This window comes from Roseicella aerolata (assembly GCF_020523605.1).
Classification (GTDB): domain Bacteria; phylum Pseudomonadota; class Alphaproteobacteria; order Acetobacterales; family Acetobacteraceae; genus Paracraurococcus; species Paracraurococcus aerolatus.
In genome coordinates, this window is the sequence record NZ_JAJAQI010000018.1 from 1 (window position 1) to 111,311 (window position 111,311).

Annotated in this window: 102 protein-coding genes; 57 read left to right on the forward strand and 45 right to left on the reverse strand. The window is 72.3% G+C overall.

What is annotated here, in order from left to right; translation table 11 throughout:
• Positions 1-140 precede the first annotated feature (140 nt).
• Entirely contained in the window at positions 141-977 is an 837-nt protein-coding gene (locus tag LHA35_RS13095) for an IS5 family transposase (RefSeq protein ID WP_226608722.1), read from the reverse strand.
• Positions 978-1,329: 352 nt separating this feature from the next.
• Here LHA35_RS13095 and LHA35_RS13100 point away from each other — a divergent pair, with 352 nt between their 5' ends.
• From LHA35_RS13100 to LHA35_RS13110, 3 genes are all read left to right on the forward strand, one after another.
• Positions 1,330-1,908, forward strand: coding sequence for a DUF421 domain-containing protein (locus LHA35_RS13100; protein ID WP_226608723.1), 579 nt, complete (start codon positions 1,330-1,332; stop codon positions 1,906-1,908).
• Positions 1,909-2,285: 377 nt separating this feature from the next.
• A complete protein-coding gene (locus LHA35_RS13105) occupies positions 2,286-2,588 on the forward strand; it encodes a DUF2231 domain-containing protein (RefSeq protein ID WP_226608724.1) in 303 nt (100 codons plus the stop codon).
• Positions 2,588-3,871 carry a PQQ-dependent sugar dehydrogenase gene (locus tag LHA35_RS13110; protein ID WP_226608725.1) on the forward strand — a complete coding sequence of 428 codons (1,284 nt, stop codon included), beginning with the start codon at positions 2,588-2,590 and terminating at the stop codon, positions 3,869-3,871. The genes LHA35_RS13105 and LHA35_RS13110 overlap by 1 nt, the downstream gene beginning before the upstream one ends.
• A gap of 431 nt (positions 3,872-4,302) precedes the next feature.
• Here LHA35_RS13110 and LHA35_RS13115 read toward each other — a convergent pair whose 3' ends face one another.
• Complete coding sequence (locus tag LHA35_RS13115; protein ID WP_226608726.1) at positions 4,303-4,644, reverse strand: hypothetical protein; 342 nt, start codon at positions 4,642-4,644, stop codon at positions 4,303-4,305.
• Positions 4,645-4,821: 177 nt separating this feature from the next.
• On the opposite strand from LHA35_RS13115, the gene LHA35_RS13120 reads away from it, so the two are divergent.
• Positions 4,822-5,280 (forward strand): MarR family winged helix-turn-helix transcriptional regulator, encoded by a 459-nt coding sequence (locus LHA35_RS13120; RefSeq protein ID WP_226608727.1) that lies wholly within the window; start codon positions 4,822-4,824, stop codon positions 5,278-5,280.
• Positions 5,281-5,332: 52 nt separating this feature from the next.
• Here the strand turns inward: LHA35_RS13120 and LHA35_RS13125 are convergent, their stop codons facing one another.
• A complete protein-coding gene (locus tag LHA35_RS13125; protein WP_226608728.1) occupies positions 5,333-6,271 on the reverse strand; it encodes a tripartite tricarboxylate transporter substrate-binding protein in 939 nt (312 codons plus the stop codon).
• A 513-nt stretch (positions 6,272-6,784) separates the two neighbouring features.
• On the opposite strand from LHA35_RS13125, the gene LHA35_RS13130 reads away from it, so the two are divergent.
• The 7 genes from LHA35_RS13130 (at position 6,785) to LHA35_RS13160 (ending at position 11,786) form a co-directional block, all read left to right on the forward strand.
• Complete coding sequence (locus LHA35_RS13130) at positions 6,785-6,982, forward strand: periplasmic nitrate reductase, NapE protein (protein ID WP_226608729.1); 198 nt, start codon at positions 6,785-6,787, stop codon at positions 6,980-6,982.
• A gap of 97 nt (positions 6,983-7,079) precedes the next feature.
• Positions 7,080-7,256, forward strand: a complete 177-nt coding sequence (locus LHA35_RS13135; RefSeq protein WP_226608730.1) for a hypothetical protein — start codon at positions 7,080-7,082, stop codon at positions 7,254-7,256.
• Positions 7,249-7,551: a chaperone NapD gene (locus LHA35_RS13140; protein ID WP_226608731.1), complete on the forward strand. Its 303-nt coding sequence runs from the start codon at positions 7,249-7,251 to the stop codon at positions 7,549-7,551. The genes LHA35_RS13135 and LHA35_RS13140 overlap by 8 nt, the downstream gene beginning before the upstream one ends.
• The gene (gene napA, locus LHA35_RS13145) at positions 7,527-10,076 is read left to right on the forward strand and encodes a nitrate reductase catalytic subunit NapA (protein WP_226608732.1); all 2,550 of its coding nucleotides are present in this window, start codon (positions 7,527-7,529) and stop codon (positions 10,074-10,076) included. Before LHA35_RS13140 ends, napA begins: the two co-directional genes overlap by 25 nt.
• The gene (locus tag LHA35_RS13150; protein ID WP_226608733.1) at positions 10,076-10,552 is read left to right on the forward strand and encodes a nitrate reductase cytochrome c-type subunit; all 477 of its coding nucleotides are present in this window, start codon (positions 10,076-10,078) and stop codon (positions 10,550-10,552) included. Before napA ends, LHA35_RS13150 begins: the two co-directional genes overlap by 1 nt.
• Positions 10,552-11,232 carry a NapC/NirT family cytochrome c gene (locus LHA35_RS13155; RefSeq protein WP_226608734.1) on the forward strand — a complete coding sequence of 227 codons (681 nt, stop codon included), beginning with the start codon at positions 10,552-10,554 and terminating at the stop codon, positions 11,230-11,232. Before LHA35_RS13150 ends, LHA35_RS13155 begins: the two co-directional genes overlap by 1 nt.
• Positions 11,223-11,786, forward strand: coding sequence for a DUF4142 domain-containing protein (locus LHA35_RS13160; protein ID WP_226608735.1), 564 nt, complete (start codon positions 11,223-11,225; stop codon positions 11,784-11,786). The genes LHA35_RS13155 and LHA35_RS13160 overlap by 10 nt, the downstream gene beginning before the upstream one ends.
• A gap of 373 nt (positions 11,787-12,159) precedes the next feature.
• Here the strand turns inward: LHA35_RS13160 and LHA35_RS13165 are convergent, their stop codons facing one another.
• A complete protein-coding gene (locus LHA35_RS13165) occupies positions 12,160-13,680 on the reverse strand; it encodes a replicative DNA helicase (protein ID WP_226608736.1) in 1,521 nt (506 codons plus the stop codon).
• A 203-nt stretch (positions 13,681-13,883) separates the two neighbouring features.
• On the opposite strand from LHA35_RS13165, the gene LHA35_RS13170 reads away from it, so the two are divergent.
• Entirely contained in the window at positions 13,884-15,620 is a 1,737-nt protein-coding gene (locus LHA35_RS13170) for a hypothetical protein (RefSeq protein WP_226608737.1), read from the forward strand.
• 147 nt (positions 15,621-15,767) lie between these two features.
• Here the strand turns inward: LHA35_RS13170 and LHA35_RS13175 are convergent, their stop codons facing one another.
• Together LHA35_RS13175 and LHA35_RS13180 are read right to left on the reverse strand one after the other, a co-directional pair.
• Positions 15,768-16,982 (reverse strand): SAM-dependent methyltransferase, encoded by a 1,215-nt coding sequence (locus LHA35_RS13175; protein ID WP_226608738.1) that lies wholly within the window; start codon positions 16,980-16,982, stop codon positions 15,768-15,770.
• Between the two features lie 84 nt (positions 16,983-17,066).
• Positions 17,067-18,197 (reverse strand): MFS transporter, encoded by a 1,131-nt coding sequence (locus LHA35_RS13180; protein WP_226608739.1) that lies wholly within the window; start codon positions 18,195-18,197, stop codon positions 17,067-17,069.
• Between the two features lie 156 nt (positions 18,198-18,353).
• On the opposite strand from LHA35_RS13180, the gene LHA35_RS13185 reads away from it, so the two are divergent.
• The 3 genes from LHA35_RS13185 (at position 18,354) to fdxA (ending at position 22,386) form a co-directional block, all read left to right on the forward strand.
• Positions 18,354-21,482, forward strand: a complete 3,129-nt coding sequence (locus LHA35_RS13185) for a helicase-related protein (RefSeq protein ID WP_338050871.1) — start codon at positions 18,354-18,356, stop codon at positions 21,480-21,482.
• A gap of 96 nt (positions 21,483-21,578) precedes the next feature.
• Positions 21,579-21,884 carry an RNA-binding S4 domain-containing protein gene (locus LHA35_RS13190; protein WP_226608740.1) on the forward strand — a complete coding sequence of 102 codons (306 nt, stop codon included), beginning with the start codon at positions 21,579-21,581 and terminating at the stop codon, positions 21,882-21,884.
• Positions 21,885-22,053: 169 nt separating this feature from the next.
• Positions 22,054-22,386 carry a ferredoxin FdxA gene (gene fdxA / locus LHA35_RS13195; RefSeq protein WP_226608741.1) on the forward strand — a complete coding sequence of 111 codons (333 nt, stop codon included), beginning with the start codon at positions 22,054-22,056 and terminating at the stop codon, positions 22,384-22,386.
• Between the two features lie 185 nt (positions 22,387-22,571).
• On the opposite strand, the gene LHA35_RS13200 is transcribed toward fdxA, so the two are convergent.
• Together LHA35_RS13200 and LHA35_RS13205 are read right to left on the reverse strand one after the other, a co-directional pair.
• Entirely contained in the window at positions 22,572-23,012 is a 441-nt protein-coding gene (locus LHA35_RS13200; RefSeq protein ID WP_226608742.1) for a response regulator, read from the reverse strand.
• A 93-nt stretch (positions 23,013-23,105) separates the two neighbouring features.
• Positions 23,106-24,263 (reverse strand): sensor histidine kinase, encoded by a 1,158-nt coding sequence (locus LHA35_RS13205; protein WP_226608743.1) that lies wholly within the window; start codon positions 24,261-24,263, stop codon positions 23,106-23,108.
• A gap of 104 nt (positions 24,264-24,367) precedes the next feature.
• Between LHA35_RS13205 and LHA35_RS13210 the strand changes: the two genes are divergently transcribed.
• The 3 genes from LHA35_RS13210 (at position 24,368) to LHA35_RS13220 (ending at position 27,217) form a co-directional block, all read left to right on the forward strand.
• On the forward strand, positions 24,368-25,513 hold the full coding sequence (locus LHA35_RS13210; protein WP_226608744.1) for a YbfB/YjiJ family MFS transporter: 1,146 nt from the start codon (positions 24,368-24,370) through the stop codon (positions 25,511-25,513).
• 435 nt (positions 25,514-25,948) lie between these two features.
• A complete protein-coding gene (locus tag LHA35_RS13215; protein ID WP_226608745.1) occupies positions 25,949-26,473 on the forward strand; it encodes a hypothetical protein in 525 nt (174 codons plus the stop codon).
• A 396-nt stretch (positions 26,474-26,869) separates the two neighbouring features.
• A complete protein-coding gene (locus LHA35_RS13220) occupies positions 26,870-27,217 on the forward strand; it encodes a hypothetical protein (protein WP_226608746.1) in 348 nt (115 codons plus the stop codon).
• A 339-nt stretch (positions 27,218-27,556) separates the two neighbouring features.
• On the opposite strand, the gene LHA35_RS13225 is transcribed toward LHA35_RS13220, so the two are convergent.
• Positions 27,557-28,549 carry a Bug family tripartite tricarboxylate transporter substrate binding protein gene (locus tag LHA35_RS13225; protein WP_226608747.1) on the reverse strand — a complete coding sequence of 331 codons (993 nt, stop codon included), beginning with the start codon at positions 28,547-28,549 and terminating at the stop codon, positions 27,557-27,559.
• A gap of 213 nt (positions 28,550-28,762) precedes the next feature.
• On the opposite strand from LHA35_RS13225, the gene LHA35_RS28650 reads away from it, so the two are divergent.
• Positions 28,763-30,766, forward strand: a complete 2,004-nt coding sequence (locus LHA35_RS28650; RefSeq protein ID WP_264185518.1) for a DUF4139 domain-containing protein — start codon at positions 28,763-28,765, stop codon at positions 30,764-30,766.
• A 16-nt stretch (positions 30,767-30,782) separates the two neighbouring features.
• Here the strand turns inward: LHA35_RS28650 and LHA35_RS13240 are convergent, their stop codons facing one another.
• The 8 genes from LHA35_RS13240 to LHA35_RS13275 all read right to left on the reverse strand — a co-directional run bounded on the left by LHA35_RS13240 (position 30,783) and on the right by LHA35_RS13275 (position 38,623).
• Positions 30,783-31,775: a D-2-hydroxyacid dehydrogenase gene (locus LHA35_RS13240; RefSeq protein ID WP_226608748.1), complete on the reverse strand. Its 993-nt coding sequence runs from the start codon at positions 31,773-31,775 to the stop codon at positions 30,783-30,785.
• A 7-nt stretch (positions 31,776-31,782) separates the two neighbouring features.
• On the reverse strand, positions 31,783-32,571 hold the full coding sequence (locus LHA35_RS13245; protein ID WP_226608749.1) for a class II aldolase/adducin family protein: 789 nt from the start codon (positions 32,569-32,571) through the stop codon (positions 31,783-31,785).
• Between the two features lie 12 nt (positions 32,572-32,583).
• Entirely contained in the window at positions 32,584-33,591 is a 1,008-nt protein-coding gene (locus LHA35_RS13250) for an amidohydrolase family protein (RefSeq protein WP_226608750.1), read from the reverse strand.
• Between the two features lie 31 nt (positions 33,592-33,622).
• A complete protein-coding gene (locus tag LHA35_RS13255; protein WP_226608751.1) occupies positions 33,623-34,414 on the reverse strand; it encodes an enoyl-CoA hydratase/isomerase family protein in 792 nt (263 codons plus the stop codon).
• A gap of 76 nt (positions 34,415-34,490) precedes the next feature.
• Positions 34,491-34,751, reverse strand: a complete 261-nt coding sequence (locus LHA35_RS13260; RefSeq protein ID WP_226608752.1) for a hypothetical protein — start codon at positions 34,749-34,751, stop codon at positions 34,491-34,493.
• A gap of 61 nt (positions 34,752-34,812) precedes the next feature.
• A complete protein-coding gene (locus LHA35_RS13265; RefSeq protein WP_226608753.1) occupies positions 34,813-36,273 on the reverse strand; it encodes a HAMP domain-containing sensor histidine kinase in 1,461 nt (486 codons plus the stop codon).
• Between the two features lie 251 nt (positions 36,274-36,524).
• The gene (locus LHA35_RS13270; RefSeq protein WP_226608754.1) at positions 36,525-37,205 is read right to left on the reverse strand and encodes a winged helix-turn-helix domain-containing protein; all 681 of its coding nucleotides are present in this window, start codon (positions 37,203-37,205) and stop codon (positions 36,525-36,527) included.
• Between the two features lie 392 nt (positions 37,206-37,597).
• Entirely contained in the window at positions 37,598-38,623 is a 1,026-nt protein-coding gene (locus LHA35_RS13275; protein ID WP_226608755.1) for a trypsin-like peptidase domain-containing protein, read from the reverse strand.
• 440 nt (positions 38,624-39,063) lie between these two features.
• Between LHA35_RS13275 and phnC the strand changes: the two genes are divergently transcribed.
• From phnC to phnE (LHA35_RS13295), 4 genes are all read left to right on the forward strand, one after another.
• Positions 39,064-39,888: a phosphonate ABC transporter ATP-binding protein gene (phnC, locus tag LHA35_RS13280; protein WP_226608756.1), complete on the forward strand. Its 825-nt coding sequence runs from the start codon at positions 39,064-39,066 to the stop codon at positions 39,886-39,888.
• 91 nt (positions 39,889-39,979) lie between these two features.
• Entirely contained in the window at positions 39,980-40,969 is a 990-nt protein-coding gene (gene phnD, locus LHA35_RS13285; protein WP_226608757.1) for a phosphate/phosphite/phosphonate ABC transporter substrate-binding protein, read from the forward strand.
• A 97-nt stretch (positions 40,970-41,066) separates the two neighbouring features.
• Positions 41,067-41,987 carry a phosphonate ABC transporter, permease protein PhnE gene (gene phnE, locus LHA35_RS13290; RefSeq protein WP_226608758.1) on the forward strand — a complete coding sequence of 307 codons (921 nt, stop codon included), beginning with the start codon at positions 41,067-41,069 and terminating at the stop codon, positions 41,985-41,987.
• Positions 41,984-42,832, forward strand: coding sequence for a phosphonate ABC transporter, permease protein PhnE (gene phnE, locus LHA35_RS13295; protein WP_226608759.1), 849 nt, complete (start codon positions 41,984-41,986; stop codon positions 42,830-42,832). The genes phnE (LHA35_RS13290) and phnE (LHA35_RS13295) overlap by 4 nt, the downstream gene beginning before the upstream one ends.
• Positions 42,833-42,875: 43 nt before the next feature.
• On the opposite strand, the gene LHA35_RS13300 is transcribed toward phnE (LHA35_RS13295), so the two are convergent.
• Entirely contained in the window at positions 42,876-44,216 is a 1,341-nt protein-coding gene (locus LHA35_RS13300) for an APC family permease (RefSeq protein ID WP_226608760.1), read from the reverse strand.
• A 465-nt stretch (positions 44,217-44,681) separates the two neighbouring features.
• Here LHA35_RS13300 and LHA35_RS13305 point away from each other — a divergent pair, with 465 nt between their 5' ends.
• Together LHA35_RS13305 and LHA35_RS13310 are read left to right on the forward strand one after the other, a co-directional pair.
• Complete coding sequence (locus LHA35_RS13305; RefSeq protein WP_226608761.1) at positions 44,682-45,677, forward strand: Bug family tripartite tricarboxylate transporter substrate binding protein; 996 nt, start codon at positions 44,682-44,684, stop codon at positions 45,675-45,677.
• A gap of 66 nt (positions 45,678-45,743) precedes the next feature.
• Positions 45,744-46,421, forward strand: coding sequence for an extensin-like domain-containing protein (locus tag LHA35_RS13310; protein WP_226608762.1), 678 nt, complete (start codon positions 45,744-45,746; stop codon positions 46,419-46,421).
• A 363-nt stretch (positions 46,422-46,784) separates the two neighbouring features.
• On the opposite strand, the gene LHA35_RS13315 is transcribed toward LHA35_RS13310, so the two are convergent.
• The 6 genes from LHA35_RS13315 to LHA35_RS13340 form a co-directional block, all read right to left on the reverse strand.
• Positions 46,785-48,191 (reverse strand): amidase, encoded by a 1,407-nt coding sequence (locus tag LHA35_RS13315; RefSeq protein WP_226608763.1) that lies wholly within the window; start codon positions 48,189-48,191, stop codon positions 46,785-46,787.
• A 140-nt stretch (positions 48,192-48,331) separates the two neighbouring features.
• Positions 48,332-49,306, reverse strand: a complete 975-nt coding sequence (locus tag LHA35_RS13320; RefSeq protein ID WP_226608764.1) for an NAD(P)H-dependent flavin oxidoreductase — start codon at positions 49,304-49,306, stop codon at positions 48,332-48,334.
• 183 nt (positions 49,307-49,489) lie between these two features.
• Positions 49,490-49,696, reverse strand: coding sequence for an AbrB/MazE/SpoVT family DNA-binding domain-containing protein (locus LHA35_RS13325; RefSeq protein ID WP_226608765.1), 207 nt, complete (start codon positions 49,694-49,696; stop codon positions 49,490-49,492).
• Between the two features lie 288 nt (positions 49,697-49,984).
• Positions 49,985-51,814, reverse strand: a complete 1,830-nt coding sequence (gene typA / locus LHA35_RS13330) for a translational GTPase TypA (protein ID WP_226608766.1) — start codon at positions 51,812-51,814, stop codon at positions 49,985-49,987.
• A gap of 215 nt (positions 51,815-52,029) precedes the next feature.
• A complete protein-coding gene (locus LHA35_RS13335; protein ID WP_226608767.1) occupies positions 52,030-52,401 on the reverse strand; it encodes a hypothetical protein in 372 nt (123 codons plus the stop codon).
• A gap of 106 nt (positions 52,402-52,507) precedes the next feature.
• The gene (locus tag LHA35_RS13340; protein ID WP_226608768.1) at positions 52,508-53,536 is read right to left on the reverse strand and encodes an adenosine kinase; all 1,029 of its coding nucleotides are present in this window, start codon (positions 53,534-53,536) and stop codon (positions 52,508-52,510) included.
• Positions 53,537-53,857: 321 nt separating this feature from the next.
• Between LHA35_RS13340 and LHA35_RS13345 the strand changes: the two genes are divergently transcribed.
• From LHA35_RS13345 to LHA35_RS13395, 11 genes are all read left to right on the forward strand, one after another.
• Positions 53,858-54,508, forward strand: a complete 651-nt coding sequence (locus LHA35_RS13345) for an EI24 domain-containing protein (protein ID WP_226608769.1) — start codon at positions 53,858-53,860, stop codon at positions 54,506-54,508.
• A gap of 285 nt (positions 54,509-54,793) precedes the next feature.
• Positions 54,794-55,291 (forward strand): bactofilin family protein, encoded by a 498-nt coding sequence (locus LHA35_RS13350; RefSeq protein WP_226608770.1) that lies wholly within the window; start codon positions 54,794-54,796, stop codon positions 55,289-55,291.
• 78 nt (positions 55,292-55,369) lie between these two features.
• Positions 55,370-55,894 (forward strand): hypothetical protein, encoded by a 525-nt coding sequence (locus LHA35_RS13355; RefSeq protein ID WP_226608771.1) that lies wholly within the window; start codon positions 55,370-55,372, stop codon positions 55,892-55,894.
• A 489-nt stretch (positions 55,895-56,383) separates the two neighbouring features.
• The gene (locus LHA35_RS13360; RefSeq protein ID WP_226608772.1) at positions 56,384-57,295 is read left to right on the forward strand and encodes an AEC family transporter; all 912 of its coding nucleotides are present in this window, start codon (positions 56,384-56,386) and stop codon (positions 57,293-57,295) included.
• A gap of 166 nt (positions 57,296-57,461) precedes the next feature.
• The gene (locus LHA35_RS13365; RefSeq protein WP_226608773.1) at positions 57,462-58,457 is read left to right on the forward strand and encodes a Bug family tripartite tricarboxylate transporter substrate binding protein; all 996 of its coding nucleotides are present in this window, start codon (positions 57,462-57,464) and stop codon (positions 58,455-58,457) included.
• 136 nt (positions 58,458-58,593) lie between these two features.
• Entirely contained in the window at positions 58,594-59,628 is a 1,035-nt protein-coding gene (locus LHA35_RS13370) for an SAM-dependent methyltransferase (protein WP_226608774.1), read from the forward strand.
• A gap of 328 nt (positions 59,629-59,956) precedes the next feature.
• A complete protein-coding gene (locus tag LHA35_RS13375; protein ID WP_226608775.1) occupies positions 59,957-60,814 on the forward strand; it encodes a 2OG-Fe(II) oxygenase in 858 nt (285 codons plus the stop codon).
• A gap of 10 nt (positions 60,815-60,824) precedes the next feature.
• Positions 60,825-61,412 (forward strand): hypothetical protein, encoded by a 588-nt coding sequence (locus LHA35_RS13380; RefSeq protein ID WP_226608776.1) that lies wholly within the window; start codon positions 60,825-60,827, stop codon positions 61,410-61,412.
• Positions 61,413-61,747: 335 nt separating this feature from the next.
• Entirely contained in the window at positions 61,748-62,617 is an 870-nt protein-coding gene (locus LHA35_RS13385; RefSeq protein WP_226608777.1) for a metallophosphoesterase family protein, read from the forward strand.
• A 53-nt stretch (positions 62,618-62,670) separates the two neighbouring features.
• Entirely contained in the window at positions 62,671-63,549 is an 879-nt protein-coding gene (locus LHA35_RS13390) for an alpha/beta fold hydrolase (protein WP_226608778.1), read from the forward strand.
• A gap of 48 nt (positions 63,550-63,597) precedes the next feature.
• Positions 63,598-64,566 (forward strand): Bug family tripartite tricarboxylate transporter substrate binding protein, encoded by a 969-nt coding sequence (locus tag LHA35_RS13395; protein WP_226608779.1) that lies wholly within the window; start codon positions 63,598-63,600, stop codon positions 64,564-64,566.
• Positions 64,567-64,738: 172 nt separating this feature from the next.
• On the opposite strand, the gene LHA35_RS13400 is transcribed toward LHA35_RS13395, so the two are convergent.
• Genes LHA35_RS13400 through LHA35_RS13435 form a run of 8 tightly spaced genes read right to left on the reverse strand, consistent with a single transcriptional unit; the run spans position 64,739 to position 73,216 of the window.
• Entirely contained in the window at positions 64,739-65,725 is a 987-nt protein-coding gene (locus LHA35_RS13400; RefSeq protein WP_338050873.1) for a calcium/sodium antiporter, read from the reverse strand.
• Between the two features lie 3 nt (positions 65,726-65,728).
• The gene (locus LHA35_RS13405; RefSeq protein ID WP_226608780.1) at positions 65,729-66,784 is read right to left on the reverse strand and encodes a GNAT family N-acetyltransferase; all 1,056 of its coding nucleotides are present in this window, start codon (positions 66,782-66,784) and stop codon (positions 65,729-65,731) included.
• Positions 66,781-67,983, reverse strand: a complete 1,203-nt coding sequence (locus LHA35_RS13410; protein WP_226608781.1) for a pyridoxal phosphate-dependent aminotransferase — start codon at positions 67,981-67,983, stop codon at positions 66,781-66,783. Before LHA35_RS13410 ends, LHA35_RS13405 begins: the two co-directional genes overlap by 4 nt.
• A gap of 12 nt (positions 67,984-67,995) precedes the next feature.
• Positions 67,996-69,198 (reverse strand): pyridoxal phosphate-dependent aminotransferase, encoded by a 1,203-nt coding sequence (locus LHA35_RS13415; protein WP_226608782.1) that lies wholly within the window; start codon positions 69,196-69,198, stop codon positions 67,996-67,998.
• 56 nt (positions 69,199-69,254) lie between these two features.
• The gene (locus tag LHA35_RS13420; RefSeq protein WP_226608783.1) at positions 69,255-70,064 is read right to left on the reverse strand and encodes an ABC transporter permease; all 810 of its coding nucleotides are present in this window, start codon (positions 70,062-70,064) and stop codon (positions 69,255-69,257) included.
• Complete coding sequence (locus LHA35_RS13425; RefSeq protein WP_226608784.1) at positions 70,064-70,978, reverse strand: ABC transporter permease; 915 nt, start codon at positions 70,976-70,978, stop codon at positions 70,064-70,066. Before LHA35_RS13425 ends, LHA35_RS13420 begins: the two co-directional genes overlap by 1 nt.
• Entirely contained in the window at positions 70,978-72,102 is a 1,125-nt protein-coding gene (locus LHA35_RS13430) for an ABC transporter ATP-binding protein (RefSeq protein WP_226608785.1), read from the reverse strand. The genes LHA35_RS13425 and LHA35_RS13430 overlap by 1 nt, the downstream gene beginning before the upstream one ends.
• 4 nt (positions 72,103-72,106) lie before the next feature.
• Positions 72,107-73,216 carry a polyamine ABC transporter substrate-binding protein gene (locus LHA35_RS13435; RefSeq protein ID WP_226608786.1) on the reverse strand — a complete coding sequence of 370 codons (1,110 nt, stop codon included), beginning with the start codon at positions 73,214-73,216 and terminating at the stop codon, positions 72,107-72,109.
• A 338-nt stretch (positions 73,217-73,554) separates the two neighbouring features.
• Here LHA35_RS13435 and LHA35_RS13440 point away from each other — a divergent pair, with 338 nt between their 5' ends.
• The 8 genes from LHA35_RS13440 to LHA35_RS13475 all read left to right on the forward strand — a co-directional run bounded on the left by LHA35_RS13440 (position 73,555) and on the right by LHA35_RS13475 (position 81,722).
• Positions 73,555-74,208 carry a hypothetical protein gene (locus tag LHA35_RS13440; protein ID WP_226608787.1) on the forward strand — a complete coding sequence of 218 codons (654 nt, stop codon included), beginning with the start codon at positions 73,555-73,557 and terminating at the stop codon, positions 74,206-74,208.
• 453 nt (positions 74,209-74,661) lie between these two features.
• The gene (locus tag LHA35_RS13445) at positions 74,662-77,247 is read left to right on the forward strand and encodes a glycosyl hydrolase family 28-related protein (RefSeq protein ID WP_226608788.1); all 2,586 of its coding nucleotides are present in this window, start codon (positions 74,662-74,664) and stop codon (positions 77,245-77,247) included.
• Positions 77,248-77,377: 130 nt separating this feature from the next.
• On the forward strand, positions 77,378-77,680 hold the full coding sequence (locus tag LHA35_RS13450; RefSeq protein WP_226608789.1) for a hypothetical protein: 303 nt from the start codon (positions 77,378-77,380) through the stop codon (positions 77,678-77,680).
• A 40-nt stretch (positions 77,681-77,720) separates the two neighbouring features.
• A complete protein-coding gene (locus LHA35_RS13455; RefSeq protein WP_226608790.1) occupies positions 77,721-78,095 on the forward strand; it encodes a phage tail fiber protein in 375 nt (124 codons plus the stop codon).
• Positions 78,096-78,264: 169 nt separating this feature from the next.
• Entirely contained in the window at positions 78,265-79,011 is a 747-nt protein-coding gene (locus tag LHA35_RS13460; protein ID WP_226608791.1) for a Crp/Fnr family transcriptional regulator, read from the forward strand.
• A gap of 281 nt (positions 79,012-79,292) precedes the next feature.
• Positions 79,293-80,579: a UDP-galactopyranose/dTDP-fucopyranose mutase family protein gene (locus tag LHA35_RS13465; RefSeq protein WP_274707787.1), complete on the forward strand. Its 1,287-nt coding sequence runs from the start codon at positions 79,293-79,295 to the stop codon at positions 80,577-80,579.
• A gap of 7 nt (positions 80,580-80,586) precedes the next feature.
• Complete coding sequence (locus LHA35_RS13470; RefSeq protein ID WP_264185520.1) at positions 80,587-81,171, forward strand: D-sedoheptulose 7-phosphate isomerase; 585 nt, start codon at positions 80,587-80,589, stop codon at positions 81,169-81,171.
• Positions 81,168-81,722: a D-glycero-alpha-D-manno-heptose-1,7-bisphosphate 7-phosphatase gene (locus tag LHA35_RS13475; protein WP_226608792.1), complete on the forward strand. Its 555-nt coding sequence runs from the start codon at positions 81,168-81,170 to the stop codon at positions 81,720-81,722. Before LHA35_RS13470 ends, LHA35_RS13475 begins: the two co-directional genes overlap by 4 nt.
• On the opposite strand, the gene LHA35_RS13480 is transcribed toward LHA35_RS13475, so the two are convergent.
• Positions 81,625-83,583: a glycosyltransferase family 2 protein gene (locus tag LHA35_RS13480; RefSeq protein WP_226608793.1), complete on the reverse strand. Its 1,959-nt coding sequence runs from the start codon at positions 83,581-83,583 to the stop codon at positions 81,625-81,627. The genes LHA35_RS13475 and LHA35_RS13480 overlap by 98 nt on opposite strands.
• 922 nt (positions 83,584-84,505) lie before the next feature.
• Between LHA35_RS13480 and LHA35_RS13485 the strand changes: the two genes are divergently transcribed.
• A complete protein-coding gene (locus LHA35_RS13485) occupies positions 84,506-85,885 on the forward strand; it encodes a leucyl aminopeptidase family protein (RefSeq protein WP_226608794.1) in 1,380 nt (459 codons plus the stop codon).
• 160 nt (positions 85,886-86,045) lie between these two features.
• Positions 86,046-86,459, forward strand: coding sequence for a MarR family transcriptional regulator (locus tag LHA35_RS13490; RefSeq protein WP_226608795.1), 414 nt, complete (start codon positions 86,046-86,048; stop codon positions 86,457-86,459).
• Positions 86,460-86,773: 314 nt separating this feature from the next.
• Here LHA35_RS13490 and LHA35_RS13495 read toward each other — a convergent pair whose 3' ends face one another.
• The 7 genes from LHA35_RS13495 to LHA35_RS13525 all read right to left on the reverse strand — a co-directional run bounded on the left by LHA35_RS13495 (position 86,774) and on the right by LHA35_RS13525 (position 94,973).
• Positions 86,774-87,709, reverse strand: coding sequence for a 2-hydroxyacid dehydrogenase (locus LHA35_RS13495; RefSeq protein WP_274707788.1), 936 nt, complete (start codon positions 87,707-87,709; stop codon positions 86,774-86,776).
• Positions 87,709-88,164 carry a hypothetical protein gene (locus tag LHA35_RS13500; RefSeq protein ID WP_226608796.1) on the reverse strand — a complete coding sequence of 152 codons (456 nt, stop codon included), beginning with the start codon at positions 88,162-88,164 and terminating at the stop codon, positions 87,709-87,711. The genes LHA35_RS13495 and LHA35_RS13500 overlap by 1 nt, the downstream gene beginning before the upstream one ends.
• The gene (locus LHA35_RS13505) at positions 88,161-89,840 is read right to left on the reverse strand and encodes an ABC transporter ATP-binding protein (protein ID WP_226608797.1); all 1,680 of its coding nucleotides are present in this window, start codon (positions 89,838-89,840) and stop codon (positions 88,161-88,163) included. Before LHA35_RS13505 ends, LHA35_RS13500 begins: the two co-directional genes overlap by 4 nt.
• Positions 89,837-90,877, reverse strand: a complete 1,041-nt coding sequence (locus LHA35_RS13510) for an ABC transporter permease (protein ID WP_226608798.1) — start codon at positions 90,875-90,877, stop codon at positions 89,837-89,839. Before LHA35_RS13510 ends, LHA35_RS13505 begins: the two co-directional genes overlap by 4 nt.
• A gap of 172 nt (positions 90,878-91,049) precedes the next feature.
• Positions 91,050-92,159 (reverse strand): microcin C ABC transporter permease YejB, encoded by a 1,110-nt coding sequence (locus tag LHA35_RS13515; protein WP_226608799.1) that lies wholly within the window; start codon positions 92,157-92,159, stop codon positions 91,050-91,052.
• Between the two features lies 1 nt (position 92,160).
• Positions 92,161-94,059, reverse strand: a complete 1,899-nt coding sequence (locus LHA35_RS13520) for an extracellular solute-binding protein (RefSeq protein WP_226608800.1) — start codon at positions 94,057-94,059, stop codon at positions 92,161-92,163.
• Between the two features lie 128 nt (positions 94,060-94,187).
• Positions 94,188-94,973, reverse strand: coding sequence for an inositol monophosphatase family protein (locus LHA35_RS13525; protein WP_226608801.1), 786 nt, complete (start codon positions 94,971-94,973; stop codon positions 94,188-94,190).
• 122 nt (positions 94,974-95,095) lie between these two features.
• Here LHA35_RS13525 and LHA35_RS13530 point away from each other — a divergent pair, with 122 nt between their 5' ends.
• The 3 genes from LHA35_RS13530 (at position 95,096) to LHA35_RS13540 (ending at position 97,650) form a co-directional block, all read left to right on the forward strand.
• Entirely contained in the window at positions 95,096-95,944 is an 849-nt protein-coding gene (locus tag LHA35_RS13530; protein WP_226608802.1) for a prephenate dehydratase, read from the forward strand.
• Between the two features lie 252 nt (positions 95,945-96,196).
• Positions 96,197-96,859: a hypothetical protein gene (locus tag LHA35_RS13535; RefSeq protein WP_226608803.1), complete on the forward strand. Its 663-nt coding sequence runs from the start codon at positions 96,197-96,199 to the stop codon at positions 96,857-96,859.
• On the forward strand, positions 96,856-97,650 hold the full coding sequence (locus LHA35_RS13540; RefSeq protein ID WP_226608804.1) for an endonuclease/exonuclease/phosphatase family protein: 795 nt from the start codon (positions 96,856-96,858) through the stop codon (positions 97,648-97,650). Before LHA35_RS13535 ends, LHA35_RS13540 begins: the two co-directional genes overlap by 4 nt.
• Here LHA35_RS13540 and LHA35_RS13545 read toward each other — a convergent pair.
• From LHA35_RS13545 to LHA35_RS13555, 3 genes are all read right to left on the reverse strand, one after another.
• A complete protein-coding gene (locus tag LHA35_RS13545) occupies positions 97,647-98,060 on the reverse strand; it encodes a DUF2237 family protein (protein WP_226608805.1) in 414 nt (137 codons plus the stop codon). The genes LHA35_RS13540 and LHA35_RS13545 overlap by 4 nt on opposite strands.
• A 3-nt stretch (positions 98,061-98,063) precedes the next feature.
• Positions 98,064-99,659 carry a phosphoenolpyruvate carboxykinase gene (locus LHA35_RS13550; RefSeq protein ID WP_226608806.1) on the reverse strand — a complete coding sequence of 532 codons (1,596 nt, stop codon included), beginning with the start codon at positions 99,657-99,659 and terminating at the stop codon, positions 98,064-98,066.
• Between the two features lie 146 nt (positions 99,660-99,805).
• On the reverse strand, positions 99,806-100,528 hold the full coding sequence (locus tag LHA35_RS13555) for a HugZ family pyridoxamine 5'-phosphate oxidase (RefSeq protein ID WP_226608807.1): 723 nt from the start codon (positions 100,526-100,528) through the stop codon (positions 99,806-99,808).
• A gap of 96 nt (positions 100,529-100,624) precedes the next feature.
• Between LHA35_RS13555 and LHA35_RS13560 the strand changes: the two genes are divergently transcribed.
• From LHA35_RS13560 to LHA35_RS13595, 8 genes are all read left to right on the forward strand, one after another.
• Positions 100,625-101,326, forward strand: coding sequence for a response regulator transcription factor (locus LHA35_RS13560; RefSeq protein ID WP_226608808.1), 702 nt, complete (start codon positions 100,625-100,627; stop codon positions 101,324-101,326).
• Between the two features lie 95 nt (positions 101,327-101,421).
• Positions 101,422-103,092 (forward strand): stimulus-sensing domain-containing protein, encoded by a 1,671-nt coding sequence (locus LHA35_RS13565; protein ID WP_226608809.1) that lies wholly within the window; start codon positions 101,422-101,424, stop codon positions 103,090-103,092.
• A 429-nt stretch (positions 103,093-103,521) separates the two neighbouring features.
• Positions 103,522-104,454: an NAD(P)-dependent oxidoreductase gene (locus LHA35_RS13570; protein ID WP_226608810.1), complete on the forward strand. Its 933-nt coding sequence runs from the start codon at positions 103,522-103,524 to the stop codon at positions 104,452-104,454.
• A gap of 110 nt (positions 104,455-104,564) precedes the next feature.
• Positions 104,565-105,356, forward strand: a complete 792-nt coding sequence (locus tag LHA35_RS13575; protein WP_226608811.1) for a TrmH family RNA methyltransferase — start codon at positions 104,565-104,567, stop codon at positions 105,354-105,356.
• Positions 105,353-106,471 carry an ABC transporter permease gene (locus tag LHA35_RS13580; protein ID WP_226608812.1) on the forward strand — a complete coding sequence of 373 codons (1,119 nt, stop codon included), beginning with the start codon at positions 105,353-105,355 and terminating at the stop codon, positions 106,469-106,471. Before LHA35_RS13575 ends, LHA35_RS13580 begins: the two co-directional genes overlap by 4 nt.
• A gap of 2 nt (positions 106,472-106,473) precedes the next feature.
• The gene (locus tag LHA35_RS13585; protein ID WP_226608813.1) at positions 106,474-107,241 is read left to right on the forward strand and encodes an ABC transporter ATP-binding protein; all 768 of its coding nucleotides are present in this window, start codon (positions 106,474-106,476) and stop codon (positions 107,239-107,241) included.
• Positions 107,242-107,287: 46 nt separating this feature from the next.
• Positions 107,288-108,310, forward strand: coding sequence for an MlaD family protein (locus tag LHA35_RS13590; RefSeq protein WP_226608814.1), 1,023 nt, complete (start codon positions 107,288-107,290; stop codon positions 108,308-108,310).
• A 73-nt stretch (positions 108,311-108,383) separates the two neighbouring features.
• Positions 108,384-109,007 (forward strand): ABC-type transport auxiliary lipoprotein family protein, encoded by a 624-nt coding sequence (locus tag LHA35_RS13595; protein WP_226608815.1) that lies wholly within the window; start codon positions 108,384-108,386, stop codon positions 109,005-109,007.
• A 197-nt stretch (positions 109,008-109,204) separates the two neighbouring features.
• Here the strand turns inward: LHA35_RS13595 and LHA35_RS13600 are convergent, their stop codons facing one another.
• The gene (locus LHA35_RS13600; RefSeq protein ID WP_226608816.1) at positions 109,205-109,522 is read right to left on the reverse strand and encodes an HU family DNA-binding protein; all 318 of its coding nucleotides are present in this window, start codon (positions 109,520-109,522) and stop codon (positions 109,205-109,207) included.
• 546 nt (positions 109,523-110,068) lie between these two features.
• A complete protein-coding gene (locus LHA35_RS13605; RefSeq protein WP_226608817.1) occupies positions 110,069-110,800 on the reverse strand; it encodes a PRC-barrel domain-containing protein in 732 nt (243 codons plus the stop codon).
• Positions 110,801-111,311 lie beyond the last annotated feature (511 nt).

Sequence of the window (111,311 nt, forward strand, 5' to 3'; positions counted from 1 at the left end):
ACCGTGCAATGAGATCTTCCTGTCCAATCCGTCGCCGTGCCATGCCGACCTCCGTCCGCCGCACAATCAACGAATCATCCTCCTCGGCACGCGTCCAAGCACATCCGCGCACAGCTCTCATGAGAGGCTGTTGAGCAATTTTAGTGCGTGGGTGTGGCCAATCTCCGGAGGGTCAGGCGTGTCATGGCGGCGTAGAGGAGCATCTCACTGGTCCTGGGCAGGCGTTCGTAATCCTTCGCCAGTCGCCGGTTCCGGCCGAACCATGCGATGCTCCGCTCCACCACCCACCTGCGCGGCAGGACGTGGAAGCCGCGCGGGATCTCCGGCGGCGGCTGGCCCGGCGCGACCCAGACGCCGTGCAGGCCCGTCCACCAGTGCTTGGTGATCGTCAACGCCCAGCCGAGGGTCAACGCCAACCAAGCCTTCAGCCCCTGGTAGGCGGTGTCGGCCCAGAGCAGGGCGATGCGCGGGAACTGCGCCGCGAGGCCCTCGAGCAGCAGCTCGGCGCCGCGCCGGTCGTGCAGATCGGCCGGGTGCACCTTGGCCTTCAGCAGGTTGCCCTGCGTGTCCACCAGCACCTGGCGCTTGCGGCCAGAGATCTTCTTGCCGCCGTCGTAGCCACGTGGGCCGCCGACCTCCGTGGTGCGCACCGACTGGCTGTCGATAATGGCCGCCGAGGGCTGGCGATCGCGGCCGGTCGCGGCGCGGTACCGCTCACGCAGGCCGGCGTTGATCCGCTCCCAGACGCCCGAACGCCGCCATCGGCTGTAGTGATAGTAGACCGTCGGCCAGGGCGGATAGTCGTGCGGCAGCGCCCGCCACTGGCAGCCCGTGCGCAGGAGGTAGAACGCCGCCTCGGCGATCCGTCGCGGCGCAAACACCCGGGGATGGCCGGCTTGCCGGCCGGGAACGAGGAGAGGCGCCAGGATCGCCCATTCCTCGTCGCTGAGGTCGGAAGGGTAGGGCTGAGTATCCATCCAGCCCACATGGAGATCGGACCGGTTTCAGCCACGCCGCACCCACGCACTAAAATTGCTCAACAGCCTCTGAGAGATACAAGGCAAAGCCCCTGCGCGACAGGCGGCCGCAGCCTGACGGCACCGCATGCCGGCCAGGGCTCGTCCTGGGGGAATCATCCGAACGCCGACCGTGTGGACCCGCGGTCCATCAGCAAGAACCGGGATGGCAGGCCGGGGACGGTGCAGGGCCCGGCCAGGCATGGCCGGGGGGGGGGCCCTGCGGCTCATGGTGCAGGTGCCTTGCCCGCCGATCCGCACTCGCACCCCGCATGCCGCTGCGGCGACGATGACGGTCTGAGGAGGAGCGCAGATGGAGGCGGTGATGGAGGAACTCGGCCGACTGGCGACCTGGCTGTTCGGGGCGGGCAGCGACACCCCGACGCTCCCGCAGATGGCTGCGCGGGCGGTGCTGGTCTACCTCGCCGCCCTGGTCATGGTGCGCTGGGGCGAGAAGCGCTTCATGGGCAAGAACACCGCCTTCGACGTCATCCTCGGCGTGATCCTGGGCTCGGTGGTCAGCCGCGCCGTCAACAGCACCGCCGACATCGCGCCGACGCTTGCCGCCGGCTTCGTGCTCGTCGCCATGCACTGGGCCTTTGCCAGCCTCGCCTTCCGCTCCGATCGATTCGGCACCCTGGTGAAGGGCCGCACCCGCGTGCTTGTGGAGGACGGGCGGATCGACTGGGAGCAAATGCGCAGGAGCCATATGAGCCGCGACGACCTGCTCGGCGCCCTGCGTGCGGAAGGCGTGCGCGATCCGGAGCAGGTCGCCGAGGCCAGGCTGGAGCGCAGCGGCAAGGTCAGCGTCATAGAGGCGAAGGACGGGCCGAAGATACTGGGCGCGGAGCTCGCCGACGGGACGCTCACCGTCCGCATCCGGTTGGAGTAGCCGGGGTTCGAGCTGCATGCAGCGGTTCCGGATGACCCCTTCGCCGGCGATCCCGAGCAGCACCGCGCCGAGGAGCTGGATGGCCGCGGTGTCTGATTCGCCGCGGCGCGCAGCGCAGACCAACTGGCGAACCGGCGCAGCCGCAACCCACCGGGCCTTGCCTCGTTGCCCCCCGGGCGTCCTTCACGGATGCGGGCCGGGTTTCAATGCGCGTCGCGCGGCCAGGCCGGGGAAGGAGAGGACACGCTGTGGCCGCCATATCCGCGCCAGGTCGCCCGAGGCCGATCCACCCGCTGCACGCGATCCTGCTCGCCTTTCCGCTCCCGTTGTTCCTGGGCGCACTGATCAGCGATATCGCCTACTGAAAGAGCTTCCATGTGCAATGGGCCAATTTCTCATCCTGGCTCATCGCCGGCGGATTGCTCGTCGGCGGCCTGGTGGTGCTCTGGGCACTGATCGATCTGCTTCGCAGCGGAGCGGTGCGCCGAAGGCACGCGGCCGCCTACTTCGTCGTGCTGCTCGCGATGTGGGTGCTCGGCTTCGTCAATGGCCTCGTCCACGCGAAGGATGCCTTCGCGACCATGCCGGAGGGCCTCTACCTATCAGCGATCGTGGCGCTCCTCGCGCTCGTTGCGGCGTGGATCGGTTACTCCGGCCTTCAGTCGAGGGAAGTGGCATGATGCGCGCGGCCCTTCTGATCGGCGCTGCGGCGGTCGCCCTGTCCGCCTGCGATGGCGAGCCCGGCCCGCTGCAGCGTGGCCCCGACCCGCAGCTTCCGGAGCCACGGCGCGGCCTGCTGCCCGACATGACGATCCCGAGGCCGGCAAGCTGGGGCAATGATCGCCCGGCGGTGCCGCAGGGATACAGGATCGAGGCCATCGCCACGGATCTCAGGGTCCCACGGCAGACCCTGGTCCTGCCCAACGGCGACATCCTGGTTGCGGAGGGAATGGGCAGCAGCGCGCCCCCACTCCGCCCCAAAGACGTCATTGCCGGCTTCATCAAGAGTCTGGGCAAGAGTTCGGTCGAAGGCGGCAACCGGCTGACGCTGCTGCGCGACGCGGATGGTGACGGCACCTATGAGACCCGGGGCATCTTCGCCGGCAATCTCAACGCGCCCTATGGGCTCGCGCTGGCCAACGGCGCCATCTATGTCGCCAACCAGGATTCCCTGGTGCGCTTCGACTATCGTGACGGCCAGACGGAGGCGAGCGGGCCGCCGGCGCGGGTCACGGACCTGCCTTCGGCGATCAACCACCACTGGACGAAGGCGCTGGCCGCCAGCCCCGATGGCCGATTCCTGTATGTCGGCATCGGATCCAACAGCAACATCACCGAGCGCGGGATGGAGGCGGAGGTCGACCGGGCCATGGTGTGGCAGGTCGACGCGCAGACGGGCGCGCACCGGCCCTATGCGACCGGCCTCCGCAACCCGACCGCTCTCGCCATCCAGCCAGGAACGGACCAGCTCTGGGCGGTCGTGAACGAGCGGGACGAGATCGGCCCCAACCTCGTTCCGGATTACCTGACCGCGGTGCGCGAGGGCGGCTTCTACGGCTGGCCCTACAGCTATTGGGGGCAGAATGTCGATTCGCGCGCACAGCCGCAGGATCCAAGCAAGGTCGCCTCGGCCATCCGTCCGGACTACGCGCTGGGGGCGCATGTGGCTGCGCTGGGCCTGGCCTTCTCGACGCCGGCGATGGGTGCGGATTTCGCCGAAGGCGTCTTCGTCGGGGAGCATGGCAGCTGGAACCGCAGCCAGCCCGTCGGCTACAGGGTGGTCTTCGTGCCGTTTCGCGACGGCCGGCCCGCCGGCGATCCCATCGATGTCGTATCCGGCTTCCTGACCGATGACGGCAAGGCGCGTGGCAGGCCGGTCGGGGTTTCGGTGGACCCGCGGGGCGCCCTGATCGTCGCCGATGACCTGTCGAATGTCGTCTGGAGGATCACGGCGAGCCGGTGACCCTGGCGGCGGAGGCCGGCATCGGCCCGGTGCAGCACTTCGGTCTCGAACTGCCCAGGCTGCGCACGGGCGGGATCGGCATCCTGCGCATCCCGTTCCGCGGCGGCGCGGAGGCCCGGCGCGAGTTGCCCGGCGGCAGGCTGCGGATCGGCGTCGAATCGTCCATGAGCTTCGCGGCCGGTACCCGGCGCCGGGTTCGGCTGGTTGGCCGGTGCGGACCGCCCTGCCGGACGGACCTATGTGGCTATCCCGGTCGCGTCCTGCGCCTTCCAGGCCGCGGTGCTCGAGCAGCGCCGCCGAGCCTACGCACGGCCCGGCGGCCAGCCAGGGTAGCCACCCCAAGCCCTCCCGAGTGGAGGGCCCACACAGGCAAAAGCCCCATGACCTCGGAGCGAGGCCATGAGGCTTTCTGCATGTCAGGGCGCCGCGGCTCAGCCGCGGGGGCGGGCCAGCTGGCCGGCCAAGCTGGTGCTGGCGGCCGGGGCCGGCGCATAGACCAGCCTCTGCTCGGTACCGCCGCCCTCGATCCGGGCAACCAGGCCGGACGGCGCCTGCGCCATGGTCGAGCCGGCATAGGCAAGGCTGCGGCTGCCGCCCTCGCCGGTGAGGCGGGCAAGGCCGCCGCCGACCACATTCTGGCTGGGCTCGGCATACTCGACCCGCGGACCGCCATCGGCGCCTCCGCCGATCAGCCGGGGGCCGTTATCCTGGGCCTGGGCGGCACCAGCGGTGCCAAGGGCGAGCACGGAAGCGATCAGGGCGTTGCGGAACATGATGGGGTCTCCGTCTGGACCGGGCGATGGCCCGGTGTTGGGGAGATGGATACCGCTCGATTAGATCGCGCACGATAGACAAGGCCGCATGGCTGCCCTGCAATTTGATCGCGCATGAGAAAGTCGCTAACGATCTAATGGCCGGATACCAGGGCGCCACACCCGGAGGAAACCGCCATGCCCGCGACCAGCCCCGCCGAGCCCCGCCTCGACCTCGACGAGTTCCTCTGCTTCGCCATCCACTCCACCGCCCAGGCCATCGGCCGGGCCAACAAGCCCATGCTCGACCACCTCGGCCTCACCTATCCCCAGTACCTCGTCATGGTCGTGCTCTGGGCCGAGGACGATCAGACCGTCGGCCAGATCGGCGAGAAGCTCTTCCTCGAGAGCAACACCCTCACCCCGCTGCTCAAGCGCCTGCAGGCCGCCGGCTACATCGAGCGCAGCCGCTGCACCGAGGACGAGCGCCAGGTCCGCATCCGCCTCACCGACGGGGGCCGGGCGCTGCGCGAGCGGGCCTGCGCCTTCAAGCCCGAATGGGTCGAGCGCGCCTTCGGGGAAGACCGGGAGGCCGCCGAGGCGCTCAGGCAGCAGATCGTCGCCCTGCGCAACCGCCTGCTCAGCAGCCAGGGCTGAACCCGGGGCAGGCGCAGGGTTGATTCGCGGGGGGGGGCCGCGTGCAGTCCGGTCAGCTTTCCGCCCGGATGTGGTTGTCCCGGATCACCCGCCCCCAGCGCGTGATCTCGCTTTCCAGGAAGGCCGCACACTCCTCGGCCGAGGAGGCGACCACATCGGCTCCGCGCTCCTCGATCCTGTCCTTGACCCCCGGCTCGCCCAACACGCGCGCCATCGCCTCGCCCATCCGCCGCAGGAGCGGCTCGGGCGTGCCGCTGACGCCCAGCAGCGCCCACCAGGTCAGCGCCTCGAAGCCGCCCGCCCCCTGCTGTGCGAAGGAACGCACCCCGGGCAGATGCCGCGTCTCCTCGCGCGTGCTCACCCCGAGGGGCCGCAGCGCCCCGGAGCGGATGTGCTCGCGGACGGCGACGACGTTGGACATCAGCAGCGGCACCCGCCCGGCCACCGCGTCCTGCGCCGCCGGGCCGCCGCCCGGATAGGGCACATGCGTCATCCGGTAGCCGCCCGCCTGCTGCAGCAGCGTGGCGGCGACATGCGCCAGACCACCGGTCCCGCTGGTCGCGTAGCGCAGCGCGCCAGGGTCGCGCCGGGCCGCCCTGACCACCTCGGCATAGGTGGTGTAGGGCGCGAACTGATGCGCCACCAGGGCAAGCGGCCCGGTGGCCACCAGCGTCACCGGCGCGAAGGCCTCCAGCGTGCGGTAGGGCAGGCGCATGCTGGTCTGGTTGGTGGCCTCGGTGTCGAAGGCGAGCAGCCAGGTGCTGCCGTCGGGGGCGGCGCGCGCCGCCGCCTGCGCGCCGGTTGCGCCGGCGGCGCCGGGATGGTTCTCGACCACCACCGGGCGCTCCAGCACCGCCTGCAGCTGCGGCTGGAAGGCGCGCGCGATGATGTCCGTGCTGCCGCCTGGCGGCCAGGGGACGATCAGGCGCAGGGGCCGGTCCGGCCAGGTGGCCTCCTGAGCGCCGGCCAGATGCGGCGTGGCCAGTCCCATTGTGGCCGCTGCAATCATGAGGTTGCGTCGCTGCACCGTCATGCGCCCCTCCCGCGTCTCGTCGCTTCCTTGCCCTCAACCACCACGCATGTGCCCCGTTCCCTCGCGCCAGCGCGCCATGGTGGATGATGGCCTGGCGTGTCCCATGCGCAGCGCTGTCACCGGCCTGGCGGCATCGCATGCTGGCCCGCCGGAGCAGCAGGGGGGAGAGAAGCCAGCACCGGACGAGGAGCACATCCGCCGCTACGGCGAGCGCGCCAGGAGATCGGGGCGGAGGCGGTCGGATCACCGATGGAACCGGCGCCTCCTCCCCACGGACGGCGCCGCAAGCGTCACCGGGCGCAGGCAGGAGAGCAACCGCCGCCGCCGCGGAGCCGCAATCGAAGCGTCCTCCAACCGATCGATGAGTGAGGAGTCGAGCGACGCAATCCACAGAGGCATCTGGCATCGCAACTCGCCTCTTCCTTCGTCGTTCACGAAGCCAAGCGTGCAGGAGCCAAGGGGGAACCAGTGGTGAGTGCAGATGCGGGCACAAGCGGCAAGATCGACGTCACCGCGGAAAGCACAAGCGCCCGAAGACGCCTCGAGGCGCTTGCCTTCCTTGTCCTCGCAGTCCTCATCTGGCCGGTCATCGCGGTGGGTGTCGTCGCAGGCTGGGGCTTCCTGGTCTGGATGTACTACCTGTTCACCGGCCCGCCAGGGCCGGTTTAGGGCCGGCACCATGTCATCGGGCGCGCCATCGGGTCCGCCGGACAGGACCGCCATGGGGATCCCACTTGCTTGCCTCGCTCCCCACGGGCTGGCCTGCATGACCGGCGAGGATGGCTGCCCGGCCGAAGCCGCCCGCTTCCCTCCCACCCTCGGCGCCGCCATGCCGTGGATCGATACCGGAGCCCGCGCGGGTTGCGCGGACGACATCCCCATCCGCCCTGCATCAGGCATCATGGTCGCGGCGCTGGAAACCGGGGCGTCGGTCCATGCCTGACGAGTTCCACGTCTCCAGCCTTGTCGTTCATTGCCGGAAGGAGTGCGCGGGGGGGATCGCCGCCGTGCTGCGCACCATGGAGGGCATGGAGGTCCATGGCGGCGTGGCGGAGGGGAAGCTCGTCGTCACCCTGGAGACCGCTTCCGAGGGTGAGATCGTCGAGCGCCTGAACGCTGTCCAGCTCATGGACGGCGTGCTCGCCGCTACCCTCGTCTTCCACCAATTCGATGCGCCCGATTCAAGTGACGCCAGCACCGGGAGCTGCAAGCCATGGAACTCTCGCGTCGTGACCTGATGAAAGCCCAGGCGGCCGCCGCCGCCGCCGCGGCCGCCAACGTGGCCCTGCCAGCGGAGGCCCAGAACATCCCGCTTGGCGAGGAACTGCGGCTGAAGTGGGACAAGGCGCCCTGCCGCTTCTGCGGCACCGGCTGCGGCGTCATGGTGGGCGTGAAGGACGGGCGCGTCGTGGCCACCCACGGCGACATGCGCGCCGAGGTCAATCGCGGGCTCAACTGCGTGAAGGGCTACTTCCTGTCGAAGATCATGTACGGGGCGGATCGTCTGACCCAGCCCCTCATGCGGATGCGGAACGGGCGCTTCGACAAGGAGGGCGCGCTGCAGCCCGTCTCCTGGGATCGGGCCTTCGACACGATGGCCGCGCACTGGAAGAAGATGCTGCGGGAGAAGGGGCCGGATGCGGTCGGCATGTTCGGCTCCGGCCAGTGGACCATGTTCGAGGGCTATGCCGCGAGCAAGCTGATGCGCGCCGGCTTCCGCTCCAACAACCTCGACCCCAATGCGCGGCATTGCATGGCCTCGGCGGCCGTCACCTTCATCCGCACCTTCGGCAGCGACGAGCCGATGGGCTGCTACGACGATTTCGAGCACGCCGATGCCTTCGTGCTCTGGGGCTCGAACATGGCGGAGATGCACCCGATCCTCTGGACGCGCATCACCGATCGCCGCCTCAGTGCCGAGCATGTCCGCATCCACACCCTCTCGACCTATGAGCACAGGACGACGGACCTCTCGGATGCAGCCGTCATCTTCAAGCCGGGCTCCGATCTGGCGATCCTGAACTACATCGCCAATCACATCATCCGCTCGGGCGCGGTGAACCGGGAGTTTGTCGAAAGGCACGTCAACTTCCGCCTGGCCAACACCGATATCGGCTACGGGCTGCGGCCGGACCACACGCTCGAGCTGCGCGCCCAGCACGCCAATGATGCGGGCGTCTCCCACCCCGCCGACTTCGACGCCTATGCGAAGCTGGTCGGCGAGTACACGCTGGACCGGGCGCATGAGCTCTCGGGCGTGCCCAAGCCGCAACTGGAGGCGCTGGCACGGCTCTACGCCGACCCAAAGACCAAGGTGATGTCGCTCTGGACCATGGGTTTCAACCAGCACGTCCGCGGGGTCTGGGCGAACCACATGGTCTACAACATCCACCTGCTGACCGGTAAGATCTCCGAGCCGGGGAACAGCCCCTTCTCGCTGACCGGCCAGCCCTCGGCCTGCGGCACGGCGCGCGAAGTGGGCTGCTTCGGGCACCGCCTGCCCGCCGACATGCAGGTGACGAACCCCGGGCACCGCAAGCTGGTGGAGGAGATCTGGAAGCTGCCGCCGGGTCTGCTGCCGTCCAAGGTCGGCTTCCATGCGGTCCAGCAGGACCGGATGCTGAAGGACGGCAAGCTCAATGCCTACTGGATCATGTGCAACAACAATCTCCAGACGGCGCCGAACACCAACAACGAGACCTATCCCGGCTACCGCAACCCCGCGAACCTGATCGTCTGCTCCGACGCCTACCCGACGGTGACGGCCATGGCGGCCGATATCGTGCTGCCCACCGCAATGTGGGTGGAGAAGGAGGGCGCCTACGGCAATGCGGAGCGCCGGACGCAGTTCTGGCACCAGCTGGTGGACGCGCCTGGCGAGGCGCGCTCCGACCTCTGGCAGCTCATGGAGTTCTCGAAGCGCTTCACCACGGACGAAGTCTGGTCCAGCGAGATCCTGGCGAAGGCGCCGGAGTACCGGGGCAAGACCCTCTTCGACGTTCTCTTCCGCAACGGCCAGGTGGACGCCTTCCCGCTCTCGGATCTCGATCCCGCCTACGGCAACCATGAAGCGAAGCACTTCGGCTTCTACGTCCACAAGGGCATCTGGGAGGAATACATCCGCTGCGGCAACGGCCACGGCCATGACTACGCGCCCTTCGACACCTATCACGAGGTTCGGGGCCTGCGCTGGCCGGTGGTGGACGGGAAGGAAACCAGGTGGCGCTACCGCGAGGGCTACGACCCCTATGTGGAGAAGGGTACCGGCCTGCAATTCTACGGCAACCCCGACAAGAAGGCGAACCTGATCGGGGCACCCTACGAGCCGCCCGCCGAGTCCCCGGACCAGGACTACGACCTGTGGCTGGTCACCGGCCGGGTGCTTGAGCACTGGCACTCCGGCTCGATGACGCTGCGGGTGCCCGAACTCTACAAGGCCTTTCCCGGCGCCATCCTCTTCATGCACCCGGAGGATGCGCAACGGCGGGGCCTCAGGCGGGGACAGGAAGTCCGCATCGTCTCCCGCCGCGGCGAGATCAGGAGCCGCGTCGAGACGCGGGGGCGCAACCGCATGCCGCGCGGCACCGTGTTCGTGCCCTTCTTCGACGCCAGCCAGCTCATCAACAAGGTCACGCTCGACGCGACCGACCCGATCTCGAAGCAGACGGATTTCAAGAAATGCGCGGTGAAGGTCGTGGCGGCCATGGCCCCGGCGGGACCGACGCCCGCCTCCATGCCCGACCCGCGCGCGGGATTGCGCTGATGCGCCCGCGCCTGCTGATGGGCGCCATGGTGGGCGCCACGCTCATCGCCGGGGGAACGCTGCTTGCCCAGGACGCGCCGCGGCTGCGTGGGCCGGAGCCCTTCACCCGCGAGCAGCCCGCGCCGGCTATGCAGCGCCCCGTGACGAACGATTTGCGGGTGCGGCGGAACTACCCCGACCAGCCGCCGGTCATTCCGCACGCCATCGAGGGCTATGCGCTCGACCTCAACGCCAACAAGTGCATGTCCTGCCACGCCCGGCGCTTCACCGAGCAGAGCCAGGCGCCGATGATCTCGGTGACGCACTACCAGGACCGCGAGGGCAACACGCTCGGCGGCCTGGCGCCCCGCCGCTACGCCTGCCTGGCCTGCCACGTGCCTCAGACCGAAGCGCGGCCGCTGGTCGAGAACCGCTTCACTGACATGGACGCGCTGACCGAGCCCGAGCGGCATCCCGGCAGCCGGAGCAACCGCTGATGTCGGGGACCGGGGAATCCTCACCGCCCGCCGGCGGCGACGGGGCCGGGGCGACGCCGCGCAAGCGGGGTCCGGTCCGGCGCCTGTGGAACTGGTTCCGGGGCCTGAAGCTGACACGGGTCGCGCTGTCGCCCGCCACTGGCTTCAGCCTCGCCTTCCTGACGCTCGGCGGCTTCGTCGCCGGCGTGATGTTCTGGGGCGGCTTCAACACGGCCCTCGAATACACCAACCGCACCGAATTCTGCGTCGGCTGCCATGAGATGCGGAGCAACGTCTACGAGGAGCTCCAGGGCACCATCCACTTCACCAACCGCTCGGGCGTGCGCGCGGGATGCCCGGACTGCCATGTGCCGCATGAGTGGACGGACAAGATCGCGCGCAAGATGCAGGCTTCCAAGGAGGTCTGGGGCCATATCTTCGGGTCGATCAGCACCCGGGAGAAGTTCCTCGACCTCCGGCGGCACATGGCCGAACGGGAATGGACGCGCATGGCAGCCAATGACAGCCTCGAGTGCCGCAACTGCCATTCCGCGGTATCGATGGATCTGTCGCGCCAGAACCCCCGCGCGGCGCTGGCGCATGAGCGGTTCCTGTTCACGGGGGAGCGGACATGCATCGACTGCCACAAGGGTATCGCCCACAGGCTGCCGGACATGACCGGCGTCCCGGGGTGGCAGTAGCGATGGCAGCCATGGTTAGGCGACGCGCGCTGCTCCTCTCCGGTGGTCCCGCGGCAGCCGCCCTGTTCGGAAGCGGAGCCTTCGCTCCTGCCGCGGCCCAGAACCCGCCAGCGGACGCCCGTCCCGTCGATCCTGGCCGGTTCCTCGCCTTCGCGCAGAGTTCCGCACTCCTGCAGGAGCGGATGTCGACCCTTGCCGCCTCGAAGGACACCAGGCCGGAGGTCAAGGAATTTGCGCGCGAGATGGCGCAGTTCAGGCGGCAGCAGCTTGGCCAATTGCAAGCCGCGGCGCAGGAGCGCGGATTGACGCTCCCGGGGGCGGAGGAATTCGAGCACAGGGTTGTCCTCGAGAACCTGGAGCCACTCGATTATCTCGCGCTGAGCCGCCGCTATGCGGAGGTTCAGGTCCAGGCGCTGGAGCAGGAGATCCGGGGCTATGAGGCCGCTGGGCAGGAGAGAGACGAAGGCATGAGGCGGCTTGCCGCGGAGATGCTGCCGCAATTGCGCCAGCGGTTCGAGGCAGCCCGCCGGATGCAGGACGCCGGACGCGGGTGACGCGCGCCGGCAGGGCTGGAGCAGGCCGCGGAGTTCGCGGGGCAAGGCCAGCGGCCCCTCGTCGCCCGGAAGAATGGCGCGCCCGCCTCGACCGACTGTTGGGCCGCTGCACCGGCCTCATCGTGCACGGCCCATTGCCCGGGCGCCTGCGCGCCAATGGCCTGGAACCGCCCCAGGTGCTGGACCGCCCCGGGGATCCCGCGGCACGCCCGGGTCGGAAACCGGCATCCGCGCCCGGGTCGCATCAGGGATCGGCCTTCAGGACTGAACGCAATCCGCTGCAGGGCGGGCGGGGCACCGCCGCCCCCTCCCCGGCCTGACCGTCACGCCGGCATGGCCGCCGCGCCGGCGTGACGCCATGCAGGGGCCGGGCTCAATGCCCCTCCGGCCCATGCACCTGGTCGAGGTCGCCGAAGCGGGTGAACTCGCTCTCGAAGAACAGCCGGATCGTGCCCGTGGGTCCGTGGCGCTGCTTGGCGATGATCAGCTCGGCCTTGTTGTGCGCGGCCTCCATATCGGCCTGCCACTTGGTCAGCGCTTCCTCGAATTTGGCGCCGTTGTCGAAGGTCAGCTCCTTCGGGGCGCGCTGCGCCAGGTAGTACTCGTCGCGGTAGACGAACATGACCATGTCGGCGTCCTGCTCGATCGAGCCGGATTCGCGCAGGTCGCTCAGCTGCGGCCGCTTGTCCTCCCGGCTCTCCACCTGGCGGGAGAGCTGGGAGAGGGCGATGACCGGGACCGACAGCTCCTTGGCGATGGCCTTGAGCCCCTGGGTGATCATGGAGATCTCCAGCACCCGGCTTTCCGGCCGCGTGCCCGCCGCCGGCCGCATGAGCTGGAGGTAGTCCACCACCACCAGTTCGAGGCCGCGCGTGCGCTTGAGCCGGCGGCAGCGCGTGCGCAAGGCCGAGATGGTGATGGCCGGGGTGTCGTCGATGACCAGGGGCAGGGTGGAGAGTTCGCGGCTGACTTCCACGAAGCGGTCGAAGTCGCGCTGGGAGATGTCGCCGCGGCGGATCTTGTCGCCGGAGATCCGCGCCGCCTCCGACAGCAGGCGGGTCGCCAGCTGGTCGGCGCTCATTTCCAGGGAGAAGATGGCGACCGTACCGCGGGGCTGCACGCCCTCCCCCTTCTCCTGCGCCTCCCGCACCAGGGCCTGGGCGGCGCCGAAGGCGATCTTGGTGGCGAGCGCGGTCTTGCCCATGGCCGGCCGCCCCGCCAGGATCAGCAGGTCCGACCCGTGCAGGCCGCCGGTCTTGGCATCCAGGTCGCGCAGGCCCGTAGGCAGGCCGGAGACGCCGCCGGGCGTGGAGAAGGCCTTCTCCGCCAGCAGCACGGCATCGGTCAGGGCGCGCTCGAAGGTGACGAAGCCGCCCTCGGTGCCGCCGTCCTTCGCCAGATCGAACAGCTGCTGCTCGGCGGCCTCCAGCTGCTCCTTGGCCGACAGCTCGGCCTCCGAGCCGAAAGCGCGGTTGACGATCTCCTCGCCGACATCCACCAGGTGCCGGCGGAGCCAGCAGTCATGGACGATCTTGCCGTACTCGCCGGCATTGATGATGCCGACCATGGCGGACAGCAGCTGCGCCAGGTAGGCGGGGCCGCCCACCTCGTCGAGCAGGCCGGAATGCTCGAATTCGATGCGCAGGGTGACGACGTCGGCCAGTTGCCCGGCCTCGATCCGGCGCTGGATGGCCCGGTAGATGCGGCCATGGATCGGATCGGCGAAATGTTCGGGCGCGAGGAATTCCGAGACCCGCTCATAGGCCTTGTTGTTCGCCAGCAGCGCCCCCAGCAGGGCCTGTTCGGCCTGCAGATTGGACGGTGGGACGCGCTGGGAGAGGCCGAGGAGCCCCCCGGCGCCCGCGAAGGGCGGCGGCTGGTCGATGGTGTTCATGCCCCGACTCTAGCGCGGAATGGCCCCTGTGGATTACGGGGATCACTGTGGATAACGGGGACGGCGCGGGGTCGGCCGGGCGGCGTGGTGGCGCGGCCACGCGCGGCATATGGGGGCGCGCCTTCCATCAAATTCTCGTGACTATCAAACCGTTCCGGTTTAGCACCTCTGCTGTGGGACTGTCGACTCCATGGGAGGGGATCTTGAGAGTAGGCGCGATTTTGGCGGGCTGCCTGGCCTTGTTGGCAGCCGCGTGCGGTGCATCGACCGATCTTGGCAGCGACGCGCCGGCGACGACGCCCCTCTACGGGGAGAACCGGATCTTCGGCGTATGGGACAGCAACTTCGTCCTGCGTGCCGACAACCGCCTGCCGCTGCCGCCAGAATCCATCCAGTCCCCCGGACGGAATCAACCGCCAGATTGCGAAGACTGGAATAAACCCCAGGTAAAAATCACCTGCCTGCAGCATCAACCGGCCAATATGGCCGAGCTCGTGCCGCCCCGCTTCATCGCGAATGACAGCAAATTCTGGATCAACCACAACGAGCCGGCCTCTGTCATCCTCAGCCGTATGTACCTCCCGGAAGACCGGGCGTGGGAGGTGAAGGAAGGACTGTGGTGGCGCCGCGGGTTATTCGGCTCGCCCTGGTATTGCCAGCTCTGCCGGGCGACGATCGACGCCGCGATCATCATTGATGTCTGGACGGATGAGCGATTGCTGGAGGACGGCAAACCACCGAGGCCGATCGTCGCCTGGTATCAGCGTGGTGTGAGAGCCGGCGGACAACTCAACTTCAACGACATCGTGGTATACGCGAAGAGCCAGTGGAACAGCGCTGCGCCGCCGCGCATCCGCGTGCGCGTGCTGGACGTGACCGGCGAAAGGAACCGGGAGGCGCTCAACGGCCTGGAAACCGCCAACAGGTTCGGCGGCACCATCGCCGCCATGGCCGGCAACCCCTTGGCAGCGGCAGCTGTCGAGGCCGCCACGAATGCCGCGCGCCTGGTCATCGCCAACAACGACAATCGTGCGGTTCTCGATTTCACCGTGCAATTCTACCACGCCGGTGTCCCGAACCCGAATGGCAGCGCTCTCGTCCCCAGGCCGGCCGATGTTCCAGCGGATGCCGCGACCACGGCGGCGAATCTGCGCATCCCGCCCGCGTCACCCTGGCTGACGCCTTTCGTGCAGGGGCGCATGGTGGTGGTCGGTGGCAACCCCGCCTTCTGGTCCGCCAATCAGGGCCAACGCCTCTGGCTGGACTCCAGGGAGAGCCAGCTTGCATCCAGGCTGGACAATACCGGTGACGACGAGGCGATCCCCGCCTTGGATAACAGCCGCGGCGGCCATGCGGCGCAGCAGCGCGTGTGCCGGCAGTACAAGCTCCTCAATGGCAGCGTCGCCGCGCAGTCCTCATTGCTTCCCGTTCCTGGATGCAAAGAGGAGTCAAACCAGCCCGATGTCGCCTGGCAGGCGAAGCCGGCGCCGGTCGCCGTCCTCACCGTTGTCGCGCATGATGCCTCCGCCATGCACGCGACCCAGATGCTGGCGGCAAGCTGGTTCAACCGCATCACCACGGCGTCGCAGCAGAATGCCGCCGCGACGGAACGCAGCCTGCTCGCCCTGCAGCAGGGCGGACCACTGCTGGTCGCCGCGAGCGCCTACCGGAGCCGCCACACCATGCCCTCGCTGCTGGCCCTGCTGCAGAGCATGGCGGCGGTGGACACGGCGGAAAGGCGACTGGCGGCGGGCGCGGCCTGGGACCTCGCGGCATCGGCGGTGAGTTCGGCAACCGGCGGTCTGTGCATCATCGACGACGCCAAGGCCGCGGCGAACCTGCGCGCCGAGCTCCTGCAGAGGAAGTTCGGGATGGACCGGAACACCGGCCGTATGTTGCTGCCCATGGATTGGGGCCATTGCACGAAGCCCGTCGGCTGAGGCGGCTCCGTCAGGCCGCAGGCGGCCAATGCCGTCTGCGGCCTGCGCTGAGCCAGGTGGGCACGGCGCGCCGGCTGCGGGCGTCGGCAATCGCCCTCCCGGGCCGCCGCGCCTTGCCGCAGCCTCCTGAAGCGCAATCTCCGAAGCTCACGCCTCGACCGCCGCCCGCTCCGTCTCCCACATCCAGTCCCGGGTCAGCGGCAGCGCCTCCTTCTCCCGGACCAGCTGCATCTGCCAGTTCATGTGGTCGGTCCGCCGGAAGGCCAGCTCGCAGCCCGCCAGGTAGAACTCGAACATGCGGCAGAAGCGCTCGTCATACAGGGCCTGGATGGCGTCCCGGTTGGCGGCGAAGCGGCGGCGCCATTCCCGGAGCGTCAGGGCGTAGTGCAGCCTGAGGATCTCGAGATCGGTCAGCCAGAGCCCGGCCTTCTCGACCGCCGGCAGCACCTCGGACAAGGCCGGGGAATAGCCGCCGGGGAAGATGTACTTGGCCAGCCAGGGGTTGGTGGCGCCGGGGCCGCTCTGCCGGCCGATGGCATGGATCAGCGCCACCCCGTCCGGCTTCAGCGCGTCCCGCACCTTGCGGAAGAAGCTGCGGTAATGGGCGATTCCCACATGCTCGAACATGCCGATGGAGACGATCCGGTCCACCGGCCGGCGCCAGGCGCGGTAGTCCATCAGCTCGAACCGCACCCGGTCGGCGAGGCCCGCCTCCGCCGCCCGCTGGCGGGCCAGTTGCAACTGCTCCTCGCTCAGCGTGATGCCGGTGACGCGGGCGCCCCAGTCGCGCGCCAGGGTCAGCGCCATGCCGCCCCAGCCGCAGCCGATGTCCAGCACCTCCAGACCCGGCCGGTTCAGCCGGAGCTTCGCCGCGATGTGGCGCTTCTTGGCTTCCTGCGCCTCCTCCAGCGTCTCGTCGCCGCGCCGGAAATAGGCGCAGGAATATTGCCGGTCGCGATCGAGGAAGAGCGCGTAGAGCCGCCCGTTCAGGTCGTAGTGGTGGGCGACGTTGCGCCGCGCCCGTCCGGCCGGGTTGAGCTGCTCGAGTCGCCGCAGCAGGGTGCGCGCCGCGGTGACGACCTGCTCGGCCGGATGGCCGCCGCCATACCAGAGATTGACCACCAGCAGGTCCAGAAGCTCGTAGAGGCTACACCCCTCCGGCTCCAGCTCGCCATCCATGTAGAGCTCACCGGCGGCCAGCGTGGGGTTCAGGACCATCCGCCGTTCCGCCCGCGGCGTCCGCAATGCCATGCCGGCCACCGGTCCCTGCCCGTTGCCGTAGCGGCGCAGCGTCCCGTCGGGGTAGCGAAGCTCAAGCGTGCCGGTCCGGATCAGGCGGCGCATGAACAGGTCGAGCAGCATGGGGTTGGCTCCCCTCGCGTCCTGGCGCCGGCATTGCAACATCTTCCGCCCCCGGCGTGGAACCCCGCCGTGGTCACAGCTGCTCTAGCCGGCCGCGCGCAGCGCCCGCTTCAGGCGCCAGGCCAGCGGCAGGGCCAGGGCGCAGAGCGCCGCCATCGCCCAGAATCCCTGCCCGCCCCAGGCGGCATAGAGCGGGCCGGAGGCAAAGGTCAGCAGCCCCGAGGCCAGCCCGACGCCGAGCGAGGCGTGCAGCGTCTGCGCCGTCGCGGCCTGGGCGGGGGGCATGCCGCCCAGCACCCGCATCGCCGCCAGGTGCTGCGCCCCGAAGGTCACGGCATGCAGCAACTGCACGGCGGCCAGTGCCGGCAGCCAGCTGGTCTCGGCCGTGACGCCCCAGCGGACCAGCCCCGCCGCGGCGGCCAGCGCCGCCAGCCCGGCCGCGCCCAGCCGGTCGGCGACCGGCTTGCCCCAGAGGAAGAGCGCGACCTCCGCCACCACCCCCTCCGCCCAGAGCAGGCCGATGACCCCGGGCGAGAGGCCGGCTGCCTGCCAGTGCAGCGTGGCGAAGCCGTAATAGAGCGCATGGCTGCCCTGGATCAGCGCCGAGAGCGGCAGGATCCGCCGGAAGGCCGGGGAGGCGAAGGGCGCCCGGAAACCGCCCCGCCCGCCCCCGCCCCGGCGCAGCGGCGGCAGGCCGCGCGCCGCCAGCGCGGTCAGCGCCAGGCAGGCCGAGGCCAGCCAGATCACGCTCGTCACCCCGAAGCCCTGCACCGCCTGCCCCGCCGCGACGGCCGCCAGGATGAAGGAGAGGGAGCCGGCCGAGCGCACCCGCCCGTAGTCGAAGCGCCGCTCCCGCGCCGCGCCCAGGCAGAGCGCGTCCGAGAGGGGGATCACCGGCGCGTTCACCATGGCGTGCAGTACGGCGACCAGCAGCAGCGCGACGAAGCCCTGCGCCAGGGCGAAGCCGGTCACCGTGCAGGCGGCCAGCGCCGCGGCCAGCACCAGGATGGTCCGCGCATCGCCGAAGCCATCCGCCCCGCGCCCCACCGCAGGCGCCGCCAGCAACCGCACGGCCGAGCCGGCGGCGAGGATCAGCGCGATCTGCTCCGGCCCCAGCCCCTGCCCGGCCAGCACCGCCGGCAGGAAGGGCATCAGCACGCCGACGGCGGCGAATTGCGCGGCAAAAAGCAGGGCGAAGCGGGTGGGAACCGGCATGGCGCGGGGCGTCAGCGGCCCGGCCGGGGGCCGGGAGATGCCGCGCGGCGGGCCGGTCCGCGGGCGGCATGGTCTCGTTCTGCGGGCATCATCGCCCACTAACCCCCGGCCGGCGCGGTTGCAAATCGCGCGTATCCGGCCCATGCATGGGCCCGCATGCCGGATACCCACCCCCCCATGTTCGACGCCCGGGTCAAGGCCGTGTTGGGCCCTACCAACACCGGCAAGACGCATCTGGCGATCACCCGCCTGCTCGCCCACAGCAGCGGCATCATCGGTTTCCCGCTCCGCCTGCTGGCGCGCGAGAATTACGACCGCATGGTGGCCGCCAAGGGCGAGCGCTACGTCGCCCTGATCACGGGGGAGGAGAAGATCATCCCGCCGGAGGCGAAGTGGTTCGCCTGCACGGTCGAGGCCATGCCGCTCGACCGAAGGGTCGAGTTCGTGGCGGTGGACGAGATCCAGCTCTGCGCCGACCCCGACCGCGGCCATGTCTTCACCGACCGGCTGCTGAACGCCCGCGGCATGGTCGAGACCATGTTCATGGGCGCCGAGACCATCCGGCCGCTGCTGCAGCGCCTGGTCCCGCAGGCCGAGGTCGAGACGCGCCCGCGCCTCTCCCAGCTGACCCATGCCGGCCCGGCCAAGCTGACCCGCCTGCCGCCGCGCAGCGCCGTCGTCGCCTTCTCGGCGGCCGAGGTCTATGCGATCGCCGAGGCCATCCGCCGCCGCCGCGGCGGCTGCGCCGTGGTGATGGGGCGCCTCAGCCCCCGCACCCGCAACGCCCAGGTGGCGCTCTACCAGAACCGGGAGGTGGACTTCCTGGTGGCGACGGACGCCATCGGGATGGGGCTCAACATGGATGTGGACCATGTGGCCTTCGCCGCCCTGCAGAAATTCGACGGCCACAAGGCCCGGGCGCTCACGGCGCAGGAGGCGGCGCAGATCGCCGGCCGCGCCGGGCGCGGCATGCGTGACGGCACCTTCGGCACCACCGGGGACTGCCCGCCCCTGCCGGACGAGATCGTCCACAAGGTCGAGAACCATAATTTCGAGACGCTGCAGACGCTGGCCTGGCGGAACAGCGAGCTCGACCTCACCAGCGTCGATGCGCTGCTCGACAGCCTCTCGACCCCGCCGCCCTTCCCCGGCCTTGCCCGCGGGAACGATGCGGACGACTTCATCACGCTGTCCATGCTGGCGCGGGAGGAGGAGGTGCGCGGCCTTGCCCATGGCCGCAACCGCGTCCGTCTCCTCTGGGAAGCCTGCCAGGTGCCGGATTTCCGCAAGCTGGCGGACGATACCCATGTCCGGCTCTGCGGCCGCATCTTCAAGCACCTGGCCGAGGACGGCGTCCTGCCGGATGACTGGGTGGCCGGCCAGATCGGGCAGTGCGGCAATACCGAGGGCGACCTCGACACGCTGATGGCCCGCCTCGCCAATATCCGCGTCTGGTCCTATATCGCCGCCCGCGCCGACTGGACCCGCGACGCCGCGACCTTCCAGGCGGAGGCCCGCAAGGCCGAGGACGCCGTCTCCGACGCGCTGCATGAGCGGCTGACCGCCCGCTTCGTGGACCGCCGCGCCGCGCATCTGATCCGTCGCCTGGATGATACGGAGGAGGACCTGCTCTCCGCCGTCACCCGCCAGGGCGAGGTGGTGGTGGAGGGCCATGCGGTCGGCCGCGTGGAGGGTTTCCTCTTCCACCCCGAGACCGAGGCGGAGACGGAGGAGGAGCGCAAGCTGGTGCTGCGCGCCGCCCGCCGCGCGCTGCGGGAGGAGATGCCGCGCCGCATCGCGGCGGTGGAGACGGCGAAGGACGAGGCCTTCGCCCTGACGCCCGGCCACCGCATCACCTGGACCAGCCCCGGCGCCGCGCCGGCCGAGATCGCCCGGCTCCGCCCGGGCTCCGAGCCTGGCAAGCCGCAGGTCGAGGTGCTGGCCAGCGAGTTCCTGGACGGCGCCCAGCGCGAGCGCGTCCGCGCCCGCCTCGCCAAATGGGTCGAGGGGCTGGTGGGCAAGGAGCTCGCCATCCTGTCCACCATCGAGGCCAAGGCAGAGGCCGAGGGCGCGCTGCGCGGCCCGGCCTTCCAGCTGCGCGAGCATCTCGGCCTCGTCCCCGGCAACACCAATGCCGAGATCAACCAGGACCTCCGGCAGAAGTTGAAGGCGATCGGCGTCCGCGCTGGCCGCTTCGCCCTGTTTGTCCCGGAGGCACTGAAGCCGCGTGCCATGGCGCTGCGCGCCCAGCTCTGGGCCATGTCGCGCAACATCGACACGCCGCCCCTGCCCGCCCCCGGCCTGGTGGCGCTGCAACTGCGCGAGGCGCAGGACGGCGAGGAGAATCCTCCGCCGCCGATCGGCTGGCCGACCGGCTTCGCCCAGGCCATGGGCTGGCTGCCGGCGGGCCCCGTGCTGCTGCGCCTCGATGTCGCGGAGCGGATCGCGGCCGAGCTCGGCTTCCTGACCCGCCGCGCGCCTGCGCCGCCGCCGCCCGACCTGGCCAGCCGGCTGGGGGTGAAGGCCGACACGCTGGGCGCGGCGCTGACCGCGCTCGGCTTCCGGCTGCTGGAGCCGCCGCCGCTCGCCGAGAACGAGTACGGACCGCCGACGCCGCTGCGCGTCGCCCAGCCGCGGCCGCAGCACCACCAGCACCATCGTGGCCCGCGCCACCAGGGCCGCCCCGGCCAGGGGCCGCGCCCGGATGGCCAGCGGCAGGACGGGCCGCGCCATGGCCGCCGGGAGGACCGCCGCGAGGCGCGGCCGGACGGCCAGCGCGAGGCTCGCCCGCCGCAGGAGGGCCGCCCGCCGCGGGAGCACCATGCCCCGCGCGACCGCCAGGAAGGCAGGCCGCCGCGCGACCGGCAGGAAGGGCGCCCGCCGCGCGACCGTGACCGCCGCCCGCCGCGGGAGCAGCGCGAGGCCCGGCCCGCCCCGCAGCCGGAGGTGCCGCTGCCGCCGCCGACCAGCGCGGCGATGATCTTCTATGGCCCGCCCATCCCGCCCGAACTGCGCAAGGGCCCGGGCAAGCTGGAGGTGACGCGCGGCGGCTTCGGCGGAAAGCCGTTCCAGAACCGCGACCGCGGCCCGGGCGGACCGCCGCGCGGCCCGCGGCCGGACCGGCGCGAGGAGGATCGCGGCCCGCGCGGCCCCCGCGCCGATCATCCCTCCCATCGGGGCGAGCGGCCGGAGGCGCCGCCGCGCGGCAAGCCGGCCGAGCCCGCCGGGCCGAACCCGGATTCGCCCTTCGCGGTCCTGGCGCGGCTCAAGCTGCAGCAGGGCTGACCACCCGGGGGCGTGACCTGGCGCCCCCGGCAAAGCGGTGGCGCGCCGCCGCGGCGCGCCGCACTCTGGGGGCCTTCGGGGAGGGGGCATGACAGCGTGGCGGAAGGCGGCGAGGACCGGGACTGGCAGCGGCTCGACAAATGGCTCTGGTGCGCGCGGGTGGCGAAGACCCGCAGCGCCTGCGCCCGCATCGTCGAAGGCGGCAGCGTCCGCATCAACCGGCAGCCGACCGACAAGCCGCATGCGAAGCTGCGCGCGGGCGATGTGCTGACCTTCGCGCTCGGCTCGCCCGAGCGGGGGGTGGTGCGGGTGTGGAAGGTGGTCGCGCTCGGTGACCGGCGCGGCCCGGCGACCGAAGCGCGGACCCTGTTCGAGGATCTCTCGGCGGCGGGACCGGCCTGAACCTGATCCGGGCGCCTATTCACGCTTCTCTGCGCCTGATCTGATCTTATTCCCGCTTCGTTTTGGTGATTTTCGCCCCCCCTCCGGCCAGCCAGTGGCTTGCCAGAGGCCGCGTCGCGGTCCATGTCTCCCCCCCTGCCGCATCGCCGGGCCTGAGGGACTGCCAGCCGTGACCTATGTCGTTCTCGAGAACTGCATCAAGTGCAAGTACATGGACTGCGTGGAGGTCTGTCCGGTGGACTGCTTCTACGTCGGCGAGAACATGCTGGTCATCCATCCGGACGAGTGCATCGATTGCGGCGTCTGCGAGCCGGAATGCCCCGCCGAGGCGATCGTGCCGGACAGCGACGACCGCGCCGCCGAATGGGCCGAGTTGAACCGGACCTATGCCGCGCAGTGGCCGAACATCACCCGCAAGGGCGAGCCGCCGGCCGATGCCGATGAATGGAAGGACAAGCCCGGCAAGAAGGACCTGTTCAGCGCGGAGCCCGGCCAGCCCTAGGGCCAGCATCGCCTGAGTGGCCCTGCTCAGGCGACGCATCGCGCCTGTCCGGCTGGACGGCCGAGGCGGCTCGCAGGGAGTGTGACTCCGCCCCGCGAATCCCGGCATGCGGCGGTCCGGCATGGCCATGGACGGGCGGGAGCCCCGCAGGCGTACCGGCCCCGGACGCGCTCCGGCGTCTGGCCTCAGTCTCTGCCGGCGCCATCCCGCTGCCGGCGGCCGATCACGGGCCGCGCGCCCGTTTGCGCCTGGACGATGACGCTGCGCACCGCCTCGCCCAGTTCGTTGCTCTGAATCGGCTTCTGCAGCCGCGCCGTGGGCCAGCCGAGGCCCCGCAGATCCGCCTGCGGCGCATCCGGGTCATAGCCTGTCACCACCACCACCGGCAGGTTCGGCTGCCGCTCCCGCAGCCGGCGGATCACGCCATGGCCCAGCAGCCGGCCATTCAGCCGCAGATTGACCACCGCCACCGCGAGCCCGTCCGGTGACATGGCCAGCGCCGCCGCCTCGGTGCAGGCGATCTGCGTCTCGAACCCCTCGGCCTGCAGGACATCCTGCATCTCGAGCGCGAGCAGCGCCTCGTCCTCCACCACCAGCGCCAGAGGCGCCCTGCCCTGCTGATCCATGCGTCCCCGGACCCGGTTCCGATGGCGCCCAAGCTCGCGCCGAACGCGAAACTATCGGATCGGAATGGTTACCAAAGCACACAGCCGCGTGCTTCACGCCAGTGACAATGGCCGCAGCACCAGGCTGAGCCGCGTGCCCCGGCCGGTCGCCGTCCAGTCGAGCCGGGCCGAGAGCTGCCGGGCCAGCCCATCGATCAGCCGCATGCCGGTGCCGCCGGTGCGCTCCGCCGGCAGGCCCCGCCCGTCATCCCACAGCAGCAGCCGCGCCTCGCCGCCCCGCGCCGGCTCCAGCCGCAGACCGATGGTCCCGCCATCGGTCTCGAAAGCGTATTTCAGGCTGTTGGTGATGAACTCGTTGACGATAAGGCCGAGCGGCGCCGCCTGCTCCGGCCGCACGATCATGCGGCGCATCTCCAGCACCAGGCGGATGCGCCGCTCCTCCTCGGCATGGAAGCGCAGCAGCGTGCCCGCCAGCTCGCCGAGATAGGCGCCGAGATCGACCCGGTCCACATCGCCGGCCAGGTAGAGCTTGTCATGCAGCAGCCGCAGCGCGTCGACGCGCTGGCGCACCACCTGCAGCGCCTCCTGCGCCTCGGGGGTCGTGGCCCGCCGCACCTGCAATTGCATCAGGCCGACGATGACCATCAGGTTGTTCTTCACGCGGTGCTGCAACTCGCGGAACAGCCGCTCGATATCGGCGGCGCGGGCGCGCAGCTCGTCGCCCGCGCGCAGGCGCTCCACCGCCGCGGCCAGCATGTTGGCATAGGTCTGCAGGAAGGCGATCTCGTCGCCGTCGAAGGCACGCGGCTCCCGGCTGTCCACCTCCAGGATGCCATAGGGCGGCCTGCCATCGGCGCCGATGACGAGGACGTTCACGAAGGACCGCACGCCATGCTCCACCATGAAGGGGGGCAGGCGGAAGCGCTCCTCCTGGTCGGTGTCGGCGCAGGCCAGCGCCTCCGGCGTCGCCAGGGCCAGGCCCTCCAGCGTGCCGGGATCGGCCTGCAGCGTGACCTGCCCGACCACGCCCGGCTGCCAGCCGACGCCGGCCCGCACCAGCAGCGTCCGGCCATCCGGCTGCAGTTCCAGCACCTTGGCGAGGCCGGTGCCGAGCCCCTCCGCGACCAGCCGGCAGGCATCGTGCAGGATCTCCTGCAGATCCTCGGAATGCAGTGCCAGTTCGCCGAAGCGCGCCAGCGCCGTCTGCTGCGCCAGCAGCCTGTCCCCGCTGCGCTGCGTCGGTTCGAGCATGGCGGTTGAAAAGCCAGGCCGGGCATTCGGTTCCGCAGGCATGACGGGCCGGCCATGCGGTGCCGGCACTGGCAGCGGGGGCGCAGCCGTTTACGCTCGGCCCCGTGTCCAGCTTCCTCCGCCATGCCCTCGCGGGCGCCGCCGCCACCGCCTCGGGCAACGGGCTCGCGCGCTTTGCCTATGTCCCGCTCTTCCCGGCCATGGTCGGGGCAGGCTGGGTGAATGGTGGGGAGGCGGGGACGCTCGGCGCCGCCGCGCTGCTCGGCTACCTCATCGGCACGCTGCTCGGGCGCCGGTCCGCGCGCCGCCTCGGCGTACCGGGCACGCTCGATCTCGGCATGGCGCTGGTCGCCCTCTCCCTCGCGGCCTGTGCCTGGAATGGCGGCTTCTGGTGGTTCCTGCTCTGGCGGACCATGGCGGGGGTGGCGGGCGGGCTGCTGATGGCGCTGGCCGGCCCGGCCACCCAGGCCTCCGTGCCGCCCGAGCGGCGCGGCGCGGCGGGTGGCGTGGTGATCGCCGGGGTGGGCCTCGGCATCGCCACCGGCGCGCTGGCCGTGCCGGCGCTGCTGGGCACGGGCCTGCCGGGCACCTGGCTCGGCCTCGCCATGCTCGTGCTGCTGCTCTGGGCCTTCGCGCATCCGCGCTGGCCGGACATGGCGGTGACGGGCGTCGCGGCCGAGCCGCCGCCGCGCGCCCGCCTCCTCCTGCTGCTCTATGGGCTGCACGGGGCGGGGATGGTGCCGCCGATGGTCTACCTGGCCGATCTCGCGGCGCGGGGCCGGGGCCTCGGTATCGAGATCGGCGCGCTGCTCTGGCTGGTCTTCGGCCTGGCGGGCATCGCGGGCGGGGTGCTGAGCGGGCGGGTGGTGGACCGGTTCGGCGGGCGGCGGACGCTGCTGGCCTGGCTGCTGGTCCAGGCCCTGGCCCTCGCCCTCGCCCTGCCGCCGGTGGCCGCGCTGGTGTTGCCGGCCGCCGCCGCCGCGGGCTTCGCGGCGATCGGCGTGACGACGGTGACGCTCGGCGTGACGCGGGAAATGGCGGGGCCGCGGGCGACCGGGCTCTGGGTGCAGTGCACCGCGGTCTTCGCGGTGGTGCAGACGGTGGTGGGCTTCGCCCTGGCCGCCCTGTTCGCCGCGACGGGGGAGAGCCATGCGGCGGTCTTCGGCACGGGGCTCGCCTTCTCGCTGGCTGCCTTCGTCGCCTCCATCGCGCTGGCGCGCCAGCCGCCGGTGCGGCTGGCGGAGTGGTGAGCGCAGGGACCGGAGGCTGTCACAGGCGCGCGAATGTTGCGCCCGGCACCGTCGCGCGAGCAGCAACAACCGGAGTAGTGCCGAAGCCCCGCCGCGGTCGCGGAGGCGCGGCCATGCGCCTCCACCAACATATAGCGGCAGCGCTACATCGCATTTTACGTTCCCAACGTCGGCCGCCCCACTCTGTATAGACGGAACCCACAGACACGGTCCGCAATGCCAAGAATCGGGCAGCTTGAGCGAAAACCCTCTCTGTCAATAGAGAACATTGCATCAACACGGTCTGCGGCGAAGAAAAATCCTTCTACGAGCCATTGGCGGCGCATAGACACCTATTGATCGCGAGCCTTGGCTTAGGCATATTAGCCGTTACGGAGACAGGGGCACGTTGTGGCGGACGAGATGCTAAGGGCAGCACGGGAAGAGGAGGCTCGGTTGACCGCCGAACTCGAAGCCCTGCCCTTAATGCGGAAACTCAAGGCCGTGCAGGCGGTGATCGCGGCCTATGAGGGGCACGCAGAACCGGCCAAGCGATCCTTGTTGGTTCCGCAACATGGCATCACTGGAGTTGGACGCGCACAACACGCATTTGGGGTGAGCACCTTCACCGCATCTTCGCGCAGAGAGTCTTCGGCAGACACGATCAGAGCCGCTGCTGCAGATTACCTCCGAGAGAAGGGTGCCCGCGCAGAGACGCCGGAGATTGTAACGGCCATTGAAGGGCGCGGCGTCTGTATCCCCTCCTCCAACAAGATTGGCGTGGTTAGTTCGTATCTCAGTTCAGCGAAGGGCATTTTCGACAACCAGCGCGGACAGGGATACGGGCTGAAGGAATGGAGCGAGGCTCAGAGCGCAGACAGCGTGCGCGGGGCCGAAGCGCCAGCCAACTTCCTAGCAGGGGTCGCTAACGCAGAACCCGAGAAGGAAGCGGCGGACCCCCAGGAGGGACCCGCCGACTAGCAGTTCAATCGGCAAGCGCAGCGCCCTAGGAAAGTGAAGCGCAAGCCGGAACCTCAACCGAGAAAGGAGTACAGCGTGGTGTGGTACCCCGCCCGGACATTACCCGTAGCCTGACCGATACTCAGCTGCGTTAGCGTCAGAAGTCGGTCAACCAGTCCCCCCCTCTCCACTGAGAGGAGCCTCAGAACGGCGCCACCTGAAAGCGGCGCCGGACTGCAGCGCTACTTCGAGTAGCATGCGCGGGTTGTGCGGTAAAGCGCCAATTCGTAACGTGCGCAGGAGAGGCGGGGGCTGGCGAGCATGAATCAGTTACGCAGCCGCGACAACGGGCCGGTTGATGAAGCCGCAGAAACTCCGTTTGCAAGCGGTAACTCTAGTCTATGGAGTACCGGTCGCATGTATGCGATCGCCTTTGATCTGGACCAGGAGGCGCTCCGGAACCACTACCCCGGCGCAAATCCGAACAACGCTTACGGAGATATCGCTCGCGTGCTGACGGAGCGTGGTTTCTGGCGGCAGCAGGGTAGTGTTTACTTCAGCAACAACCCAAATCCGGTGCAATGCTTCCTGGCGATCCAGGATGTGCAAGCGAAGCACCCATGGTTCCGGGCGGTTGTGCGAGACATGCGAATGCTCCGGATCGAGGAGAACAATGATCTCCTCCCGATCCTAGGTCAGTCCGAACTCCCGCTTGGGCGGCCTCCGCGGAAGCGGCCTGACGTTGGGGAATTCAAGCTGAACTAAATGGCCCGCGCTACCGTGCCGGCTTCTTCGGTCGGCCCGGTAGACGGGCATCCACACAGGATTGCGTGGGCAGGCATTTGGGCGAAGCGATCTGTTTGAAAGCCCGCTCAAAGGCCTCGCCTGTCTCGTCTACCCTGACCTGCCGAGCAGCTTCTACGAATCGTCTAGACTGCTCCGGGTCCGACGTCTTGCTCTCCAACACTGCCAGCTTTGGGCTTGCGCCCCATGCTGCCCTACCCTCGACAAGCTGTTCGATAAGTTAGCCGCTTGCCAACGGCACCCTTGAGCGGCCGTTCGGCCCGGGCGGCTTGGCCAGATGGGACTTGGCGGCAGCGTCAGCTACGGCGTGATTCCCTTGGCGCGGATCAGCCCGCCCCAGCGCGTCAGCTCCTCCGCCAGCAGCTTCGCCAGCGCCTCGCCATCGCCGCCGAGCGGCACGCCGCCCTGCTCGGCGAAGCGCGCCTGCACCTCCGGCAGCGCATGCACCTGCCGCACGCCCTCCAGCAGCCGCGCCGCCACCGCCGGCTCCAGCCCCTTCGGGCCGAGCAGGCCGTACCAGTAGGAGAAGGGGAAATCGACGCCCGCCTCGCGCGCCGTCGGCACCTCCGGCAGCGCGGGGATGCGCCCGCCGCTGGTGCCGATGGCGACCACCCGCACCTGGCCGCCGCGCACCGCGCCCAGCACGGTCGGCGGTGCCGCCAGCAGCATCTGGATGCGCCCCGCGACGAGGTCGGTGAAGGCCGGCCCGGCGCCGCGATAGGGCACATGCGTCATGCGGAAGCCCGCCACGTCCTGCAGCGTCTCGGCATAGAGATGCAGGGAGGAGCCATTGCCCATGGAGCCGAAATTCAGCACCCCCGGCTCCCGCCGCGCCAGCGCCACCAGCTCCGGCAGGGTCTGCGCCGGCAGTGCGGCGGGCACGGCGATGACGGAGGGGTAGTCCACCAGCAGGGAGACCGGCGCGAAATCCGTGCGCACATCGAGGCCGAGATCGGGCATCAGCGGCGGCGCGGTGGCCAGCGAATTCTCGGTCAGCAGCAGCGTGTAGCCGTCCGGCCGCGCCCCTGCCACGGCGCGCCAGGCGATGGAGCCGCCGCCGCCCGGCCGGTTCTCCACCACGAAGGACTGGCCGAGCAGCTCGCCGAGATGCCGCGCATAGAGCCGGCTGACGAAATCGGTGGTGCCGCCCGGCGGCCAGGCGATGATGATCCGCACCGGCCGCTCGGCCGGCCAGGCGGGCGCCTGGGCGCGGGCGGCAGGCATCAGGGCCAGCATCAGGGCGAGGCAGGCACAGACCATCAACAGGGGATGGCGCAGCGCGGCGCGGAGCATAGACGGATCCTCCCGTTCGGGGCGCCTTGGGACGGCGCCGGTGTTGCGCGCATCCTAAGCCGGCTTTCTCCGCCCGGCCCACCCAGGCCACGGGCCAAGGCACCGGCCAGGGCAGATCGCGGCGGGGCATGCGGCCCGCACCACCCGCGCCGCAGGCTGGCGGAGACCGGATTCGGCCCGTTACGCTGCCCAGCCCTGCCCGGAGACACTGCCTTGCGCCGCCCCGCGCCCCGCCTGCCCGCCACCCTCGCGGCGCTGCTCGTCGCGCTGCCCGCCGCCGCGGCCGAGTTGCCGGTGCGCAGCGTCACGCTCTCCAATGCCGGGCTGATGCAGATCGAGCGCGCGGGGGAGCTCGCACCCGAGGCCGCGCTGCGCTTCCGCGTCCCGGTCGGGGATGTGGACGATGTGCTGAAATCGCTGCTGCTGCGCGACCCCGCCGGGCGCGCCGGCGCGGTCCGCCTGCCGGCCCAGGACCTGGAGGCGGAGGCCTTCCGCGGCCTGCCCCTGCGCCCGGCGGATTTCGAGAGCCGCCTGACGCTGCTGCGCGCGCTGGGCGGCCAGCCCGTCGCGGCCGGCGGCGCGGAGGGGCGGCTGGCCGGCGCCGAGGAAGGCGAGGACGGGCTGCGCATCGCGCTGCTGACCGGCAGCGGCCTCCGGCTGCTGACCCTGCCGGAGGGGGAGGAGGTGCGGCTGCAGGACCAGGCGCTCGCCGCCCGCATCGCCCGCGCGGCGGAGGCGCTGGCGGCGAGCCGCAGCGCGGATGTGCGGGAGGTGGAGGTGGCGCTGGAAGGCGCCACGGCGCCGCGCGAGGTCGGGCTCACCTACGTCGCCGCCGCGCCGCTCTGGAAGCCTTCCTGGCGGCTGGTGCTGCCGGACGGTGAGGGCGAGGCGCGGTTGCAGGGCTGGGCGGTGGTGGAGAACCGCTCCGGCGCGGATTGGGACAAGGTGCGGCTCTCCCTCGTCTCCGGCAATCCGGCGGCCTTCGCCCAGGCGATCTATGCGCCGATCCTGGTGCAGCGGCCGGTGCTGCCGGTGCGCGGGGCGGAGCAGGTGCGGGTGGAGGCCGATACCGGCCCGCGCCCGCCGCCGCCGCCCATGCCGCCCCCCATGGCCGCCCCGGCCCCCGCCATGCTGCGCGCCGCGCCCGCGGCCGCGCCCCAGCCTCCGCCGCTCGCCGCCCTGCCCGCGGCGCTGCCGTCCGCCTCCCCCGGCCGGGTCGCCTTCAGCCTGCCCGCCCCGGTCTCGATCCGCGGCGGGGAGACGGCGAACCTGCCCTTCCTCGATGCCACCCTGCCGGCCGAGCGGATCTGGTGGGTGCAGGATCTCGCGGCGCGCCACCCGCTGAACGCGGTGCGCCTGACGAACACCACCGGCCATGTGCTGCCGGACGGGCTGGCCGCCGTCTTCGGCGCGGGCGGCGCCGAGGCGGGGGCCTGGCTGGGCGATGCCGAGCTGCGCGCCCTGGCGCCGGAGGAGCGGCGGATCCTCGCCTATGCGCGCGACCGCGACCTGCAGCTCACCGCCTCCCAGGGCGGCAGCGAGCAGCCGGCGAAGGTGGAGTTCCGCCGCGGCGTGGTGGTGATCGGCCTCCTGCAGCGGGAGGAGACGGCGCTCGCCATCGACCCGCGCGGCGGGCGCGGCCGGCTGGTGGTGGACCTGCCGCGCCGCCCGGGCGCCACGCCGCTCTTTCCGGTAGCGGCGGAGGGCGATTTCGGCCTGCGGACCGAGGCGATGCTGGAAGGCGGGGCGACCACGCTCCGCTTCGCCTGGACGCGGGAGGCGCAGCGGGAGGTGCCGCTCTTCGATGCCGGCCTCGGCGACCCGGTGCTGCTGCGCTGGCGCGACATCGATGTGGAGGAGAGCCTGCGCCGCCTGCCCGGCGGTCCGGGCAGCCTGGAGACGCTGCGCACGGTGCTGGAGCGGCTGCCGGCGGAAGCGCCGGGGCGCGCGGCGCTGGCGGAGGTGGTGGCCGGCCTCGCCGAGGCGCGGCGGCTGCTGGATGCGGCGCGCGGCGCCATCCGCACCTATGCCGTGGCGGAGGCCACGCTCGGCCGGGCCCGGGCGGCGGTGGAGGACCGCAGCGGCCCGGCGCGGGAGGAGGCGCGGCGCCGCCTGACCGAGGCGAGCCAGGCGGCGGAGCGGGCCGGCGCGGCCGCGGATGCGGCCTGGGAGGCCTGGCAGCGGGCGGTGCAGGCGGTGCTGGCGCGGACCAGCTGAAGGCCGGCCCGCCGCCCTACCGCCGCGCCAGGTTCCGCAGCGGCTCGCCCCGCGCCCAGCGGCGGAGGTTGTCGCAGAAGATCGCCGCCACCCGCTCCGGCAGCCCGTCCGAGGCCGCGGCGCTGTGCGGGGAGACGATGACGTTCGGCAGCCCCCAGAAGGGGTTGTCCGCCGGCAGCGGCTCCTGCGTGAAGACGTCGAGGAAGGCGCCGGCCAGGTGCCCCTCCCGCAGCGCGGCCAGCAGCGCCGCCTCCTCCACCACCCCGCCGCGGGAGACGTTGACGAGGTGCCGCCCCGGCGGCAGCAGGGAGAGCGCGCGGGCATCGATCAGGCCGCGCGTCGTCTCGGTCAGCGGGCAGGCGAGGATGAGCCAGTCCGTCCGCGGCAGCAGGTCCGGCAGGGCGGCGAAGCCGGCCACCGCATCGAAGCCGGGCGGGATGCCGGCCCCCGCATCGCGGCGGATGCCGGTGGCACGCAGGCCGAAGGCGCGGCAGAGCCGGGCGATCTCCTGCCCGATCGGACCGGTGCCGATGATCAGCGCCTCCTGGCCCTCGACATCGCGCGGCTCCGGCGCGGCGTAGAGCGGTTCCCAGGCCCGGCGCGCCTGGGCCTCGGCAGCGCGAGGGAATTGCCGGGCGAGCGCCATCAGGCCGGTGATGGCGGTCTGCGCCACCGCGGGCGCGCTGGCGCCGGCGCTGTTGGTGACGAACAGGCCGCGCGCCAGCATCTCCTGATAGACGTCAAGGTCGGTGCCGGCCGAGAAGGTCTGCACCCAGCGGAGATCGGGCGCGGCCTTCAGATATGCGACGAAGCGGAGGAAGCGCGGGTCCAGCCGGTGGCGCGTGCCGCCGGCGAAGAGGTCGCGGGTGACGAAGGCGATCTCCGCGCCGGCCGGGTCGGGCAGCGGGCCCTCCGGCGCGACGGGGACCAGCGCGACCATCGGCACGGCTTCCCGGATGCGGGTGCCGTGCCTTGCCGCGGCGACATCGGACAGCAGCACCCGCACCATGGTCGGCTCAGTCGCGGTAGCTCGGGTCGATGCGGTCCAGCTTGCGCAGCAGCGCCGGCCAGTCGAGCACGCCGAAGGGCCGGCGGACATGCGGCTGGTAGTTCATGTATGTCTTCTCGACGATGTCGTCCGGCACCTTGATCATCGGGCTGTTGCAGGACATCGCCGCGATCTGCGTCCTGCAGGACAGTTCCAGCCGGTGCAGGGCGTTGAAGGCTTCCGGAATCGTGCGCCCGACCGTCAGCAGGCCGTGGTTGCGCAGGATCATGGCGTTGTTGTCGCCGAGGTCGCGCACCAGCCGTTCCTGCTCGCCGAGGTCGAGCACCACGCCGTTGAAGTCGTGATAGCTGATCTTGGCGAAGCGCATGCTGGTCTGGGTGTTGGGCAGCAGGCCGCATTCCAGCGTGGAGACCGCCATGCCCGCCCAGGTATGGGTGTGCGCGACGCAGGCGAGGTCATGCCGCGCCTTGTGGATGGCGGAGTGGATGACGAAGCCGGCGCGGTTCACGCCATACTGGGTGTCGCCCGGGAATTCCGGCGCCAGCAGGACATTGCCGTCATAGTCGATCTTCATGAGCGAGGAGGCGGTGATCTCCTCGTAGAGCATGCCATAGGCGTTGATCAGGAAGGCATCCTCGCCCGGCACGCGGACGGAGACATGGTTCGCGATCAGGTCGCTCATGTGGTAGAGATCGACCAGGCGGTAGCAGGCGGCGAGATCGACGCGGGCCTGCCACTCCTCCGCGCTGACCTTGTGGCGCATGGACGGCACGCGCCAGGTGGTTCCGTCGAGCATGTCCGTTTCCTCCTATGTCAGTTTGCCGGCCGGATTCACCCCTTCGGCCGTGCCGCCCTCAGCCGATCCGGTCCTTGCCTTGCCGGCCGGATTCACCCCTTCGGCCGTGCCGCCCTCAGCCGATCCGGCCGGGAACCCGTAGAGCCGGGCGGGATTGTCCACCAGCACGGCCTTGAGCATCGCGGCGTCCGGGCACCACCCGGCCAGCTTGTCGGCCAGCGCCGCATCCTCCGGCACGGGGTGGTCGGAATAGGCGATATGCGGCCAGTCCGTGCCCCAGACGCAGCGCGCGGCATTGGCGGCCAGCAGCGCTCGGGCGAAGGGATCGGCCCCGGACCAGGGCGCCTCGCCATGGGTGATGCGGTCGGCGCCGGAGATCTTGGTCCAGGCCCGGCCATCCCGCAGCAGGTCGCAGAGGAGACGGAAGCCGGGATGGTCCGGGGCGTCCTGCCGCGTATCGATGCGGCCCATATGGTCCACCACCAGTTCCATGCCGCAGGGCTCCAGCGCCGGCAGCGCCTCCGCCAGGTCGCGGGCATGGATCCAGACCTGCAGGTGCCAGCCACGCTCCCGAAGGCGGGGCCCGAGCGCCTCCAGGCTCTCCAGCCCGACGCCGTTGCGGTAGGTGCGCTCACCGGCGGCGCCGCGCAGCAGGTTGAGGCGCAGCGCCCGCACGCCGGCCGCCGTCATCTCGTCCAGTTCGCGGTCGGTCGTCTCCGGCGGCAGCACGGCGACGCCGCGGAAGCGCGCGGGGTGGCGCCGCAGCGCATCCAGCATGGCCGAATTGTCGGTGCCCTGCGCGCTGGCCGTCACGATCACGCCGCGCTCGAAGCCGAGCGCCTCGAGATGCGCGAGGAAGGCCTCCACCGGCGCCTCCACCGGTGTGTAGCTGCGGTCCTCGGCCAGCGGGAAGCGGCTGTAGGGGCCGAAGACATGCACATGGCTGTCGCAGGCGCCCGGCGGCACGGCGAAGGCGGGGCGCCGGCCGGGCGGGAGGTAAGGGACGCAGGGGCGGGTCATGGGCGCCGCACCCCGGCGGCGGGCATCGCGCTCATCGTCCCTTGAAGACCGGCTTGCGCTTCTCGGCGAAGGCCGCCGTCGCCTCCCGGTAGTCCTCCGTCCCGGCGACCACGCCGGTGCAGCTCGCGGCGAAGGTCAGGGCTTCGGGGAAGCTGCTGTTCGCGCCCTGGCGCACCATGCGCTTCATCAGCCGGATCGCGACCGTCGGCCCGTTCGCCAGCCGCTCGGCCACCGCCATGGTGTGGGACATGAGCTGGTCATCGGGCAGGACCTTGTTCACCAGCCCGATCCGCTCCGCCTCCTCGGCCGAGACGAAATCGCCGGTCCAGAGCATCTCCAGCGCCTTGGGCGTGCCGATCAGCCGCGGCAGCATCCAGGCGCCGCCATCCCCGGCGACGAAGCCCACCTTGATGTAGCTCTCGGCGAAGCGGGCGCTCTCGGCAGCGAAGCGCAGGTCGCCCATCAGCGCCATGTCCATGCCGGCGCCGGTCGCGGCGCCGTTCACCGCGACGATATAGGGCTTGTCCAGCTCCTGCAGGGTCAGCGGGATGCGGTGGACGTGGTTGATCAGGTACTGCCCGCGGTCCCAGGCGGTCTGGCCGCCGGCGGCGTTGCGCGCCATGCGCTTGACGTCGCCGCCCGAACAGAAGATGCGGCCCGCCCCGGTCAGCACCACCGCGCGGATCGCGTCATCGGCGATGCATTCGCGCAGCGCCCGCTCCCACTCCGCCAGCATCTCGGTGGTGAAGGCATTGCCGCTGTCGGGACGGTTCAGGGTGATGGTGGCGATCCCGCCACTGGTCTCGAACAGCAACTCGCTCACGGCGCTTCCCCCTTGGTTGCGGGGAGCTTAGGGGTGGTGAGCTGCCCCCTCAAGCCGCGGGGTCAGAGCGCCGGGATCAGGGCGCCGCCTGGGCCGCGCGCACCGCGCGCCGCAACTTGGCGATGCCGGTGCGGACATGGCCATTGCCGCAAAGCCGCTCGCCCTCCGCCGCCAGGCTGCGGGAGGGTTCCTGCTGCGCCGCCGGCAGAGTGGCGAGGCGCGTCACCAGGCTGCTGCAATATTCCCGAGTGTCGGTGGTGATGCGCGGGCTCGGCTCCGCCGCGGCGGAAACCACCAGGGCCAGGAGGATCGCAGGGGGCGTCAGGGCAGCCGTCATCGCGGTCCGGACAGTGATCCCTTGGGGGTCAAGGGGCGGTGGGCGGAACATGACGCTTCGGTCATGCACCGGGCAAGCGGATCACCACCCGGAGACCGGGCGGCTCCCGCCCCGGCACCGCATCCGCCAGCAGCAATTCGCCGGCATGCATCTGCGCGACCGCCCGCACCAGGGAGAGGCCGAGGCCGGAGCCCGGCGTGGCGCGCGCCCGGTCGGCCCGGAAGAAGCGCTCGCCGGCATGCTTGCGGTCCTCGGGCGAGAGGCCCGGGCCGTCATCCGCCACCGCCACCTCGATCCCCCGCGGCGTCGCGGCGGCGGAAAGCTGCACCGTGCCGCCCGGCGGGGCGAATTTGATGGCATTGTCCAGCAGGTTCGCCACCGCCTGCAGCAGCAGGTCGCGGTCGCCCACCAGGTCCAGCCGCCCGGGCAGGTCGGTGGTCAGGTGCTGGCCGCGCGCCTCGGCCGTCGCCTCGTAGATCTCCGCCGCATCCGCCAGCAGCGGCACCAGGTCGAGCGGCGCGAAGGCGGCGCGCCGGGCGCCCGCCTCGGCCTCGGCGATGCGCAGCAGGGCCTGGAAGATGCGGCTGATGCCATCCAGGTCGGCGATGCCCTGCTCCACCGCCGCGCGCAGCGCCTCCTCGTCCTCCGCCGTCGCCAGCGCATCCTCCAGCTTGGCACGGGCGCGGGCGATCGGGGTGCGCAGGTCGTGCGCGATGGCGTCCGACACGCCGCGCACCCCCTCCATCAGCATGCCGATGCGGTCGAGCATGGTGTTCATGGTCTGCGCCAGCCGGTCGAACTCGTCCTCCCGGCCGGAGAGGGCGACGCGGGAGAAGAGATCGCCCCCGGCGATCGCCGCGGTGGTGACGAAGGCCGGGCGCATGCGGGCCTGCAGCGCCGCGCGGATCAGCCAGGCCCCGGCCAGCGCGAAGACCAGCACGGCGCCGGACGCCCAGACGAAGCCCTCGGTCAGCAGCCGGCGCAACTCGCTGCGCTCGGTCTCGTCCCGGCCGATCAGCAGCCGCAGGCCCGGCAACTCGATCCGGTGCAACCTGGCCTCGGCCTCCGTGCCGTCATGCAGCACGCTGATGCGGAACCAGGGGCCGGTCTCCTGCGCCTGCCTCGGCCAGCTGTCGAGATTGCCGGCGAGCCGCCGCCCGCTCTCGCTCTCCGTCAGCAGGTAGATCGTTTCATTGTCCACATCGACGGCGAGCCGCTCCTCGATCGCCTCGGCGAGGCCGGCCGGCCCGGCCTCGCGCCAGCGCTCGGCGAGGGCGATGGCATCGGCGCGGATGGCGGCATCGGTCTGGCGGTCGAGCGCGCCGGTGGTCGCCCACCACATCACGGCGACCAGCGCGATGGCAGCGGCGGCGAACATCGCGGCGAAGAGGGCGGCGAAGCGGAAGCCCGCGCTCTTCAGCAGGCGCGGCGGGCCGAGGGCCAGGCTGGCCGGGACCGGCGGCGCGGCCGCCCGCCGGCCGGGGGGCCGCACCATTCCGGTGATCGTGGAATGCCCGCTCACCACGCCTGCCGCCCCGGGCCGGCGCCCCGGTCATGCCTCCCGCATGCCGTGGGCAGGATCCGCCCCGCGCGCGACCGCGAGGCCGCAAACGCATGGCGCCTGCCGCATGCCCGCCCGGCCGATCCGGCGCGGGGGGCGCAGGCGCCCAGGCCATGGCGGATGGCGTGCATGGCGGAACGCCATCCGCCATGGCTCATTGTCGTTCGAGCGGCCTCACGCGTCCGGTCGTTCACGGCCTGCCGCAATCCGCCCTAGGGCTCCGCCCGGATCATGTAGCCGGCGTTGCGCACGGTATGGATCAGCGGCTTGTCGAAGCCCTTGTCCAGCTTCTGCCGCAGGCGGGAGACATGGACGTCGATGACATTGGTCTGCGGGTCGAAATGGTAGTCCCAGACCTTCTCCAGCAGCATGGTGCGGGTGACCACCTGCCCGGCATGGCGCATCAGGTGCTCCAGCAGCCGGAATTCCCGCGGCTGCACCTCGATCCGCCTGCCCGCCCGCGTCACGGTGCGCGACAGCAGGTCGAGCTCCAGGTCAGCCACCCGCAGCTTCGTCGCCGGCGCATCCACCGAGGGGCGCCGCCCCAGCGCCTCGACCCGCGCCAGCAACTCGGCGAAGGCGAAGGGCTTGGTCAGGTAGTCGTCGCCGCCGGCCTTGAGGCCCTTCACCCGTTCATCCACCGCCGAGAGGGCCGAGAGGAACAGGACAGGGGTGCGGTTGCCCTGGCTGCGCAGCGTCTCGACCAGGCGCACCCCGTCCACGCCCCCCGGCAGCATGCGGTCCAGGACCAGCATGTCGAACTGCTCGGAGGCAGCCAGGAACAGGCCGTCCCGGCCATTCGTCGCGTGCTCGACCGTATGGCCGGCCTCCTGCAGGCCCTTCCGCACGAAGCGCGCGACCTCGGCATCGTCCTCGACCAGCAGAATCCGCATCTTTTCCCCAATCCTCCTCCGCGCCGGCGGGGCGGCAGCCTTAGACCTCTTCAGGCTGGCTGTGCAGCCTGAGGATGGTCCAGGACTTTGTTCAAATGAGCAGATTCACGACTCCGGGCGTTTCCGCCCCGCGGCGCCCTGCTCCGGCCTGCGGCCGCGCCCGGACGAATCGCCCGGGCGCGGCCGCAGGCGCACCGGGCACCATCCCTTCTGGCCGTAGGCCGGCTTACCGCGGCCTGCCCGGCGCATGTATTCTACACCATGCCCGGAAGGCCGGGACCACGCCCCGCATCCCGGGCGGGCCGCATCCCCTGCCGGCGCCGCCCCATGCCAGCCTCCTGCCATGCTGGCGCAGGCCATGGCCCCAGCCGCCCGCCGCCGCGAGCCGGGTATCAGCCCGCCCCCGGCCGGCGCCCGACCTGCACCGGCAGCTCGCGCTCCCGTCCCTCCCGCAGCACGGTCAGCCGCAGGGTCTGGCCGGGCGGCACCGCCGCCACGGTGCGGACCAGGGCGCGGGAGGTCTCGACGCGGTCGCCATTGATGGCCACCACGATGTCCCCCTGCCGCAGGCCGGCCCGGCCGGCCGGGCTGTTCCGCTCGATGCCGGCGATCAGCACGCCGCGCCGGCCGTCCCGGCCCTCCGCCGGCACCACATCCTGCACCGAGACGCCGAGCCAGCCGCGCTCCACCCGCCCGTCGCGGCGGAGCTGCTCGATCACCGGCCGCGCGAGGTCGGAGGGGGTCGCGAAGCCGATGCCGGCCGAGGCGCCGGAGGGCGAGTAGATGGCGGTGTTGATGCCGATCACCTCGCCCGCCGCATTGAACAGAGGCCCGCCGGAATTGCCCGGATTGATGGCGGCATCGGTCTGGATGAAGTCGTCGAAGGGCCCGGCGCCGATCTCCCGCCCGCGGGCGGAGATGATGCCGGAGGTGACGGTGCCGCCCAGGCCGAAGGGATTGCCCGCCGCCAACACCCAGGACCCGATCCGGGCATTGGCCGAGACCCCCCAGGTCACCGCCGTCAGCGGCCCGCGCGGCTCGATCTTCAGCAGGGCGAGGTCGGTGAGCTCATCCGTGCCGACTACGCGCGCGGGGTGCTCGGAGCCGTCCTGCAGCGCGACCACTACGCGGCTGGCACTGCCGACGACATGGTTGTTGGTGACGATGAAGCCCGCCGGGTCGATGATGAAGCCGCTGCCGGCCCCCACCGTCTCCTGCCGCCGGTTGCGCTGGCGGTCGCGGAAATAGCGCTCGAAAGGCGTGCCGCGCAGCTCGGGCGGGATCTCCATCCGCTGCTCGGAGGTGACGGCGATGTTGACCACGGCGGGCTGCACGCGCTCCGCCAGGTCGGCGAAATCGGGCAGCAGGCCGCGCTGGGCCGCGGCGGGGGCCGGGGCGCAGGCGGTCAGCGGCAGCAAGGGGCCGGCAAGGGCCAGGAGGGTGGCGGCCAGGCCGAGCCTGCGGCGCGGCAGCGGGGCGGAGGACAGGGTGGTGATTCCTCGGGGGGTTGGCAGGCAGGCCGCCCCTCGCAGGACGGCGCTGCTCTGGAAGCAATTCTGGCCGGGTGCGGCTGTTCCTTCAACCTCCCGCGGGCATGAGCACGAAGGCGGAATGAGATCGTCCGCTTCCGGACCTTGCCGCAGGGATGCCTGACGCCGCGTTACCGCCCGCCACTCGGCCCCTCGCGCGCCGCCGCCCATGCCTCCCGCGGGCCAGGCCCGGCCTCTCCGCCGGCCATCGATGTGAGAACCGGAGGGCATGCCCGGACCCGGCCGGCCAGGGCGCGGCCGGCGACCGCCCGCGCCCCGGTGGCGGGGCGCGGCTTCCGCTGCGGCCGGGGCCCGGCTAACCAGGGCGCATGGACGCCGCCGGGTACGCGATGCTGGAATTGCAGGGGCTGACGCGGCGCTTCGGCGCGACCCTCGCGGTCGATCAGGTGAGCCTCGCCGTGCCGGCGGGCCAGATGCTCGGCATCATCGGCCGCTCCGGCGCCGGCAAGTCCACCCTGCTCCGGCTGCTCAACCGGCTGATCGAGCCGACCAGCGGGCGCATCCTGTCGGAGGGGCGGGAGGTGACCGCGCTGCGCGGCCGGGCGCTCCGGGCCTGGCGGCGGGACTGCGCCATGGTCTTCCAGCAGTTCAACCTGGTGCAGCGGCTGGACGTGCTGGGCAATGTGCTGATCGGCCGGCTCGCCCACCAGCACGGGCTGCGCCGGGCCCTGGTGCTGCTGGCCGGCGCCTTCACCGCCGGGGAACGCGCCATGGCGCTCGCCGCGCTCGAGCGATTCGGCCTGCTGGAGGTCGCGCTGCAGCGGGCGGAGACGCTCTCGGGCGGGCAGCAGCAGCGGGTCGCGCTCTGCCGCGCCCTGCTGCAGCAGCCGCGCCTGATCCTGGCGGATGAGCCGATCGCCTCGCTCGACCCCGCCAATGCGCGGGTGGTGATGGAGGCGCTGCGGCAGGTGAACCGGGAGGAGGGGATCACGGTGCTGGTCAACCTGCACCACCTCGACACCGCCCGCGAATACTGCGACCGCATCCTGGCGATGCAGGCCGGGCGGGTGGTGTTCGACGGCGCGCCCGCCGCCCTGGACGCGGCGCGGGTGCGGGAGATCTACGGCATCTCGGAGGAGGAATTCGCCGCCGAGGCCGCCGCCCGCGCCGAGGCGGGGCGGGCGGCGGCATGAGCCCCCTGCCCCGCCGGACCCTCGCATCCGCCGCCACGCACCGCACATGCACCGCCATCGCACGCTCCAGCCCGGGACGGGGACCAGTTCCATGACCACGCGACGCGCCCTTGGCGCCCTGCTTGCCAGCGGCCTTGCCGCCCCGGCCCTCGGCCAGGCCACGCGGCCGCCGCGCCGCAGCGCCGATCCGGACATCGCCTTCCCGAGCCCCGGCCCGCGCGCCTGGGCGCAGCAGATGCGGCAGATCCGCATCGGCCTGCTGGGCGGGGAGAACGAGGCCGACCGGCTCGGCCGCTTCGGGGCCTATCGCGCGCTGATGGAGGAGACCTTCCAGCTCCCGGCGCGGCTCTTCCCCGCCAGCGACTATGCCGGGGTGATCCAGGCCTTCGGGGCGAAGCAGCTCGACATCGCCAACATGTCCCCGGCCGCCTATGCCGCGGCCTGGCTGGACACCAATGGCGGCGTCGAGCCGCTGCTGACCACCGAGGAGGCGGACGGCTCCATCAGCTATGTCGCCGTCATGCTGGCCCGGGCCGATTCCGGCATCACCAGCCTCGAGGACATGCGCGGCAGGGCCATGGCCTGGTCCGACCCGAACTCCGCCAGCGGCTACCTGATCCCGCGTTTCGCGCTGCGCCGGCAGGGGGTGAATCCGGAGCAGTATTTCGGCCGCACCGGCTTTGCCGGCGGGCATGAGCAGGCGATCATCGCTGTGCTGCAGAAGCAGTACGACGCCGCCGTCACCTGGGCCTCCGGCCAGGGCGACGTGAACCAGGGCTTCACCCGTGGCACGCTGCGGGCGATGGTGGACAAGGGCCTGCTCGACATGCGGCAGATGCGGATCATCTGGCGGTCCGAGCCGATCATCAACGGGCCGCAGACGGTCCGCAGCGACCTGCCGGCCGCCTTCAAGGAGGACATGCGGCTCTTCCACCTGGCGCTTCCCAGGGCGCATCCGGAGATCTACCGCCAGATCGAGCGCGGCGGCGGCGCCGGCTACCGCGAGGTCTCGCACCAGGACTACGCGCTGATGATCGAGATGCGCAGGCAGGAGACGGCCGAGCGCCGGCGGCGGAACTGAGCGGCGCACCCGACGGCCGGAGCGCAGCGCCCCGGCGGCACGCCTGCGGCGCGGGGTGCCGCGGGCCGGGGCGGGCCGGCCATGGCGGGTGCGGCGCGTGACCACGCCTGTCCTGCGCCATGACGGCGCTGACCCGCCGGACGCCGCCGTCGCGCGTGGCGAGGCCGCCTTCCGTGCCGCGCGCGCCCGGCGCCGCCGCGCCACGCTGCTCGGCCTCGCTCTGCTCGCCGCCTGCCTGCTGGCCTCCGCCTGGATGAGCGAGGTGCGCCCGGCGACGCTGGCCGAGGGCCTGCCGCGCGTCGGCGACTATTTCCACCGCATCCTGCCGACGCTGCGCTGGCCCGTGCTGCTGGCCGGCAGCGAGACCGAGGGCAGCCTGGCCTCCTGGTTCTACCGCCTCGATTCCTGGGCCTGGCTGCTGTTCGAGACCGCCAACATGGCGGCGCTGGCGACGCTGCTGGGCGCCGGCGCGGCGCTGCTGCTGGCCTTCCCGGCGGCGCGCAACCTCGGCGCCGGGACGCTGGCCATGCAGCTCGCCCGCCGCGGGCTGGAGGCGATGCGGACCGTGCCGGAGATCGTCTTCGCCCTGATCCTCGTCTGGGCCTTCGGCGTCGGGCCGCTCGCGGGCATCCTGGCGATCGCGCTGCACACCGCGGGCGCCCTCGGAAAGCTCTTCGCCGAGGCGATCGAGAATGCCGCGATGGGCCCCTGGGAGGGGGTGCGCGCCGCCGGCGGGTCCTGGGCACAGGGCTGCCGCTTCGCCATCCTGCCGCAGGTGCTGCCGAACCTGCTGAGCTACGCCCTGCTCCGCTTCGAGATCAACCTGCGCTCGGCCAGCGTCATCGGCTTCGTCGGCGGCGGCGGGATCGGGGAGGAACTCTACACCGTCATCGCGCAGAACTACTACGAGGAGATCAGCGCCATCGTGGTGCTGATCCTGCTCGCCGTCGCCGCCATCGACCTGCTCTCCGAACGCCTGCGCCACCGGGTGATCGGCGCCGTGGGGGGTGCTGCATGAGGAGCCGCGGCGTGCCGCTGGCCGGCCCGGATGTCGCCGCCTGGCGCGCTCGCCTGCCGGCCGCCTTCGGCGCCGCGCCGCGCACCCGGCTGCTGCGCGCGCTGGCCGCGGCCGCCTTCCTCGCCTGGCTGGCCTGGGCGCTGGTGCATTTCGGCGTCTCGCCGCAGCGGCTGTGGAACGGGCTCGGCGGCCTCCTCGCCATCCTGCGGCTGATGGTCCCGCCCTCCCCCGGCGAGCTCTGGCTCGACATCCTGCAGGGCCTTGCCGAGAGCCTCGCCATGGCCTTCCTCGGCACCTTCGTCGCGGCGCTGATCGCCGTGCCGCTCGGCTTCCTCGGCGCCGGCAATGTGGTGACGGCGGTGCTGCTGCGCTTCTCCATCCGCCGGCTGTTCGATGGCTTCCGCGGCATCGACCAGCTGATCTGGGCGCTGGCCTATGTGCGCGCGGTCGGGCTCGGGCCGCTCGCCGGCGTGCTGGCGATCGCGACCGCGGACATCGCCGTGCTGGCCAAGCTCTATGCCGAGGCGATCGAGAATGTGGAGCGGCGGCAGGTGGAGGGCGTGGCGGCGGCCGGCGGCGGCTGGCCGGAACGCCTGCGCTTCGGCATCCTGCCGCAGGTGCTGCCCGTCATGCTCGCCCAGGCGCTCTATTTCTTCGAGAGCAACACGCGTTCCGCGGCCATCCTCGGCGTGGTGGGCGCGGGCGGGATCGGGCTGCAGATCGCCGAGCGCATCCGGGTGCGGCACTGGGACGAGGTGGCCTTCATCATCCTGCTGATGATCGCCATGGTCGCGGCGATCGACTGGGCCTCGGCCCGGCTGCGGCGGCGGCTGATCGGGCGCTGAGGCAGAGGGGGGGCGGCGCAGCGGCAGCGGGCCGCGGCTCCCCTCAGCTTGCCGGCAGGACGTTCCGTGGCCGCACCACCAGGTAGAGCAGCCCGATCACCGCCAGCACCACCGCCGCCAGGGCCGGGGCGCGCCAGTCGCCGGCGGCCACCCGGTTGCCGAGCAGCGCCAGGCAGACCAGGGCGCCGAGCGCCGGGACGGCCGCCGGCACCTCGAAGCCGCCAGGCGGCTCGCCCGGGCGCCGCTGCAGGATCAGCAGGGCGATGTTCACGCAGGCGAAGACCGCGAGCAGCAGCAGCACCGTCGCCGAGGCGAGCTGCGTGATGTCGCCCGCCAGCATCAGCGCGATCACCACGAGGAGCAGGGCGCCGATCGCCACATGCGGGGTGCGTGTCCGCGGATGCACCCGGCCCAGCACGCCCGGCAGCAGCCCGTGCCGCGCCATGCCGTAGGTGAGGCGCGAGGCGGTGACGTAGTTCAGCAGCGCGGTATTGGCGACGGCGAAGACCGTGATCGCGACATAGATCCAGTTGGGTAGCCAGGGCGCCGCCCGCTCCATCACCTCGGCCAGCGGGCCGGGGGCGGTGGCCAGTTCCTGCCAGGGCACGACCGAGACGGCGGTGATGGCGACCGCCATGTAGAGCACCGTGGCGACGAGCATGGCCGAGATGATGCCGAGCGGCACGGTGCGGTGCGGGTCGTGGCATTCCTCGGCGACGTTCAGCGTGTCCTCGAAGCCGATGAAGGCGAAGAAGGTCAGGATCGCCCCCTGCAGCAGGAAGCTCGCGCCGATGCCTTCGGCGCCCGGCGTCTCCAGCAGGTCGGCGCTGCCCCACCAGGGAATGCCGACCGCGATCACCAGGACCAGCCCCGTCGCCTCCACCACGGTGCAGAGGATGTTCATCCACATGCTCTCGCGGATGCCGCGGAACACCACGCCGGCGATGAGGAGGATGAAGCCGAGCGAGAGCAGCACCGGCGGGATGGCCGGGATGTCGGCCAGGCGCAGCAGGTTCTCTGCCACCACGCGCGACTGGGTGGCGACCGAGGTGAGGCCGGAGGCCATGACGGCGAGCCCCACCATCCAGGTCAGCAGCGGGCGGTGCCAGGTGCGGTGGACCACATAGGCCGCGCCGCCCGCCCGCGGGTAGCGCGAGCCGAGCGAGGCATAGGAGAGGCCGGTGAGCAGCGCCGCCACCATGGCGACCGCGAAGCCGAGCCAGACGGCGCTGCCGAGCTGCCCCGCCGCGCGGCCGACCAGCCCGTAGATGCCCGCGCCCAGCATGCCGCCGAGGGTATAGGCGAAGAGCTGGAAGGGGCCGATGCTGCGGCGCAGGGTGGGTTCCCCGGCCGCGTCGCCGGCCGCCAAGGCTCGCTCGCTCACGATCCCCTCCGCCCTTCTCTGGCGAGAGCGGAACAGCGCTGCCGGATCATGGTTCCTGCGCGCCCCGGCGGCGGCCGGCGGCGGGGCGCGGTGGTCGCGGCCCCGATCCCGGATGGCGCCGGGCGTGACGGGGTGACCCCGCCTCCTCCGGAGGCACGCCAGGGATCGAAACCGGCGCGCCGGGATGCACCGGCAGGCCCGTTGCGGGGTGGCATGCAAGCGGATGGCGTTCGGAACGGAGCGCAATCCACTTCAGGCCGCCGTTTACCAGGCGGGCTTACGCCGGCGGCTGCCCGGGCCGTCCGCGATCCGCTCCGGCCCTGGCCTCCCGCGCGCCTTCGGTGCATAGCGCTTCGCCGCGAATCATGCCGGCCAGGGCGGGAATATCGGCCCGGCGGAGCCAGGCGGCCATGCGGCTGCGGGCGCGTTCAGGCCAGGGCGGCACGAAGGGACAGGAGACACAGCATGAGCAAGATCGTGATCCGGCAACGGGATCTGTCCCGCCGGGCGGTGCTGGCGCTGGGCGCCCTCGCCGGCGGCGCGCCGGCCGCCTGGGCCATGGATTACCCGACGCGGCCGGTGCGCATCATCGTCCCCTACACGCCGGGCGGCACCACCGACATCGCGACCCGGCTGGTCGGGGAGCCGCTGTCGAAGGCGCTCGGGCAGCCGGTGGTGGTGGAGAACCGGCCCGGCGCCAACAGCATCGTCGGCGCGGCGGCCGCGGCGACCAGCGCGCCGGATGGCCATACCCTCGTCATGGTGCTGCCGGCGCATGCCGCCAATGCCACGCTGCAGGCCGGCAAGCTGCCCTTCGATGCGCTCGCCGGCTTCGCGCCGGTCTCCCTGGTGGTCTCGGCGCCGCTGGTGCTGGCCGGCAGCAAGCACATCCAGGCGCAGACGCTGCGCGACTACCTGGACTACGCCCGGCGCAATCCGGGCAAGGTGAATTACGGGTCGAGCGGCATCGGCGCGACGGCGCATCTGGCGATGGAGCTGCTCAAGATGCGCACCGGCGTGCAGATGGAGCACATTCCCTATCGCGGCACGCAGCCGGCGCTGCAGGACCTGATGGCCGGCAATATCGGGCTGATGTTCGACACCCTCTCGCCGCTGAAGCCGCAATTCGAGGCGGGGAACGTCCGGCCGCTCGGCATCGCCACGGCCCAACGTATCGCCGCCGCGCCGGACCTGCCCACGGTCATCGAGGGCGGGATCGAGGATTTCGTGGCGAGTTCCTGGTGCATGCTGCTCGCCCCGGCCGGCACCCCGCCGGCGATCGTGGACCGCATCGCGACCGAGGTCGGCCGGATCGTGCGCGAGCCGGCGATGAGCGCGAAGCTGCAGGAACTCGGCTTCGTGGTGGAAGGGCGGCCGCCCGCCGAGACCGGCGCCTTCCTGCGCGCCGAGGTGGAGCGCTGGGGCTCCGTCATCCGCGCGGCCAATGTGACCGTCGAGTAGCGGGGACCGCCCCGCCTCGCCAGGGCGGGGGCTTCCTGGGGCGGGCGGCGGGCCCATCTCCCGGCCATGCGCTGGCTCGCCCTGCTCGCCCTGGTCGCTGCGCTGCTCGCCCTCGGGCTGCGCCACCTGCCGCCGGACTGGGATCCGCGCAGGCCGCTCGACCTCACGGCGCCGCCCAATGCCCTCACCGGGCTGAAGCTGCACTGGATGACCGCGCGGCCGGAGGCCTGCTTCGCCGCCTTCGCCGCCTCCGGCATCCCGGTCACGCGGGTGGCCGACCGGCGCTCGGGCGAGGGCTGCGCGATCGAGAATGCCGTCCGGCTGACCGGCACGCTGCGGGCCTTGCCGGCGGATCCTGTCACCACCTGCCCGCTGGCCGCCGCCTGGGTGCTGTTCGAGCGGAACACGCTGCAGCCCGCAGCCCGGGCGCATCTCGGCACCGAGGTCACCGGCCTTCGCCATTTCGGCACCTATGCCTGCCGCAACGTGAACCATGCCGCGGCGGGGCGCCGCAGTGAGCACGCGACGGCGAATGCGATCGACATCGCCGGCTTCCTGCTGCGCGACGGGCGCGAGGTGAGGCTGGCCACCGCCTGGCCGGGGAGCGGCCCCGAGGCCGCCTTCCTCCGCTCCGTGCGCGACGGCGCCTGCCGCTGGTTCCGCGCCGTCCTCGGCCCCGACTACAACGCGGCGCACCAGGATCACTTCCACTTCGACATGGGACCCTGGCGCCTCTGCCGCTGAGGCGAAGCACGCCCTGCCCCCTGATCTCCGGCCTGTGGCTGCCGGCGCCGCGCCATCCGGGGCGGCGCGCAGACGCGCGCTCAGCCGGCGGCGTCGGCAGGCCGGGATCGATGGCACGCCTGCCTCCTACCGGCCGGCATGAATGCTGGCCGGTATGGCCTGTTGTCTGGCGCGCAGCCGCCACACCAACCCTGCGCGCGATACCGACCGGCAGACGTCAAGACGTTTGCCTGGGCCTGTTGAACAACGGCCGGCTGTGGGCGCCGGGATCAGCCCTTCACGGCAGCGGTCGCAGGCCGTCCACCAGGCATTGGGATGCCTCGCGACAGCGCCGCTGTTTTCAACAGCCCCCGCCGGTCGGTATCACAGGCCGATGCAGGTGCCGAGGACCGGGTCGGGCCAGGGCTTCGCCGCCTCCCACTCCGCCGCCATGGCGCAGAGCAGCCCGTCCGAACCGGCCGGGCCGACAAGCTGGAAGCCGATCGGCAACCCGGACTCGGAGGGCTGGCAGGGCAGCGCGATGCCGGGCAGGCCGCCGAGATTGGCGAAATTGGTGAAGACCGCATGGCCGCGCGGGCCGACCGCCTGGCCGTCGATGACGGGCGGCGCGACCTGCCGGGCCGGCCAGGGCAGCGCCGCCGCGGCGGGCGTCAGGATCAGGTCCCAGGCCTGGAAGAACGCCGCCATCCGGCGGCGGAAGGCGGCAATGCCATCCACCGCGGCGAAGACCGCCTGGGGCGAGAGCGCGCGGCCGGCCGCCGCCATCTCCCGCAGCATCGGCGCCTCCGGCTCCCCGCCCTTCTGCGCCAGCAGCCAGGCGAGGCCGGCCTGGCTGACGGGGGCGAAGAGCGCGCCGAGTTCCTCGGCGGTGAAGGGCGCCTCGCCCGTCTCGACGCAATGGCCGAGCTTGGCGATCCGCGCCGCGGCGATGGCGACGCTGGTCGTGATCTCGGGCTCCACCGGGTTCGCGCCGAATTGCGGCACATGGAGGATGCGCTGGCGCGGCGGCGGCACCGGCGCCGCGAGGGGCGGCAGGCCGCGGCTGGCCGGGTCGCGCGGATCGGGTGGCGAGAGCAGGGCGAGCAGCGCGGCCAGGTCCGCGGCGGTGCGGGCGATCGGGCCGATCTGCTCCAGGTCCAGCAGGATGGCCGGCAGCCCGTCGCAGCGCGGCACCCGGCCGGGAGAGGGCTTCAGCCCGATCAGGCCGGTATGGGAGGCCGGCCGGCGGATCGAGCCGCCGCCATCCGTCCCGAGGGCCAGCGGCCCCAGCCCCGCGGCAACCGCCGCCACCGCCCCGCCGGAGGAACCGCCCGGCGTCAGCGCCGGGTCCCACGGGTTGCGCGTCGGGCCGAAGAGGGTGTTGTCCGTATAGCCCTGCAGGGTGAATTCCGGGACATTGGTCTTGCCGAGGATGACGAGGCCCGCCGCCCGGGCGCGCGCGACCGGCAGTTCGTCCCGCTCCGGCACGTGGTCGCGGAACATCGGGCTGCCCCAGGTGCAGGGCAGGCCGGCGACCGCGATGTTGTCCTTCACCGTCAGCGCCACCCCATCGAGCGGCGAGAGCGGCGTGCCCGCCTGCCAGCGCGCCTCGCTCGCGCGGGCGGCGGCGCGGGCACCGGTCTCGTCGAGCGCGATGATGGCGTTGAGCCGCGGGTTCAGCCGCGCGATGCGGGCGAGGATGGCGTCCAGCGCCTCGACCGGCGAGAGGGCGCGGCGGGCATAGAGGCCGGCCAGCGCGCGGGCGGAGAGCAGGGCGGGGTCGCTCGGCATGCGGGCCTCCGGTCGGGGCGTCGCTTCCCCCTTTGGTCGGGGGTTGAACGCAGGGATGCCGTCGGGGTGGCCGGGACCGGCGCAGGCGGGGCCGCCAGCCTCCCGCATCGCCCCTTCTTCGCAATCCGGGGCGGGGCGGGTCAGAGCCCCAGCCCCCGCAGCCTGGCCATGGCCTCCGCCGCCTCGGCGGCCATGCGGCGCACCACCTCGCCGGCCGGCGGCACGTCCCCGAACAGGCCGACGCATTGCCCGGCCCAGACATAGCTCCCCGCCAGGTCGCCGTCGTCCGTGCCGCGGGCGTTCATCGCGCCGGCGATCATGGCGACGATCTCCGCCTGCGGCGCGCCGGCGGCCTCGGCCGCGAGGATCCGCTCGGCATGCCGGCTCCGCAGCACGCGGCCGGGCATGCCGAGGCTGCGCTTGATGATCATGGTGTCGGCCGGCGCGGCGGCGGCCAGCGCCTGCTTGTAGGCGGCATGCGCCCGGGCCTCTTCGGTCGCGACGAAGCGCGTGCCCATCTCGACGCCCTCCGCGCCGAGGGCGAGCGCGGCCAGCAGCCCGGCGCCGGTGGCGATGCCGCCGGAGGCGAGGACGGGGATCTTCACCGCGGCCACCACGCGCGGGACCATGACGAGGGTGGTCTCGTCGCTGCGGCCGATATGGCCGCCGCCCTCATAGCCGACGGTCGCCACCATGTCGGCGCCGGCCGCCTCGGCCTTCCGCGCCAGTTCCGGCCCCGCGGTCAGCACCAGGGTCTTCGCGCCCGCCTCCTGGCAGCGGCGGAGATAGGGAGCGGGGTTGCCGGCGGTGAGCGCGATGATGCGCACCCCCTCCTCCAGCGCCGCCTCCAGCGCCGGCCAGATATCCTGCCGGCCGATCGGGAAATTCACCGCGAAGGGCTGGTCCGTCAGGGCGCGGCAGCGGCGGATCTCGGCCCGCAGCGCCTCCGGTCCATCCAGCCCGGCATTGGCGATCTGCCCCAGGCCGCCGGCATTGGAAACGGCGGCGGCCAGGTCGGCGGTCGCGACACGCGCCAAGCCGCCCTGGACGATGGGATAGCGGATGCCCAGCAGCCGGGTGACGCGGGTCTCGATGGCGGGGGGCGCAGGGGGCATGACGTCTCGCTCGGGTGGTTGCCGGCGAGTGTAGCGCCCGTGGCGCGGCGGGGCAGCGGGCCGTGCGACACGACCTGCCGCCTGCAGCGGATTGCGTTCAAAACTGAACGCCAATCCGCTGCAGGCCGTTGTCCGTAGAGCAGATCCACGCTGCGGGGCGTGCACGCCCCTCCGCGATCTGCTCTACCCCTTTTCCAGCTTCGCCAGGCGCCGCTGCAGCGCCAGCCGGGCCCCACGAAGCCGCCGCAGCAGCGCCGGCGGCGTCACGCCGCGCAGTTCCTCCCCCTCGGCCTGCAGCAGCAGCTGGCTGCCCGGCGTCAGGCCAAGCCGCGTCCGGAGCGCCTTCGGCACGGTGATCCGTCCCTTGGCGTCCATCCGGGCCCGCAGCATGCGTGGCGCATTCGGTGCTCTGACCATTCCCTTCGCATCCGATCCGACCTGCCCGGCTTACGCCGCCGCGGCTCCCGAATGCAACACCGGCGCCCGGGAGACCCGGACGCCGCTGCGATACGCGAATCATACCTGGCTCATGACGTCCCGACCTGCGGCCTGCGGAGCGGGCCGGGCGCGCGAAGGCGCGCCGCGGCCCATGCCGCGAAGCCAAGGCCCGGAGGGCCGCCGGCGTTCGAGGCAGGACATGCACCAGCATGTCCTGACCCAGGTACCAGGCGCGGGGGCTTACGCCGCCTCGCTCTCCGCCCGGCGCGCATGCTTCTTGCGCTCATGCGGGTCGAGGTAGCGCTTGCGCAGCCGAATGGCCGAGGGCGTCACCTCCACCAGCTCGTCATCCTCGATATAGGCGATCGCCTGCTCGAGGCTCATCCGCCGCGGCGGGGTCAGCAGCAGCGCCTCATCCTTGCCGGCGGCGCGGATGTTGGTGAGCTTCTTCTCCTTGATCGGGTTCACGTCCAGGTCGTTGTCCCGGCTGTGCTCGCCGAGGATCATGCCGACATAGACCTTGACGCCCGGATCGACGAAGAGCGTGCCGCGCTCCTGCAGGTAGAACAGCGCGTACTGGATCGCCTCGCCATCGGAGTTGGAGATCAGCGAGCCGTTGCGCCGCCCCTCGATCGGGCCGGCCCAGGGGAAGTAGCCCAGGAACAGCCGGTTCATCATGCCGGTGCCGCGGGTGTCCGTCATGAACTCGCCGTGGTAGCCGATCAGGCCGCGCGACGGGATGTGGAAGGTCAGCCGCACCTTGCCGCCGCCGGACGGCCGCATGTCCTGCATCTGGCCCTTGCGCAGCGACATCTTCTCGACGACGACGCCGGAATACTGCTCGTCGACGTCGATCAGCGCCTCCTCATAGGGCTCCTCGCGCTCGCCCGTCTCCGGGTTCTCACGCGTCAGGACGCGCGGGCGGCCGATGGTCAGCTCGAAGCCCTCACGCCGCATGGTCTCGATCAGCACGCCGAGCTGGAGCTCGCCGCGGCCGGCAACCTCGAAGGCATCGACTTCCTCGGACACCTTCACCTTGATGGCGACGTTGCCCTCGGTCTCCTTGAACAGCCGGTCGCGGATCTGGCGGCTGGTGACCTTCTTGCCCTCGCGGCCGCCGAGCGGGCCGTCATTGATTCGGAAGGTCATGGCGAGCGTCGGCGGGTCCACCGGGATGGCCGGCAGCGGCTCCGTCACCTCGGGAGAGGCGATGGTGTCCGGGATGGTCGCGTCCGACAGGCCGGCGATGGCGATGATGTCGCCCGCCTGCACCTCATCGACCGGCACGCGGTCGAGGCCGGAGAAGGTCATCAGCTTGGTCAGCCGGCCCGTCTCCACCACCGTGCCGTCCTGGCGCAGCACGCGCACCGGCATGTTGACGCGGGCGGTGCCCTGCTCGACGCGGCCGGTCAGGATGCGGCCGAGGAAGTTGTCGCTCTCGAGGATGCTCGCATTCATCGCGAAGGGCTTGTCGAGCTCGACCTTCGGCGCCGGGACGTGGCTCAGGATCAGGTCGAACATCGGCGACAGGTCCTTGCGGGGACCGTCCATCGACAGGTCCGCCCAGCCCTGCCGGCCGGAGGCGAACATGGTGTGGAAGTCGAGCTGCTCGTCGGTCGCGCCCAGCGCCGCGAAGAGGTCGAAGACCTCGTTGTGCACCTCGTCCGGCCGGGCGTCCTGGCGGTCCACCTTGTTGATGACGACGATCGGCTTCAGGCCGCGCGCCAGCGCCTTGGTGAGCACGAACTTGGTCTGCGGCAGCGGCCCCTCGGCCGCGTCGCACAGCACGATGGCGCCGTCCACCATGGACAGGATGCGCTCCACCTCGCCGCCGAAATCGGCGTGGCCGGGCGTGTCCACGATGTTGATCTTCACGCCCTTCCACTCGACGGCGGTGGACTTGGCGAGGATGGTGATGCCGCGCTCGCGCTCCAGGTCATTGCGGTCGAGCGCACGCTCGGCCACCTGCTGGTTGGCGCGGAAGGCGCCGGCCTGCTTGAGGAGGTTGTCGACCAGCGTCGTCTTGCCGTGATCGACATGCGCGATGATCGCGACGTTGCGGATTTCCATGAGGGGTCACGTCCCTGGCTGCCGCAACGCAAGGCGACGCGCCCCGGTCGCAGAAGGCGACCGGGCGAGGGCGGCGCAGCAGGGCGGCATGTTGCGGCGCACAGATAGGGCGTCGCGGCCGGAAAAGCGAGCATTGAATGCCGCAGGGCTGCCGGAACCTGGGCGCAGGGCAGGAAGGCGTGCCGTGGGCGGGGGCATCCCCCCGCCCGGCCGGCTCAGCGCCGCTGCTGCGTCTGCGGCTGCTCGCTCGGCGTCACCGCCGTGCCACCGGGCGCCGTCGGCATGGCGCCAGGTGTGGCGCTCGGGTCGGGTGCGCCGCGGCCCTGGGTCGGTGCCAGGTCGGTCGCCGAGCCCTGGGCCGGCTGCTGGCTGCGGCCCTGCATCTCCTGCGGCGTGCTGCCGAGGCTGCCGGCGGCCGGCGAGCCCGGGGTGCCGGCCGAGATGCCGCCGCCGGTGCCGCCGCCGCTACCCTGGGCCAGGATAATGGGGCGGTCCGTCGAGGCGCTGTGGTAGCCGCAATCCGCGAAGGCAGGGCTGGTCAGCAGCACCGCGCCGAGCGCGGTGGCAAGCATGTGGGTTCGACGCATCTGAATCTCCGCTCATCCGAGCGCGGGCGGCCCGCCAGCTCCCGGTGAGCGGCAGCGGCCGGAACCGATCCGCGCCGGGGCAAGGACCCGTTGCGATCGGCCCGCGTCAGCCCAACACGGAAGAGACGGGGCGGTTCCCTATCCCGGCAACGATCAGCGCCTGAAGGTCCGCCTGCGGCCGCGCACCAAAGTGGGAGATCACCTCCGCCGCCGCGACCGAACCCCAGCGGCCGCACTCCGGCAGGGGGAGGCCACGGGTATGGGCCGCGAGGAAGCCGGCGGCATAGGCATCGCCCGCCCCGGTGGTGTCCACCACCCTGGTCGGCACCGCCGCCACCTGGTGGCGATCCTCCCCGGCGATGATCACACTGCCCTCGGCGCTGCGGGTCAGGGCCGCCAGCCCGACCTCCTGCCGCACCAGCTCGGCCGCCTCCTCGAAATCCTCGGCCTCATACAGGGCGAGGATCTCGCTCTCATTGGCGAAGAGGATGTCCACCTCCTCCCGCACCAGCTTGCGGAAGGCCTGGCGGTGCCGCTGCACGCAGAAGGCGTCGGACAGGCTGAGCGCCACCTGGCGGCCATGCCGGTGGGCGATGCGGGAGGCTTCCATGAAGGCCGCCTGCGCCGCCGGCGGGTCGAACAGGTAGCCTTCCATGTAGAGCACCTTCGCGCGCGCCACCTCTTCCTCGGCCACGTCGGCGGCCGAGAAATGCACGCAGGCGCCGAGGAAGGTGTTCATGGTGCGCTGCGCGTCCGGCGTCACCAGGATCAGGCAGCGCGCGGTGGGCGCGCCGTCCTTCAGCGGCAGGGTCGGGAAATGCACCCCGGCCGCCCTGATGTCATGCGCGAAGACCCGGCCGAGCTGGTCGTCCGCCACCTTGCCGAGGAAGCCGACCCGGGCCCCGAGCGCGGCCGCGACCGCGCAGGTGTTGCCGGCCGAGCCGCCCGAGCTCTCGACCCCCGGCGCCATGGCGGCATAGAGCGCCTCCGCCTCCTCCGGCCCGATCAGGCGCATGGCGCCCTTCGCGAGGTTGCGCTGCTCCAGGAACCCGTCCTCGGCCCGGGCGAGCACGTCGACGATGGCATTGCCGATCCCGAGGATATCGAGGCTGGGCTCGCTGATGGGGGCGCGCATGGGCGTTGGGACCTCGTCCGGCTGGCAGGCGTTGCGGGCTGGGGCCTGGTGGCCGCGGCCGGGATGCGGTCGCGACGCGGGCCCTGCCCCAGGATCATCGACGGCGGGAGCAGGGTGCCCAGGCATGCCTTCGCTGCCTGCGCGAACCTGCTCCGGAGCGGTTTTCGCGCTGACGGCGCAAGGTGAAAATGCTCCAGCCTTTGTTTGCTGAGCAGATCCACGCCCCCGGGCGTTGCCGCCCCGCGGCGATCCGCCCCGGCGGCGCACCGGATAGCCGCGGAACCTGCCCACGGCAACCAATTGCCCTGCCTGGATGGATGCATGCTGAACGCCTTCCTGCTGAGCCTTCGCCAGATGCATGAACCCGCCTTCCTGGCGCCGCTGGCAAAGGGCCTGCTCGGCGCCGTGCTGGTCTTCGCGGTGCTGGCGGGCCTGGCCGCCCTGGGCACCGGCTGGCTGGCCGGCGGCAGCGGCTGGCTGGCCACCCTCGCCGCCACTGCCGGCGGGCTGCTCACCCTCGGCCTCGCCTATTGGCTGTTCATCCCGGCCATGCTGGCAATCGCCGGGATCTTCCTCGATCCGGTATCGGCGGCGGTGGAGCGGCGCTTCTACCCCGGCCTGCCGCCGGCGCAGGGCGCCGGGCTGGGGGCGCAGGCCCGCTTCAATGTCCTGCTCGGCGCCAGGATCGCCGGGCTGTCCCTGCTGGCCCTGCCGGTCGCCCTGCTGGCGCCGCTCCTCGGTGCGGTGCTGCTCTGGGCGATCTCGACCGTCGCGCTCGGCCACGGGCTGTTCGAAGGGGTGGCGCAGCGCCGCATGTCGGTGCCGGAGGCACGCGCGCTGCGCCGGCGCCGGCAGGGCTCCGTGCTCGGGCTCGGCGCGGTGCTCGCGGCCCTCTCATTGGTTCCGGTTGTTAACTTACTGGTGCCGGTTTTCGGCACCGCCGCCATGACGCATCTGCTGCATCGCAGCTAAGGCGGAATATCCGGCGAAATCCTCGCAGGAACGCGATCTCTCCGTTGTGCGCGCGCAAGCCAGCATGGTAGCCGATTGCCATTGCGCGACACGCCGCGCCGGACCGCCCGACGCATTGTCCGCCGCACCGCTCTGAAGGGGGGCAGCATGGCCATTTTCGGCCGTAAACGTGATGAGGCACCGGCCACGCCGGCCGCCGACCCGACACCTGTCGCGGTTCCCGCCGCGCGGGATTCCGATATCGGCGTGCCGCCTTTCCGCCCAGCATCCAAGGACACGCCCAACATGACCCTGGCGCCCAAGCCGACCACCACCCCCGCCGCGCCGACCGTCGGCGTCCGCCCGGCCGTCGGCGTGCCCGCCCGCCCGCAGCCGCGGGCCGAGGCCGGGGAGCGCCGCACGCTGGTCGTCGGGCGCGGCATCAGCCTGCAGGGCACCGTCGCCGATGCCGAGCGGCTGGTGGTCGAGGGCACGGTCGAGAGCCAGATGATCCAGGCCAGCGAGCTCTTCGTCGCCCAGTCCGGCGTCTTCAAGGGTGAGATGCAGGTCGAGGATGCCGAGATCGCCGGCCTGTTCGACGGCACCATCACCGCCCGCAACAGCCTGGTCATCCGCGCCTCGGGCAAGGTGAACGGCATCGCCCGCTGCCGGAAGCTCTCCGTCGAGGAAGGCGGCCAGGTCTCCGGCAAGATGGAGATGCTGACCGACGCGCAGGCCAACGCGCCGGTCGCGCCGCGCCCGGTGGCGCCCCCGGTCGCGGTTCCGGCGCCGGCCGAGGCCTGAGCTGACGCCCGCCGCCGGCACCCCCGGCGGCGGGCCCCCACCCGGGCGGCGACGCCCGCACCCGGAGACCGCGTGGCCATGGCGCCCCGCCTCCGCCTGCTCCTCCTGCTGCTGCTGCCCGCCGGTTGCGCCGCGCCGGAGGATCGGGAACTCGCCGCCCTGCGCCTGGCGGCCGAGAGCAGCCAGGCCAGCCTCGCCGCCACCGCCCCGGCGCCCGTACCCGCCCTGCCGCCCCGCCCTGCCCCGCGCGCCGCCTCCCTGATCGATATCCGCCACGCCCCACCCGGCCCCAGGCCGGTGGCCGCCGCCGAGTTGCTGGGCGCCGGGCCGGAGACGCTGCGCCGCTGGCTGGGCGAGCCCTCGCTGCGCCGGTCGGAAGGCGGCGCCGAGATCTGGCTCTATGCCGGAGAGGGCTGCGCGCTCGACCTGGTGCTCTACCCGGCAGGCGGGGGCCTGCGTGTCGCCCATGCCGCGGCGCGGGCGCATGGGACGGAGCCGCGGACCGAGGTGGCCTGCCTGCGCGGGATCGCGGCGCCGCCGGCGATGCGGCCCATACCCGCCGCCGCCGGCCCCATGGCGGAGCCGGACGACCGCGGCATCTGATAAACCCAACCGCATCAGAAGATTGCGGCTGCTTTCGTCGCAGGCTCAGGCGTGACGCCAGTCCGCCGCCTGACGAACACAGATCCCTGCCGCGTGAAGGTTGACCGTCCTGCATCACGGCTGACGCATTGATGCGGTTCCAGGCGCCGGCGGCCCTCCGGGCCTCGGCTTCGCGGCATGGGCTCGGGCCGCCTTCCAAGTCGGGCCTCGTGCCGGCCGGCATGGTCCCGCCAAGCCTTGCCGCCCCCCGCCAATCCCAGGCCTGGACGCCACCGGCCGCGGCCCTGCCATTGGCCTGCCGGGTCGCCATGGCCGGGCCAGGCCCCCCGCCCCGCGGTCGCGTCACGGCACCCGCGGGCAGGCGCCACACAGAGGCTGCGCTTTGGGGCTGGACGAAACCGCCCCCTGGCCCGCTTATCGCATGGCGCGTATCGCAGGATGCGCCCATGCCAGAGGCGCGCCCGCGCGACGCATTCCCGATCGGACCCCGTGATCCTCTATCTCGACGTCTTCGTGCCGCCCTTCGGGCTGCTGCTGCTCGGCGCGCTGCTGCGCCGCCACCTGCTGCGGGAGGAGGCGGTCTGGGCGGGCATCGAGCGCCTGGTCTTCTGGGTGCTGATGCCGGCGCTGCTCTGCTCGGCCATCGCCGCGGTCGATCTGGCCGCCCTGCCGATCGGCGGCATGGCCGTCGCGATCTGGCTGTCGCTGCTCGGCGGGGCAGCGCTCAGTGTCGGGCTCGCCCGGCTCGCCCGACTCGACCACCCCGCCATGACCTCGGTCTTTCAGGGCGGCATCCGGTTCAACAACCTGATGGGCTTCGCCGTCACCGGCGGGCTGTTCGGCGCGGCCGGCACCTCGCTCGGCGCGGTCGCGACCGGCCTGATCGTGCCTTGCGTGCAGTTCATGACGACGCTCGCCTTCGCGCTCGGCGGCGGGCGCCGCTTCTCCGCCACGCGGGCGCTGCGGCAGCTCGCGCTCAACCCGCTGCTGCTGGCCTGCCTCGCGGGCTTCGCCATCTCGCTCGCGGGCGGGCTGCCGCCGGGCCTCGCGCCGCTGACCAGGACCATCGGCCAGGCCTCGATCGCGCTCGGCCTGCTCTGCGTCGGCGCCGCGCTCTCGCCCGGCGCGCTGCGCGGCCGCCTGCCGCTGCAGCTCGCGACCAGCGTCATCAAGCTGGTGCTGGTGCCGCTGATGGTGCTCGGCACCGGCCGGGCACTCGGGCTGGATCCGCTCGCCCTCTCGGTCGCGCTGGTCTTCATGGCGCTGCCGACCGCGACCACCAGCTACGTCATGGCCCGCGCCATGGGGGGCGATGCCCCGCTGATGGCGGCGCTGACCACGCTGGAACATGTGCTGGCCGTTCTCACCCTGCCGCTCTGGATCCTGCTGCTGGGGTCGTGACGGCCGCTGGCGCTTGGCCTTAGATAAGCCCCGGGCCATGCATGAATGCCGACGCATTCATGCAGCCTCGGTCGCCGGCGCCGCCGCTGGCGGCTTGGTTGCGCCGCCCGAGCGGCGGCATGCGGCGGCCCTGGACGGCGGCAGGGATGGGTGCGGAGCGAAGGTGATGCTGGGACGGCGCGGGGTTGGGCTGGGGATCGGGGCGGCGGCGCTGGCCGGCGCGCCGCGGGCGCGGGCCCAAGGGCAAGCCGCGGGGCAGGCGCCTTCCTGGCCGGAACGGCCGCTGCGCTGGATCGTCGGCTATCCGCCGGGCGGCGCCAGCGACGTCTTCGCCCGCCTGATCGGCGGCCATATCGGCACGCGCCTCGGGCAGAGCGTGGTGGTGGAGAACCGTCCCGGCGGCGGCGCGGTGGTGGCCAGCGAGGCGGTCGCCCGCAGCGCGCCGGACGGCTACACCCTGATGCATGTCGACAACGGCATCCTGGTCTACAACCCGGCGCTCTACAGCCGGCTGCCCTATGACCCGGACCGGGACTTCCGGGGTGTTGGCTTCATCGGCCGCTTCCCGCTCTTCCTGGTGGTGCGGCCGGACAGCCCGGCGAGGGATTTCGCCGACTTCGTCGCGCAGTCGAAGACCAGGGCGCCGAATTACGGCTCGCCCGCCGTCGCCTCCCCGCACCACCTGGCGATGGAGATGGTCAAGCGCCGCACGGGGCTGGAGGCGACGCACGTCCCCTATCGCGGCGGTCCGGCCGCCATGCAGGACCTGCTGGCCGGCAATGTGGACAGCGTCGTCATCGACTGCGCGACCGGCATCCCCTTCATCACCGGCGGCCGGGTGAAGACGCTCTGCTGCTTCTCCGAGTCGCGCAGCCCGCGCGCGCCGGAGGTGCCGACGCTGCGCGAGCTGGGCTTCCCCAATGCCATCGCCTATGGCTGGCAGGGGATGAGCGTGCCGGCCGCGGTGCCGGCGCCGATCGTCGCCCGGCTGGCGGAGGCGCTGAAGGCCGCCGTCGGGGCGGAGGACGTGCAGGCGCGCTTCCGCGACCTCGGGATCGAGAGCGCGCCCTGGAGCCCGGCGGAGTTCCAGGACTTCGTGCGGCGCGAGAATGCCGAGTGGCGCCCGCTGATCCGCGAACTGGGGATCCGGCTGGACAGCTGAGCCGCCCGGTTGCCGCAGGGCACGGCCCGCAGGCGTGACGCGGCCGACAGGAGGCAGGCGGGGCGGGAGCGCCCCGGCCGCTGCATTGAGTCACGCTTCATTGAGTTGGAAGGATGGTTGAGGCACATCCCACCCCATGCCTCTCCGTCTCCTCCGCTCCCTCCTCCGCGCCCGGCGCCGCGGCAGGCTGACGCCGCCCGCCGAATGGCTGCGGCTGCAGAACCGCGAATCGGACATGCTGCGCTGGACGGTGAAGGTGCTGGGCGCCGACCTGGTCCAGCGCCACTACGCCACCGGCCTGGCCGGGCCGCAGGTCCGGCTGCCCGAGGCGCCCGCCCGCGTCCGCCTGACCAGCCGCACCTGCCGGCAGGCGGATATCGAGAGCCCCTGGCTCCGCCACTGGTGCCGGGCGCTCGGCACCACGCCCTTCTACCACCGCAAGCTCTGGGAAGATTGCTTCATCCTGCAGGTGCTGTGGGAGGCCGGGATACTGGAGCCCGGGCGCCGCGCCCTCGGCTTCGCGGTGGGGCAGGAGCCGCTGCCGGCCATCCTCGCCTCCCGCGGCGTGGAAGTGCTGGCGACCGACATCGCCGCCGAGGACGCCCGGGCCCGGGACTGGATCGCCACCGGCCAGCACGGCGCCAGCACGGACAAGCTGTTCCGCCCGCATCTCTCGGACCGCGCGAGCTTCGACCGGCTGGTCGCCTTCCGCAGCGCCGACATGGCCGCCCTGCCGGAGGAATTGCTGGATGGCAGCCGGGACATCGTCTGGTCCGCCTGCTCGATGGAGCATCTCGGCTCGCATGAGCGCGGCCTCGCCTTCGTCGAGGCGGCGATGCGCTGCCTCAGGCCGGGCGGCATCGCGGTGCACACCACGGAACTCAACCTCGATGCGGAGGGGGAGACGCTCGGTCAGGGCAATACCGTACTGTACCAGCTTCGCCACCTGGAGGCGCTCTCGGCCCGGCTCGCCGCGCTCGGCCACACCATGCTGCCGCTCGCCCACCAGCACCCGCCGGGGATCATGGACCAGTTCGTGGACGTGCCGCCCTATGAGGAAGGGCGGGTGCCGCTCGGCCCTCTCTCGCCGCCGCATCTCCGGCTCTCGATCTCGGGCTATCCTTGTACCTCGGTCGGGATCGTGGTGATCGCAGGGCAGGCGAAGCCGTAACTTTTCCACAATCATATGGTTCTATGCGGCAATCCTCGCCCAGGGACTCCGGGATTGCCGGCCATGCTGCAGCGCCTTCTCGACCGCTTCCGCCACTGGCTCCACTACCGGCCCGAGCGCCGCTACATGCGTGGGCGGTAGGCCAGACCGGCGCCGCCGCAACCGCGGAAGGCACGCCTCCGTGAAGATGCCGTAAGACCCCCGTCAGAAGCGGGACAGCAAAGTCACATTCGGCACTGCTGCTGCCCCTTCAATGGAGCGTGTAACGCGCCCGCCCAGGTCCCGCGCTAGATGCTGCGCCAGGGAACTTCCCAAGGGGATATTGGGCATGGTTGCGATGGCTGCGGCGCTGCCGGCAGGGACCGGGGCGATGGTCGGGAATTTCGACGCGACTGTCGCACGCATGGTCCCCTTCGCTCGCCTGGTCGCGGAGCGGGAGGCCTTGCGGGCCCGGTTCCAGGCGGGCACGCCCTATCCCAACCTGGTCATGGACGGTTTTTTCCAGGAAGACGTGCTGGACCGCATCGCCGCGGAATTCCCGAAGGAGACGCCGCGCGACTGGGTCGGCTACGACACCAGGAACGAGATCAAGCGCACCTCCCGCGGCCTGATCGGCGTGCCGCCCTTCGCCCAGGCCTTCCTCTGGCAGCTCTGTTCCGAGCCTTTCCTGGAGGTCCTCCGCGACATCACCGGGATCGAGGACCTGGTCGCCGACCCGCTCTTCCATGGCGGCGGGCTGCATGAGAGCTTCCGCGGCGGCTGGCTCAACATTCATGCCGACTGGACCCAGCACCCGCATCTACCGCTGGTGCGGCGGCTGAACCTGATCATCTACCTGAACCGGGACTGGGACCCGGCCTGGGGCGGCGGCCTGGAGCTCTGGAGCGACAAGGAGGGCGGGCGCAAGACGGTCATTGAGCCGTTCTTCAACCGCGCCGCGCTCTTCCCGACCGAGGAGACGCTGCACGGCTTCCCCGACCCGATGACCTGCCCCGCCGACCGCTCCCGCAGATCGATCTCGGTCTTCTACTGGGCGCCGGATCCGGGCGCGATCGAGCGCGGCGCGCCGATCACCTTCCTGCCCGGCAAGAAGGTGACCCGTGCCAAGGCCTTCGCGCGGTCCCTGGTGCCGCCCATCGCCTTCCAGATGCGGGACCTCGCGCGCTCCCTCCTCCGTCGCGCCTGAGCGGCCGGCCATGTGGTGGCTCGAGCAGCTCCGGACCCGGGTGGCGGCCTGGCCCGTGCTGACACGCGATGCGGGGGCGGCCGCCCTCGTGCTCGCGGGCATCGCGCTCGCGCAGCTGCTGATCCTCGCCAGCCTGCCGGTCGAGATATTCCTGGCGGCGCCCGGCGTGCTGGCGGCGCTGGTAATCTTCGGGCGGAAGAGCACGCTCTTCGCCGCGCTGCTGACGGCGGCGGCGGTCGCCGTCGCGCTCGACCCGGCGGCGCGCGTGGCGGTCTGGAACCTGCCCGCCATCTCGACCGCCGCACTCGCCCTGGGCTGCCTGGCCTTTGCCTTCGGCGTGGCCGGTCTCGCCGCCTCCGCCGCCTCGCGCGCCCGGGCGGCGACACGGGAGAGGCGGGCCAAGGCCCTGATGGATGCCTGCGCGCGCGACGCGGTGTCGCAGATCGAGGCGGCCGGCGCCCGCCTGGCGCGGGCCGAGGCCGAGATCGTCGAGGCGCGGCAGCAATTGGCCCGGGCCAAGGCCGCGGCCCGCAGCAGCGGCACGGCCCCGCCCCACGATCCGCTGGAGGACGCGCTGCGGAGCGAGGGCGGGGTCTGAGACGGCCCTGCATGGATGCCAGCGCATCCATGCGGCCTCAGGCACCGGCTCCGGCGGCTTGGCGACGCGGCATGGGCGCAGACCGGCCTCACGGCCTCGGGCGCCGGTGATGGCTGCAAATCAGGACCTATGCCGGTTGGCATGACTCCTCTTCCGGCGCGCGGCCGAGGCCGGGGGCAGACCTTCCGGCCGTCGCGCGCCGGGATAATTGCCAGATCGGACCACCCCCAGCCGGGGCGCTCGGGCCCGTGCTGGCCGGGGCCGCCGACGGACCCGATGCGGGAATGCCGCCGGCGAGGCGACCATGGCGCGGACGCGGCGTTGCCCCGCCTGCCATGTATCGCATCACCCATCTCTCCGACCTGCATTTCGGCGCCGAACTCCCCGAAGTGGTCGCCGCCCTGGCGGAGGAGCTGAACCGCGCCCCGCCCGACCTCATCGCCATCAGCGGCGACCTGACCATGCGCGCGCGCACCCGCGAATTCCTGGCGGCCCGCGCCTTCCTGGACGGGCTGCGCGCGCCGGTGCTGGCGGTGCCGGGGAACCATGACCTGGTCGCCTACTGGCTGGCGGAGCGCTACCTCGACCCCTATGCGCGCTGGCGCCGCCACATCGCCGCAGAGACGGAACCGGTCTTCCAGGACGACCGGGTCGGTGTGGTCGGGCTGAACACCGCGCGGCGCGCGGGCTGGTACCTCGACTGGTCGCGCGGCCGCGTCAGCAGCGACCGGCTGGCCCGCTGCGAGGCGCGGCTGGCCGCGCTGCCGCCCGGCCTGACCCGCATCGTCGTGGCGCACCATCCCTTCCTGCCGCCGCGTGCGGAACCGACGGCGCGGGCGGTCGGCGGCGCCGGCCGGGCGCTGGCGGCCTTCGCGCGCCAGGGGGTGCGGCTGATCCTCTCCGGCCACCTGCATGTCGGGGATGTGGCGGAGCCGGCGCGGGAGGTCGGGGCGCGGGCCAAGGGCACGGCGGCGACCTCGACCGTGGCGGAGGGGCCGCTCACCGTCGTGCTCTCCGCCACCACCACCTCCCGCCGGCTGCGGGGGGAGCCGAACGCCTTCAACGAGATCCGCATCGCGCCGGACGGCAGGGTGAGCATCTTCGCCCGTGCCTGGGACGGGGCGCGCTGGGCGGCGGTGCCGCCGCAGGCAACGGATGCCACGCCCTCGGTCGCGGTGGCGGCGGACCCGGCCGCCATGCCTTGAACTGGCGCCCCCCGCCGCCCCGGTCCAGGATGGCGCCGGAGGAGGACGCGCCCATGGTCTTCGAGGGATTCACGCTGGAGACGCGCGAGGCGAATGGCCAGGCGGTGCGCCTGCGCCGCGGCGGGGAGGGCCCGCCGCTGCTGCTGCTGCACGGCAACCCGCAGACCCATCTCATGTGGCACAGGGTGGCGCCCGCGCTGGCGAGGCGCTTCACCGTCATCGCGCCCGATATCCGCGGCTATGGCTTCTCCGGCAAGCCGCCGGTCACGCCGGACAGCCGGCACTATGCCAAGCGGGAGATGGCGAAGGATCTGGTCGCGCTGATGCGCGACCTGGGCCATGACCGCTTCCGGATCGTCAGCCATGACCGCGGCGCGCGGGTGGCGCACCGCCTCGCGCTCGACCACCCCGCCCTCGTCGAGAAGCTCTGCGTCATGGACATCATCCCGACGCTCGCGCATTTCGAGCGCACCGACATGGCCTTCGCCATGGGCTACTATCACTGGTTCTTCCTGGCCCAGCCGCATGACCGGCCCGAGCGCATGATCCTGCGGGACACGGAGGACTGGTTCGACCTGCACACCTCGCGCGAGCCGAAGGACAAGGGTTTCTTCCACCCGGAGGCCCGGGCCGACTACCTCGCGGCGCTGCGGCAGCCCGGCACGGTCGCCGCGATCTGCGAGGACTACCGCGCCGCGACCGGCATCGACCTGGAGCATGACCGCGCCAGCCGGGCCGCCGGCGAGAAGGTGCGGTGCCCGCTGCTCGCGCTCTGGGGCAGCAAGGGGGCGATCGCGCGCTGGTACGACGCGCTGGCGATCTGGCGGGAGTATGCGGCGGGCGAGGTGACGGGCGGGCCGGTGAACAGCGGCCACTACCTGGCCGAGGAGGCACCGGAGGAGGTGCTGGCCTGGCTCGACCGCTTCCTCTGAGCCGGGCGCTGCGGCATCCTCCGCTGCAACGAACCCCGGGAGGACTCCATGCCGCATCTCAGCCGCCGCGCGGCGCTCGCCGCCGCGCTCGCCCTGCCCGCCGCGGCGCAGGCGCAGGGCTGGCCGAGCCGCCCCATCACCGTGCTGGTCCCGAACCCGCCCGGCGGCGGCACCGATTTCGCCGCGCGGCTCTACCAGGATGCGCTGGCGCGGCTGCTGGGCGCCCAGGTGGTGGTGGACAACCGTCCGGGCGCGAATGGCAACATCGCCATCCAGGCGGCGGCGCGCTCGGCGCCGGACGGGCACACGCTGCTGCTGCAGTACAACGGCTACCACGGCGGCAATCCGGCGATGATGAAGAACCTCACCTGGGACCCGGTGAGGGACCTGGCGCCGGTCGGCATGGCGACGGTCGCGCCGCATGCCATCCTCATCCCGGCGGAACTGCCGCCGCGGACACTCCGCGAGTTCATGGATTACGTGAAGGCGCGGCCGGGGCAGATCAACTACGCCTCCTCCGGCAACGGCTCCATCCAGCACATCGCCGGCGTGCTGTTCAGCAGGGCGGTCGGCGTGCCGATGGTGCATGTGCCCTATCGCGGCGCGGCGCCGGCGCTGCAGGACGTGGCGGGCGGGCGCATCGAGCTGTTCATCACCACCCCTTCCTCGGCGATCGGCCTGGTGCAGGGCGGCAAGGTGCGGGCGCTGGCCATCGCCAGCGCCGAGCGCATCCAGGCCCTGCCGGAGGTGCCGACCACGGCGGAGGCCGGCATGCCCGATTTCGTGGTGGATGCCTGGTTCGCCTTCTTCGCCCCCGCGGGCACGCCGGCGCCGGTGCTGGAGCGGCTGAACGCCGCGCTGCGGGAGGCGGCGGCGCTGCCGGAGGTGCGCCGCCGGGCGGAGGAAGGCGGCGTGCTGCTGCGGCCGATGACCATCGCGCAGATGGACGAGGTGGCGCGGCGCGAGATCGAGGTGCTGGGCCGCATCATCCGGGAGAACAACATCACCCTGGAATAGAGCGGATCGCGGGCGGGCATGAGCGCCCGGCCAGGCAAATCCGCTTCGCGATCCGCTGCAGGCGCCGTGGCGGCATGGAGGCACCGGTTCATTGCGGTCTCGCAGGCCGCCATCATCCGGCACCGGTCGGAGGTGATCATCGCGGCCTCCTCCCTTGTCCGGCGCGGCAGCCTCAGCCGGGCCACACCGCCCAGAGATAGCCGAGATAGCCGGCGAAGAGCAGCACGCCCTCCCGCCGCCCGACGCGCCAGCCGGTGCGGGCGACCAGCAGCAGCAGCAGCGAGGCGCCGAGCATCACCCAGATATCGAGGGCGAGGATCTCCGCCGGCACCGGGGTCGGCGCGATCAGCGCCGTCGCGCCGCCGATGCCGAGGACATTGTAGATGTTGGACCCGAGGAGGTTGCCGAAGGCGACCTCCCCCTGGCGGCGGAAGGCGGCGACCAGCGAGGTGACCAGTTCCGGCATGGAGGTGCCGATGGCGACGATGGTCAGGCCGATCACCGCCTCCGGGATCGCCAGCACGCGCGCCAGCGCCACCGCGCCGTCCACCAGCAGCCGCCCGCCGAGCACCACCAGCACCAGCCCGCCGAGCGCCAGGCTGAGCGGCAGGGCGAGTCCCGCCGCCTGCGGCACCGCCCCGCGCAGGCCATGCGGGTGCGCGCCCTCGAAGGCCTCGGACTTGGCATAGGCCGCGCCATGGCTGGCGCCCTCCTGCCGCTCCTGCCGCCAGGAGAGCAGGAGGTAGAGGAGGAGGCCGAGCAGGAAGGCCCCGCCCACCGGGCGGCCGAGCTGCGCGGCGAAGCCCGCGCCGGTCAGCGCCAGGGCGGCGAGCAGGCCGATCACGCCATCCCGCGCCAGGGCCCGCGATGCCACGGCGACCGGCGCGACCATGGCCGCCAGGCCGAGGATCAGCAGGATGTTGGCGATGTTGGAGCCGACGATGTTGCCGACCGCGATGCCGGGCGAGCCGGCGAGCGAGGCCTGCAGGCTGGTCACCAGCTCCGGCGTCGAGGTGCCGAAGCCGAGCAGGGTCAGGCCGATCAGCAGGGGCGAGACGCCCAGCCGCTCCGCGACGCGCACCGCGCCGCGCACCAGCAGCTCCCCGCCGAGCGCGAGCAGGACGAGGCCACCGAGGATGCCGGGCAGCGCGTCCATCATGGGCTAGGTCAACCGCTTCCAGAACAGCACCGCCGGGTGGAGCCTGCCCCCCGCATCCAGCGCGTATTCCGGGATGCGGCCGGCCTCCTGCCAGCCGAGCTCGCGGCAGAGCGCCTCGGCGGCGCTGCCCGCCACGGTATCCAGCACGAGCAGGCTGCGCCCGGCCCGCGCCGCCACCGCCTCGGCCTGCAGCATCAGCGCGCGGCCGATGCCCTGCCGCCGCGCGGCGGGATCCACCAGCAGCCTGGCGATGGCGGCGCGGTGGGGCTGGTTCTGCGGCGTGTCGCAATCGACCTGCACCGTGCCCGCCAGCACGCCATCAAGCCAGGCGACGAGCAGCAGCCGGTGGCCGGCCGCGACATCGCTGGCGAGTTTGCGCCAGAAGCCGCGCGCCGCCTCCGGCGCGAGCGGCGGGAGGAAGGAGAGGCTGGCGCCGGCCTGCACGCAGGCGATCAGGATCTCGGCCAGGCGCCGCTCGGCGCTGGCGGCCGCGGCGGCGTCCAGCGCCTCGACCACCAGCCCGCGCAGCGGCTTGGCGTAGCGGAATTCCAGCGATTTCGAGAGGTCGTCGAGGACGCGGATGGCGCCCTGCCGGACATAGGAGCGCTTCTCGTAGAAGCGGTGCGCTTGCTCGAAGCGCGTGTCGCTCCAGAGGACGAGGCGGGCGGCGCCGGCCTCCCGCGCATGCGCCTCCGCCCTCTCCAGCAGCCGGGCGGCGAGGCCGCTGCCGCGCTCGCCGGCCGCGACATACATGCGACAGACTTCCCAGGCCTCGTCGCTGCGCAGCGGCCGGGTGCCGACCATGCCAACAATCCGGCCATCCCGCTCCGCGGTCCAGACCGCGCCACCCTGGCCGGCGAACCAGGTGGCGAGGGCGCGCAGTTCCGGCACTTCGCCATCCACGTCCAGGATGCAGCCGGGGTATTCCGCCCAGCAGGCGCCGATCAGGGCGATGAAGCCCTCGGCATCCGCGTCGCGGGCCGGGCGCAGCAGGGCCTGGCCGGGCGGCGGGGCGTCAGCCCCGCCATGGCCATGCGGACCCGCGCCCGCCCGGGTCACGACAGCTCCCGGCAGAACTCCTGGATGCGGCCGCAGGCCTCGGTCAGGCTCTCGGTATCGGTCGCGTAGGAGATGCGCATATGCGGGGACATGCCATAGGCCGCGCCCTGCACGCAGGCGACGTGCTTCTCCTCCAGCAGCGCGGCGACGAAATCGGTGTCGGTCTCGATCCTGCGGCCGCCCTTCGTCACCTTGCCGAGGCAGCCCGCGAGGTTCGGGAAGACGTAGAAGGCGCCTTCCGGCTTGTGGCAGGTGAGGCCCGGCGCCTCGTTCAGCATGGCGACGACCATGTCGCGGCGCTGCTCATAGATGCGGCGCCGCTCCTCCACCAGTTCCTGCGGCCCGTCCAGCGCGGCGGCGGCGGCCGCCTGGCCGACGGTGGAGACACCCGCCGTCGCCTGACCCTGCATGTTGAACATGCCCTTGATCAGCTTCGCGGGCGCGCCGCCGAAGCCGATGCGCCAGCCGGTCATGGCATAGGTCTTGGAGCAGCCATTGACCGTCAGCGTGCGGTCCTTCAGCCCCGGCGTGACCTGGGCGATGGTGCTGAACCGGTGGCCGTCATAGAGCAGGTGCTCATACATGTCGTCCGACATCACCCAGACCTGCGGGTGGCGCAGCAGCACCTCGCCGATCGCGGCGAGTTCCGCGGGCGTCGGCACCGCGCCGGTCGGGTTGCCGGGAAAGTTCAGCATCACCCATTTGGTGCGCGGGGTGATGGCGGCCTCGATATCCTCCGGCCGCGGCTTGAAGCCGTTGTTCTGCGGGCAGGAGACGGTGACGGGCACGCCGCCCGCCACCTTCGCCATGTCGGCATAGCTCACCCAGAAGGGCGCGGGGATGACCACCTCGTCGCCCGGGTCGAGCGTCGCCATGAAGGCGTTGAAGATCACCTGCTTGCCGCCATTGCCGACGATGATCTCGTCCGGCCCGTAATCCAGGCCGTTGTCCCGCTTGAACTTGCGGGCGATGGCGGCCTTCAGCGCCGGCGTGCCGCCCTGCGGCGGATACTTGGTGTCGCCGGACAGGGCGGCCTGGTAGGCCGCCTCGATGGCGTGGCGCGGCGTCGGGAAGTCGGGCTCGCCATTCGCCAGGCTGATGACGTTGATGCCCTGGGCGCGCATCTCCCGCGCCTTCGCCGTCATGGCGGCGGAGGGCGAGACCTGGACGTTGGACAGGCGCTTGGCGAGCTCCGGCATGGGTCCGACGCCTCAGCGCAGCCCGGCGCAGAAGCGCTGGATGCGCGTGCAGGCGTCCTTCAGCTGCTCGTCGCTGGTCGCGTAGCTGATGCGGAAATAGCCGGGATACAGGAAGGCGGCGCCATGGACGCAGGCGACCCCCTCCTCCTCCAGCAGGGCGATGCAGAAATCCTCGTCCGTCTCGATCCGCTTGCCGCCCTTCGTCACCTTGCCGATGCAGCCCTGCATGGAGGGGAAGACGTAGAAGGCGCCTTCCGGCTTGTGGCAGCGGAGGCCCGGCGCGGCGTTCAGCATCTCTACCACCATGTCGCGGCGGCGCTTGTAGGCCACCTTCATGGTCTCGATGCTGTCCTGCGGCCCCGTCAGGGCCTCGACCGCCGCGGCCTGGCTGATGCTGCTGGTGTTGCTGGTGGACTGGCTCTGCAGCTTGTCCATCTGCTTGATGAGATGCGCGGGCGCGCCGGCATAGCCGATGCGCCAGCCGGTCATCGCATAGGCCTTGGAGCAGCCGTTCATCGTGACCGTGCGGTCGCGCAGCCGCGGCTCCACCTCCAGCACCGTCGCCGGGCGGAAGCCGTCATAGGCCAGCTTGTTGTAGATGTCGTCGGTGAAGACCCAGACATGCGGATGCTTCATCAGCACGTCCGTCAGCTTCTTCAGCTCCTCGGCGGAATAGGCCGCGCCGGTCGGGTTGGACGGGTTGTTGAGCAGGAACCACTTGGTCTTCGGCGTGATCGCGGCCTCGAGCTGCTCCGGCCGCAGCTTGAAGCCCATGTTCTCGTCGCCGCGGACGATCACCGGCGTGCCCTCGGCGAGTTGCACGATGTCCGGGTAGGACACCCAGCAGGGGCTCGGGATGATCACCTCGTCGCCCGCCTGGATGGTGGCGAGGAAGGCGTCGAAGATCACCTGCTTGCCGCCCGTGGCGACCAGGATCTCCTCCGGCTTGTACTCGATGCCGTGGTCGGCCTTGAAGCGCGCGGCCACCGCCTGGCGCAGGGCCGGGGTGCCGGCGACGTCGGTGTAGCGGGTCTCGCCGCGCTGGATGGCGGCGATCGCCGCGTCCTTGACGTTCTGCGGGGTGTCGAAATCCGGCTCGCCCGCGGCCAGGCCGATGACGTCCTTGCCCGCCGCCTTCAGCGCCCGCGCCTTGCTGGTCATGGCGATGGTGAGCGAGGGGGAGATGCGGTCGAGGCGGTCGGCGATCAGCTTCATGGGGGTCCTGCAGGACTGGCGAAGGGCCGCGACCCTACCGCCCGCCCCCTGCCGCTTCAACCCGCGCCGGGGCCGCGGCGGCCATTCCGCCCCAGAATGAGGGCCGCCGCCCCCACCGCCAGCCCGGCCAGGGCCAGGATGACCGTTGCCAGCGCATTGATCTCCGGCGTCAGCCCGATCCGGAGCTGGGAGAAGACCAGCATCGGCAGGGTGGTCCCGGCCGGGCCGGAGACGAAGCTCGCCACCACCACGTCATCGAGGGAGAGGGTGAAGGCCAGCAGCCAGCCCGCGACCAGGGCCGGGGCCATCAGCGGCAGGGTGACGGTGCGGAAGACGGTGAAGGGCCCGGCGCCGAGATCGGCCGCCGCCTCCTCCAGCGCCGGGTCCATCCCCGCCAGCCGCGCCTGCACCACCACCGCGACATAGGCGAGGCCGAGCGTCGCATGCGCCAGCAGCACCGTCGCGGCGCCCCGCCCGACCTGCCAGCCGAGGGCGGCCTCCGCCCAGCCCTGCAGCACCACGAACAGCAGCAGCAGGGAGAGGCCCGTCACCACCTCCGGCAGCACCAGCGGCGCCCCGGCCAGCGCGCCGAATACCGCCCGGCCGCGGAAGGGGCCGTGCCGGGCCAGCACCCAGCCCGCCATGCCGCCCAGCAGCACGGCCAGCGTCGCGGCGCCGGCGGCGATGCGGAGCGAAAGCCAGGCCGCCTCCAGCATTCGCTCATTCGCCGCCAGCGCGGCGAACCAGCGCAGCGAGAACCCGCCCCACTGGAAGGGGATGCGGTCGGCACTGAAGGCGTAACCGACCAGCAGCAGGATCGGCAGCCAGAGGAAGGAGAGCCCGACAGCCAGCCCCACCCGCCGCATCACGGCACCATGTCGAGGCTCTGCCCCGAACTCCGCGAAGGGGGCGAAGCCGCCCTTCGAGACCCCCCGTCATCCTCCAGGCGCTGGAACAGCCGGATCGGGAGGATCAGCAGCGCCAGCAGCGCCACGGCCAGCGCCGCGGCCAGCGGCCAGTCGCGGTTCTGGAAGAACTCGCCCCAGAGGGCGCGGCCGACCAGCAGCGCCTCCGGCGGGCCGAGCAGTTCCGGGATCACGAACTCCCCCGCCGCCGGGATGAAGACCAGCAGGAACGCCGCCGCCGCCCCGGGCAGGGAGAGCGGCAGGGTGACGGTGCGGAACACCACCCAGGGCGTGGCGCCGAGATCGGCCGCCGCCTCCTCGACCGAAAGGTCGCGCCGCAGCAGCGTCGCGGTCAGCGGCAGCACGGCGAAGGGCAGGTAGGCATGCACCATGCCGAGATAGAGCGCGGCATCGCTGTAGAGCAGCGGCACCGGCGCCTCCGTCAGCCCCAGCCCCATCAGCACGCCATTCACCCAGCCGCCATCGCGCAGCAGCCCGATCCAGGCGCCGAGGCGGGGCAGGAAGCCGGTCCAGAAGGGCAGCAGCACCAGGGCCAGCAGCGGCACCCGCCACCCCTCCCGCGCGGAGGCGATGCCAAGCGCCATGGGATAGGCGAGCAGCAGGCAGATGGCGGCGGAGAGGAAGGCAACGACCAGGGAACGCAGGAAGGCGGCGGCATAGTACCAGTCCTCCGCCAGGGTCAGCAGGTTGGCGAAGCTGCCCTGCCAGCCCGCCTCCAACGAGACCGGCGGCAGGAAGGGCGGCACGCCCGGCGCGGGCTCGGAGAGCGCGATGCCGGCCAGGATCGCCACCGGCGCCGCCACCAGCAGCAGCAGCCAGAGGAAGGGCGGCAGCAGGATCAGGGCGCGGCGCATCAGTCCGCCAGCGGCGCCAGGGCCTCGGGCGCCCAGGCCAGGGAGAGGGCCTCGCCCGGCGCCGGCGGCGCGGCCTCGGACGGCAGCGCCACCCGCCATTCCGTCCCGTCCGGCAGCGCCACCACCGCCATCCACCCATCGCCGCGATAGGCCAGGTCCTTCAGCCGCGCCGCGATGCCGTTCTCCGCCGGCGGCGCGCCGGCCACCAGCCGGATGCGCTCCGGCCGCAGCGCGACGCTGATCGCCTCGCCGGGGCCGCGGCCGGGCGGCACGGCCAGACGCAGCCGGCAGCCCGCGGCGCAGTCCACCGCCCCGTCCGGCCCCAGCCGGCCTTCCAGGATGTTCGCCGCGCCGAGGAATTCCGCCACATACCGCGTCGCCGGCCGGTCATAGAGGGCGCGCGGCGGCCCGATCTGCGCCAGCCGCCCCCGCTCCAGCACCGCCACCCGGTCGGCCAGCGCCAGCGCCTCCGCCTGGTCATGCGTCACCATGACGAAGCCGGCGCCGGTCGCGCGCTGCAGGGCGCGCAGCTCGAAGCCGGTGCGTTCGCGCAGGGACGCATCCAGCGCCCCCAGCGGCTCGTCCAGCAGCAGCAAAGGCGGGCGCTTCACCAGGCTGCGGACCAGGGCCACGCGCTGCCGCTGGCCGCCGGAGAGCTGCGCGGGCCTGCGCCCCTCGAACCCCGTCAGCCCGACCATCGCCAGGGCCTCCGCGACGCGCTGGGCGATCTCCGGCTTCGCCACCCCGTCGCGGCGCAGGCCATAGGCGACATTGTCGAAGACCGAGAGATGCGGGAAGAGCGCGTAGCTCTGGAACACCATGCTGACCGGGCGGGCATGCGGCGGCAGGGGGGCGATGTCCCGCCCCTGCAGCAGCAGGCGGCCGGCATCGGCGGCCTCGAACCCCGCGATGATGCGCAGCAGGGTGGACTTGCCGGAGCCGCTGCCGCCGAGCAGCGCCAGGAATTCCCCCGGCGCCACGTCCAGGCTCAGCGCATCCAGCGCGAGGGTCGCGCCGAAGCGCTTGGTCACGCCCGCGAGGCGCAGCAGCGGCCCGGCCGGGGCGCCAGCGGCCCCGATGACCGAAGGACCGGCCGGCGCGAAGGCCCGAATCGCCGTCGCCAACCGACTAGCGGCCCGCCCGGAAGCGGTTCCAGAGGCGCGTCCGCGCCCGCTCCGCCGCCGGGTTCAGCGTGCCCGGCACGAAGGCGCGGGAGAGCGCCTCCTCCGGGGGATGGACGCTCGGATCCTCCCGCACCGCCGGCGCCACGAGCGGACGGCTGGCCGGCACCGCGTTGGGGTAGCGGACATGGCTGGTGATGGCGGCCATGATCTCCGGCTGCAGCAGGAAATCGATGAAGGCATGCGCGGCGTCGGGGTTCGGCGCATCGGCCGGGATCGCCAGCATGTCGAACCAGAGATGCGCGCCCGATTTCGGCGCGACATAGCCGATCTCCACGCCCCGGCCGGCCTCCCGGGCGCGGGCCGCGGCCTGGATGACGTCGCCGCTATAGGTCAGCGCCACGCAGATCTCGCCGGTCGCCAGCATGTCCACCAGCGCGCCGGAGCCGGGGATGGCGCGCAGATGCGGGCGGATGGCCAGCAGCGCCTGCTCCGCCGCGCGCAGATCGGCGGCCTCGGTGCTGTCCGGTCCCTTGCCCAGCCAGGCGAGGACGGAGGGCAGCACATCGGTCGCGCTGTCCATCACGGCGAGGCCGCAGCGCGCGAGCCTTGCCGCATTCTCCGGCTTCAGCAGCAGGTCGAGCCCGTCCATCGGCGCCTCGGGCCAGAGCGCACGCACCCGGTCCAGCCGGATGCCGAGGCCGACCGTGCCCCACAGGTAGATCGCGCCATACCGGTTGCCGGGATCGACCGCCGCCACGCGTTCCATCAGCCGCGGATCGAGGTTCCGCCAGTTGGGTATCCTGTCCTTGTCCAGCGGCCGCAGCGCCCCGGCGCGGACCAGGCGGGCGAAGCTCGGCTCGCTGGTCGGGACGATGAGGTCGTAGCCCGACCGGCCCGCGGAAAGCTTTCCTTCCAGCGTCTCCAGGCTGTCATAGACATCGTAGCGCACCCGGATGCCGGTCTGCTGCTGGAAGCGCTCGACCACGGCGGGGTCGATGTAGTCGGTCCAGTTGTAGACGTTCAGCACCGGCTGCGCCGACGCCACCGGGACCAGCATCCGGGCGAGCAGCAGCGCTGGCAGCAGCAGGCAAGCGAACAGGAAGCCTCGGCGCATCGCCACCCCGCTCCGGTTGGATCACGCCCAGGCTAGAGCAGATCGCCGCAGGGCGGAAACGCCCGCCGGCATGAATCCGCCGGGCCAACCAAGGCCGGGGCGCTTTTTCGCCGCACCGCCGGCGCGCCGGTGCGAAGGCGGGTCCGGCGCGCCGGGAACTAGGATCATTTTCCTTGACTTTCCGATCCGGAGTCGGCTAACCCCGCCCTGCCGACGGCCGAATTGCGCCCAAGGCTCCCCCGCACCATCCGCGCCCGCCGCCGGCGGCCCCATCCGGACGCGCCCCGCCGCGCCCGGCTGTGCCGCCGCGCCCGGCCGTTGCCGAGACGGAGACACCCGTGCCCTTCAGCCCGGCCAGCCTCAATGCGCTGATCCAGACCAGCGCCTTCGCCCTCTGGCACTACCGCACCACGGACAGCCGCGCGACGGTCAGCGCCGCCGGCTATTTCGCGCCGGCCACCGCCAGCCTGCGCGCGGGCGACCTGATGATCCTGCAGGCCTCGGACGCCATGGCGCTGGTGCCGCTGCGCAGCAATGCCGTGCTCGGCACGGGCGTCACGCTCGATGGCGCGGTCGGGCCGGTGAGCCTGCTGCGCAGCGTCGCCATGGGCCTGCGCGCCAGCCAGAGCGCCTCGGCGGTGGTGCGGACGCTCCTGCTCGCGCCGCTTGCCGCCGGCTTCCTCGCGGGCGGCAGCATTCCGGTCTCCGCCGCCGTCACCGGCCCCATCGCGCAGGTGGTGTTCAGCCTGCGCGATGCGGGCGGGGCCGTCATCCCGCCGGTGCGGAGCGTGATGGTGGAAGGCGGCCGCGCCGCGGCCAGCTTCCCCGCCCCGCCGGTCGGCAGCGGCTACCGCATCCGGGTGGAGGATGCGGCCGACCCGGCGATCGCCGCCACCTCGCGCAGCTTCAGCGTGGCGCCGGATGCCGGCATTCTGCTGATCGAGGGCGGCGACACCCTGACCACCGAGGCCGGCGACCGGCTGCGGCCCTGAAGCGGATCGCGCTCAGAACTGAACGCCACTCCGCTGCAGGCCGTTGTCGGTAGAGCAGGGTCACGCTGCGGGGGCGTTCACGCCCCTCCGCGACCTGCTCTGGCGCGGATCGCCGCGGAGCGGAAACGCCCAGAGGGCTGACCTGCCCTTCCGGACAATGCTGGACCATCCAGGGCTGCACAGCCGGCCCGGGACGGTCCAGCGCGATCGCGGCGGGGCGTGAACGCCCCGAAGCAAGGCTTTGCCCTGCATGCCGCCACCGGCCATCCCCTCGCCGGGACGCGGATGGCCTCCCCGACCGCGCCCCGATCCGCCGCAGGTCCTGCCCCCCGGGGCCGATGCGCGCCCCCCGACCGCGGGCCCGCGCCGCGGCCGCCCCCCGTTCCCCCCTCCGCCCGTGCCGCGCCGGCCCATCGCCGGCCGGCCGCGCGCGCCCATCCGGACTGGAGCCCCATGCCCGACGTAAGGATCAGCGAGCTGCCCGCCGCCGCGACTCCCGGCGATGCAGACCTCGCGCCGCTGGTGCAGGCCAGTGGCGCCACCCTGGAGACCCGCCGCGCCACCCTCGCGCAGCTCCGCGCCGCCGTGCTGGCCGACCGCGGCGCGCATGTGCGGGACTATGGCGCGGTCGGCGATGGCGTCACCAACGACGCGCCCGCCATCCAGGCGGCGATCAACGACCTGAAGGAGAAGGGCGGCGGCACGCTGAGCTTCGGCCCGCGGGTCTATCGCATCGCCTCCCCCATCAGCATCGCCGACGTCACCATCCGCCTGCAGGGCGCCGGCTTCACCGAGGGGCCCGGCCCCGGCCAGGGCACCTGGCTGCGCATCGACCAGACCGGCTTCACGCCCTTCACCTTCACCGGCGTCTTCGCCCGCGGCTCCGCGGTGCGCGACATCGCCGTGCAGCAGGTCCACACCGCCGCGCTGAACGCCAACTGGGCGCCCAACAACTACGACTTCGTCTTTCGGGTGGAGGACTGCCTGGGCGGCATCGATTTCGACAATGTCTTCCTCTGCTTCGTCAACCGCGGCATCTACTGCCGCAACTCCGGCCGGCTCGACATCCGCCGGCTGCGCGGGCAGGTGCTGCGCACGGGCGTCGAGATCGACCAGTGCCTCGACATCCCGCGCATCCACAGCCTGCATTTCTGGACCTTCCTGACCAGCGACAACAACGTGGTCCGCTGGGCGCAGGCGAATGGCGACGCCATGGTCTTCCGGCGCTGCGATGGCGTCTTCATCGACCAGGCCTTCGTCCTCGGCTTCCGCAGCATGTTCCGCTTCGCCTCCTCCGGCAGCGGCATCACCACGAAATTCTACATCGGTCAGGCCTATACCGATTTCGTGCAGTACGGCGTCTGGATCGAGGCGAACGGCACGGACGGGCAGATCGCCAACCTCACCCATCAGGGGGAGATCTTCAATGCCGGTGGGCCGCCGCTGCCGGGCGGCATCGGGCTCTTCGTCAATGCCTCCAACACCCGCGTGCAGGTCGGCAACCTGCGCATCGACGCGGTGGAGGACAATGCCATCCGCCTCAATGGCAGCGGCAACCGGCTGGATGTCTTCTCGCTGCGCTGCGTGCGGTACAATTACCGCAACAACGGCGCGGCGGCGATCCATGTGGCGGATTCCGGCGCCGCCACGCCGAATGCGGTCTATCTCGGCAGCCCGCCGCTGCTGGAATCGGGCAATGGCGGCCCGCTGACCAATGGCAGCAGCACCAACGCCGTCGTCGCCCTCGGCGCGCCGGCCGGCCGCGCGGCCCGGCCCGGCCTGTCGCTCGGCCGCCAGGATACCGGGCTGTTCGAACCCGCCGCCGGCGCGCTGGCCGGCACGGCGGGCGGGACGGAGGTGCTGCGCGCGACCTCGGGCGGCGCGGTGACGCTGGGCGGCGCGCCCGGCCTGCATGCGCTGGAGGTGGCGACGCCACCCGCCGGCGCGAACCGCGTCGTGGTGGCGGGCGGCGGCACCGGCGCGCCCGTGACCCTGCAGGCGCAGGGGGCGGACGCGCATGTGGATCTCCTCCTCACCGGCAAGGGCAACGGGCTGCTGCGCACCGTCTCGCCCCCGCCGGGCGATGATTCCTCGGCCGTCGCCACCACCGCCTGGGTCCGGGCGCAGGACTATGGCGGCGGGACGGCGGCGGTCACCAGCGTCGCCGGCCGCACCGGCGCGATCAGCCTCGGCGTTGGCGACGTTGCCGGCGCAGCGCCGCTCGCCTCGCCCGCCTTCACCGGCTCGCCCACCGCGCCGACCCCGGCGGCGACGGATCGCAGCGGCGCCCTGGCCACCACCGCCTGGGCCTGGTCGCGGCCGGCGCAACTCCAGCTTGCCGACGAAACCGCCACGGGCGGCCAAGCCCGCGGCGCCGGCGCCGTGGACTGGCAGGGCAGCCGGAGCCTGGCGAGCCAGGTGGCAAGCGGCGCGCAGGCGACCATCGGCGGCGGCGGCGGCAACACCGCCTCCGCCCTTGCCGCCACCGTCGCCGGCGGCAGCGCCAACAGCGCGAATGGCCCGTACAGCTGGGTGCCGGGCGGCCTGCAGGCAGATACCCGCGGCCTGCCCGGCCGCGCCGCCTGGTCCGCCGGCAGCTTCGCGGTGCCCGGCGATGCGCAGGCCGACGAGTTCGTGCTCCGCCGCCAGACGACCGACGCGACCGCTGTCGTGCTGACCGCGGACGGCGCCGCGCCCGGCGCGACGAATCTCGTCAACCTGCCGGCCGGCGCGACCTATGCCGTCCGGGTCATGGTCGCCGCCCGGCAGACCGGGGGCAGCGCCGGCACGATCGGCGACAGCGCCCTGTGGGCGCGCGACTTCCTGGTGAAGCGAAGCGCCAACGGCGCGGTGACCAGCATCACCGGCGTGTCGCAGACGCTGGTGGCCCCGACCGCGAGCGACGGCGGCGCAAGCGCCTGGCGCGTCATGCACGCGCCCGATTCCACCCATGGCGGCCTGTCGCTCTCCTGCACGGGGGAGGCGAACAAGACCATCAACTGGGTCGCCCGGATCCTCTCGGTCGAGATCGTCGGCTGACCGCCCGGGCGCGCCTGCGGGAAGGCGCGCCCGGGCGGCATCGCAGGACGATGCCATTTCCCCCGCCCGTCCGGCGGCACGGCCCGGTGCCGCGCCACCGGACACCTCCCCACCCCCCTGGAGAGCCCCCATGGCCCTGCTGAAGCCGATCGAGATCCGCAACACGGGTCTCGTCGCCGCCTATTGGCGCCTCACCCACTGCCAGATCGACCACGGCGCCGGCATCGCCGAGTTCCGCCTGCATGGCTGGCCGAGCCGGGAGGCCCGGGAGGCGGGCAAGGCGCCCCTGCCCGGCCTGCTCTACCGCGTCACCGCCGGGGAACTCGGCCTGTCCGACCTGCACGCGGTCCGCAGCGCGGATCTCTACGGCGCCGCCCGCACCCGGCCGGCCGAGGACGGCACGGTCTGGTTCGCCGATGCCGAGGATGCCTGACCCCGGCCCCATTCCCCGCCAGCCCTGAGAGGAGAGACGCATGCCCGACCTTACCGATTACGCGAAGAACCTGCTCGGCCGCGCCCTGTGCGCCCGGGTGCCCGCCCTGCCCAGCCAAGTTTTCCTGGCCTTGGGCACCGGCGGCAGCGATGCCACCGGCCTGACCGGCGAACCGGCCGGCAACGGCTATGCCCGGCAGCGCGTGACCTTCACCGGCACCGGCGCGCAGCAGAACACGGATGCCATCCGCTTCACCTTCACCGCCGCCGCCGGCACCCTGACGCATGTCGGCCTGTTCGATGCGGTGAGCGGCGGCAACCCGCTGACCTGGTCGGCACTGGCGCAGCCGGCGGCGGTCACGGGGGCGGGGACCGTCACCGTCAACCCGGCGGCGCTTGTGGTGACGCCCGCCTGACACCCAGGGGGGAGGACGCGGCCCCGCGCGGGGCCGCGTCGCCCTGGGATCCGGAGCAGCGCCGGCCATGCGCCCGGCGCGGGGCCGATTCGTGACCTGCGATCGGCAGCGGTGACTTGTACCTGACGGTGCCCCTCGGCTACCTTCGGCGCAAGGACCGGAGAATGCCTTGAATCCGTTCGACGCGCCGCACCCGACCAATGAGCTGAAGGCCACCGCGCCGGTCTGCGACCGCTGCGGCAGCAGGGTTGCGGGCCTGTGCCAGCCGCTCGACATCGCCGCGCTCGACGAGATCTCGAGTGAATCGCAGCAGACGTCGATGCCTGCGCACAGCATGGTCTTCCGCGAGGGCGATCCGGCCGGCAAGGTCTTCACCCTGATCGAGGGCTTCGCCAAGCTCACCCGGCTGCTGCCGGACGGCAAGCAGCAGGTGGTCGGCTTCCGCTTCGCCGGCGACGTCATCGGCTATACCACCCTGCCCTCCTACCCCTTCGATGCCGAGCTGCTGACCGACTCGCGCCTCTGCCGGCTGGAGCGCGGGCAGCTCGATGGGCTGCTCCGCCGCTACCCGAAGCTGGAGCGGCGGATGCTCGATCTCTGCGTGCAGGAGCTGACCGCGACGCAGGAGCAGCTCGTCACCGTTGGCCGCCGCTCGGCCGAGGCGCGGGTCGCCGCCTTCCTGCTCTCCCTGGTCGAGGCGAGCCGCCGGCGCGGGCCGCCCAGGACCGTGCTCGAGATGCCCATGACCCGGGCCGATATCGCCGATTTCCTCGGCCTGACGCTGGAGACGGTGAGCCGCAGCCTGACCGCCTTCCGCAAGCGCGGCTGGATCCGGGAGCCGGTGCATCACCGGGTGGAGCTGATCAACCTCCCCGCCCTGTCCGCCCTGGCCGAGGGCACCAGCGACAACGGCTGAGTCGGCCTGGCCCGCAAGCGGGCCGCCGCAACCCCGCCGGGCATGCCAGCCCAGCCCGACCCTCCCGCATCATGCTGTCCCGCAGGAATGCCGGCGCCTGTCTCCGGCTGCGCCCGCCATCGGCGGCTGCAGGTCACGACCTGCGCCGGTCGGTATCCGCCCATCTGCACCACTGACGCGAGTTTGCTCGCGCGCGCGCGCGCCGCTTCGTCCTGCCGGGCGCTGAGGCATGGCGGGCCGCGGCGCAGCCGTGGCCCTGCCAGCCGAGGGTCACGAATTTCATGCGTTTTTGCTGTGTCGGCGCCGGATTCAGCGGCGCGGTCATCGCCCGCCGCCTGGCCGAGGCGGGCCATCAGGTCCTGGTCATCGACGAGCGTCCCCATCTCGGCGGCAACTGCCATACCGAGCGCGATGCCGCGACCGGCATCATGCTGCACCGCTACGGGCCGCACATCTTCCATACGGCGGACCGGGAGGTCTGGGACTTCGTCAACCGCTTCGCCCGCATGATGCCCTATGTGAACCGGGTGAAGGCGATCAGCGGCGGGCGGGTCTATTCCCTGCCGGTCAACCTCCACACGATCAACCAGTTCTTCGGCGCCACCATGAATCCGCGCGAGGCGCAGGACTTCATTGCCGGCCAGGCCCGGCGGGACATAGCGGAGCCCGCGAATTTCGAGGAACAGGCGCTCTCCATGGTGGGGGATGCGCTCTACCGCGCCTTCTTCCGCGGCTATACCCGCAAGCAATGGGGCCTCGACCCCACCGAACTGCCGGCCTCCATCCTCAAGCGCCTGCCGCTGCGCTTCAACTACGACGACAATTACTTCAACCATCCTTTCCAGGGCATGCCGGAGGAGGGCTACACCGCCATCGTCGCCGGCATCCTGAACGCGCCGGGCATCGAGCTCCGCCTCGGCTGCCGCTTCGAGGAGATCGGCGAGGACCTCGCGCATGTCTTCTACACCGGCCCGCTGGATCGCTATTTCGCCTACCGGCTCGGCCGGCTTGGCTACCGCACGCTGGATTTCGAGGAGATCCGCGCGGAGGGGGACTACCTTGGCACCGCGGTGATGAATTATTGCGACGAGGACGTGCCCTTCACCCGTATCAGCGAGCACAAGCATTTCGCGCCCTGGGAGGCCGGGCGGTTCGAGGGCACGGTCTGCTTCCGCGAATACAGCCGCCTCGCTGGCGCCGGGGACATTCCCTACTACCCGATCCGGCTGGTGGGGGAGAAGAAGATGCTCGCGGACTATGTGGCGCTGGCGCGGCAGGCGCGCGGCGTCTCCTTCGTCGGCCGGCTCGGCACCTACCGCTACCTGGACATGGACGTGACGATCCGGGAGGCGATGGATGCCGCGACCATGACGCTGGCGCGGCTGCGGGAGGGGGCGCCGCCGCCGCCCTTCTTCCTTGACCCGCTGGGGCAGGAGGGGAAGCCGGCCGTCCCGGCCCAGTCCTCCCCGGCCCTTGCCCCGGCCGGGCCGCGGCGCGACGCGCCGGCGCCCGTCCCGGGCGTTTCCCGCGGGGCCGGTCAGCGGCTAAAGGAGGCTGCCAACCGATAGGTCCCGCATGACCGCCGAGATCCGTGACGCCATCCTCGATTCCGCCGCCACGCTCCAGCGGCTCGCCGGGGATGCGGCGGCCATCGCCGCCATCGCCGGCATCGTCGATCTCGCCGTCGCCGCGCTCGGCCGGGGCAACAAGCTGCTGCTCTGCGGCAATGGCGGCAGCGCCGCCGATGCCCAGCACTGGGCGGGGGAGCTGGTCTCCCGCTTCCACTACGACCGGCCGGGGCTGCCCGCGATCGCGCTGACCACGGACAGCTCGATCCTCACCGGCATCGGCAACGACTATGGCTATGAGCGGGTCTTCGCCCGCCAGGTGGAGGCGCTGGGTGCCGCGGGCGACGTGCTCTTCGCCCTCTCCACTTCCGGCCGCTCCCCCAACGTGCTCGCGGCGCTGCGGGCGGCGAAGGCGAAGGGGATGGCGACGGCCGGCTTCACCGGGCAGGGCGGCGGGGAGATGCCGCCGCTCTGCGACCTGCTGCTGCGCGCCCCCGCGGAGTCGACGCCGCGGATCCAGGAGGCGCATGAGGTCGCCGGCCACATCATCTGCGCGGAGATCGAGCGCCGCCTCTTCCCGCGCGCGCCGTGACGCGCCGCGCCCTCTTCCTCGACCGCGACGGCATCATCAACGAGGACCGCGGCTTCGTGCACCGGCGGGAGGAGTTCGTCTTTCTCGACGGGATCTTCGACCTCGCCGCCGCGGCGACGCGGCAGGGCCTTGCCCTCGTCGTCGCCACCAACCAGTCGGGCATCGGCCGCGGCTACTACACGGAAGCCGATTTCCACGCGCTGATGGGCTGGGTCGCGGCGGAGTTCGCGGCGCGCGGCACGCCGCTGGCCCGCATCGAATTCTGCCCGGACCACCCGAGCGAAGGCATCGCCCCCTACCGGCGGGAGTCGGACCGCCGCAAGCCCGGCCCCGGCATGCTGCGCGACGCGGCGGCGGCGCTCGGCCTCGACCTCGCCGGCTCCCTCATCGTCGGCGACGGCCTGCGGGACGTGGAGGCCGGCCGCCGCGCCGGCCTCGCCACCTGCCTGCTGGTCACCGCGGATGCGGCGGCCGCGGCGCAGGCGCCGCCCGGGACGCTGGTGCTGCCATCGGTCCGGGCCGCGGCGGCCTGGCTGGCCGCGCGGGGCTGACCGGCGCGCCCAGCCAGGGCGCCCAGGGCGGCACCCGCCGCGGCGCCCGCGCCAGGGCGGCATGCGCCCCATCGAGGCTCAGCCAGGGGCTGTAGAAGGGGTCGCGCATCAGCACCTCTCCCCAGCGCTGGCGCATGGTGGCGATCTCGCCGGCGAAGCGCCGCGCCTTCTCGGGGCTGAGATCCTGCCCGCGCGAGGCGGATTCCAGGTGGTAGAGCTCGGCGAAGGGCGTCCAGAGGATGCGCCAGCCCGCCTCCCGGATGCGGAGGCAGAGATCGATGTCGTTGAAGGCGACGGTGAGGCTGACCTCGTCCAGCCCGCCGACCTGCCGGAACACCTCCCGCCGCAGGGCGAGGCAGGCGCCGGTCGCCGCCGCCACCTCCCGCACCAGGGCGAGGGAGCCGAAATACCCTGTGTCCTCGCGCGCCGCCTTCGGCAGGTAGTGGTCGGCGACGCCGCCGATGCCGGTGACCACGCCGCCATGCTGCAGGGTGCCGTCGGCATAGAGCAGCTTCGCCCCGACCGCGCCGACCGCCGGCCGCAGGGCGTGGCTGACCAGTTCGCGCAGCCAGCCCGGCTCGATCACCTCGATATCGTTGTTCAGCAGCACCAGGATCTCGCCGCGCGCCTCCGCCGCCGCCCGGTTGTTCAGGGCGGAGTAGTTGAAGGGGCCGGGCGCGGCGATGATGCGCACGCGCGGATCGGCGCGCAGCCGCTCGAACAGCGCCAGCGTCTCCGGCTCCTCGCTGCCATTGTCGACGATGAGCAGTTCCAGCGCCGGATAGTCGGTCCGGTGCAGCACGCCCTCGGCGCAGGGGCCGAGCAGCGCGGCGCGGTCCCGCGTCGGCACGATGACGGAGACCAGCGGCGCGGGCTCCGGCACCGGCCGGATCACCCGCACGCCGCCAGGCAGGCGCGGCGCGGGCGCCACCTCCGCCGGGATGCCGGCCTCGGCCAGCGCCGCGGCCACCGCGCGGGCCTGCGCCGCCGGCTCCGCCGGGGCCGCCGCGCCGCCATGGCAGAGCAGCGCCGGGATATGCCGCACCCGTGCCGCGCCGACCCTGGCCGTCGCGCGCAGCGCCAGGTCATGCGCCGCGGCCGACCCCATCGCCTCCCGCAGCCCGCCGAGGTCTTGCAGCAGGTCGCGGCGATAGACCGCGAAGCCGCCGAGCAGGTCCTGGCCCAGCAGCAGGTCGGGGTCGAATTCCGGCTTGAACCAGGCGCCGAAGCGCTGCCCGGCGGCGTCGATCCGGTCCTCATCGGCATAGAGCACGGCGAGGTCCGGCGCGGCGGTCACCGCCGCCGCCACCTCGTACAGCGCCTCCGGCGCCAGCCGGGCATCCGGCGCCAGGGCGGCCACATAGGCGCCGCGTGCCAGCCCGAAGGCGGCGTTGCCGAGGCCGGTCGCGCCCTCCGCCGGCTGCTCGACCACCCGGATGCGCATCTCCGCCGCCGCCGCCTCCGCGACCAGCCGCTTCAGCGGCTCCGGCACCGCGGCGTCGAGGGCGATGCAGAGCTCCCAATGCGGCCAGAGCTGCGCCTCGACCGAGGCGATGGCGTGGTCGAGGGCGGGTTCCGCGACAGCGCGGACCGGCATGGCGAGCGAGATCAGCGGCCGCGCCGGCAGGGCCGCGATATGGGCCTGGATGGCGGCCCGGTCGGCCGGGGAGAGCTGGGCATGGCGGGCGAGCCAGGCGGCATAGCCGCGCCGGTCCTCCGGGTCGTAGCGTTTGGTCGGCGGGGCCCCGAGCAGGCGCCGGGCCAGGCCGGAGAGGCGCAGGCGGAGCGGCAGGAGCTGCCCGGGCAGCAGGCCCCAGAGGCCGCGCCAGGCGCGATGCAGGCTGTGGCGAAGGACATCCATCAGCCAGCCTGATTAGGGACCGGGTCAGGGGCGCGGGCTCACGACCCTGTCAACAATCCCTTTGTGAGGCATGGGCAGGATGTAACCCGCTGAAAATTCGTGCAGCAGACCCCCGCTCATCACGCAATATTGTGTTTTATGTAAATAATTCTAAGTCGGCCCGGGGCCCCAGCCCGCCGGCTCCGGCCAGCTCGATTCGCTTCCGCCACCAACGCCGCGGGCACGCTTCGGCCAAGGGGCCGGCCATGATGCCCGCCCCCGCGGCATCGCATGGCCCCACCCCCGACTCCCCGACCGATCTCACGCCGGCGGCGCCGGGCCTGCGCCGCGCCCTGCATGGCTGCAGCACCGCCGGCTGGTCTCGCGCGTCAGCGAGCCTGGGCTGATCGCCGCGCCTTGCCGCGCGACGCGCTGCGGGCGCTCCCCGGCGGCGCGCCGCCGCTGCCGCGGCCGGCGCGCAGGATGCGCGGGCGTGCCACCGCGTCGCGGCGCTGTCCGGCGATCGCCGCCTGGTCGCGGCGACGCTGGCCGATCCGGCGGCGCGCGCAAGGCCCGCCCGCTCCACCCGGCGCTGGCCGGGCCGGAGGCGCTGCTACTGTCCCAGCCTCTGAACCCGGCGCATCATTTCTGGCACGCGCAGCTCCACTGACTGACTTTTCCTTTTTTCAGGACGGAGCTTCTCCGCCGCCATCCCGGCCGGCTGCCCGGAACAGGGGCGTGGCGCAGCTTTGTACCTGAAAACGCCCCCTGGCCGGTTCCGGTTGTCGAGGAGCGCCCCGGCATCCTGGACGCGGCGGCGGGTGCTGCCCCTGGACAGGAATCGCCTCAGGCCGCATGAAAAAGCCGGAAGTATTCCGGCGCCAGGGCATCGCCGCGGCGCCGCGCCGCGCCCCCGGGCGCCGGCTGTACGGGACATTGCATCATGCTGGATTGTCTCGCGGCGTCGGACGCCGCCTCCCTGCCGCTCCATTGCGTCACCCCCTCCGGGCTGGAGGCGTTCCGGGCCGTTCTGCCGCCGGAGGCGGCGGGCTTCCTCGATGCCTCCGGCTTCGCGGCGAGGCCGCAGGAGGTCCGGCTGCTGCCGGGCGGCGGCGGCCTCTCCGGCGCCGTGCTCGGGCTGGGCGAGGCGCCGCCCACCCCCTGGTCCTTCGGCGGGCTGCCCCAGGCCCTGCCGGCCGGCAGCACCTGGCGCCTCGCGCGCGAGGACCACGCGGCGGAGGCCGTGCTCGGCTGGTGCCTGGGCGCCTATCGCTACACCCGTTTCAAGGAGGCGCCGCGCGCCCCGGCACGGCTGATCCCGCCCGAGGGGACGATGCGGTCCCAGCACGCCGCCGCGGCGGCCTGGCGGGTGCGGGACCTGATCAACACGCCCGCCAACCTGATGGGCCCGGCCGAGCTGGCGCTGGCGATGCAGGACCTCGCCACCCTGCACGGGGCGCGCTGCACCATCATCGAGGGCCCGGCGCTGCAGGAAGGCTTCCCGGCCCTGGCCGCGGTCGGCCAGGCCAGCCCGCGCGCGCCGCGGGTCGCGCTGCTGGAATGGGGCGCGCCGGAGGCGCCGCTGGTGGCGCTCTGCGGCAAGGGCGTCTGCTTCGACACCGGCGGGCTCGACCTCAAGCCCGCCTCGGCCATGCTGCGGATGAAGAAGGACATGGGCGGCGCCGCGCTGGTGATGGGCATCGCCGAGATGGTGATGCGCGCGGGGCTGCCGGTGCGGCTGCTGGTGCTGGTCGGCGCGGTGGAGAATGCGGTGGCCGGCAATGCCTTCCGCCCGGGGGACGTGCTCCGCACCCGCGCCGGGCTGACGGTGGAGGTGGGCAACACCGATGCCGAGGGGCGGCTGGTGCTGGCCGACCTGCTGGCCTTCGCGGCGGAACGCGGGCCGGCGCTGCTGGTGGATTGCGCGACGTTGACCGGGGCGGCGCGGGTCGCGCTCGGGCCCGACCTGCCGGCGCTGTTCACCCCGGATGATTCGCTGGCCGCGGCGCTGCTGACGGCCGGGGAGAAGGCCGCCGACCCCCTGTGGAGATTGCCACTCCACAACGGTTATGATGGCTGGCTGGACAGCACCGTTGCGGATATGAACAACGTTGCCGCACGCCCCATGGCCGGGGCCGTCATCGGTGGTTTGTTCTTGCGCCGTTTCGTCCCCGCCGGTACTGCTTGGGCCCATCTGGACGTCTACGCCTGGAATGACAGCGCGAGACCGGGACGGCCGGAAGGGGGCGAGGCACAGGCGATCCGGGCCGTGGCAGGGGCGATCGAGACTCTGTTCGGCGGCATACCGGGGCCGGGCCGGTAACAACAACGAGATGCCAAGGGAACTTTTCGGCTTTCGCGGCTCTCACTAATGCGGGATGCGTTACCCGTCTGTAGTGCCTCTGACACTGATTGTACCGATCGGGGGTAAGGGTCCCGCTTCGGTCAGCGCGAGAGCCCGTAGGGGCAAGGGGATTGAAGCCATGGCGGTACAGAGCAACCCCGACCAGCTGGTCGGCATCCTACGGGACACGGTCGTCGCCCTCGTGCGGCGGGATGGTCCGGACCTCTCGGCGCGCCAATTGGGCGTGTTCCTGACGGTCTACCTGACCGACGGCCCGCACACGGTGCGCGGGCTGGCGGCTGAGCTGAACGTCTCCAAGCCGGCCATCACCCGGGCGCTCGACCGCCTTGGCGAGCTGGACCTGGCGCGCCGCAAGGTGGACCCGATGGACCGCCGCAGCGTGATCGTGCAGCGGACGCTGAAGGGGACGGCCTTCCTGCGCGACATGCGCCAGATCATGTCCGAGGCCGAGACGCATCTGCGCGACATGCCGGCGGCCAGCGAGGGTGCGGCGAACAGCGATGCTGCGCGCGAGGCACGTCGCGCCGGCTGACCCCGACCGGCACGGGGCCTGACTTGCGGCCGGCGCAGCCGGCCGGGTGAGCGCAATGTCTCGGACGTCGCCGCCGGCAACGTCCACACGCCAACAGCGTCGCGCTGACACCCCGCCCGGATCCCGGGTGGGTATGCCCGGGGCGTCGCTTCCTGCTCTGTCACCAGGGCGGATCGCCACAGGGCGGAAACGCCCTGTGGCGCGATTCCACCCTCCAAATAACGATTAGGGCGTTTTCATGCGGCACGACCGGCGTGAAAACGTTGGTGAGGAATGGGAGCGCGACTGCGCCCCGCCATCCCGGCCGCCGCACCTCAATAGCCGGCGGCGAAATCCACCAGGTTGATCAGCGACCGGCCCTCCCGGGACCTGCGGATATTCTCCACCACCTGCGGTGCGGCGCTGCGCGGGATCGTGATGCTCGCGGCATGCGGCGTCAGGATGACCTTCGGGTGTCCCCAGAAGGGATGGTCGGCGGGCAGCGGCTCCGGCTCGAACACATCCAGCGCGGCGCCGGCGATCTGGCCGCTGTCGAGCGCCGCCAGCAGGTCCGGCTGCACCACATGCCCGCCGCGGGCGCCGTTGATCAGGAAGGCGCCGCGCGGCAGCAGGGCGAGGCTGCGGGCATTGATCACCCCGCGCGTCCCGGGCGTGAGGGGCAGCAGGCAGACCAGGATGTCCGTGCGGGGCAGCATGGCCTCCAGCCCCTCGGGGCCGTGGAATCCCTCCACCCCCTCGATCGCCTTCGGCCGGCGGGACCAGCCCATGACGGGGAAGCCAAGCGAGAGGAGCGCCTTCGCCGAGGCGGCGCCGAGTTCGCCGAGGCCCAGGATGCCGATGCGGCGGGCGCTGCTGGTCTCGGGCGCCGGCAGTTCCTCCCACACCCGCGCCGCCTGCAGGGCGCGGTAGTCCGGGTCCTGCCGGTGGAAGCGCAGCACGTTCAGCAACACCCACTCGGTCATGCCCGTGGTCAGGCGGTGGTCCACCAGCCGCGCCACCGGGATGCCGGGCGGCGGGCCCGGCGGGCGCAGCAGGTGATCCACGCCCGCGCCCATGGAGACGATGAGCCTGAGGTTCGGGTAGCGCCGCAGCTCCCCCATGTCGTGCGAGGTCCAGCAGACCGCGGCCTCGATATCGGCGGGGTCGCCGGCTTCCGGGAACATCCGGATCTCGAGCGAGGGGTCGAGTTCCAGCAGCGCGTCGCGCCAGGCCTCCATGGCGGAGGCCTTGGTCGAGAGGAGGATGGCCATCACTGCTCCTGCATCATGTGGCCGGCGGGCAGGGTCTCCAGCCCCTCCGGCAGGTCGCGCACCCAGGCGCGCCAGTCATTGCGCCGCATGGCGGCACGCTCCTCCCCATCCGGCAGCTTCGCATAGAGGCTGAGCACGCCGCGGGACCACCAGAAGTCGAACTGCGATTCGTCGGACAGGACGAGGGCGGCGGTGCGGTCGAAGACGCCATCCTTCACCTTGGGCATCTGCTTCGTCAGCCACCACCAGCAGCCGATGGCGAGCACCACGGCGCCGACATAGAAATGGGTCAGCACGGTGGCGCCGAAGGAGGCGACGAGGACGGCGCCAGCCGGCACCACATTCTCCATGGTGCGATAGACCGGCGAGCCGGGGCTGTTCATCTTGCGGATATGAACGCCGAGCTTGACCTGGTCCTTGTCCAGCAGCTCACGCAGTCGCTCCAGCTCGGTCACGTCTTCACCGCTCCCTCCGTCTCGCGGGGGTCGGTCGCGCGGAGAGCGCGCAAATCGAAAGCCGCCGCCATGAGGGCGCGGGTATAGGGCTGGGCCGGCGCGGCGGTAAGCCTCTCGGCCTCACCCTCCTCCACCACCTGGCCGTCCTTGAGCACGATGATGCGGTGGGCCAGCGCCCGGACCACCCGCAGGTCGTGCGAGATGAAGAGATAGGCGAGCCGGTGCCGCTCCTGCAGCGCCCGCAGCAGCTCCACCACCTGGGCCTGGACCGAGACGTCGAGGGCGCTGGTCGGCTCGTCCAGCACCACCAGCCGGGGCTTGAGCACCAGGGCGCGGGCGATGGCGATGCGCTGGCGCTGGCCGCCGCTGAACTCATGCGGGTAGCGGGCCGCCATGGCCGGGTCGAGGCCGACCTCCGTCAGCGCCTCCGCCACCGCCGCGTCGCGGGCGGCGCGGGAGAGGTCGGGCTCGTGCACCTCCAGCCCCTCCCCGATGATCTCCCCGGCCGAGAGACGGGGGGAGAGGGAGCCATAGGGGTCCTGGAAGACGATCTGCATGCGCCGGCGCAGCGGGCGGAGCGCCGAGCGCGAGAGGGGCTGGATGTCCCGGCCCTCGAAGCGGATGGCGCCCTGGCTGGTCTCCAGCCTGAGCAGGGCGAGGCCGAGGGTGGTCTTGCCGGACCCGGATTCGCCGACCAAGCCGACCGTCTCGCCCTCCCGCACCGTCAGGCTGACGCCGTCCACCGCCTTCACATGGCCGACGGTGCGACGGAGGACGCCGCGGCGGATCGGGAAATGCACCTTCACCTGCTCGCCGGTCACGATCTCCTTCGCGCCCCCCGGCACCGGGGCGGGGCGGCCGCGCGGCTCGGTCGCCAGCAGCATGCGGGTATAGGGGTGGCGGGGATCGGCGAAAACCTTCGCCGTCTCGCCCTGCTCCACCGCCTCCCCGTCCTTCATCACCACCACCCGGTCGGCATGGCGGCGGACGATCTGCAGGTCGTGGGTGATCAGCAGCATCGCCATGGAAAGCCGCTGCTTCAGGTCCCGCAGCAGCTCCAGGATCTGCGCCTGGATGGTGACGTCGAGCGCGGTGGTCGGCTCATCCGCGATCAGCAGCTTCGGATCGTTGGCGAGCGCCGCCGCGATCATCACCCGCTGCCGCTGCCCGCCGGAGAGCTGGTGCGGATAGGCGTTGAGGCGCGCTTCGGCATTCGGCAGGCCGGCCTGGTGCAGCAGGTGCAGGATGCGGTCCCGCAGCGCCCCGCCCGAGAGCGGGCGGTGGAGCGTGATCGCCTCCCCCACCTGCCGGGCGATGGTATGCAGCGGGTTGAGCGAGGTCATCGGCTCCTGGAAGACGATGCCGGCGACGCCGCCGCGCAGGTGCTGCAGGGCGCGCTCATCGGCGCGGAGCACATCCGTGCCGTCCAGCATGATCCGGCCGGAGGGGTTGTGCCCGGCCGGCGGCAGCAGGCGGAGGGTGGAGAGGGCGGTGACGGACTTGCCGCTGCCGCTCTCGCCCACCAGCGCCACCGTCTCCCCCCGATGGACGGCGAAGGAGACGCCGCGGACGACGGTGCGGGCGCCGAAGGCGATGGAGAGGTCCTCCACCGAGAGCAGCGGCGCCCCGCGCGGTACCGGCGTGGCGGGCGCGGGGGTTTCGACCGGCGCGCTCATTTGCCGAAGCCCCCCGGCAGCTTGCGGGGATCGAAGGCATCGCGCACCGCCTCGCCGACGAAGATCAGCAGCGTCAGCACGCCGCCGAGCACCACGAAGCCGGTGAAGGCCAGCCAGGGCGCCTGGAGGTTGTTCTTGCCCTGGGAGAGGAGTTCCCCGAGCGAGGGCGAGCCGGGCGGCAGGCCGAAGCCGAGGAAGTCCAGCGAGGCGAGGACGGTGACGCTGCCGCTGAGGATGAAGGGCAGAAAGGTCAGCGTCGCCACCATGGCGTTGGGCAGGATGTGGCGCGCCATCAGCCGCGTGTCGGAGACGCCGAGGGCGCGCGCGGCGCGGACATAGTCGAGGTTGCGGCCGCGCAGGAATTCCGCCCGCACCACGCCGGTCAGGCCCATCCAGGAGAAGAGCAGCAGGAAGATCAGCAGGGTCCAGAAGCTCGGCTCGATGATGCTGGCCAGGATGATCAGCAGGAAGAGCTGCGGCATACCGGACCAGATCTCGATGAAGCGCTGGAAGAGCAGATCCGTCGCGCCGCCATAGAAGCCCTGCACCGCGCCGGCGGCAATGCCGAGGACGGAGGAGACGATGGTGAGGGTGAAGCCGAACAGCACGGAGATGCGGAAGCCGTAGATCACCCGCGCCAGCACGTCCCGCGACTGGTCGTCGGTGCCGAGCCAGTTGCGCGTCGAGGGCGGGGAGGGCGCGGGCTGGTCGAGGCCCTTCACCACCGTGTTGTAGGCATAGGGGATCAGGGGCCAGAGCATCCAGCCGCGCTCCTCGATCCCCTGCACCAGGACCGGGTCGTGCCAGTCGGCATCGGTGGGCAGCCCGTCCTCCAGGATGTCGCTCTCGGCGTAATCGGCCAGCACCGGCACGTACCAGCGCCCGTCCACGCGGGCGACCAGCGGGCGGTCATTGGCGATGAACTCGGCGAAGAGCGTGACGAGGAAGAGCGCCGCGAAGATCCACAGCGACCAGTATCCGCGCTTGTTGGCGCGGAAATTGGCGAGGCGGCGGCGGGTGAGCGGGGAGAGGGTCATGGTGTTGCAGGGGGCTCTGCCCCCATCGAACGCATGCGCTCGATTCCCGCCGGGGACCGGTTGGACGTATACCTCCAACGGCGATGCTTCATGGGTTCCAAGGGCCCTTCGGCCCTTGGCGGGAGGGTGCAGGGAGGGCAGCGCCCTCCCTGCCATGCCGCGACCGCCACGCTCACCGCCGTGCCTCGAAGTCGATCCGCGGGTCGACCAGCGTGTAGGTGAAGTCGCCGACGATCTGCATGATGAGGCCGAGCAGGGTGAAGATGTAGAGGGTGCCGAACATCACGGGGTAGTCGCGCCGGATCGCCGCCTCGAAGCCCAGCAGGCCGAGGCCGTCGAGGGAGAAGATGATCTCGACCAGCAGCGCCCCGGTGAAGAGGATGCCGATGAACGCCGCCGGGAAGCCGGCGATGATCAGCAGCATGGCGTTGCGGAAGATATGGCCATAGAGCACGCGCTGCTCGCCCGCCCCCTTGGCCCGCGCCGTCACCGTGTACTGCTTGTGGATCTCCTCGAGGAAGGAGTTCTTGGTCAGCATGGTCAGCCCCGCGAAGCCGCCGATGACCAGGGCGAGGGTCGGCAGCACCATGTGCCAGGCATAGTCCACCGCGCGCTCCCAGAAGGGCGCCATCTCCATCCCGGGCGAGAGCAGGCCGCGCAGCGGGAAGATCTGCAGGAAGCTGCCGCCGGCGAAGAGCACCACCAGCAGGATGGCGAAGAGGAAGCCGGGGATGGCGTAGCCCACCAGCACCACGGCGCTGGTCCAGATATCGAAGCGCGAGCCGTCCCGCACCGCCTTGCGGATGCCGAGCGGGATGGAGACGAGATAGATGATCAGCGTGGACCAGAGGCCGAGGGAGATGGAGACCGGCATCTTCTCGATGATCAGGTCCACCACCGGCCGGTCGCGGAACAGGCTGCGGCCGAGGTCGAAGCGGGCATAGCCGGAGAGCATCTCCAGCAGCCTTTCGTGCCAGGGCTTGTCGAAGCCGAAGGTCCTCTCGATCTCCGCGACGATGGCGGGATCCAGGCCGCGCGCCCCGCGATAGCGGCTGCCCTCCCCGCCGCCGCCAGTGTTCTCCGCGCGCTGCGGCCCGCGCATCTCGCCCTGGCTCTCGGCGGAGAGGCGGCCGAGGGTGCCGCCGCCCTCGCCCTTCAGCTCGGCCAGCATCTGTTCCACCGGGCCGCCGGGGGCGAATTGCACCACGGCGAAATTGATCAGGATGATGCCGAGCAGCGTCGGCACCACCAGGGCGAGGCGGCGGAGGAGATAGGCGCCCATGCTACTGGCGCGGCGGCTGCTGCGTTTCGCGCTTGCCCTGCTCCACCACGCCAACGCGCGCCGGCTCCACCCACCAGCTGTCGAGCGCCAGCGCGTATTTCGGGTTGCGCGGGGGCCGGCCGAGCTTGTCCCAGTAGGCCACGCGGAAGGTCCGGCTATGCCAGTTCGGCACCATGAAATCGTTCCAGAGCAGCACGCGGTCGAGCGCGCGGGTGCGCGCCACCAGCTCCTCGCGGTCCGGCGCGCCGACCACCATCTCGACCAGCTCGTCGATCACCGGGTCGCAGATGCCGGCGATGTTCTGGCTGCCGTTCTCCTGGGCCTTGGCGCAGGTGAAGTAGTCGCGCTGCTCGTTGCCCGGCGACAGGCTCTGGCCGATGACGTCCACGGTCATGTCGTAGTCGAAGGCGTCCATGCGCACCTGGTACTGCGCGGGGTCCACGGTGCGCACGCGCGGCTCCATCCCGAGGCGTTCCAGGCTGCGGATATAGGGTAGCGCCACGCGCTCGAAGCTCGGGCCGTTCAGCAGGATCTCGAAGGCGAAATTCTCGCCGCGGGCATTGACCAGCCTGCGGTCGCGCACCGTCCAGCCGGCCTGGCGCAGCAGGTCCAGCGCGCGGCGCAGCCCTTCCCGGTTGTTGCCGGAACCGTCGGTGACGGGCAGCCTGTATTCCTCGGTGAAGAGCCGGTCGGGCACCTTGCCGCGGTACTTCTCCAGGATCTCCAACTCCCGCCCCTGCGGCACGCCGGAGGAGGCCAGCTCGGAGTTCGAGAAGTAGGAGGTGGTGCGCGCGTAGCTGCCGTAGAACAGGTTGGCGTTCATCCACTCGAAGTCGAAGACCTCGATCAGCGCGCGGCGGACGCGGGCATCCTGGAAGAGCGGGCGGCGCAGGTTCATGGCGAAGGCCTGCATGCCGGTCGGCAGCTCGTGCCGGATCTCGTCGCGCTTCACCAGGCCGCGGCGGACGGCGGGGAAGTCATAGGCCGTCGCCCATTCCTTGGCGATGTTCTCGGTCCGGAAGTCGATCTGCCCGGCCTTGAAGGCCTCCAGCGCCACCGTGCTGTCCCGGAAATACTCGTAGCGCATGGAGTCGAAATTGGCGGTGCCCTTCATGGTGGGCAGGTCGCGCGCCCAGTAATTCTCGACGCGCCGGTAGACCAGGCTGCGTCCGGCCTCGAACCGCTCCAGCCGGTAGGGGCCGGACCCCAGCGGGATGTCGAGCAGCGGGCGGCTGAAGTCCCGGCCCTCCCACCAGTGCTTCGGCAACACCGGCATCTGGCCGAGGATGAGGGCGAGTTCGCGGTTCTCGTTGTTGCGGAATCGGAAGACGACGCGGCGGCCGCCCTCCGCCATCACCTCCGCCACATCCGCCCAATAGGCGCGGTAGAAGGGCCGCCCCTGGGCGCGGAGGGTGTTGAAGGTCCAGACCACGTCCTCGGGCGTGATCGGCCGGCCGTCATGCCACTTCGCCTCCGGCCGCAGCTCGAAGGTCACGCCCATGCGGTCGGCCGGCACCTCGATCATGCCGGCGAGGTGGCAGTATTCGGTGCTCGCCTCCTCCGCGCTTTCCTTCAGCAGCGTGTCGTAGAGGTTGCCGAGGCCCACGGCGGCGGTGCCGCGCAGGATGAACTGGTTGAAGCTGTCGAAGCTGCCGAGGGCGGTCAGTGCGATCTCGCCGCCCTTCGGGGCATCCGGGTTCACCCAGGGCCAGTGCCGGAAATCGGCCGGCAGGGCGGGGTCGCCCAGCAGGGAAAGGGCATGGGTCCGGATGGTGCCGTCCGGCCCCGCCTTGCCGGCAGGCGTGGCCGCGCCGGCGGCGCGGCCCCAGGGGAGGATGGTCAGCGCGGGAAGGGCGAGGCCAAGGGTCACGCCATTGGCCAGCAGGTCGCGGCGATGCATGACCGCAGGATGGGGGTTCGGACCGGCCGGGACAACCTTCGCCCGGGGCGGATCGCGCAGGGGCATGTATCTGCCCGGCGACCGATGGCCTGCAGCGGATCGGCCTTCGGTTCCGAACGGAATCCGGTTCAGCCGCCCAGCAGCCCCACCGCCTCCTCCAGCAGCGCCGGGTCGCCCACCGCCAGCACCCGCCCGTCGCTCCCGAGCGTCAGGGGCCTGCCGTCCCAGCCCGTGACGCGCCCGCCGGCGCCCGCCACCACCGGCACCAGCGCCGCCCAGTCCCAGGGCTTCATGGTGCTCTCGCAGACCACATCCACCAGGCCCAGCGCCAGCAGGCCATAGGCGTAGCAGTCGCCGCCCCAGGTGACGCGGCGGGCGGCGGCGCGCAGCCGCTCGAAGCCCGGGCGGTCCTCGGGCTCGAACATGTCGGGGCTGGTGCAGGACAGTTCGGCATTGCCGACCGCCGGGCAGGGCCGGCAGCGGGCGGTGCCGCCAAGCGGGGAGCGGAAGCGGGTCGGCTCCCCCTCGACGCCGATCCAGCGCTCCCCGATGCCGGGCTGGTCGATCAGGCCGAGGACGGGGCGCCCCCGGTGCAGCAGGCCGATCAGCGTGCCGAACAGGGGCCGGCCGGTGACGAAGGCGCGGGTGCCGTCGATCGGGTCCAGCACCCAGAGCCACTCCGCCTCCGGCCGCTCCGGCCCGTACTCCTCGCCCCAGATGCCGTGCTCCGGGAAGCGCTCCCGCAGCAGGGCGCGGATGGCGAGTTCGGCTTGGCGGTCGGCCTCGGTCACCGGGCTGGCATCGCCCTTGGCCTCGACCAGCAGCGGGCTGCGGAAGAGCGGACGGATGACCTGGCCGGCGAGATCGGCCGCCGCCTCGGCCGCCGCGACGAAGGCGGGCTCGACCGCGCTCATGCCCCCGGCCCCCGGCGCCCCGCGACCGGATCCATCAGTGCCCGCATGCCTCGCCCCCACGGTTTGCGCCCTGCCGGGGGGTTGGTTAGAAGCCCCGCTTCCTCCTGTCCACGGCGGGCCGCATGTCCAACCTCATCGCCTTCCAGGGCCTGCCCGGGGCCTATTCCGACCTGGCCTGCCGCGCCGCCTATCCCGGCTGGCGCACCCTGCCCTGCCCGAGCTTCGAGGCGGCGATGGATGCCGTCCGCAGCGGGGAGGCGCAGCTTGCCATGCTGCCCTGCGAGAACTCGCTGGCCGGCCGGGTGCCGGACATCCACCGCCTGCTGCCCGAAAGCGGCCTCTCCGTCGTCGGCGAGCATTTCGAGCGGGTGGAGCACTGCCTGCTGGCGCCGCGCGGCGCGACGCTGGCCACGCTGAAGCGGGCGCACAGCCACCCCGTCGCGCTCGGCCAGGTGCGGAAGATCCTGCGGGAGCTGAACCTCACGCCGGTGATCGAGGCCGACACGGCCGGCGCCGCGCATCTGATCGCCGAGCGTGGCGGCATCGAGGATGCGGCGATCGCCTCGGCGCTGGCGGCCGAGACCTACGGGCTCGAGATCCTGCGGCGGAACGTGGAGGATGCGGCGCACAACACCACGCGCTTCTATGTCTGCGCCCCTGGCCCGGCCTGGCCGCCGGCGGCGACGCCGGACTGCGTGACCACCTTCGTCTTCCGCGTCCGCAACATCCCGGCCGCGCTCTACAAGGCGCTCGGCGGCTTCGCCACCAACGGCGTGAACATGACGAAGCTGGAGAGCTACATGCTCGATGGCGAGTTCACCGCGACGCAGTTCCTGGCCGATGTGGACGGGCACCCGCACCAGCCGCCGGTGCAGCGGGCCTTGGAGGAGCTGGCCTATTTCAGCCGCGAGCTGAAGGTGCTCGGCGCCTACCGGGCGCACCGCTACCGGCTGGAGCACCAGGGCCGGTAGGGCAGGCGGCGTCCGGCAGGGCGGACCCGCAGCCGGCGGATCTTGCGCCCGCCGCGGGCTTCGCTGCCGCCCCGCCCGGCGCAGGCCCGGCTTGCCGCGCCACGGCCGGACACCGGCGCCCTCACGCCCCCGGATCGCCGCCCTCCGGCCACCCGCGGCCCGTCCGCGCGTTGCTCACCGCTGCCGGTCCCGCCACGCGCCCCGCATCCGCGGCCCCCACGCCCTGCCGGACCGCAAGCTGGGAGAGGGTTGGTGGCCCCTGAGATGCGGCGTGACGGCCGGCGGCAGAGCTGGTTCGCCTGGGTGTGCCTGGCCGCCATGGTTGCGGTGGCCGCCTGGTTCTGGAGTCTCGACAAGCGCTCCGCCGCGCTCGGCACGCTGGTCGCGCTGGGCGGGTGCCTGGCCCTGATGCTGCCGCCGCGGGAGCGCATGCGGCGCCTGCCCTGGCGGCTGCGGGCGCTGCCCCGCCGGCTGGATGCGGTGCCGGCGTTGGCCTCGCTGCTCTCCAGCCCGGGCTACGGGCTGAACTGGTTCTACGGCGCCAACCCCTATGACGAGACGGTGCATCTGCTGAGCGGGGTGCTGGCGGGCGCGGTCTTCGCCGCGCTGCTGCTGGCGGATGGGCGGGCGCGCGGCGCGTTCCGGCTGGTGCTGGCCGGGGCGGGATCCGGCCTGGTGCTCGGCATCGGCTGGGAGCTCTTCGAATGGGCCACCGGCCTGATCGGCGACTGGACCGACACCTGGACGGATGTGGCGCTGACGGCCGCCGGCTCGGCGCTGGGCGCCGCGGGCTGGCATGGCCTGGCGCGGCGCCGGGCCAGGAAGGCAGGGCGGCAGCCCGCCCCCGCGGCCTGGCCGGATGCCGCATTGCCGCCGCGGCGCCTCGGCCCCAGCGGCAGGCTGTCGGGCGGATGAGCATGCCGCCGGGCAGCGACCCCGCGCATCGCAGGGATCCGGGGGACTCCATGCTGGTCGCCACCTACAATGCCCATCGCGGCCGCGGGCCGGCGGGCTGGTTCCGGCCGGACCGCATCCTCGGCGTCATCGCCGAGATCCGGCCCGAGCTGATCGCCCTGCAGGAGGCGCAGCACTATCTCCGCCGCGGCACGCCCATGCTGGATGCGCGGGTGATGGCCGAGGAGCTCGGCCTGCGCGCCCTCGCCCTGCCGGAACGGCCGGACCACCAGGGCTGGCGCAGCAACCTGCTGCTGGTGCGGCGGGAGGCAGAGGTGCTGGCGGGCCCGATCGGCCTCCGCCTCGGCGGGATGGAGCCGCGCGGCGCGCTGCTGGCGGTGCTGGACCTCGGCCATGGCCCCCTGCGGGTGATCGGCACGCATCTGAGCCTCGGCGCGGGGCAGCGGCGGGTGCAGGCCGGCCTGCTGCTGCATGCCATGGAGACGGGGCCGGGACAGGGCCTGCCGACGCTGCTGCTGGGCGACCTGAACGAGTGGCGGGTCGGGCGCGGCGCGCTCGGCGTGCTGGAGTCGGTCTTCGGCACGCCGCCGCCGGCGCCGACCTTCCCGGCCTTCCGCCCGGTGGGCTCGCTGGACCGGATCCTCGGCTGGCCGCCCGGGCTGGTGACGGGCGTCGCGGCGCATGACACGCCGCTGGCGCGGCGTGCCTCGGACCACCTGCCGCTGACGGCGCGGGTGGGGACGGGGGTGCTCGCGGCAAAGTCCGCGAAGGGCGCGTCGGCGCGCCGCTAAGCGTCCACCGCGTGCGCCTTCAGGTCCTCCAGGCTGCACACCTCCAGCGCCGCGATATGCGTCGCCTCCAGCAACACGCGCGGCGCCATGCCGGCCGCCCGCGCCTCCTCCCACCGCGCGGCGCAGAGGCACCAGCGGTCGCCGGGCTTCAGGCCGGCGAAGCCGAATTCCGGCCGCGGGGTGGAGAGGTCATTGCCGCGCGCCCTGGAGAAGGCGAGGAATTCCGCGGTCATCTCGGCGCAGACCACATGCAGGCCGAGATCCTCCGGCCCCGTGTTGCAGCAGCCATCCCGGAAGAAGCCGGTCAGCGGCGCGACGGAGCAGGGCAGCAGCGGGCCGCCCAGGACATTGGTGGGCGGGGGCTGCCCCCCGCCGCCGCGCCGCCCCGGGCCGAGCCCACCATCGGGCATGGGTCAGGCCGCCGCGCGGATCGCGGCCGCCTTCACCTCGTCGCTGACCGCGCCGGCGAAGCTCTCGAAATTCTTCTCGAACAGCCCGACCAGCTTCGCCGCGGTCGCGTCATAGGCCGCCTTGTCGGCCCAGGACTCGCGCGGGTTCAGCACCTCGGCCGGGATGTGCGGGACCGATTTCGGCATCATCAGGCCGAAGAAGGGGTCCTTCACGAATTCCACCTTCGCCAGGCTGCCATCCAGCGCCGCCCGCAGCAGGGCGCGGGTGTGGTGGATGGACATGCGCTTGCCGGTGCCATAGGCGCCGCCGGTCCAGCCGGTGTTCACCAGCCAGCAATCGGCGCCGTCGGTGGCGATCCGCTCGGCCAGCATCTTGCCGTAGACCTCCGGGTGCCGCGGCAGGAAGGGCGCGCCGAAGCAGGTGGAGAAGGTCGCCTGCGGCTCCTTGCCCAGCCCCTTCTCGGTGCCCGCGACGCGCGCGGTATAGCCCGAGAGGAAGTGGTACATCGCCTGCGCCGGGGTCAGCTTGCTGATCGGCGGCAGCACGCCGAAGGCATCCGCCGTCAGCATGACCACGTTGCGCGGCTTCCCCGCGACGCCGCCCGCGACGGTGTTCGGGATGAACTCCAGCGGGTAGCAGGAGCGGGTGTTCTCGGTCAGCGAGGCGTCGTCGAGATCGAGATTGCCGAGTTCATCGGCCACGACGTTCTCCAGCACCGCGCCGAAGCGGTGGGAGGCCGCCCAGATCTGCGGCTCGGCATCCTGGTCGAGGCGGATGACCTTGGCGTAGCAGCCGCCCTCGAAGTTGAAGACGCCGGTCGGGGACCAGCCATGCTCGTCATCGCCGATCAGGCTGCGCTCCGGGTCGGAGGAGAGCGTGGTCTTGCCGGTGCCCGAAAGGCCGAAGAAGAGCGCGGTATCGCCGGCGCGGCCGACATTGGCGCTGCAATGCATCGGCATCACGCCGCGCGCCGGCAGCAGCCAGTTCATGACGGTGAAGATGCTCTTCTTGATCTCGCCGGCATAGGAGGTGCCGGCGATCAGGATGGTCTTCGCCGCGAAGGAGAGGGCGATGCAGGTATTGCTGCGGCAGCCATCCTCGGCCGGGTTCGCCTCGTACTCAGGGGCGTGCAGGATGGTGAAGTCCGGCACGAAGCCGTCGAGTTCCGCCCGCAGCGGCCGGATGAACATGTTGCGCGCGAACAGGGCATGCCAGGCATTGGTCGTGACCAGCCGCACCCGGATGCGATGCGCCGGATCGGCGCCGGCATAGAGATCCTGGGTGAAGAGCACCGGCCGGGCGCCGAGCCAGTTGCGCACCTTCGCCGCCAGGCCGCGGAATTTTTCCGGCGCCATGGGCTGGTTGATCTTGCCCCACCAGACCTCGTTGTGGACCTCGGGGTCATCGACCACGAACTTGTCCTGCACCGAGCGGCCGGTATGCACGCCGGTCACCGCCATGAAGGCGCCATCGGCGGACAGCCGGCCCTCGCCGCGGCGGATGGCATGCTCGACCAGCCCCGGGGCCGTCAGGTTGGCGTGCACGGTGGACCCGGTGGTCACACCCGTGCCGGCGAGGGCGGTCTCGGGCAGGCTCATACACTACTCCTTCACGCGGTCTTCCCGGCGCCGCATCATCTTTCGGGTCCGGGGCGGAACCGGCGGTGTGCTTAATCTCAACGGCTAAATTACGGCGGCGCCCCGGATGCGGTCAACGTGACCCCAGGCCGAATTGCAACCTGGAGTCATGCCAATCGTGACCGGGCTTCCCGCGTCGCACGAATCAATTCGGCGCGGACCCCATCCGGCCCCGCCACCGGGGCGGCGAAGGAGAGGCGGAGCACCTTATCGTTAAGCCCGAGATCGGCCCCGTCCGGATCCACCGCCGCCATCCGCCAGGGCCCGGCCGGGCCGCCCAGCAGGCCCATGGCGATCGCCGCCACGGCATCGGCATGGTCCTCGTTCATATGGGCGATGATGTCGGCCTCGGCCGCCGCGACGGCGGCGGTCGCGGCCGGGTCGGGCCGGAGGTCCGAGACGCGCAGCCTGAGCGCCCGGGCGAATCCGCCGACCAGCAGCGCGCCGCCCAGGGCGACGCGCCAAAGCGCGAAGTCCCCGAAATCGGCATAGAGCGCGGCATAGGGGTGCTTCGCCAGGAACCGGGCCTTGAGCGCCGGGACCTCCGCCTCCGGCACGGGAGAGGCAAGCCCGGTCAGGGTCACGCGCGGCGCGGTCTGCGGGTTGACCTCGGCCGGCAGCCCCTGGAAGAGCAGGGCGCAGCGCGGCTCCGCCCGCAGATGCCGGGTATGCTCGGACAGGGAGGAGAGCAGCAGCAGGGGGGAGAGGTCCGGGGCGGTGGCCGGGGTGACCAGGCTCGCGAAGGGTTGCCCCTCCTGCTGGGTGGCCAGGGTGGCCGATGCCGCGCCGCGGATCAGCCGCCGCGCCTCGAAAGCCGGGTTGTCGCTCACCATCTCGCTCCCGTCCGGGTTGCGCCACAATCCCGTACCATATTGGCGCCATCACTGCCTGCACGAGGACCGGGGCCGCCCCCGGCGGAGAGCACCATGCCTGCCACGATCGCCCTGGTGGATGACGACCGCAACATCCTGACCTCCGTCTCCATGACGCTGGAGCAGGAGGGATTCCAGGTGCGCACCTATACGGATGGGGAAAGCGCGCTGCAGGGCCTGCTGGCCCGGCCGGCCGACCTCGCCGTGCTCGACATCAAGATGCCCCGCATGGACGGGATGGAGCTGCTGCAGCGCCTGCGCCAGCGCAGCGCCATGCCGGTGGTCTTCCTGACCAGCAAGGATGAGGAGGTGGACGAGCTGATGGGCCTCCGCCTCGGCGCCGACGACTACATCACCAAGCCCTTCAGCCAGCGCCTGCTGCTCGAGCGCATCCGCGCCCTGCTGCGGCGGAACGAGGCGAGCCGCGCCGAGGGCAGCGGCACGCCCGCCGGCGGCGTCATCGTCCGTGGCGACCTGGTGCTGGACGAGACCAAGCACACCTGCGTCTGGAAGGGCCACGACATCCAGCTCACGGTGACCGAGTTCCTGCTGGTGAAGGCGCTGGCCCTGCGGCCGGGCATGGTGAAGAACCGCGACCAGCTCATCGACGCCGCCTATGGCGAGAACATCTATGTCGATGACCGGACGATCGATTCGCATGTGAAGCGGGTGCGCAAGAAGTTCCGCCAGGCCGATCCGGACTTCGCGCATATCGAGACGCTCTACGGCATCGGCTACCGCTACAAGGAAAGCTGAGCGGGCCGCTGCCCGCCCGGCGGAGCCCGGTCGCCGGGACAAGATGGCCTGCGCCCCCCGGGGGGCCTACACCCGGTGTGACCTCAGGACCCCCCATGCCCGATGTCGGCCTGCCGCCCGACCCGACCTCCGTCGCCACCGCGCCGCCGCGCCGCCGCTGGGTCTCCCCCCTGCTGCGGCGGATCCTGCTGCTGAACATCCTGCCGCCGGCGCTGCTGGCGGCGGCCATGCTCTACCTGGACCAGTACCAGAACGGGCTGCTGGCGGCCGAGGTGGAGGCGATGCGCACCCAGGCCCGCATCTATGCCGGCGCCATCGCCGAGGCGGCGACGCGCCTGCAGGACGATCGCGCCGTGCTGGTGCCGGAGCAGGCCCGGCCGCTGCTGCGCCGCCTGGTCGATCCCTCCCCCAACACCCAGGCCCGGCTCTTCGACAATACCGGCCTCGTCGTCGCCGACAGCCGGGTGCGGGAAGGCGCGGGCGGGGCGGTGGTCACGGAACCCCTCGCCCCGCCCGAGCCGCGCGGCGCCTTCTCCCTCACCATCGCCGGCCTCTATGACCGGGTGCTGGGGCTGCTGCCGCGCGGCGGCCGGCAGAATGTCGATATCGACGTGAACCCGGACGCCCCCTCCTTCGACTGGCAGCCCGATCTCGGCCCCGACCGGCGGGAGGAGCTGCGCCTGGCGCTGGAGGGGGGCGTGACGCCCTATATCCGCCGCACCGCGGATGGCCGGCTGCTGGTCTCGCTGGCCGAGCCGGCGCGGCGCGGCAACCAGTCCGTCGGCATCGTGCTGCTGACGCGCGAGGCGCGGGAGGTGGACCGGCGGCTCTTCGAGATCCGCGCCAGCGTGCTCGGCATCTTCGGCGTGGCACTGGCGCTGACCGTCGCCCTCTCCTTCTACCTCGCGCAGACCCTGGCCAGCCCGATCATGCAGCTCGCCGGCTCCGCCGCCGCCATGCGCCAGGGCGAGGGGCGCAGCGGCAGCGTCCCCGCCACGCTGCTGCGACGGGAGGACGAGATCGGCATCCTGGCGCGCGACCTGCAATCCGCCGCCCGCGCCCTCTGGGCCCGGATCGACACCAATGAACGCTTCGCGGCCGATGTGGCGCATGAGCTGCGCAACCCGCTGACCAGCGTGCGCAGCGCCATCGAGACCCTGCGCCGGATCGAGAACCCCGAGCAGCAGAAGCGCCTGCTGGCGATCATCGCCGACGACGCGGTGCGCATGGACCGGCTGATCGCCGACATCTCCGACAGCTCCCGCGTCGATGCGGAGCTGTCGCGCACCGCGGCCGTCCCGGTGGATGTCGCGCCGATCCTCTCGACCCTGGCCGAGCTGCACGAGGCCACGCGCAAGGAGGACGACCCGCATGTGGTGCTGGAGGCACCGGCGGGCGGCCTGGTGGTGCGCGGCGTCGAGGGCCGGCTGGTGCAGGTCTTCCGCAACCTGCTGGGCAACGCGATCTCCTTCAGCCCGGCGAACGGCAGGGTGACGGTCCGCGCCCGCCCGGCCGGGTCGCTGGTCGAGGTGGTGGTGGAGGATGAGGGCCCCGGCATCCCGGAGCAGAAGCTGGAGCACATCTTCGAGCGCTTCTATTCCGAGCGCCCGAGTGGCGAGCGATTCGGCCAGCATTCCGGCCTCGGCCTCTCGATCTGCCGGCAGATCGTGGAGGGGCTGCGCGGCCGCATCGCCGCCGAGAACCGCCGCGACGCCAGCGGGAAGGTGCTGGGGGCGCGGTTCATCGTGCGGCTGCCGGTCGCGTAGCGATCGGCTGCGCCGCGCGTCCAGGGCAGGATGCGGCTGCCGGTCGCGGTGCGATCGGCTGCGCCGCGCGTCCCGGACAGGGTGCGGCTGCCGGTCGCGGTGCGACCGGCTGCGACGCGCGTCCCGGACAGGGTGCGGCTGCCGGTCGCGGTGCGACCGGCTGCGACGCGCGTCACGCCCGGCTTCCGGGGGCGCACAGGGTGCGATTCGTGCCGCCACGCAGCCTGGTTGCCGCACCGCCCCCGGCGCTGCCGTCCGTGTCGCAGCCGACCCTGCTCCACCGCTCCCGCCTGCCACTCCCGCGCGAAACCGGGCGCAGGCTGCACGTCAATGCTGTGCCCCGGCCCGCCTGTCAGCCTATATGCAAGACTGGATGGGAACGCCGGCCCCGCCCCGAGCGCTGGGCCGGAGAGGCAGGACAGCCACGGCATGGGCCAGATCGTCATCGCCGAATTCATGGAGGAGGCCGCGGTCGAATCCCTGCGCGCCGCCCGCCCCACCCTCTACGACCCCAGGCTGTGCGAGAAGCCGGAGGCGCTGCACGCCGCCCTCGCCAGCGCCCAGGCGCTGATCGTCCGCAACCGCACCCGGGTGGATGCCGCGCTGCTCGGCGCGGCGCCGGAACTGCGGGTGCTCGGCCGTCTCGGCGTCGGGCTCTACAACATCGACCTCGCGGCCTGCCGGCAGCGGCAGATCGATGTCATCCCGGCTTCCGGCGCCAATGCCGATTCGGTGGCGGAATACGTCATCCTCGCCATCGGCCAGCTCCTGCGCGGCGCCTTCCACGCCACGGAGGAAGTCGCCGCCGGCGCCTGGCCGCGGGAACGGCTGATCACCGGCCGGGAGATGGGCGGCAAGACGCTCGGCATCATCGGCTTCGGCGATATCGGGCGGCGCGTCGCCAAGCTCGCCGACGCCTTCCGCATGCGCATCCTGGGCCATGACCCCCTGCTGCCCGCCAGCCATTCCCTGTGGGAGGAGATGCGGACCGAAATGGTCCCGCTGGAGGAGCTGCTGGCGCGGGCCGATGCGGTGACGCTGCATGTGCCGCTGACCGAAGCGACGCGCGGGCTGATCGCGGCCGAGCAGCTCGCCCGGATGAAGCCGGATGCGGTGCTGGTCAATGCCTCCCGCGGCGGGGTGGTGGAGGAGGCGGCGCTGGCTGCGGCGCTCCGGGCCGGCCGGCTGGGCGGCGCCGCGCTGGATGTGTTCGAGACGGAGCCGCTGCCGGCCGGCTCGCCCCTCGCCGGGGCGCCGCGGCTGATCCTGACGCCGCACATCGCCGGCGCGACGGTGGAGAGCAATGCCCGCGTCTCCTCCCTGATCGCCGCGCGGGTGCTGGTGGCGCTGGCGATGTGCTGAGGCGCCCCCGGTCCGGGCGGCCGCGTTGCACTTCGTTGCCCGCCGCAAGCAACCGGCGCTTGCCCGGGCCGCGCCCGTGCCAACATCGGCGGCAATGCCTATAACGCCGCATGCCGAGCCCGTCTGACGCGCCCTTCCTCCCCCGGCCGCCGGAGCCGAACCGCATCTGCGGCGCGGCGCCGGTGCGCGCCCTCTTCCTCCGCCGCCCGCAATCCGTCCTGCGGCTGTTCTATACGGAGGAGCGGCGCCGGATGGTCGGCCCCCTCTGCCAGCATCTGGCCCGCACCCGCCGCCCCTACCGGGAGGTGGACCCGCAGGAGCTCGCCCGCATCGCCGGCACCACCCATCATGGCGGCGTCTGCGCCGTCGCGGTCGCCCGCTTCGCCGAGCCGCTGCCGGGCCACGCCCTGCCGCCGAAGCTGCCGGAGGCCCGGCTGCTGCCGGTGCTGGACGGGATCGGCAACCCGCACAATCTCGGCGCCATTGCCCGCTCCGCCGCCTTCTTCGGCGCCCGGGCGCTGCTGCTCTCGGGCGACCAGCGCCAGGCCGATCTCTCGGACGCCGCCTTCCGCACCGCGGAGGGCGGGCTGGAGCATCTGGAGGTGCTGCGGGCGCGCGACCTGCCCATCCTGCTGAAGGGCATGCGCAGCCGGTTCCTGACCGTCGCGGCCGTCGCCGCCGGCGGCGCGCCGCCCGAGGCGATCCCGCGCGACCGGCCCATCGCCCTGGTGCTCGGCAATGAGGAGCAGGGCCTGCCGCCGCCGACGCTGGAGGCCTGCGAGGCCCGGCTCACCCTGCCGGGCAGCGGCCTGGTCGAGAGCCTCAATGTTGCGGCCGCCGCCGCGGTGCTGTTCCATGCCCTCGGGGCGGCTCCCCGGGAGGCGGCGGGACCGGCACCGTGAGCACAGGCGGCAAGGCGGCAGCGACGCTCGAAGCGATGCCGGAGGGCGGTGGCCGGCGCCTCGCCTTCCGCGGCGCGCTCGACACCGCCGCCGCCGCCCGGCTCTGGCCGGAGGCGCTGCGCGCGGCGCGCGGCGCGAATCCCCTGGTGCTGGACCTCGCCGGCCTCACCACGCTCGATACCGCCGGCGCCGTGCTGCTGCTGCGGCTGGAGCGGGAGGCCGGGGCGGCACGCTGGCAGGGCCTGCCCGCCGGCCCGCTGCAGGCCATGCTGGACCGGACGCGGGAGGCGCTCTCGCGGCCCGAGCCGCACCCGCCCGCCCCCCTGCCCTTCCTCGGCCGGATCGGCCACGCCACGGTGCTGCGCGGCCAGGGCATGCTGGGCCAGGTCGCCTTCCTGGGGGAGGCGCTGGTCGCCGGCCTGGGCACCCTCCGCCGCCCCTGGCGGCTGCGCCTGTCCGAGGTGCTGCGGCATCTCGATGAGGCGGGGCTGCGAGCCTTCGGGCTGACGGTCATGCTCGGCTTCCTGATCGGCCTGATCCTCGCCTTCCAGTCCTCCATCCCCATGCGGCAGTTCGGGGCGGAGATCTTCATCCCGAACCTCGTCGGCATCTCCCTGCTGCGGGAGCTGGGGCCGCTGATGGCCGCCGTGATCCTGGCCGGCCGCACCGGCTCCGCCTATGCCGCCGAGCTCGGCACCATGACGGTGAACGAGGAGATCGACGCGCTGCGCATCATGGGCATCGACCCCATCGCCTGGCTGGTGCTGCCGCGGCTGCTGGCGGCCATGCTGGTCATGCCGGTGCTGGCGCTGCTGATGGACCTCTCGGGCCTGCTCGGCATGACGGCGGTGATGATGACGCTCGGCTTCCCGCCCATCGCCGTGGTCAACCAGCTCCAGACCTGGGTGGGGCTCGGCGACCTGGTGGGCGGCCTCGCCAAGGCAGCGGCCTTCGGCCTCGCCATCGGCCTGGTCGGCTGCCGCGCCGGGCTCGGCGCCGGGCGCGGCCCGCGGGCGGTGGGCGATGCGGCGACGGCGGCGGTGGTGGGCGGCATCGTCTCCATCGTGCTGCTCGACGGCATCTTCGCCGTGCTCTTCTTCCGGCTGGGCTGGTAGCGATGGACGGCAGCAACGGCGCCGAGGCGGTGATCCGCGTGCGCGACCTCGCGGCGCGATTCGACGGGCGGACGATCTTCGAGAAGGTCTCCTTCGATGTCCGCCGCGGCGAGGTCTTCGTCATCCTCGGCGGCTCCGGCTGCGGCAAGTCCACGCTGCTGAAGCACATGATCGGCCTCTACGAACCGGCCGAGGGCAGCATCGAGATCCTCGGCCAGCGCATCGAGGGGCTGGAGGGCGCGGCGCGCCAGGCGCTGCTTCAGCGGATCGGCGTCATGTGGCAGTCGGGCGCGCTCTTCGGCTCCTCGACGCTGGCCGAGAACATCGAGGTGCCCCTGGAGGAGCATACGGACCTGCCGGCCGAGGCGCGGGCGCTGGTGGCGCGCGTCAAGCTCGGCCTGGTCGGGCTCTCGGATGCGGCGCTCAGGCTGCCCGCCGAGATCTCGGGCGGCATGGCCAAGCGCGCCGGCATCGCCCGCGCCATGGCGCTCGACCCGCCGATCCTCTTCCTCGACGAGCCCTCGGCGGGCCTCGATCCCATCACCTCGGCCGGGCTGGATGCGCTGATCCGGCAATTGGCGCGTGAGCTCGGCACCACCTTCGTGGTGGTGACGCATGAGCTGCAGTCGATCCTGGCGATCGGCGATCGTTGCATCATGCTGGACAAGGAGGCTAAGGGCATGATCGCCGAGGGCGACCCCCGCCGGCTGCGCGAGGAGAGCGACAACCCCGTGGTGCGAGCCTTCTTCCGGCGCGAGGTGATGGCGTGAGCGCGGCCGCCGCGCATCGCCGGCGCCAGGCGGGGCGGGCCTAGCCATGCCGCAGGCCCGTGGACTCTATCTGCGCGTCGGCGCGCTGGTGCTGGTCGGCCTCGCGCTCGGCATCGGCTTCATCCTGTTCCTCACCGCCGACCGCCTGACCGGCAGCAACCAGCAATTCGAGACCTACAGCCGCGAATCCGTGCAGGGGCTGGAGGTGGGGGCGCCGGTCCGCTACCGCGGCGTCAGCATCGGCCGCGTCTCCGAGATCGGCCTGGTCTCGGCCGAGTACCGCCGGCCGCAGGGCGACCCCTACGGCGCCGCCTTCCAGCTCGTCTATATCCGCTTCGCCGTGGACAATGCGCGCATCGGCGAGACACTGAGCCTGGAGGATGCGATCCGGATCGGCCTGCGCGTGCGGATCGCGGCGCAGGGCATCACCGGGGTGAACTATCTGGAGCTCGATTTCGTGGACCCCGTGCGCTTCCCGCCGCGGCCGGTGCCCTGGGAGCCGCGCTTCCCCTATGTGCCCGCCGTCCCCTCCACCGTCGCGCAGGTGCAGGGCGCCGCGGAACAGCTGCTGGAGCGGCTGCAGGCGGTGGACCTGCCCGCGCTGCTGGACAATGTCATCGGCCTGGTCGCCGATCTCCGCGGCCAGGTGAAGGATGGCGACCTAGCGGTCACGCTGCGGGAGGCGGCCGAGCTGATGCGGGTGCTGCGCGCCGCGACGCAGGAAGCCGACCTGGCCGGCACCGCGGCCGAGCTGCGCGGCACCGCGGCGGATGCCCGCCGGCTGCTGGCCAGCCGGGAGATCGCGCAGGTCCTGGCGAATGCCGCCGCGGCGACGGCCGAGCTGCGCGCCGTCGCCGCCCGGCTGCCGGGCAGCGTGAACACCCTCGATGCCTCGCTGCGCACCGCCCGCAGCGTCAGCACCGACATCCAGGCGGAGCTGGCACCGATCCTGCGGGACCTGCGCGCCGCGGTCGCCAACCTGCGCGACACGACCGAGCAGCTCCGCCGCTACCCGTCCCAGGCGATCTTCGGCGCGCCGCCGCCGGCGCCCCCGGCGGGCCGCCGATGAGACCGGCCCGCCCACGCCACCCCTGCCGCCGCCACTCCCCGGCGCCGGCCCGCCTGCCGGCCGGAGGCATGCCATGACCCGTCGCGGACTGCTCCTGCTGGCGGCCGGGCTGCCGGCCTGCACCGTCCTGCCCGACCGCCCCTACCAACCGGCCCAGCGCTTCGCCCTGGCGCCGGAGCGGCCGCCCTCCCCGGCCCCGGCCCGGCGCGGGCCGGTGCTGCTGCTGCGCACCCTGCGGGCGGCGCCAGGGATGGACCAGCGGGGCCTGCGCATCCTCGGCCCGCGGGGCGAGGTGACGGTGGAATTCTGGGCGGAATGGACGGCGCCGCCCGCCGACCTGGTGGAGGAGGCGCTGCGCCGCTGGCTGCTGGCGAGCGGCCGCTTCACCGCCGTCACCGCCCCCGGCTCCCGCCTCCGCCCCGAGCTGATCCTGGAAGGCGAGCTGACCGCCCTGCAGGCCGAGCCGGCGGCGGGCATGGCCCGCGCCTCGCTTTCCGCGCTGCTGCTGACGGACGGCACGGGGGGAAGCCGGGTGCTGGGGCAGTTCCTGGCGGAGGGCACGGCGTCCCTGCCCGGCGGCCCCCGGGCGGATGGGCGCGTGGTCGCGGCGGAGGCCGCGGCGGCGATGAGCGAGGCGCTGGCCGCGGCGCTCACCAGCCTGGAGCGCGACCTGGCCGGGGCGATCGGGCGGCGATAGGGCCCGGAGCGGAGCGCGGGCGGGCGGGCGGGCATGAACGCCCGGGACGCATGCCCCGGCCTTAACAGGGAATTTCAGCGGATCGACATCCGGTCCCGGACGTCGATCCGCTGTCACCGGTGCTCGGGGCCGGGACGCGCCCGGCGGCATCGGATCAGGCGGGCAGGCCGATCCCCCTTCTCGGAGGGGGAGCTGGCTCAGATCGCCTCCTTCGCCTCCTTCGCGGCGGTGAAGGCGAGCTTCTTGCTCTCCGGGATCTGGATCTCGGCGCCGGTCGCCGGATTGCGGCCGGTCCGCGCCGCGCGCTTCTTCACCTGCAGCACCCCAAGCCCGGTGAGGCGAACCTTCTCGCCGGCCTGCAGGCGCTTCATCACCTCGGAGACGAGGCCGTTCAGCACCGCCTCGGCAGTCTTCTTCGGCAGGTCGTGCGTCTCGGCGAGGCCGGCGGCCAGCTGCTTCAGCGTGGTGGTGGGCGCAGCCTTGGTCGCGGGCTTCGTGGTGGTCGTGCTCGACATGGGGTCCCTCCTAGGTCGGTCGCGCCCAGGAATCACGGGCGCGAGACTGATGCAAGGCAATATGCCCTGGTTCCTGCCGACACTGGCGCCACCCTAACCGCCGCCCGACGGATCGCGCATCCGTTATCCCGGCCCGCGGGCCGGTGCACCGCCATGATCCTGGCGCCTGACGCGCCGCCGCAACACTGCCGGCGCGGGGCACCGTGCGCGCGCAATGCCGGAAAGGCTTGATATTTCATGCTTGACCGAAGCCGTGCCTCCCCGGCGGGGCACCGCGTGACCCGTGGCCGCCGCCCGGGCTGGTATCCTGGGCAAGCCTGCCCCGGAATGCCCGGCAGTCACGCCCCACGGTGCCGCGAAGGCCCTGCGGCGCCTCGGCGACCGGGCCAGCGGCCCCGAGTCGCTCGCGGTCATCCCGCGGCCCGGCGCAGGGCCAGGGGCAAGGGCCGCACCCGGCCCCCGCCATCCGGATGCCGCTCCGCCGTCGCGCATCGGCGGCAGAGCCGGTTCATGCCCCCGGGCGATCCCGCCCGGGGGTGCCTCGCCTCAGCGCGCCGGGGCCGGCGTCGCGGGCGGGGCCGCTGCGGGCCGATCGGTCGTGGCGGGGCCGCCGCCCATGGTGCCGCGCCGCGCCGTGTCGTCGGGTGCGCCGGTCGCCGTGTCGCGCGGGCCGCCGCGGCGGTCGTCGCTATAGGCGAAGCTCGGCCGCTCCCTCAGGCTGTCCTTGGTCGCGCCCGGCAGCGTCCAGCGATCACGCTCGGCATTGTATTGCAGCCGCTCGAAGGGGATGGCCACGCGCTTCGCGCCGATGCCGAGGAAGCCGCCGACCGAGAGCACCGCGACGGGCTGGCCGCCGCCCTGGCGGGCGATGAGCAGGTCATCGATCTCGCCGATGCTCTCGTTTTCCTCATTGTAGACATTCGAGCCGACCAGCTTGCTGGCGCGCAGGCCGTCGCGCATCACGGTCGTATCCGCGGCGGTCGTGCCAGCGGTCGCGCCTGCCGCGGCGGTGCCGGCCGGGCCGGCGGTGCCCTGCGGGTTGGCGCCGCTGATGTTGGTGTCGAGCGTGCGGTCGACGGCGCGCCCCGCCGCGGTGCCCGGTGGATTGCCGGGGGTGCCGTCCGGCCGCGGAACCTGCCCCTGCGCACGGTCCACGGCGCGGCCGGTCTCGGTGCTCGGCGGGTTGCCGGGCGTGCCGTCGCGCTGCTGCGCGAGGACCGGGCCGGTCGCCAGCACCGCGGCGGTGGTCAGCAGGGTAAGGGAAAGACGGGATTTCATGGCGATCACTCCGTCCATTCGTCATTGCCCGGCCCATGCCGGGGGTGGCGGAAGAACGATCCGGCCCTTGTCCGGTTTCGGTTCCGCGCCTGGACGTGAGGGTAGCTGGATGCCCTCCCCGCCGCCCTGCGGCGCCGCTTCCGCGCCACACAGGCGGCCGGGCGTGGGCGACGCGCGGCGGGGTGATCCCCGCCACGCTTCGCGTGACGCCTGCGCCGCCGGACAGCGCCCGCGGCCGGGAAGGCAGGCCCGCCGCCCGCATCGGCGCGGGCGGGGTCGCGGCGCAGGATCCTTCCGCTGCCGCCTTGCCGGACCGCCGGTCGCGCCTGCGGCGTGATGCGGCGCCGACGCTCCCGCCGTCGCACGATGCCGCCGCAGGCCGGGCGGCCACGGCTCTTTTGCCGCCGGCAAGAACCGTCGCCGCCCCCCGGCGTTGCTCTGGGTCCCTCGGCCGCCACGGCGTGGCAGCCGCATCGTCATGCCGGCGGCCCGGGTGCTGTTGTCGGACGGA

What these genes read in the sequence shown, in the direction of transcription:
- LHA35_RS13095 (WP_226608722.1), bottom strand. Translation starts at nt 977, where the DNA reads ATGGATACTCAGCCCTACCCTTCCGACCTCAGCGACGAGGAATGGGCG.
- LHA35_RS13100 (WP_226608723.1), top strand. Translation starts at nt 1,330, where the DNA reads ATGGAGGCGGTGATGGAGGAACTCGGCCGACTGGCGACCTGGCTGTTC.
- LHA35_RS13110 (WP_226608725.1), top strand. Translation starts at nt 2,588, where the DNA reads ATGCGCGCGGCCCTTCTGATCGGCGCTGCGGCGGTCGCCCTGTCCGCC.
- LHA35_RS13115 (WP_226608726.1), bottom strand. Translation starts at nt 4,644, where the DNA reads ATGTTCCGCAACGCCCTGATCGCTTCCGTGCTCGCCCTTGGCACCGCT.
- LHA35_RS13120 (WP_226608727.1), top strand. Translation starts at nt 4,822, where the DNA reads ATGCCCGCGACCAGCCCCGCCGAGCCCCGCCTCGACCTCGACGAGTTC.
- LHA35_RS13125 (WP_226608728.1), bottom strand. Translation starts at nt 6,271, where the DNA reads ATGGGACTGGCCACGCCGCATCTGGCCGGCGCTCAGGAGGCCACCTGG.
- LHA35_RS13135 (WP_226608730.1), top strand. Translation starts at nt 7,080, where the DNA reads ATGACCGGCGAGGATGGCTGCCCGGCCGAAGCCGCCCGCTTCCCTCCC.
- LHA35_RS13140 (WP_226608731.1), top strand. Translation starts at nt 7,249, where the DNA reads ATGCCTGACGAGTTCCACGTCTCCAGCCTTGTCGTTCATTGCCGGAAG.
- napA (WP_226608732.1), top strand. Translation starts at nt 7,527, where the DNA reads ATGGAACTCTCGCGTCGTGACCTGATGAAAGCCCAGGCGGCCGCCGCC.
- LHA35_RS13150 (WP_226608733.1), top strand. Translation starts at nt 10,076, where the DNA reads ATGCGCCCGCGCCTGCTGATGGGCGCCATGGTGGGCGCCACGCTCATC.
- LHA35_RS13155 (WP_226608734.1), top strand. Translation starts at nt 10,552, where the DNA reads ATGTCGGGGACCGGGGAATCCTCACCGCCCGCCGGCGGCGACGGGGCC.
- LHA35_RS13165 (WP_226608736.1), bottom strand. Translation starts at nt 13,680, where the DNA reads ATGAACACCATCGACCAGCCGCCGCCCTTCGCGGGCGCCGGGGGGCTC.
- LHA35_RS13175 (WP_226608738.1), bottom strand. Translation starts at nt 16,982, where the DNA reads ATGCTGCTCGACCTGTTCATGCGCCGCCTGATCCGGACCGGCACGCTT.
- LHA35_RS13180 (WP_226608739.1), bottom strand. Translation starts at nt 18,197, where the DNA reads ATGCCGGTTCCCACCCGCTTCGCCCTGCTTTTTGCCGCGCAATTCGCC.
- LHA35_RS13185 (WP_338050871.1), top strand. Translation starts at nt 18,354, where the DNA reads ATGCCGGATACCCACCCCCCCATGTTCGACGCCCGGGTCAAGGCCGTG.
- LHA35_RS13200 (WP_226608742.1), bottom strand. Translation starts at nt 23,012, where the DNA reads ATGGATCAGCAGGGCAGGGCGCCTCTGGCGCTGGTGGTGGAGGACGAG.
- LHA35_RS13205 (WP_226608743.1), bottom strand. Translation starts at nt 24,263, where the DNA reads ATGCTCGAACCGACGCAGCGCAGCGGGGACAGGCTGCTGGCGCAGCAG.
- LHA35_RS13220 (WP_226608746.1), top strand. Translation starts at nt 26,870, where the DNA reads ATGTATGCGATCGCCTTTGATCTGGACCAGGAGGCGCTCCGGAACCAC.
- LHA35_RS13225 (WP_226608747.1), bottom strand. Translation starts at nt 28,549, where the DNA reads ATGCTCCGCGCCGCGCTGCGCCATCCCCTGTTGATGGTCTGTGCCTGC.
- LHA35_RS13240 (WP_226608748.1), bottom strand. Translation starts at nt 31,775, where the DNA reads ATGGTGCGGGTGCTGCTGTCCGATGTCGCCGCGGCAAGGCACGGCACC.
- LHA35_RS13245 (WP_226608749.1), bottom strand. Translation starts at nt 32,571, where the DNA reads ATGCTCGACGGAACCACCTGGCGCGTGCCGTCCATGCGCCACAAGGTC.
- LHA35_RS13250 (WP_226608750.1), bottom strand. Translation starts at nt 33,591, where the DNA reads ATGACCCGCCCCTGCGTCCCTTACCTCCCGCCCGGCCGGCGCCCCGCC.
- LHA35_RS13260 (WP_226608752.1), bottom strand. Translation starts at nt 34,751, where the DNA reads ATGACGGCTGCCCTGACGCCCCCTGCGATCCTCCTGGCCCTGGTGGTT.
- LHA35_RS13270 (WP_226608754.1), bottom strand. Translation starts at nt 37,205, where the DNA reads ATGCGGATTCTGCTGGTCGAGGACGATGCCGAGGTCGCGCGCTTCGTG.
- phnC (WP_226608756.1), top strand. Translation starts at nt 39,064, where the DNA reads ATGGACGCCGCCGGGTACGCGATGCTGGAATTGCAGGGGCTGACGCGG.
- phnD (WP_226608757.1), top strand. Translation starts at nt 39,980, where the DNA reads ATGACCACGCGACGCGCCCTTGGCGCCCTGCTTGCCAGCGGCCTTGCC.
- phnE (WP_226608759.1), top strand. Translation starts at nt 41,984, where the DNA reads ATGAGGAGCCGCGGCGTGCCGCTGGCCGGCCCGGATGTCGCCGCCTGG.
- LHA35_RS13305 (WP_226608761.1), top strand. Translation starts at nt 44,682, where the DNA reads ATGAGCAAGATCGTGATCCGGCAACGGGATCTGTCCCGCCGGGCGGTG.
- LHA35_RS13310 (WP_226608762.1), top strand. Translation starts at nt 45,744, where the DNA reads ATGCGCTGGCTCGCCCTGCTCGCCCTGGTCGCTGCGCTGCTCGCCCTC.
- LHA35_RS13315 (WP_226608763.1), bottom strand. Translation starts at nt 48,191, where the DNA reads ATGCCGAGCGACCCCGCCCTGCTCTCCGCCCGCGCGCTGGCCGGCCTC.
- LHA35_RS13320 (WP_226608764.1), bottom strand. Translation starts at nt 49,306, where the DNA reads ATGCCCCCTGCGCCCCCCGCCATCGAGACCCGCGTCACCCGGCTGCTG.
- LHA35_RS13325 (WP_226608765.1), bottom strand. Translation starts at nt 49,696, where the DNA reads ATGCTGCGGGCCCGGATGGACGCCAAGGGACGGATCACCGTGCCGAAG.
- typA (WP_226608766.1), bottom strand. Translation starts at nt 51,814, where the DNA reads ATGGAAATCCGCAACGTCGCGATCATCGCGCATGTCGATCACGGCAAG.
- LHA35_RS13335 (WP_226608767.1), bottom strand. Translation starts at nt 52,401, where the DNA reads ATGCGTCGAACCCACATGCTTGCCACCGCGCTCGGCGCGGTGCTGCTG.
- LHA35_RS13340 (WP_226608768.1), bottom strand. Translation starts at nt 53,536, where the DNA reads ATGCGCGCCCCCATCAGCGAGCCCAGCCTCGATATCCTCGGGATCGGC.
- LHA35_RS13345 (WP_226608769.1), top strand. Translation starts at nt 53,858, where the DNA reads ATGCTGAACGCCTTCCTGCTGAGCCTTCGCCAGATGCATGAACCCGCC.
- LHA35_RS13350 (WP_226608770.1), top strand. Translation starts at nt 54,794, where the DNA reads ATGACCCTGGCGCCCAAGCCGACCACCACCCCCGCCGCGCCGACCGTC.
- LHA35_RS13355 (WP_226608771.1), top strand. Translation starts at nt 55,370, where the DNA reads ATGGCGCCCCGCCTCCGCCTGCTCCTCCTGCTGCTGCTGCCCGCCGGT.
- LHA35_RS13365 (WP_226608773.1), top strand. Translation starts at nt 57,462, where the DNA reads ATGCTGGGACGGCGCGGGGTTGGGCTGGGGATCGGGGCGGCGGCGCTG.
- LHA35_RS13370 (WP_226608774.1), top strand. Translation starts at nt 58,594, where the DNA reads ATGCCTCTCCGTCTCCTCCGCTCCCTCCTCCGCGCCCGGCGCCGCGGC.
- LHA35_RS13375 (WP_226608775.1), top strand. Translation starts at nt 59,957, where the DNA reads ATGGTTGCGATGGCTGCGGCGCTGCCGGCAGGGACCGGGGCGATGGTC.
- LHA35_RS13380 (WP_226608776.1), top strand. Translation starts at nt 60,825, where the DNA reads ATGTGGTGGCTCGAGCAGCTCCGGACCCGGGTGGCGGCCTGGCCCGTG.
- LHA35_RS13385 (WP_226608777.1), top strand. Translation starts at nt 61,748, where the DNA reads ATGTATCGCATCACCCATCTCTCCGACCTGCATTTCGGCGCCGAACTC.
- LHA35_RS13390 (WP_226608778.1), top strand. Translation starts at nt 62,671, where the DNA reads ATGGTCTTCGAGGGATTCACGCTGGAGACGCGCGAGGCGAATGGCCAG.
- LHA35_RS13395 (WP_226608779.1), top strand. Translation starts at nt 63,598, where the DNA reads ATGCCGCATCTCAGCCGCCGCGCGGCGCTCGCCGCCGCGCTCGCCCTG.
- LHA35_RS13400 (WP_338050873.1), bottom strand. Translation starts at nt 65,725, where the DNA reads ATGATGGACGCGCTGCCCGGCATCCTCGGTGGCCTCGTCCTGCTCGCG.
- LHA35_RS13410 (WP_226608781.1), bottom strand. Translation starts at nt 67,983, where the DNA reads ATGCCGGAGCTCGCCAAGCGCCTGTCCAACGTCCAGGTCTCGCCCTCC.
- LHA35_RS13415 (WP_226608782.1), bottom strand. Translation starts at nt 69,198, where the DNA reads ATGAAGCTGATCGCCGACCGCCTCGACCGCATCTCCCCCTCGCTCACC.
- LHA35_RS13420 (WP_226608783.1), bottom strand. Translation starts at nt 70,064, where the DNA reads ATGCGGCGGGTGGGGCTGGCTGTCGGGCTCTCCTTCCTCTGGCTGCCG.
- LHA35_RS13425 (WP_226608784.1), bottom strand. Translation starts at nt 70,978, where the DNA reads ATGCGCCGCGCCCTGATCCTGCTGCCGCCCTTCCTCTGGCTGCTGCTG.
- LHA35_RS13435 (WP_226608786.1), bottom strand. Translation starts at nt 73,216, where the DNA reads ATGCGCCGAGGCTTCCTGTTCGCTTGCCTGCTGCTGCCAGCGCTGCTG.
- LHA35_RS13445 (WP_226608788.1), top strand. Translation starts at nt 74,662, where the DNA reads ATGCCCGACGTAAGGATCAGCGAGCTGCCCGCCGCCGCGACTCCCGGC.
- LHA35_RS13450 (WP_226608789.1), top strand. Translation starts at nt 77,378, where the DNA reads ATGGCCCTGCTGAAGCCGATCGAGATCCGCAACACGGGTCTCGTCGCC.
- LHA35_RS13455 (WP_226608790.1), top strand. Translation starts at nt 77,721, where the DNA reads ATGCCCGACCTTACCGATTACGCGAAGAACCTGCTCGGCCGCGCCCTG.
- LHA35_RS13465 (WP_274707787.1), top strand. Translation starts at nt 79,293, where the DNA reads ATGCGTTTTTGCTGTGTCGGCGCCGGATTCAGCGGCGCGGTCATCGCC.
- LHA35_RS13470 (WP_264185520.1), top strand. Translation starts at nt 80,587, where the DNA reads ATGACCGCCGAGATCCGTGACGCCATCCTCGATTCCGCCGCCACGCTC.
- LHA35_RS13480 (WP_226608793.1), bottom strand. Translation starts at nt 83,583, where the DNA reads ATGGATGTCCTTCGCCACAGCCTGCATCGCGCCTGGCGCGGCCTCTGG.
- LHA35_RS13485 (WP_226608794.1), top strand. Translation starts at nt 84,506, where the DNA reads ATGCTGGATTGTCTCGCGGCGTCGGACGCCGCCTCCCTGCCGCTCCAT.
- LHA35_RS13490 (WP_226608795.1), top strand. Translation starts at nt 86,046, where the DNA reads ATGGCGGTACAGAGCAACCCCGACCAGCTGGTCGGCATCCTACGGGAC.
- LHA35_RS13495 (WP_274707788.1), bottom strand. Translation starts at nt 87,709, where the DNA reads ATGGCCATCCTCCTCTCGACCAAGGCCTCCGCCATGGAGGCCTGGCGC.
- LHA35_RS13505 (WP_226608797.1), bottom strand. Translation starts at nt 89,840, where the DNA reads ATGAGCGCGCCGGTCGAAACCCCCGCGCCCGCCACGCCGGTACCGCGC.
- LHA35_RS13510 (WP_226608798.1), bottom strand. Translation starts at nt 90,877, where the DNA reads ATGACCCTCTCCCCGCTCACCCGCCGCCGCCTCGCCAATTTCCGCGCC.
- LHA35_RS13515 (WP_226608799.1), bottom strand. Translation starts at nt 92,159, where the DNA reads ATGGGCGCCTATCTCCTCCGCCGCCTCGCCCTGGTGGTGCCGACGCTG.
- LHA35_RS13520 (WP_226608800.1), bottom strand. Translation starts at nt 94,059, where the DNA reads ATGCATCGCCGCGACCTGCTGGCCAATGGCGTGACCCTTGGCCTCGCC.
- LHA35_RS13525 (WP_226608801.1), bottom strand. Translation starts at nt 94,973, where the DNA reads ATGAGCGCGGTCGAGCCCGCCTTCGTCGCGGCGGCCGAGGCGGCGGCC.
- LHA35_RS13530 (WP_226608802.1), top strand. Translation starts at nt 95,096, where the DNA reads ATGTCCAACCTCATCGCCTTCCAGGGCCTGCCCGGGGCCTATTCCGAC.
- LHA35_RS13540 (WP_226608804.1), top strand. Translation starts at nt 96,856, where the DNA reads ATGAGCATGCCGCCGGGCAGCGACCCCGCGCATCGCAGGGATCCGGGG.
- LHA35_RS13545 (WP_226608805.1), bottom strand. Translation starts at nt 98,060, where the DNA reads ATGCCCGATGGTGGGCTCGGCCCGGGGCGGCGCGGCGGCGGGGGGCAG.
- LHA35_RS13550 (WP_226608806.1), bottom strand. Translation starts at nt 99,659, where the DNA reads ATGAGCCTGCCCGAGACCGCCCTCGCCGGCACGGGTGTGACCACCGGG.
- LHA35_RS13560 (WP_226608808.1), top strand. Translation starts at nt 100,625, where the DNA reads ATGCCTGCCACGATCGCCCTGGTGGATGACGACCGCAACATCCTGACC.
- LHA35_RS13565 (WP_226608809.1), top strand. Translation starts at nt 101,422, where the DNA reads ATGCCCGATGTCGGCCTGCCGCCCGACCCGACCTCCGTCGCCACCGCG.
- LHA35_RS13570 (WP_226608810.1), top strand. Translation starts at nt 103,522, where the DNA reads ATGGGCCAGATCGTCATCGCCGAATTCATGGAGGAGGCCGCGGTCGAA.
- LHA35_RS13575 (WP_226608811.1), top strand. Translation starts at nt 104,565, where the DNA reads ATGCCGAGCCCGTCTGACGCGCCCTTCCTCCCCCGGCCGCCGGAGCCG.
- LHA35_RS13585 (WP_226608813.1), top strand. Translation starts at nt 106,474, where the DNA reads ATGGACGGCAGCAACGGCGCCGAGGCGGTGATCCGCGTGCGCGACCTC.
- LHA35_RS13590 (WP_226608814.1), top strand. Translation starts at nt 107,288, where the DNA reads ATGCCGCAGGCCCGTGGACTCTATCTGCGCGTCGGCGCGCTGGTGCTG.
- LHA35_RS13595 (WP_226608815.1), top strand. Translation starts at nt 108,384, where the DNA reads ATGACCCGTCGCGGACTGCTCCTGCTGGCGGCCGGGCTGCCGGCCTGC.
- LHA35_RS13600 (WP_226608816.1), bottom strand. Translation starts at nt 109,522, where the DNA reads ATGTCGAGCACGACCACCACGAAGCCCGCGACCAAGGCTGCGCCCACC.
- LHA35_RS13605 (WP_226608817.1), bottom strand. Translation starts at nt 110,800, where the DNA reads ATGAAATCCCGTCTTTCCCTTACCCTGCTGACCACCGCCGCGGTGCTG.